Source organism: Paenibacillus graminis, assembly GCF_000758705.1.
Classification (GTDB): Bacteria; Bacillota; Bacilli; order Paenibacillales; family Paenibacillaceae; genus Paenibacillus_AQ; species Paenibacillus_AQ graminis.
On the sequence record NZ_CP009287.1, the window covers coordinates 6220128 to 6335470 of the forward strand.

Below are 115343 nucleotides of genomic sequence, written 5' to 3' on the forward strand. Positions count from 1 at the left end.
GATCCGAAGAAAGAAAACTACAATAAATTTCCAAACGCCTACAAAATGATCCGTCTCGCGATCGCGGCTTTGTTCGATGCTATGCTCGTGTTGAACGTCTCCTACGGTCTGGATCAGAGCATTCCTGCCGGCAAAATCGCTATGGTTGCTCTAGGCCTGCTGTTTATTGTGGTCGGCAACTTTATGCCGCAGATTAGAGACAACTATTTCACAGGTATCCGCACCGCATGGACACTCGCCAGCCCGGAGGTATGGCGGAAGACGCACCGTTTCTCCGGTGTCATGTGGATGATCGGCGGTCTGCTGATCGTGCTGGGAGCATTTTTACCAAAAAGCCTGTCCATCAGTATGATTATTGCCGCGCTGGTGATTGTTATCATCCTGCCCTTTGCGTATTCGTGGCTGATCTCAACCCGCAGCAGGGCTTAAAGTCATATTAGTTGAGATGAATCTGAAAATGGCTCCAAGAAGGCAGCCCTCTTTAGTGGAAAAAGTATCACGAATTGAACCGCTTGAGCCCATAAAGTACCCTGTGTGGGAAAAAGTATCACTAATCCGGCTCAAATCGGCCTTGCGGAGTAAAAACGCAGGAATTAGGTGTACAAAATCCCACTAAAGGTCGCCGGAGACAGGATTTCAGCAAATTTAGTTTTACTTTTTCCACTTAGCTTACGTTCTCCAATACAACTTTGAGGTTCAATGATAGATATAGGCGAGAAAAAAATCCACAAAATCAAGGCTCAACTTCCGGCTTAGTGCCCTCCCCGCCCACAGGGAGAATTGCCGCCTGAAAACAGCCTGCAGCCGCACATGCTTCTCTCAGCCGAAGGTCTACGCCTTCGGCTTCTTGGTGGACGCCAAACCGGCGGTCATTGTGCTGCCTCCCCTTGTTATCCTCTTGTTCCGCCAACAACCGGTACTGGCGCAGCAGCTCCAGGCCCGCTTCTGCACTCTGGCTTGAAGCTGTCCTGTCCCCCGCCTTCAGGCTCCGCATACTCATACCCAGCATTCCTTTAGCTGCTTCTACCCGCTTGGCTGCATTAAAAACATCCAGCGCTTCGCTTTTCCGCACCCAATACAGAGCTGTTCCCGGATTATTTCCGTCCATTGCCCGCTTGGCCAGTTCCCAGTTCAAAGCGGCGGCTTCCGGGGTATAGCCCAGAGCCTTCCGGAGCAGGGCACTTCCCTCTGGCTCCGGAAGCATTCTGGATAAAGCAGCAGCGGCCTGCGGCTGACGGGGGTTCCACTGCAGAGATTGCCGCAGCAGGGAGATCCTGTATTCTCTCTGGGAAGCGCCAGCAGCCTGCTTGTATAGCGACTCCCCTTTCGTCATTTGAAAGGACAATACGGACAGCGCCAGAGTGACGCTGCAGAGCAGTGTTACTGCCGAAACTTTCAGCAGGGGATGCTGTAACGTAAGGGACATCAGACGCCAGGGGCTAGCCGGTCCTTGAAGCAAGGGTGTCGGCGAAGCTGCGGCTCCTGCTGTTGCCGGGCACACAGGGATTGAACCCGCTGGCGCGGGAACAGGTTCTTCAGCAAGACTTCCGGGGCCGCCAGGGATGGGCGGCGGCTGGGCAGCTGCGGGGAGTACCGGGGAGTTGTCTGCGGCAGCGTGGTGAAGCTTCTCGGCACGGGCAAGCGCCGTCAGCAGGAACAGCAGCAGCCAGACAAGACCGTAGCTCCAGTCAAAATCGACGGCGCTATGCAAGGCAAGCGCCAGCAGGGGCGGCAGCAGCCTTGGCGCCTCTGCCGCCACCAGCCATCCTGCGGCCAACAGCAGCAGCAGGATTACCGCAAGGCCGGCGCCTCCCAGGTTCAGCAGGAGGTCCAGGTATCCGCTATGCACCTGGCTGCCCACATAGGGGCGGGACTGAGCTGCAAGATATGTGCTCCGCCAGGTCCCGCCCCCGCGCCCCAGCCAGGGCGCTTCTGCCGCGAGCTTCCAGGCATCGCGGTAGAACAGCCCGCGGGCGGCGACCGTCGATGACGGTCCGGTGATCCGCTCGCTCACCTGCAGGAGGACGGCGCTCCCCGCCGCCGTCCAAAGTGCCGCCGCCAGAGCTGCCCTGGCGGCATGCCCCCCGCCTGCCGCGCCCGTCCGGCGGCGGCACAGCCAGGCGCCGCCAAGCAGGGCGGCGCCCCACAGTCCGGCCAGCAGAAGCAGGCCGGACACAGGCTCTACCGCCAGCCCGGTCCGGGCCAGTTGGCGGTAGAGCAATGCCGCAGCGGCCATAGGCGCGGCACCGGCAAGCAGAAGCGGCATGCAGAGCTGCCGCTTCCAGAGCAGGGCCGCGGCAGAGGCCAAGGCCGCGGCCAGCCATGCGCCGCGCGACTCGCTGAGCAGCAGCGCGGCAGCGTAAGGGAAAAGCGGCAGCATGCGCAGCATACGCAGCAGCAGCTGCCGCTTTTCTGCGCTGCTGCACCATCCGCGCAACCCTCTAATCCCTTTCCTGCCGCTCCACCCCCACACGATAATCCTGTGCGTAAATCCCCGCTCTCTCTGCATGTTTCGCCGCCCGCTCTTCCCTTTCCTGCCGCTCCACCCCCACACGATAATCCTGTGTGCAATGCCCCGCACTCTGAGCATCTTTCTCCGCCCGTTGCTCCCCCTGCCGCTCCACTCCCTAACCCCATGCGTCACCTCCCCATCTATGCCCTTTCGGATTTTTTTCGGCCCGCTGTTCCCGTTCCCGCCGCTCCGCTCCTTAGTTCCAGTGCACCGTTCTGCCGCCAAGGACTGTGCCCGTTCCACTTGGCCTGCAGCGGCAAACAGCCGCTCCAGCAGGAACACAGCCATGACCGCCCCGAAGGTATTGGGATACTGCAGCAGGCCAGCCAGTCTGGCACCGGTGGCGCTGACTTCAGGTGCTGCGGTGTATGCTATCGCATAGGGGAGCTTCAGCTCTGCGCATACTGCAAGCAAAGCACTCAAGCTGATGGTCATTCCCGTCACATGCCAAATTGCCGTAAGAAACCGCGCGCCGTGCCGGTCAGCCGCACAGAAATGGGCCAGTATGGCAAAAGTGGCATAGAATGCCCAGCGCAGCAGTTCATCCGCTGTCTCTTGAGCAGACACAGGACCCCGCAGACCCGCCCATGCGTATAGGATAAGGATGGCCAGCGGGCAGCCCAGCAGGATCAGAGCCGCCTTATTCACCACAGGGATCGCGAGAACATAACCCCCTCTTTCAGCATGGCGCAATGCAGAGGCTGCCTGGCCCCAAACGCAAAGAAGCCCGCACAGTGCCAACCACACCGTGAGAAACATATAGATCTCTCCGGCAAAAAACATCCCCCTCAGCAGGGAAGCTGCCATGACCGCTGCGGATACAGCACCTGTACAAGCGAAGACTAGCGCTTTTTTCTGGCTGTCTTGGTTATTCCATCTCATTTGAATTTCCCCTGTATGACTCAAGTTACCTCTAGTCTTTCCAGAATGCCTGGAAAACAAAAGGCAGCACAAACAGGACGAACCTGCTCCCGTAGGGAAGCGGCCGTCCTGTCATGGCATTAATGATTCATCGTATGAAGGAAATTAGCCCTGCACTGCGCTTTCACCCGGCAGCAGATCAGCGCAGACGCGCTCAAGATACGGCTTAGCACCGAGAAAGTCACGGAATGCGCTGTATTCGCGCCATTTGGCGGTATTGTCTCCGCTTGCGCCTTTGACGGCCCGGATCAAAATGTTCTTCGGGGTATGCTCCATGTCAATGAACTCCAGCAGCTGTGTGCGGTATCCCATGAGGTCCAGCAGCTTCGCCCGGATCGCATCGGTCGCGAGGGCTGAGAAGCGCTCCTTCAGGATACCATGCGACAGCAGCGGATTCAGCACCTCGCTTTCGATCTGGGCAAACAGCTCATGCTGGCAACAGGGAACAGACAGAATCACCGAGGCACCCCAGCGGACTGCTTTTTCCAGTGCTGCATCGGTTGCAGTATCGCAGGCATGAAGCGTTACGACCATATCAACCTGATCCAGCTCGTTATAATCTGCGATATCACCAACCAGGAAACGGAGTTTGCTGTAGCTGAGCTTGGCTGCAAGCGCGCTGCAGTGCTCAATCACATCGGCTTTGAGATCAAGTCCGACAATATTCAGCTCCCGCTGCTCGCGGATGGCCAGGTAGTGATACAGCGCAAAGGTTAAATAGGATTTGCCGCAGCCAAAATCCACAATGGTCAGCGGACGGCCGGTTGGCAGATCGGCCAGCACATCTTCCACCATCTCCAGAAAACGGTTGATCTGACGGAACTTATCGTACTTCTTGGCAAGCACTTTTCCCTCGCTGTTCATAATGCCCAGCTCTATCAGAAACGGCACTGGCTCGCCTTCATCCAGCACATACCGCTTGCGGCGGTTATGGGCCAGATTGGGCGCCTCCTGCTTGCTCGGTGATTTGGTCAGGATGGATACCTTATACTTTTTACTGATCAGCACTTGATAATCAGCCTCGATGGTACATAGCAGCCCTTGACGAAACTTCTCTCTGAACAGTGACATTAATTCTTCCGCCGCTCCCTCCGCCGGAATATTGCGGTGCTCAACCTTGGGACCGGTAAAGTATGCAAACTGATAATACAGCTTGCCCTTTAATTCAACGGGCTTCACCTGCACCTTGGTGTAGGTCGTTTCACCTTTGCTTCGCAGCTGGCTAAGAGTGGCCGTAATCAGTGTGCGGCCGCTCATGACTTGTTCAATTAAAGCATTTAAAGATTCCACAGGGTACATCTCACTTTCGCCAAACAGAAGATAATTTATAGTGTGATTCTTATTTTTGCCTAAAATCCGGAATTAAATTGCACGAAATACAGTATGTGATTTATCGCAAAACCTTTTTTAATGCAGAAGTTACAGTGATGCCACAAATCCTCCATTGTGATCTAATGTGAACGCTACGGATTATAAGTTCAATTTATATAGTATAGCATTATTTCAGTTGGAAAATAGCAGTCCGCGCAAGGCTTCATTACTGTCTGACAGCAGCCGTACGTCTTTCCCATTCTTTCAGGCCTTCTCTGACCTCTTCTGCCGGGAGACCGCCGAGTTCCAGTTCTTCCGGACTTTTCAGCAACAGCCGGCCGTACAGTTCTTTACCCTCCTGGCCAACATCCTGTCCTTGCTCCCACAGCCTGTAGAGACTGTCTTCCGCCTTGGCGTAGCGCCCGAGCGATTCCATGTAGGACAGCAGCAGCCGCTCTGTTTTTGCCGGCAGACTATATGCCTGGGTTTCTCTCAAAAGCTCGTCGATATCAGCCGGCATTTGCAGCAAAGCACGGTCAGCACCATGCAGATCAGCATACAAAAACAGGTGCAGCGACCTCATAGCTCTGAACAGCCCAGCTTCCTTATCCCCCGCCGCTGTATAGATGGCTCCTTCTTCCTTGAGCAGCCGGGCTACACCCTGAAGCTTATCGGATTCCACAACGCCACCCAGCAGATACATATCAATAATATCCTCTACGGATAATGAATTCAGCAGCCGGGAATTCAGGCGGAAATGCCGGATCAGCAGCTCATCAACCTCCCACAGGGCTTCGGTCGTCTTTTTCTCCTGCTTAAGCGTCATTACCTTGGCGACCATTGCGGTCATGTCCTCAATCATCCGCACAATGTAATCTCTTCGGAACATATTGCACACTCCTTCCATAGCTGCAGCGCCTGGACTGCAAATCTTCCTTCAGCGGCCAGCTTCTTAAGACTGCCCTTGGGATTCATCTTAAACCATTACACCGCTTAGCGCTACTTGCAAGCCAGAGGCATGCAGAAGCTCATTGCAGCAATTGTCTGTTGACAGATCTTCACATGATGGAATACACTGCCAGTAACATGATCTGTAATCCAGATCGAACTATAATGCAGTACGTCCTGATTCCGGATCGGAGGGTTTACAGATGAATGAAAATAAGGAATATCAAGCTTCCGGCCAGCCCCGGCCTCTGAAGGTGTCCCCCGAACAGGAAAAGCTGCTGGAAAGTGCACTGCGGATCAAGATTATGCATCTGCTGGCTGCAGAACCCCTGACCTCCAAGCAGGTAGCCCAAAAGCTGGAGAAAACACCGGGGAATGTCCATTATCACATCAGCAGGCTGTTTGAAGGCGGACTGCTGGAGCTTGTCCGGACGGAGGCTGCCGGAGGTATTGTCCAGAAATTTTACCGTTCGAAGGCCACCTGGTTCCGTTCGGAAAATTTCAGCGGTTTTCAATTCCGGGCGGAGGATCAGGTGGACCATTTCACGACAAGACTGACCTTGTCCCCGGAAGAGCTGGAGAGCTTCCGGCGGGAGATGATGGATTTTATCTCCTCCTGGGAATCCAAGGTTACCTTGGGGACTGAATATGGCGTTGATGTCGTCATCGGACATCTAAGGACTTCCGAGCCGGAGGTGACCCCTTAGAGATGATGCCTGCAAGCAATTCTGAATCAGGTAAAATCAATCCATTCCGCGGGTTTGCCGCACCTTTTGCCAAATCCCGCGCGTTTCCCTTTTTGTGGCTGGGACATCTGATTTCTTTCCTCGGGAGCTCGGTGACCATGGTAATTCTCCCTGTCCTGGTCTATTCCCTGACTGGATCTACGACAACCATGGGTGTCGTAATGGCTGTCTACATGCTGCCCAACATCCTCATGCTGCCGGTCTCCGGGCACATTGTGGACCGTTATGACCGGGTGGGGATCATGATGCTGGCTGATATTTTCCGCGCCTTAATTATGCTCGCTACGGCCGTGCTGGCCTTGACCGGACTGCTCATCATTCCGTTATTGCTGGTATTAATCGGCTGCTACGGCCTGCTTGACGGCCTCTTCCAACCGGCATATGCGGCGGTCCGGGCTACAATATTTACACCGGACATCCGGGTCACTGCAAACTCGGTAACCCAAATAACCACACAGACCGTCCGTTTGATCGGTCCTGCTCTCGGCGGGCTGCTTATCACTCACCTGTCGGCAGGTATCGGCTTTGGCCTTGATGCCTTTACGTATGTATTCTCATTCATATGCTTGATCTATTTGCGCAGAACGCTGATTGCCAGAGTGCGGACTGATGCATCCGGCACGGCTGGGTCCATGGCCGCTCCGTCCCCTTCAACCGACTGGAAGCAGGATTTCATGGAGGGGCTTGCTGTACTGCGCAGCCATCCCTGGCTCTGGATTACCATTCTTGCGTTTTCATTTATCAATATTTGCTATGGCGGAATTACGAGCATTCTGGTACCGTGGCTTTTTAAAGTCCATCATGGCTGGGAGCCATACCTCTACGGGCTTGCCGTCACCTGTTCCGGTGCCGGAGCCATCCTTGCCGGACTGATCTTCGGGACCCGCCAGAGATGGAGCCGCCGTGGCCTGATGGCTTATGGCGGAGCTTTTATCAGCGGGGTGTCCCTCCTTCTGCTTCCCTTCGTCCCCAGTGCAGCTGGTGCGGTGATTCTCTTTTCCCTGGAGGGCTTCGGGCTCATGGTATTCATGCTGATCTGGGAGATCAGCATGCAGGAGCTGGTGCCGCAGGAAGCATTCGGGCGTGTAGCAAGCCTTGATCTCCTGGGCTCCTTCGCCCTGCTGCCGGTCGGCTATATTCTGGTCGGCTGGCTGGCCGATCTGATCGGCGGTGTAGCAACAATTGCCATCTTTTCGGGGCTGGGCATGGCCTGCATTGCGCTCGTGCTGAGCATTCCGGCTATCCGTAATTTCCAGTAATATAGCATTAGGTAGCCGTTTTGGATTTCAGTTCAGCGTTGCCTGGAGAACCCTTTATGAATCCTGCGGCAATTCCAAGTGAAAAAAGGTTAACTCATTCAGCTCATTTCGCTCCTGGCGCAATCATTCGAACAATTATGTTTCCTTTTTGCAACAAGTACTTCACCTGCTTCTTCACAAGCGCCAGTTGGAAGAAGGCTATGGAATCCGACTGATCCCCACCCTTTTGAGGGAATTTGCTGATTTCCCGTCTACTTATCCCCAACTTTATACACATATTATCCACAAGGAAAGGAATCCTAATTTTCAAAATAATAAAAGAAGCAGCCCCGTTTCGTCGGGTGCTGCCTCTTTAAGGGTATCCTCTGCAGGATCTTGCCCCGCATAGGATCTCTGATTAATTGCGCACAGCTGCATGCACATAGTCCTTGATGATTTCGGCCAAACGTTCAGGTGCTTCATACATGCTCATATGCCCTACCCCGGATATGGTTGCCTGGGTGACATTTGGCTTGTTCGAGGTAAATGTCCGCTCCGGGGACACCTTGCTGTCCTCTGAACCGGCTACAAGCAGCACCGGCAGTGCCGTGGCTGAGATGACGTCTCGGCGGTCAGGACGCTCGCGCATCGCCATCGCGGCTCCTACTGCCCCTTGAGGAGGCGTTCTGTAGCCAATTTCCTTCGTTCGTTCGAGAAGCTGCGGAGCTGCGCCCGGCGCAAATAGCCCCGGCACCAGCCCATCCACAAAAGCGAAGATTCCTTCATTCTGAATCTTGCTGACACTTTTCAGACGGTTCTCCTTAGCCTCCCCGCTGTCCGGATAACCGGTAGAGTGAATCAGTCCGAATCCTTTCAGACGGGAGGGGTGGCGCTGGGCGAAGGAAAGAGCAATATAGCCGCCAAGGGAATGACCCAGCAGATAACACTCTGGAATCTCCAGCGCATTAAGCAGGGACAATACATCATCAGCCATCTGATCTATACTGTACGCCCCGAGTGGAGCATCCGAGACGCCATGCCCCCGCAAATCCGGAGCGATTACCCGGTAATTGCCGCTTAAGAACGGAATCACCTGCTCCCAATAGCTGGAGCTTCCACAGAAGCCGTGCAGCAGTACAATAACGTCACCTTTGCCCTGATCACTGTAACAAATATTGCTTCCCTCACAACGAACAATTTCCATGGCAGCTTCCCCTCTTTCTATGTAGTAGTCAAACCCGGCTCGCGGACAACTGGATGATCGTGGTCTGAGACGGTTTGCTTGTCTTAAATATTTAAGCTATTTCTTCAATCTTGAAACGCTTTCCGGGTTTCCATTCCGAAACCGGCCGCAGCAGCCAGGGCTATTTGTTTAGCCATTACCATCACTCTGTGCAAGGGGGTACTCTGCAGTGTCCGGTATGGCCGGGGTCCGTTGACATCTACAATAGCCGCCAAGCTGTAATGTCCCACTGCCGGCAGGTTCAGCCCCACCGATTGGGCCGGCCGCAGCGGCTCAGCAGCCGTCAGGAAATAGCCAAGGGAAGCCGGGGGACCCAGACAGGCGTCAACGGCAATAACAACCTGCCCGGCAGGAATTTCCGCTATCCGTGCCTCCAAATTATCTGCGTCGCAAGGAGAAGGCATTGTCCCGCTTACATGCGGAAAGCCGTGCTCTAAGAGCTGGCTGCCGGTCAGTGGCCCTAGCGCATCACCTGTGGACCGGTCTGTGCCAATACACAGAAACGTGATCTGCTCCAGCGGATGCCGGGATGCGATCTCCCGGAAGAAGAATATCAGCCCGGAAGCATCCATTTTTTTGCGTTTTCTGCTTTCCTGCTCCCTGATTGCCAATGTCCTTGCCTCCCTCTACTTTTTATGGCACGTGTATTGCTTATAATTTAACAGATATCACCGAAATGGACAAAACAATGGTGTTTGCGTCCTGAAACATGTTAGAATGTTTGAATTAATATATAGAGAGGACTGTTAAACCCAATGGATTTATCGCAGCCTACCCAGGAAAATGTTGAATATATGATCGAGGGCATTAAGAGCAAGCTCAAGATGGCGAGTGCGGCAGCCATGCAGGCCTCTGCCTTTTCAGTGAAGAATTACGAGGACATTCTTGATATTTATGAAGTCGCAATGGGCAGTGACAGGCTGAGCATTTCCCAGGTGGAAGCGCTGGTCTCCGAGCTTGGACGCCTGCGGGACAAGTAAAAAAGCATACACACGGACAGGAGCCCCATCCTGACATCCACCAGCTGATGGATGTTAGGATGGGGCTCTCTTTTGACTTACCGGCTCCGGAAGCTACGGAAGGTCAATCAGTACGAACTCCGCGTTGCTGTCACTGCCCGTTCCTTTAAGGATCAGATCACAGCTCTTGCGGATGCGGGCTGCATCGCCCGGCTGAAGCTGGAACACTCCATCCGAGCAAGCAATCTCCAGATTGCCGGAGATGAGATAGATATGTGTCCGCCTGTCTTCACGCTGCTGGTATTTCAGTGCCCGGCTCCGCTCCAGAGAAGACAGGTAGATGGTTACATTCTCATTGATCTCCAGCGCACTCTCTTCCCCTTTTCCTGATGCTACAGGCAAAAGAGTATTGGTCTTATGCTCTGCCGGATAGAACTTTGCATCCCATTTGGGCTGCCGCCCCGGCTGATCCGGGAGCAGCCATATTTGCAGAAAACGGGCATTAGCGCTGTCTGACGGGTTCGTTTCCGAATGATTGATTCCCGTCCCCGCACTCATGACCTGGACACTTCCCCCTTGCAGTTCTGCATGATTCCCGAGATCATCCTGATGCTTCAGCACCCCCGATACTACATAAGTAATAATCTCCAGATCATGATGCGGATGCTCATGCATGCCTTGTCCGGGGCTCAGCTCATTGTCGTTATGGGCTAGCAGGGCTCCAAAGTGCGCATTGCTCGGGTCATCATAATCGGCAAAAGAAAAGCTGAACTCACTGTGTATCCATTCTCTATTCGAAGTATGGCGCTCTGCTGATGTGATTACTTTGATCATAATTAAATGCACCTCCAATGATGTGGGAACCTTATCCGTACTTCAGGGTATGGCCGCTTCTCAATTAATTGTTGTTATAGGTGCTGTAATTATGTATTTCTTACCCGCATCCCTTCCGGGTCAATCATTATCATTTACTATATTATTCCAAACCAAAAAAAACCACCCGCGGGAAATGTGGACTGAACTGCAGATTCCCGCAAGGTGGCCGATCGTTGATTTATACAGTTTATCGCCTGAACTCAATCAGCCTTTCATCGCGCCTGCAGTCAGGCCTTCAATCAGGAACCGCTGCAGAAAAATAAAGAGCAGTGTTACCGGGAGAGCAACCAGAACCGCGCCGGCTGCAAACAGGGTGAATTCGGTCGAATTGCTCTGATTCACCATGCGGAACAGGCCGACAGCAAGCGTTCTCTTCTCCTCTGTACGCAGAATAAGATCAGCGAATATAAAATCCACAAAGCAGCCGTTAAAGATCATCAGACTGGCATAGGTGAGCATTGGCTTCGACAGCGGCATCATAATGGAAAGGAACACTTTCATGTGGCTCGCCCCGTCTATCCGAGCGGCATCCTCCAGGCTCTTCGGAATGGTGTCAAAGAACCCTTTGGCTACAAAAACGTTCGTAATTATCGATCCGCTGCTATAAACAAGCACAAGAGCCCAATGCGAATTAAGCAGCCCCAGGGTGTTCAGCAGCACGTAAATGGCAATCATCGCCATGAATCCCGGGAACATTTGCAGAACCAAAAACGCCGTCAGCATGCTTTTTCTGCCCGCAAAACGATACCGGGATATAGCATAAGAGGCCAGCAGCAAAAGAGAGGTGCCGATCAGTGTCGAGAGAGCTGCAACTTTAAGTGTGTTCAGGAACCACTGCAGATACTTGGTCTGCTCAAACAACTCCTGGTAATGAACTAAGGTCAGCTTGTGCGGAATCAAGGTGTCGCTGAACAGGCTGTTTCCCGTCTTGAACGAGGACATCACAATCCAAATAGCGGGGAACAAGCTGATGAAGCTAAGCAGAATCAGCAAGGCATAGCTGCCAATCGTTTTTGCGGCTTCCTCCGGTTTCCGGTTCATGTGATCATATCCTCCTCTTTATAGGACCGTGTCCGGCGGTAGCTCCAGATGGAAAATGTGGCGACCAGCAGGAAGATGATAATTCCGATAACGGAAGCGAAGCTGTATTGCGATTGGTTCAGCGCCAATTTATACAGCCAGGTCACGAGCAGATCGGTATCGCCTGCATATTGGTAATGAGGATTGACCGGCTCTCCGTTGGTCATAAGATAGATCACATTGAAGCTGTTAATATTGCCTGCAAATTGCATAATAAGAATGGGGGCGGTTGCAAAAAGCACCATGGGCAACGTAATCATCCGGAACTTATGCGCCGATCCGGCACCGTCCACTTCAGCTGCCTCATACAAGTCCCGCGGTATGGTGGTCAGCACACCGAAGGCAAGGATCATCGTAACCGGAATGCCGATCCACATGTTGGCCAGTATAACGGTGACTTTAGCCCAGAACGGGTCTGTCAGCCAAGGCAGGCCGTTCAGCCCAATCATTCCCAGATATTTATTGACCGGTCCGAACTGGTTGTTGAACATATTGCGCATCACGAGCAGCGAGATCATATTGGGAATGGCAAAAGGCACAATCAGCAGAGTCCGCCACAGCTTTTTGAAACGGACGCGCGGCTGGTGAATGAGCACAGCGACAAGGACCCCTCCGATGTAAGTCGTTACCGTGGCTATAACCGCCCAGCACAAGGTCCATGTCAGAATACCGACAAAAGTGGAGCTCCATACATCCAGACTCAGCATCTTCTTAAAGTTGCCGAAGCCGACCCAGTCTACCAGATTAGCCGGGGGCAGAATCGGGTCCGCATAGTTGGTAAACGCCAGGAGGACCGAGAACACAAGCGGCAGGATCGTCAGAAAAACTATAGCGGTTAAGGGAATTGCCAGCACCAGATAGGCAAAATGTCTCCGGCCCATATACTTGAGCGATTGGCCGAAGGACCGGATCGGCTCCTGTCTCGCCCGCGCCGCTCCGACCATGAAGGCATCTCTGATATTCAGCAGATAAAATCCGCAGTACAAGAGCAGCGCAAGCAGCGCCATCAGACCGTTAATCATCATGAAAATGGAGTGGTCGCCCTCTACCATCCGGGTCATCTTACCTACCTTGACCATCCGGCTCGGCAGCTCGCCTAGTGTAATCAGACCGCGCAGATGACCGGTCAAACCATGGATCATGAAATAGAACCAGGCCATACCCGTCAGCAGGAACGTCAGCCCTTTCAACCACTGCCGGTTGTATATCTGTCCCAGGCCCGGGATTACAGCCGAAAGCACCGCTGCGCCTGTTTTTTTTGGCATAAGTCAAACCACCTGTCCTTTATTTCGACTCCAGATCGGACTGAATTGTCTTCACCGTCTGATCCATGGTCTGCTTGACATCAAGACTTGGATCGTTCCACAGGGATACAAAAGCGGCCTTTAAGGGTTCCCATACGGCATTGACTTCAGATATCGCAGGCATTGGCACGGAGTGCTGGAACTGTTCAAAGAACCCGAGGGTAATGGGGTCATTTTTTATTTCCTGTGATTCACCGGCTTCAATGTTTGCAGGGATCGCTCCGGTCATTTTGTAATTTTTAAGCTGATTTTCTTTGCTGCTGGCAAAATGTGCGAATAACCGGGCGGCAACGGGATATGCGGTATAAGAGTTAACATAATAGGATTTGACGCCAGAGAACGATATCATTTCCTCCCCGTCCGGCCCCTTTGGAAGCGGTACCAATCCAAGATTGATATGATCCTTGAACGACCCTGTGGACCACGGACCGTCAATGTTCATGGCAAGTTTTCCTTCCTGGAACAGCTGGGTTTTCACATCAAAGGTGATATCTCCCGCATTCAGCGGCAGGATTTTTTTCAGGCTCTGGAGAAAAGTGAATCCTTTGATTGTACCTTCATTATTCAAGCCGATATCCTTCGGATTGTTATTGCCATCGCCGAAAATATAGCCGCCGAAGCTGCCGATAAACGGATACGAATAATACCCGACAAACTCCCACATGACTGCAAATTTGTTTTCTTTCGGCTTGTTATACTTATTGGCAAAAGCAATAACATCATCCCAGGTCTTGGGAGCCTCGGGCATCAGGTCCTTATTATAAAACAGCGCATAAGTCTCTACCGACTTGGGATAACCGTACAGAACCCCATCATAGGATGATGCCTGCAGCGCTGTCTGCACCATACTTGCTTTCGTTTCCTCCTCAAACACATCATTGGGCAAAAGCAGACCGGCTTTGACGGCCTGGCTGATCTGGTCATGCGGAAGGGTCAGCACGTCGGCCGCAAGCTTGGATGGACCATCTGTAGCCAGCCGCCCTCCCTGGTCACCACCCGCCAATTCTTCAACGGTGACGGGGACACCGTATTTTTTCTCAAAATCGGCGGCAACCTCCTTCATGTAGTCAAGCTGCTCCTTGGCTTCCCAAACCATCAGCTTCGCTCCCTGCTCCGGCTCCATTTCCGGATCGGCGGTATTCTCCGGAGCAGAAGATTCGGCGGGCTGGTTGTTCCCGCTCTTCGGGCTGGAGGCGGTATTCGGGCTGCCTGAGCTGCAGGCTGTGGCCGTCAAAACCAGAAGCATACATAAAACTACCATCAATGATACCGCATTCATTTTGGAATGCTTAAATCTCTTCATGCACTCATCTCCCCTGTAATACTCATTGAACAAACCTGTCTCGCACACACATTCAGGCAAATAAAAAAGGTACAACCCCTATTGCACAAAGTGCCGAGGTTGTACCTTCACAGGTAACATTGCCTTTAAAATTTAGTGTATTTACAGATGACTAAGTTTGTTTGCCCTCATTCTATAATAACCGGAAATTTGAATGCAAGCGCTTTAATTTAAAAATGCCCCCGTTTTTTCAATCTTTCCATATTGTTTTCTTCCGAATTGAATCAATATCTAAGTATCTCTCCATTTTCCAACCCTCCTGGCTCAGTAAAAATAAGCGCTTGCCATAAGCGGAAAACATATGTTATGATGCAGGAAAATTTAAAGGCAATGAAGCCGAAAGGGTTCAACCTCCACAATGGTGAGGTTGAACCCTTTTTTGCGTTTGCTGCCGCGAAGGGATGATATGGGTATGATTCACCTGGAAAGCGTTTATCACCGGATGGGCCAGAACTGGTCTTATGCCTACGACGAGACTGCAATCCATATTCGCCTCCGGACGAAACGGGACGATGTATCACAGGTAGATTTAATTTGCGGGGACAAATACGGCTGGGACAGGACTCATTCCGTTTATTCTATGGAACGTCTGTCCAGCGATAATTTGTTCGATTACTGGCAGGCAGCCGTTCAGCCGCCCCACCGCCGCTTGGCTTATTATTTTGCGCTGCACAATGAAGGAAATACCATATATTTTCTTGAAAAGGGGTTTCTTGAACAGCCCCCTGAAGTTATCTATGAGGGCCTGTTTGACTTTCCAATACTGAGCCCTGAAGATGTGCACCGTCCGCCCGCTTGGGTGAAGGATGCCGTTTTTTATCAGATATTCCCGGAACGTTTTGCGAACGGGGATCCTTCCAATGATCCCGAAGGCGTACTGGAATGGGGGGGCACACCGAGCCCGACGAATTTTTTTGGCGGAGATCTGCAAGGCGTGCTGGAGCATTTGGATTACCTGTGCACACTCGGCATTAACGCCATTTATTTCAACCCTCTCTTTACGGCAACCACCAATCACAAATACGACACCGCAGATTATTTAAGAATAGACCCTCATTTCGGGACGAATGAACTGCTGAAAGAACTTGTGGATGCCTGCCATGCGAAGGGAATCCGTGTGCTGCTGGACGGGGTATTTAACCACTGCGGCCATACTTTCCCCCCATTTATGGATGTGCTGGAGAACGGACGCGCTTCGCGTTATGCTGACTGGTTTCATGTCAAAGAGTGGCCTCCCGGAGTCAACGGGGGAATCCCCACCTATGATACCTTCGCCTTTGAGCCGATTATGCCTAAATTTAACACAGCGAATCCGGAAGTCAAGGCATATCTGCTGAAAGTCGGCCGCTATTGGATTGAGGAAATCGGTGTAGACGGATGGCGCCTGGATGTCGCCAACGAGGTTTCCCATCAGTTCTGGCGCGATTTCCGCACTATGGTCAAACAGATCAATCCCGATGCATATCTCGTTGGAGAAATCATGCATGATTCCTTGCCATGGCTGCTCGGAGATCAGTTCGACGCCGTAATGAATTATCAGCTGACGAACATGCTGCTGAACTTTTTTGCCCGTGGGCAGACCGATGCCGGTCAGTTCTCGCGGTCGGTCGGAGCTTTGCTGGCCAATTATCCGCAGCAGATTACGGAAGCTTCCTTTAACTTAATGGACAGCCACGATACAGTACGTTTCCTGACCCACTGCGGCGGGGATACCCGGCGGCTGAAATTGGCCTTTCTGTTCCTGATGACCTTTCAGGGTACGCCTTGTATCTATTACGGGGATGAAATCGGCATGGATGGGGAGTATGATCCACACAACCGGAAATGCATGGAATGGGACCCCATGAAACAGAATCAGGATCTTCTGGAGTATTACCGCTGGGCCATCCAGCTGCGGAAATCGAACTCCGCATTCCGCAGCAGCGCGATTAAATTTATGGAGCACCCAGAGCATCCTGCGCTGCTTGTTTATGAACGGCGGGATGAGCACCACCGGTTCCTGGTCATCATGAATAACTCCGAATTTCCCATGGACGCCCAAGTATCAGCGCTTAAATCAGAGAGTGTCTGGATCAACCAGGAGCTCCAGCAGCCGGCAGACATCGGGGAACGGGGAGAACTCCATTTACCCGCCTACGGGTATGTGATTCTCCGCGAGGCATAATGATAGACAAAACTTTTCAAGCCGTTTGTAAAGTTTCAAATATCGCAGTTTCGGCAGCATAAAACCAATAAATTTCACTCATGCTTCCATATACTACGGCAATCTTTCCCATGCTTGTTTGCTGTTTCAGCCCACTCACCCACGTTTATATACGAAGTAAGAACCTTCAGGCTACCCTGATATCCAGATGACGGCAGCTGGTTATTACCTGCAGCCGAGACGCTGGACTACAATAATTCAAAATGAGGAGTGATTGGTAATGAATAAAGCAGAAACGGAATATCCGGTAGAGAGTGGAAGCACATTTTTCAAAGGGATTTTTATCGGAGGTTTGATTGGTGCTGCTGCAGCATTGCTGTTCGCTCCCAAGCCGGGCCGTGAAATGCGCAGTGACTTGTCGGAAAAATTCTCGACCGCTACAGACAAAACAAAAGAGGTTGCTGGTGTCGTAACGGATAAAACGAAAACGATTGCTGCAACGGTTGGAGAAAAGGCTACCGACATTGCCAGCACTGTATCGGCCAAAGCTTCGGACATTTTCACCACAGTCAATGACAGCAAACAGCAAATTGCCGCTACTTTGTCGGAAACGGGCAAGAAAATCGGTGATACGGTGGGAAGCGCATCGGCTGATGTTGCTTCTGACGTAAAAGACGCTTCCAAAGATGTTGCCGAAGAAGCTTCCGCTTCTTCCAAGGATATAGCGGATACTGCAAAGGATGCCAAAGAGGAAGTTAAAGCCTCTTATAAATCTTCTTACTAATCTGTGGTGACCCGGGGCTTGATCTAAATGCAGGGAACAGCCAGCTCACTAGCAGCTGGCTGTTGTTATGTTCAAAGATGGCTTCTTACTGACGAATGAGGCTTTATTTCCTTATTAAAGTCCGGTTACGGGCTATAGAAAGCAGGTACGCCTTATGGGAGATGCGGGCAGCAACACGAAAAGATACGAGGTGGAGGAGCATCCCTTCGAGCTGAGGCATGAGGTCAAACGGCTAAATGCACGGCTTGATAAAATTGCGGATTCCCTGGAAAAATCAGAGTTCAAGGATATCCTTGAAAACTATACCAACCCCAAAAAACGGATTATTACCAATCTGATGGCAGGCATATCCCGTGGCCTGGGGCTCTCGCTTGGCACCTTTGTGATTCTCGGCTTATTGGGCTATATTCTCAGCCTGTTCCTGGATGTGCCGGTGATCGGTGAATATCTTGGAGAAATCAAAAAATATATTGATGCCAATAGCTGATCCCGCCCGGGATCAGCAGCATCCGCTTATCCTTTTACTGCACCGAGACCAAAAGGACATGCCCTATTCCCAGCCGGGAAGGGCATGTCCTTTTGGTTACAAGACTTGTACAGGCTTATATACACTTATCTATATCAATAGGATGAATTCGCCATAATCTGTTTCAGCTTTTCTGTAGCCCGTTTTTGAATCCGCGATACGCTCATCTGCGACACTCCAAGTTTCTGGGCAATGGCACGCTGTGATTGGCCGTCCTGGAAAGCCAGCAGCAGCACCTGCTGCTCCTGTTCCTTCAGTTGTCCCAGAGCTTGCTGCAAATCCATTCGCTTCTCCACGGTCTCATAATCGTTGGCTTCAGAGCTGATGAGTTCCCCAAGGGTAGCACCTGTCTCCTCTTGTGAGAGAGGGGAATCCAGGGATACGTAATGGTAGCACTCTCTTCCGGCCAGGACTTCGACTGTCTCTTCTACGGTAAGATCAAGATAATGGGCAATTTCCTCAACTGCAGGAGAACGTTCCAATCTGATGGTTAGCTCATCAATGGCCTGCTGAACAAGGGCACCCTTCTCTTTGATCCTTCTAGGAACCTGTATGTACCAGGATTTGTCGCGCAGAAAATTTTTCATATGCCCGATCATGCTTTTCATGGCATAAGGCTCAAACGGAATTCCCAGGCTGATGTCATATTGCTGCAGCAGCCTAATCAGCGCCATTTGGCCTACCTGATACAGATCTTCGTAAAGGTCAGGACGGTTGCGGGCAATCTTCCCGGCAGCCATCTTCACCATCGGTTCATATTTTCGGATCAAAACTGTTGCAATTTCATTATCTTTGGTCTGCTGGTATTCCCAGATCAGACTTACCGCTTCGTTCATGGACTCAGGGGGAGTCACTTTTTCGTTCATACTTTCTCCTCGCTGAAATTAAGCCGTTTGGTCAGGGTTACGACTGTCCCTCTCCCTGCTTCGCTCACAACGCTAACGTCATCCATGAGCGCTTGCATTAGGTAAAATCCCAGGCCGCCTACCTGAACATCATTCAGCTCTTTGTCATGCAGCGTCATGCGTTCTCCGGACGCATCCATACCGTCAAAGCTCTCCCCCTCATCTTTGACGGTGATGGACAAGGCCCCAGTTCCAACTTCAAAGATTACGTCAACCAAACCGTCCTCCTGCCCGTAGGCATAGAGCACAGAGTTGTTACAGGCTTCCGATACAGCTACTTTCATATCCTCAATATCTTCATAAGTAAAACCCATCTTGGAAGCAATGCCATATAAATTCAATCTGACGATATCGACATATTCTGCGCTTGCGGGTAACTGAAGAACTACTTTTTGCACGTCATCACTCATCCTTAGTTCGATCCTTTCCTAGTGGGAATTCTCTTGGGGGGCAAAAAACTTGGAGATACCTGTCATATCAAATAGCTTTTGAATTTGCGGCGGAACTTCCTCAACTGAAAACTTAACGTCCATTCCATGTCTTGCTTTTAGAATCGAGAGCAGAATACCAATCCCTGTGCTGTCGATATATCTTAATTCCTTCAAATTAATTACAAGATCAAGCCCAGTGTCCCCTACGAGCGGTTCCATAACCAGACGAAAATCGGGAGCAACCGACAAATCGAGCTCTCCGATTAAATAAACCGTGCATACATTGCCTTCAGTTTCAGTTCTTGCGTGGAACTTTTCGCTTTTATTTGTATTCATAGACAATCTCTCCTGATAAATGTTTTCTTTACCAATAACCCTAAAGCTGTACCCTTGAAACAAAAAGCACGACATTGACACACTGGTACTTATTGGATCATGCCTTATAAAGAGTGGTATTCCGCTGTGTTGCCGGGTTATCCTCATTAGCATAACGTGAAATAATTTGCTGAACACTGCTCATCTTCAGAGGTTTGCTGATATACCCGTCCATTCCTGCGGCCGAACAGCGGTTTTGAACTCCTTCCATTACGTTTGCTGTCATTGCAATAATAACGGCTTTGGTGGCATTATAGCCTGAACCTTGCCGGATTTTGGAAGTTGCCGTTAAGCCATCCATCACCGGCATCTGCAGGTCCATAAAAATAAAATCGTAATCCTCATGAAGTGACCGCTCCACTGCCTGCTGTCCATCCTCTGCCACTGTGGATTCATATCCCAGCTTGTCCAGCATACTGACCATCAGACGCTGATTAATTGGATGGTCGTCCACAACAAGGACTTTCCTACGCCATTGATGACCGGATACAGCACCTGGATGTTCTTCCTCCTGAAAGCTTTTCCCAAGCTCGTCATCAGGAATAGCAGTCTTAATCGTAAAAACAAAAGTCGCACCTTTTTCTTCCATCGACTCCACGCGGATTTCACCGCCCATCATCCCCACCAAAGATTTGCAGATGGCCAGTCCGAGACCTGTTCCGCCATATTTGCGGGTCATGGAGGAATCCAGCTGGGAGAAGGGCTGGAACAGCCGGTCACATTTCTCTGGAGAAATTCCAATGCCGGTATCCTTGATGGTAAACTCGACCGTCAATTTATTATCTTCCGAAGGCACACTAGAAGCAACAAGGTAAACTCCGCCTTGATTGGTAAATTTAACCGCATTAGCCACCAGATTGATTAATACCTGACGCAAACGGGCCATATCCCCGTAAATCAGCCTAGGCAGCTTCTGGTCTATGAAATAGGCCAGCTCGAGATTTTTTTTGCCGGCTTCTGCAGAAAATAAGCTGAATACCTCCTGAATCGTGGTCTGCAGCTCGAATAACTGCTCCTCCATTTCCATTTTACCTGATTCCATTTTGGTGAAATCAAGAATATCGTTAATGACGGTGATTAGGGTATCGGCACTTTTACGGATAATTTCTGTGTATTCTTTCTGCTCAGGGGCAAGCTCTGTTTCCATAAGCAGATCAATCATGCCCACTACACCGTTCATAGGCGTTCGGATCTCATGGCTCATCATGGCAAGGAACTCCGTCTTGGCTTTGGCGGCAATTTCCGCCTCTTCCTTGGCCCTGGTCAGCTCCCCGTTTATTCTCTCCAGCTCCTGTGTCTTTTGCTGCAGAAGCATAGTCTGCATCTGATGTTTCTTGGTAGTGAGGTACATATCAACGAAGCCTTCGATCTTGGATTTCAGAATCTGGGGAATGAAGGGCTTGACCATATAATCAATTGCACCGGCAGAATACCCTGCGAACAAATGTTCCGCCTCTTTGCTGTTGGCTGAGATAAAGATAATCGGAATATCTTTTGTCTTCTCTCTGGCTTTGATCAATTTGGCGGTTTCAATTCCATCCATACCCGGCATCTGTACGTCCAGTACAATCACTGCAAATTCATGCCTTAATAAACACCGCAGTGCTTCTTCACCGGAATTGGCTTTGACAAGCGTATAATGCTGGCTTTCAAGCACTGCTTCCAGCGCCAGCAGATTCTCAGGACGATCATCGACAAGCAGTATATGAATCGGTTCTTGAACCCCCATTGGCCCCTCCTAACCCGCTATTTAATCTTGCGGTATACTTTTTCTACTCTATCCAAGGGCTCGTAGCTGTCGCTGTACCTGGTAAAATGAATAGACTCCTTGGAACCGAGCACCAGGACCCCAAAACGGCTTAGGCTCTCTTGGAACAACCCGTGAACATGATCTCTAAGCTCGTCGTTGAAATAGATCATGACATTCCGGCAGAAGATCACATTGAATTCATTAAAAGAGGTGTCTGTTGCCAAATTATGCTCTGCAAAAATAATATTTTTGCGCAAATAAGGCTGGAGAATCACTGAATTATATTTCGCTGTATAGTATTCAGAGAACGCGCGGGTACCGCCCGCTTCCATGTAGTTCTTGGTGTACTGCCTCATCTTGCTGATTTCGTATACGCCTTCCTTGGCCTGCTGCAGCGAGCGTGCGTTCATGTCTGTGGCATAAATGCGCGCTTTGTCATACAGCCCTTCCTCATGCAGCAGGATGGCCATAGAGTATACTTCTTCTCCGGTGGAGCATCCGGCATGCCAGATCCGAATGTAAGGGTAAGTCCGCAGAAGCGGGATGACCTTCTGGCGGAAGGTCAGGAAAAGTCCGGGGTCCCGGAACATCTCCGTCACAGGAATGGACAGGCTGTATACAAACCGCTCAAAGCAGGCACGGTCATGCAGCACCTTCTCCTGCAGTGCGGATATCGTCGGCACATTCTCCGCATGTACGTGATGCCAGATGCGACGTTTCAGGGAAGGCAGCGCATAGTTTCTGAAATCATATCCATAGAAGCGGTGTACACCGCTGAGAAGCAGTTCTATCTCAATCTGCTCCAGCTCCTGTCTGGTGGCGGTCTGGGCAATTTGTTCTTCGTACCCGCGTTCCATCGCTGTCATTGTTATCAAGGCTCCCTTGCCTCTGGCGTATTACCGGGCCGGTGGTATTTTATACTGTAATTCTATTACCCCAAAAGCAGGCTTACGAATACAACCACACACGCATTAGCGAAAGAAGCTGTTCCGTACTGATAGGTTTCTTCATATAATCGGAGGCACCGGCTTCTATGCACTTCGCCCGGTCCTCTTTCATCGCCTTGGCCGTAAGCGCAATAATCGGCAGCTTCTGGTATTGCGGCATCTGCCTGATCCGGCGCATAGCCTCGTATCCATCCATCTCCGGCATCATCATATCCATTAGCACCAGATCGAAATTCTCCTGCTCTGTCAGCATGTCCAGCGCCTCACGGCCGTTCTCCGCAAATTTCACTTCCATATGGTAACCTTCAAGTACGCTGGACAGGGCGAATACATTGCGGATATCGTCATCAACCAGCAATATCTTCTTGCCGTCAAAAAGCTCTTCTTTATTGTGCAGCTTTTGCAGGATTTTACGCTTGTCTTCAGGCAGATTGGCTTCCACACGATGCAGGAACAATGTGGTTTCATCCAGCAGCCTTTCCGGTGAACGCACATCCTTAATGATAATCGATTCTGCATATTTTCGCAGCCTGGTCTCTTCCTTGCTGTCCAGTTCCTTGCCGGTATAGATAATAATCGGGAGGTCATTCAGCTCTTCATCATCACGGATCTGGTCCAGCAGCTCGAAACCGGTCATATCGTCCAGCATCAGATCCAGAACCATACAGTCGTATCTTTGCTTACGCAGCTCTTCCAGTGCTTCATGGCCGGTGGAGACTGCGGTGATGGCCACATCATCATGTCCGATAAGCTCCATAATGGAACGGCGCTGAATATCATCATCCTCTACAATCAGCAAATGCTTCAAAGTGCTGGCTGTATAGCTCTCAATCTGTGAGAATGCCCGCTCCAGCGCTTCTCTGGAGGATGGTTTTCTTAAGTAAGCCATGGCCCCCATCATCAGCCCCTGCTTCACTTCATCATTCACGGAAATGACATGAACAGGAATATGCCGGGTCTGTGAAGAGCCCTTGAGCTCCCGGAGTATCGACCATCCATCCATAACCGGCAGCTGAATATCAAGGATAATGGCGTCCGGCAGATACGTTGTAGCCATACTTAAACCGATGTCGCCCTGGAGTGCCACCAGAGCTTTGAAGCCCCGGCCCCGGGCCATATCGAGCAGAATCTTGGCGAACTTCTCATCATCTTCAATGATCAAAAGAACCTTATCCTTGGATGACAAATTCTCCCGGTCATCCTCCATAACTATAGGTTCCATCGGTTGAGGCAAAACCTCCAAGGGATAGTCCTCCCTCCGTTCACCGCCATAATCAGGCATAGCATAAGCCTCTTGGGCAGCTGCAGCCTGGACCGCCCCTGGAAGCAGGCTGTAATGGCCTTTAACCGGCAGGTACAAGGTGAAGATGCTGCCTTGTCCTTCGCGCGAGTCCAGTCCGATGGCTCCCCCCATCAGCCGGGCGAGCTCCCGGCTGATGGACAGCCCCAGTCCGGTACCGCCATATTTGCGGCTGGTTGTTCCATCCACCTGCTGGAAAGCTTCAAAGACAATATCCGTCTTGTCCGCAGGAATGCCAATCCCGCTGTCCTTCACGGAAAGCGCAATATAATCGAACTCATGCGGAAGGAAGGGAGGCAGCTGCTCCTTAGCTGCGGCACTCACCGAAAATTCTACAAAGCCCTCACTTGTGAATTTGAAGGCGTTGGACAGCAGATTCCGCAATATTTGTTTCAGACGGTGGCTGTCCGTAAAGATCGTATCCGGCAGCGGCTCATCAAATAAGAGGCGTAAAGACAAACCTTTCTTGACAGCCTGCGGAGCAAAATTCTGCTTCACAAAGGTCTTCAGTTCGGTTAGCGGTATTTCTTCGTAATTCAATTCCATTTTGCCGGCGTCCACCTTGGACAGATCGAGAATTTCATCGATCATTTTGAGCAGATCCGCGCCAGACATATAGATGGTATGGGCGAATTCCACCTGCTTCTCTGTCAGATTCCCTTCCTTGTTCTCTGTAAGCAATTGGGATAAAATCAGCAGGCTGTTCAAAGGAGTACGCAGCTCATGGGACATATTGGCCAGGAATTCCGATTTATATTTGCTGGTCACCGCAAGCTGCATAGCCTGCTTCTCCAACTGGCGGCGGGCATTTTCGATTTCATCCTTTTTCACCTCAACCTCTCGCACCTGTTCCTCCAGGGCACGGGTCTTGGCGACCAGCTCGGTATTGTAGTGCTCCAGTTCTTCCTGCTGGCGCTGCAGCAAATCCTCGGAACGCCTGAGCGCATCCGTCTGTTCCTCCAGATTTTCGTTGGAGCGGCGGAGCTCTTCCTGCTGTGTCTGCAGTTCCTCCGACTGGCATTGCAATTCTTCTGTAAGCGCCTGGGATTCCCGCAGCAGCTCTTCCACCACAAGCCGCCGGCTGATATTGTTCAGAATCACACCCAGGCTGTTCGCAAGCTGATGCAGCAATTCATTCTGCAAATTGCTGAGCGGTGTAAAGGAAGCAAATTCCACAACCCCCATCAACTCATCTTCGAAGAGCACCGGATGAATCAGGATATGATCCGGGTGCGAACCTCCAAATCCGGATGTCACCGAAACGTAGTCCTCCGGAGCCTTGGCCAGCTTGATCGGCTTTTTGTCCAGCGCACTTTGCCCCACAAGACCCTGGCCAATGTCAAAGCTGTCCCTAGGCTTCCCGCCCGCTTCACCTGCATAATAGGCACTGCTGGAGAGCAGGTTCGGATTGTTCTGATCCTTCAGATAGATCGCCCCGTATTCGGCCCCGAGTACAGGAGTGAATTCACTGATGAAGGTCTGCGATACCTGCTCCAGCGAGCTGACTCCGCGCAGCAGTTCCGTCACACGGGCAATATTCGCATTCAGCCAGGCCTGATCGCTTTGCGCCTGCGCATAAGCCTTCTCCATTTCCTGTTTCTGTTCGAGATTCCCCGCCATGTCCTGGAATACCCTGGCGACCTCCCCAATCTCGTCCTTGGAAGTCACTTTGATTCGGCGGATAGCCCTCATCTTCCCATTCCCAAAGCTCCTAATCATCATGGAAACGACATTAAGACCGCGTGTAATGCTCGGAATCACCCACAAAACGACTCCAAGCCCCAGCAGCAGCCCCACAATCATAATTAAGGTCACCATTTGAATAGATCTCTCATAAGCAGCCTGAGCTTTGCTGTTCTCCTCGGTCATTCTGAAGGCGTTATAGTTCGAGAGAGCATTCAGGCTGTCCAGCACTTCATTCTGAATCTTCTGCCCTTCCGAATTCCGGTAGGCATTCGCATTCTGAAAATAACCGGCGGAGAGCATATCAAGCGATTTGTTCTGATAAGTCATATAAGCGCTGTATGCCGCTTCAATCCGGTTCAGCAGCTGCATTTCTTCCGCTGTTTCCGTCGACTCCTCTATCGCCTTCAAGAATCCCTCGGCTTTTTTAACCTTTGCCTCAATCTCGCTTTTTTGGGAATCAACCGAGAGCTGATCGGCATTCAGCATAGATGTCGTAAGGATACGCGCCATGTCGTTAACTTCCCCCCGGAGTCCGGAGGAGGAGCGTCCCTTGCTGTATCTGTCCTGAAAGCTGTCCAGCTGGCTGCTCATATAATTGAGTCGATCGTATCCAATGAAGGTCAGCGCCAGCATAATGGCGAGCATTGCACTGAAGCCGATCAGCAGTTTTGCCTTTATTTTCATTCCGGATCTGTTCCTTTCTTCAGCGAAATCCACACTAGGCATTTGTCATCGTCCCGCTCCTGATTAGGAACCTCATTGAAGAAAGCGGCACGCATCGGCTCCTCCTGCCATTCATGTCCCCCATCTAGATGAGAGGTCATAAATTCCAGCTGTTCTTCCTGCCCGCCTTCGGCCATTTCCAGTAACCCATCCGTGTACAGTACCAAGTGGCCTTCATCTTCAAAGGTCAGGGTTTGCGGCTGAATTTCAATACTGTCGAATAACCCTACAGGATGGCAGTTGCTTTCCAGCAAAACCGGTTTGATGGCTCCCCCTTCAAAGAAGAGCCCGGGCGGGTGTCCAGCATTCACGTAGTCAATGCGTTTTAGCCGGGTATCGATGACAAGATATATCGCGGTAAAATAATACTGCACCAATTGCTTCTCGATATATAGCTGGTTAAAACGCCGGTTCAGCTCCTGAATCACTTTCTCCGGCTGCACATATGTGGTTACGGTATCCTTGAGTACGGAGGCCAGAAACATACAGAACAGAGACGAGGAAATACCATGTCCCATCATATCCAGCAGAATAACGGCATACCGTCCCTCTCCCAGGGGATACCAAGCATACAAGTCCCCCGCGAGTTCAAATGAAGGCTGGTAAATGGCATGAACTTCAAACGCCTCATCCTTCAGCGGCAGGCTGAGCACAGCATTCTGCACCAAAGCGGCCAGCTTCAGCTCATCCTGTATCCGCTGATCCCGCTCCACATGCCAATCCTTCTCGCGCTTTAGGCGCAGCGCCAGCCGGATACGCGCCATCAGCTCAACCTTGTTGATCGGCTTAGTCACATAATCCACAGCACCGGCGTCAAGCGCCTCCGCCAATTTTTTGGAATCGCCCACGGCGGTAACCATAATAATCGGGATATCCCGCAGATGCTCATGCTGCTGGACAACCCGGCATGCTTCAATGCCGTCCATCTCCGGCATCATCATATCCAGCAGAATCAAATCTATGTCTGACTGCCTGGAACGGTTCTCTTCATTTCCTGATCCAATACCCAGCAGTTTGAGCATTTCTTTGGCAGAAGCTGCCGTTATAAAATTCCGGTAATTCTCTTTTTTTAAAATTTCACGGATAATGATTACGTTGGTCGGATTATCGTCTACGATCAAAATTCTCAATCTTCTTCACCCCGCACGTATAGTATGTCAACCGTAAAATCCAGAAATAGTCCATTCTATCATACGATATTTAAACGACTGGTTTCCATTAATCAATAAATTGGAAAAATGCAAGTTGTCGTATTCAACAAAGTAACCTCCAGCACCACCACGTGTAGTGGGACTGGAGGTTACGCTATTGAACTATAGGACTCTTCATATGAAAACCGTCAGATTAATGCAGATTTTTTTTGGCGATCACGAGAACTTTGCCCAAATCAAGCTCTTTCTCATAAAATGCCGCTTCTGCTGCACTAAAACCCAGTGAAGTAATCTTGTTTCGGAGCGCGTCACCCCGAGAGCGGAACATGTTGGCAATCGCACCGAACAGCCCCTCTTCCTGCAATCCCACTTCATTCGTGTCCGCAGCATCTACAATCCGGCCTTCGCGGTCCTCATTATGGCTGATCACATAGATGTCATCTCTTGTGTAGCCGCTGCCCAGCAGCCGGTTCACTTCTTCTATCGCCTGAATACCATTCTCCAGCAGCTTGGCATAAGCCTGCGTACGGATTGAATCCATGAAATCACGCTCCTTGTATGAATATGAGGGGACAACGCTATTAAGATGGCTGAATTTCATTAACCATTCTATAGTCCTATGAAACGCCTCAGGAGGAATTTCCATCAAACAAATCAATACCGTCCCATTCACCCGTCTGAGAATTACGGTAAATCTTGAGTGCGGTACTTCCCCTCATATACACATCTCCGTCCTCGGCAACAAAATCAGGTGTGCCCAGAATCTCAACGAGATTATTCCTGTGCGGCTCAATCCGCTGATCATTCAGATAGAGGCCGTATTGTCTGGCTTCAGTTGGAGTGACATGTACATATAGTACAGCCCCCTCACAAATTCCTGCAGACATATCGGCATAATGGTACTCCCGGCAGCCCTGCCAAGGATCAGGAGTAACCGCGAGCGGGGAACCCTTAACCTGCAGCAATTCTTCTAGCGGCATGTAGAGCGACACCCCCGCCAGGGAGTTAAAGCTTCCTATATAGGAACTGACATTCACACTGTGCCCGAAGGACTGGACTACTTGTGACTGCGGGTACAGCCAAGCGGCAGCAGCAGTCTCCTTTTGCGGAGATGCAGAAAAATAGGGAGAAAGGAGACTCAGCAAGAGAAGGATCATGTTCATAGAACCATCCCGCCTTTCATCAGGTTTCTGCTGCCTGGCCTTGCCGCCAAGGGCTCCCTCAGCTTTGCCGGTTAATGACGGAATTTCTGCCAGATGGCAGCAGCCGTGTCTACGCCTTTTAGAGCCATTGCGATCTTCCCGGGAGCTTTCTTCGCATTTACAGTCTCATAGGATTTCACGGTCCGTTCTTCTGCAGGAGTAAGCGGGGCATTGTCTATAGATACAGCCTTAGCTTTTTCCTTCAGTTCACGCGATTTGCGGTATTTCTCAATTACAGTTACCGATACCTGCTTCACAGTCAGTGTCAATTCGTTCATGACGTCGCCAAGGTTCTTCACGGAATCGACAATCGGATCAATCTTTTGAATTTTGTTTTGAACATCTGCAGTAATATCATTGGCGTGTCTGACCGTTGTTTTCACTTCATAAGTAAGCTCATCAATCGTTTTCTGAACTTCCTGCAGAGTCTGGCTGACCTTGTCAAGGGATTCTTTCGCTGATTTCAAGGTTTTAATTAAAAAGAAGACAAGTACGGCGAATGCAATCGCAACCAATGCGACGCTAAGATCAATGATCATTTCCAAAACCCCTTCCAATCTGAATGTCGGCTTGCTCTGCCTTGTTACTGCATAGTTACCCTTACCAGAATGGGCCGAAACAAAAGGTCAAGGGCCCCTCCTCCTTGTTTCAAAACAAAAGTCCCCGTTTAAACAATGACTACATTCGACTACATTTTTCATCACCGAAAGGATGATACATCATGCTAAAATGGTCGGTAATTCTGCTCGTCATAGCTTTAATCGCCGGTATTTTCGGATTCTTCAATGTTGTTGCAGCCGCTGTAGGCATTGCAAAAGTGCTGTTCTACATCTTCCTGGTTCTGTTCATCGTTTCACTCTTCATGGGGCGCAGAGGAAGATCAATGTAACCTGTAGGCCTGCTGTCTTCAACTTAGTCTGAACAGGCACACCTCTGAGCCCGAAACTCCTTGTGGAGCTTCGGGCTTTTTGAGCTGCCCCCTCCGCTTCCAAATTCCCTATATCTTATTCACACTGCAGAAATTGTAGCCCTCTCAACCCCAATAGTGCTTAAGTAAAATAAAAAAAATAAGACGATTGGTTCATTAAGACCTTTTTCTGTTTACAACATATTAGCACAGATAAACATGGGAAAACCCACTACAACAACCAAACTTATCCTAGGAGGAATCACTGATGAAAAAATTCGCCAGCATCGCAGTAGCAATGGGACTTGTAGCTTCTTTTGCAGCAACGGCTTCAGCCGATGAAGTATCCGGTACCGCCGCAAGTACTCCAACCGTAACAGGCAGCACTTATGGTGACAAATTCGAAACTGTAATCACACAAGCCGATCTCAAACCGGCAACACCTATGATTATCCTGACAAAAGCCACTCCTTTCCACCTTTCCGTGGGCAGCATGACTCCAGCCGGCTGGCTGAGCGCCCAGACCATAGATACTACAGGGGCTGTGATGACCGACAGCGCGGGCAATGAATGGAGAGAAATTTACACATGGCTGGGCAAAGCATGGATCAAGGTGCCTGTATCCGCATATGTAATCACTCCGGCCCTGTAATTCCTTCATACATTTTAGCTTAGATATGTAAAATATGCTGTGAAGCTTATCTACAGCTTTGATGGGGCCCGTAATCCGCGTCCTTTAATCACTCTGCGGGCGTACATACAAGCAGCCGGGCAGGATCTCACAGGTCCTGCCCGGCTTTTTTAAATACAATAATTTATATGCTCCGCATTATAAATTATCATTCTATTTCTCGCTGAAACGGGTACCGTCCTTTTAAGAACGGCATAGCCGTTTCTACTTGTATTTGGCGCTGCTAGTGAAAATCTGGCCACGATAGAAATAGGGGCTATCCCTACAGCAGAATAATTCCACTGAAGGGATAGCCCCCGCCAAACACCCGCCCTAGTTCACCCGTCACAAACTGTACTGCTCTCGCTTCATGTCTCTACAATCTATATTTTAGCGGATGACCGAACCTCCGTAAAGGAATCTTTTCATCCAAGAAGCGCTTAATTTATCGACCCGTACACCGCCGGAAGCCACGGAATAGGTCTGAAGCAGCTGGCCGTCGCCCAGATACATAGCCACATGCGTAATTCTCGCCGTAGACTTGTCAATTCCGGCATAGGCTGAATCCGAGCTGCCTCTATAATCCATAAAAAACATCAGATCCCCACGCTTGAGCCCGGAGATATCCGTCACTACCGTACTGTTCTGCTTGATCCAATCTCCTTGCTGCCGCGAATCGGCGGGAAGCTTCAGATTGGCTGCATCCATGAAGATCTGCCGGATGAAATCGGAGCAATCGAAGGTGCTGGTATCGCTGCGGCTGGAACCATACTCATAAGGAGTTCCAAGATAACCCATACCGGCGGCAATTACACTTTCAATTACATTCGCTTGCGGAGGAGCCGTAGGCACCGGGGCTGGAGTCGGCACAGGCGTAGGCACTGGAGCCGGTGTTGGTACAGGCGCCGGTGCTGGCAGCGGTGTTGTTGTTCCCCCATCCGCTGCAATGAACTGATCCGACGAGCTGGTATAACCAACATTGCCATTTGCCGTTCTCACCTTGTACCAGTAACTATTCGTTTCTTCCATAATAGATACCCGGTCACCTGTGTATAAATATCCTATAACCTGTCCGCTGGTTGAGGGGGCCTCCCGAAGGCGGACAGTAGATTGAATCACTGCCGTTTGAGCTGCCGGGGCTGCAGCCACGCTGATATACTGCTCTCCCCTGCTGGTGTACCCAACGTCGCCGTCTGCTGTTCTGACTTTATACCAATAGCTGTTCGTTTCTTCAAGAATGACCACTTGGTCGCCTTTATTCAAATATTTCAGCACTTTCCCGCTTGTCGATGGCGCCGTGCGGAGACGGACAGAAGATAGGATCACGCCTGTTTGCGCTGCAGATGCTGTAATAGCTGAATTAGCAGTAACAGAAGCGGCCTGTACCTGCTGAGGATTGAATACTCCGAATGACAGTGCAAGTGATGCCGAGGCGAGCAGCGATGCTGCTATCCTTTTATGTGGTACGATCATAGAGTTCCCCCGGTTAGCGTAATGAGAAATTCAACAACGTCGCGCGCTTCGTTAGTTGCTTTCTGCACTCATTATAGGCTTGACCGGGAATTGGAACATGCTCCAAATTTCACAAAAAAGCTTGCCAACTTATGGTAACACCCGGGTCTATAGTCTTGATTCCTCCTTGAAATTGGTGGAAATTACAGCTAACTAGGAGAAAATAAGGAATACTATTGCTTGGGTTCCACATGAACCTGCACATTCATAATATTATGAAGCGTGCTCATCCGCTCCTCGATGGAGTCGCTAATTTCATGGCCCTGCATTACTGTAATCTCGGCATTGACTTCCACCACCACATCCACCAGTACATGATTGCCGTGAACGCGGGCTTTTAAATCCTTGATGCCTTCGACTCCCGGTGTCCGGGCAATTGTGCTGCGCAGGTCCAGCAATCGATCCTGATCGAATCCGTCAGTCAGGCGGTACGTGGAATCGCGGAAAATATCCCAGGCCGTCTTCAGAATCAGCAAGCCGACGGCCACGGCTGCGGCCGAATCAATCCAGGGTAAACCGAACTGTGCACCGACGATCCCCACTGCAGCACCTATACTGACCATGGCATCCGAGAAATTATCCTTGGCTGCTGCCAGCAGCGCACTGTTATTAATCTGTCTGGCAAGCCGCTTGTTATATATATATACCCCCATCATGGCTGCGGCACACACCACGGCCACCCCGGCGGACCATAACTGCGGAATATCCTTCGCTCCTTCAAACAAAGAGCGTACCGCTTCCACAATAACCTGAATGCCGACCATAGCCATGATAAAGGAAGCCAGCAGCGCCGCCACCGTCTCCGCACGGAAATGTCCGTAGGTATGGTCGGAATCAGGCGGCTTCCGCGAAATGCGCAGGCCGATCAATACCGCCAGCGAAGCCACAATGTCGGTGAGGTTGTTGAAGCCGTCCGCAAGCAGCGCGCTTGAGCCAAACACATAGCCGCTGATCAGCTTGAAGGCCGAAAGAATGAGGTAGGCGATGATGCTGACCAGAGCGCCCCGTTCACCTTTACGAATATCATCATAGATATCAGCCACTGTTATCCCCCCTATTGATCTCTATACAGTTCCCGAGCACCGGCAGATCATTCTTTGAATTATTCTTGCCCTTGTGGCAGCATTTAAAAACAATTAGAATGAAGGAAACAACTTGCTACCTAAGGGGGTTACATAATGAGCGAGAGCAACGACAAACCAAAAATCAATCTGGCGGATGCCATCCGCCAGAAGCTGGAACAAAAGAAGCAGCAAGCTTCCGCCAGACCCGGCTCCACGTTTCAGGCCGGTTCTGCCAAACCGCTGAAAAGCCAGAACAACAAGAAGCCCAACAACCAGCGCCGCCGTACCGGAGGCTCATAGATTTGTTAGATTTGAACATAAACGGCTGCGTTATCCCTATTGGGACGACGCAGCCGTTTATCATATGAACGGGTTAGTGTTCAAAGCTTCATATATAGTTCTTATACCTCTACAGGATACATCCGGGCACGCATTTCCCTGATTTCCGGATTCTCCAGATACTCATCATAGGTCATGGTGCGGTCAATAACCCCTGCCGGTGTAATTTCAATGATACGGTTGGCAATTGTCTGGATGAACTGATGGTCATGGGAAGTGAACAGGATCGTACCGTCAAAATCAATCAGCCCGTTGTTCAGCGCAGTGATCGACTCCAGATCCAAGTGGTTGGTAGGCTCATCAAATACGAGCACATTTGCCCCGTTCAGCATCATCTTGGCCAGCATACAGCGGACCTTCTCGCCCCCGGACAGCACACTGGCCTTCTTCAGCGCTTCTTCACCGGCAAAGAGCATCCGGCCCAGGAATCCGCGCAGGAAGGTTTCGTCCTGATCCTTGGAATACTGGCGCAGCCATTCCACCAGATTCAGATTCACCCCGTCGAAGTAACTGGAGTTGTCTTTGGGAAAATAAGCCTGGGTTGTTGTAACCCCCCAGGTATACTCTCCGGCGTCGGCTTCCTTCTCCCCCATAATGATGTCGAATAGCAGTGATTTCGGCTGGGAATTCGGACCGACAAAAGCGATTTTGTCACCTTTATTAACCACAATACTGATTTCATCCAGCATTTTTTCGCCTTCAACCGTCTTGGTCAGGCCGCTGATCGTAAGCAGCTGCTTGCCGGCCTCACGCTCAGGCTTGAAGTTGAGGAACGGATATTTCCGGTTCGATGGACGGATATCGTCCAGCGTAATTTTCTCAAGCTGCTTTTTGCGTGAGGTTGCCTGCTTGGATTTGGAGGCATTGGCCGAGAAGCGCTGGATAAACGCCTGCAGCTCCTTGATCTTGTCTTCCTTCTTCTTGTTCGCGTCACGCTGCAGCGTCTGTGCGAGCTGGCTGGACTCGTACCAGAAGTCGTAGTTGCCGACATACATCTGAATTTTGCCGAAATCAATATCCGCAATATGGGTACATACCTTATTCAGGAAGTGGCGGTCATGGGATACAACAATAACAGTACCTTCATAATCCATGAGGAAGTTCTCCAGCCAGCCAATGGATTCCAGATCCAAATGGTTGGTAGGCTCATCGAGCAGCAGGTTGTTCGGACGTCCGAACAGGGCCTGTGCCAGCAGAACGCGGACCTTCTCATTGCCGCTGAGTTCGGCCATCTTTTTGTCATGCATCTCACGCATGATTCCGAGGCCGATCAGCATCGCTGCTGCATCCGGCTCGGCATCCCAGCCGTTCAGCTCGGCAAATTCCCCTTCAAGCTCACCGGCGCGCAGGCCGTCGGCTTCGGAGAAATCGCTTTTGGCATACAGTGCATCCTTCTCCTTCATGATGTCATACAGGCGGGTATGCCCCATGATTACCGTTTCCAGCACCGGGTATTCATCATACTCGAAATGGTTCTGCTTCAGAACTGCCAGCCGCTCACCAGGAGTCATGTGCACTTCACCGGTATTGGCTTCAATCTCTCCGGACAGAATCTTCAGGAACGTGGATTTGCCGGCACCGTTGGCCCCGATCAGGCCGTAGCAGTTGCCGGGTGTGAATTTTATGTTTACATCCTCAAATAGTGCGCGTTTTCCGTAGCGGAGTGTTACGCCGCTTGTACTGATCATTAAGCATTACCATCCTTTTCACTTAGGGTTCCGGCTCATTATAGCATAAATCCAAGGGAAAAGGCCCGCAGATCAACCTATAAAGTGTAGTTTTGCCCTTAAAGTGGATGCAGGTGATCCTATGGGGCAGGTATGCGTTCCTCAGGATGAATTATCAGCGTTTCTCCGTAGGCCAACGTGCGTATCCGCTCCCCGGCAATCCCCTGTGCCAGCCGTGCCTGTTCCATCCGGTCCAGCGCCTCACGTGCGGTGTCATCGGCCAGCCGGAAGGTTCCGAAATGCATTGGAATCATCAGCTCCGCGCCAACATCCAAAAAGGCCTGAATAGCCTCCTCCGGGGTCACATGCTGCGAGCTCATAAACCACTCCGGCTCATAGGCCCCGATCGGCATCAGCGCCACATGCAGCTTGAAGCGCCTGCCAATCTCCTTGAACCCCGGGAAGAAGCCGCTGTCCCCGGCAAAATACAGATTGGGCGGCAGCCTGCGCGCGCCCCCGTCCCCCTGGGGATGTCTGCCCGGCTCAGCAGGCTCCAGCACAAAGCCGCCCCAGTGGGAGGTATTGGTATCGAACGGTGTCCGCCGCGTCCAATGCTGCGTCGGGACAAAGGTCAGCTTCACCGCGCCTACCGTCATTTCCTCCCACCATTGCATTTCCAGGCAGTTCACAAAGCCTTTGCGCACCATCTTGCGCTTCAGCCCCACCGGCACCACAAGCGTAGTTCCCGCCTTGTACAGCTTACGTATAGAGGCGAGATGCAGATGATCGTAATGGGAATGGGAGATCAGGATCAGATCCACAGGCGGAATCCCGCTGATCGGAATGCCGGGCTGGGTAATGCGTTTCTCAAAGCCGAGCCGCCGGGCCCATACAGGATCGGTTATAATATTTACCCCTTCGTATTGAAGCAAAAAAGTGGAATGACCGATCCAGGTAATGGTCGTATCCAGACGGTTCTGTGCCAGATAATCCAGCTTCGGCGGGTGATTCGGTACTTTATAGGAGTAATCCTTCTTCTTCATCCGCCGTTCCTCGCGCCACTGGCGGAGCTGTTTGAGCGTTTTATCTGTACTGACATTGTCGATGTTATTGTAGCGTACTCTGGCCATTGAAGCATCTCTCCTTAACAAGCTGGCGGAAAATGTACCCTCTTACTATAGGATTCCACGGATCGTTTTGCAAAAGCGCGCATTGAGCGCATACCCTTATTTAATTAAAAGTTTAACCATTTCGTGCCAGGCTTAAGCGGACTGACGGGGAACGCCTTTTGTGTTATGTGACCGAAATGAGGTAAAATGCGGATACAGCACTTACGGTCAATTATGCCGATCAAAGGGGGAGCCTAGCGATGAAGATCACATTTATAGAACCTACTCCAAGTCCCAATACGATGAAGCTTCATCTCGATGAGACTCTGGAGTCCGGAGTCCGCCGTACCTATACCCCGGAAAGCCAGCGTTCCGCCCCTTCCTGGGCGCGGGAGATGCTCACCATTCCGGGCGTCACCAGCATTTATCACGCTGCTGATTTCGCTGCACTGGAGCGCAAAGGCAGTGCTGACTGGGCCGCCATTCTCCGCGAGGTCCAGACCCGGTTCGGCGCGGAGGGGTTAAGCGCAGACTTCAACCTGGAGGATGAGAATGCCGGCGCGCACTTCGGGGAATCGCAGGTATTCGTGCAGATGTTCCGCGGCATCCCGATCCAGATCCGCGTCAAAACCGGCGCAGGCGAGGAGCGCATCGCCCTCTCCGCCCGGTTCACGAAGGCGGTAACGGATGTGGCCAGCGCCGTATTGATCAAAGAGCGCAAGCTCACCGATTACGGCGTGCGGTACGGCGAGCCCGAAGCTATCGCGCGCGAGGTCGAGCAGGAGCTGGAAGCGGCGTATCCGCAGGAACGCCTCGACTCCCTCGTGCAGCAGGCCATCGCGCACGGGGCCGGCGGCGAGTTCGTCGAGCAGCGGCAGAAGAAGGACCAGGCCGAGCTGCTGCGAGACCTGAAGGACGAGGACTGGCGCGTGCGCTACGCCGCGCTGGAGGATCTTGCGCCTACGGCAGAGCTCCTGCCGGAGCTGCGCGCAGCGCTGCACGACCCCAAGCTGCATATCCGCAGGCTGGCGGTCGTGTACCTGGGCGACATCCGCACGCCCGAGGCGATGGAGCTGCTCTATGAGGCGATGGCAGACAGCGCCCCGGCCGTGCGGCGCACGGCCGGAGACACGCTGTCCGACATCGGCGATCCCGCAGCGACGCCGGTAATGACGGCGTCGCTCACGGACAAGAGCAAGCTCGTCCGCTGGCGGGCGGCGCGCTTCCTCTATGAGGTCGGCACAGCCGAGGCTCAGGAGGCACTAAGCCTGGCTGTGGACGATCCGGAATTCGAGGTGGGGCTGCAGGCCAGAATGGCGCTGGAGCGCATTGCCTCCGGTGAAGAAGCGGCCGGTACCGTATGGCAGCAGATGTCAGAGCGCAGGAGAACCTAACGCTAATCTGCCGTAATTTGTCATTGCTTGCCCAGGCAAGTTGCATTATACTAATCCCTGTTGTGTTCATATCATTATAAAGATAGCCTCATCATACCTAAGATGAGGTAGAGGTCGCGGATATAAAGAGTACGCGCGTGGAGACGCTATAAGAGCCGTCTGTGAAACGCCGCCGAAAGGAATATCCGCCGAAGTCTGCGCCGCTGCTCTTATATGCTGCGCAGGCTGGGGCCGTTGCCGAAAGGTACGGAACTGTCACAGGGCATGGCCCGTCAGGAAACTGCGGCCAGGCACTGTGTTGCGCTATCTGAACAGGGAGTATGGTGCGGAGCTGTAAATACAGGAAACCGCAGAATCTGTCTGCGGTTTTTTTTGCGCTTGCAGAATGGATATGCTTCTTGGTTAGAGCCCTTGAACAGAAACAATATAATTAGAGGGAGTGTCCTATTTATGCAAGACAGGAAAAATAATCAGCGGCACAAACCGGAGCAGGGCGGCAAGGCTTCCGCTCCGGGGCTGCGCAAAACCTTCAAGGCCAGACATTTAACCATGATCGCGCTCGGCGGCTCCATCGGAACCGGCCTGTTCCTCGCGAGCGGCGGCGCTATCGCCACATCGGGACCGGGAGGCGCACTGCTGGCCTACACTGCTGTCGGCATTATGGTGTATTTTCTAATGACCAGCCTGGGTGAGCTGGCAACTTACTTGCCGGATTCCGGCTCTTTCAGCACCTACGGCACGCGGTTTGTCAGCCCCGCCTTCGGCTTCGCCATCGGCTGGAACTTCTGGTACAACTGGGCGGTCACTATCGCTGCGGAGCTATCCGCGGCCACTGTAATCATTAAGTACTGGTTCCCGGACAGCCCTTCCATACTCTGGAGCCTGCTGTTCCTGCTGCTGATGTTCGGGCTCAACTTTTTGTCTGCACGCGGTTATGGGGAATCAGAATACTGGTTTGCCATTATCAAAATCATTACCGTTATCGTCTTTCTGACGGTCGGTGTGTTGATGATCTTCGGTATTATGGGCGGCAAGGCAGTCGGTTTCAGCAACTTCGAGCTTGGCGGCAGCTCTTTCCACGGCGGTTTTTTTGCCTTCGTCGGCGTCTTCATGGCTGCGGGCTTCTCGTTCCAGGGGACTGAACTTGTCGGGGTCGCCGCAGGTGAGAGTGAAAATCCGCGCCGGAATGTGCCGCTGGCCATCCGCCGGGTGTTCTGGCGCATTCTAATCTTCTATATCTTCGCCATACTTGTCATCGGACTGCTGATCCCTTACACCAATCCCGATCTGCTCCGCAGCGGAATTGATGATATCGGCGTCAGCCCGTTCACGATTGTGTTCAATAAAGCAGGACTTGCGATTGCTGCATCTGTCATGAACGCAGTCATCCTGAGTTCAGTGCTGTCAGCCGGGAACTCGGGCATGTACGCTTCCACCCGCGTCCTGTATGCGATGGCTAAGGATGGCATGGCACCGCGTGCCCTCGGCAGGCTCAACCGCCGCGGGGTGCCTGTAGGCGCGCTGCTGGTTACCACTGCTGTCGGCATGCTGGCTTTTCTGGCCTCATTCTTTGGTGACGGCGCGGTCTATAATTGGCTGCTTAATGCATCCGGAATGTGCGGTTTTATTAACTGGCTGGGCATCGCCGTGTGCCATTACCGTTTCCGCCGCGCTTTTGTGAAGCAGGGACATTCGCTGGAGGAATTGCCTTACCGGGCCAGATGGTTCCCTTTCGGACCGCTCTTCGCACTGGTTTTATGCCTCATCGCTGTTTTTGGCCAGAACCTCGGCGCTTTCACAGGAGAAAGCATCGACTGGTACGGTATCCTTGTCTCCTATATCAGTCTGCCGTTGTTCCTGCTGATCTGGTTCGGCTACCGCTGGTTCCGCAAAAGCCGCATTGTCCCGCTGGATCAATGCGATCTAAGCACACATCCGGAGTAAGCCCCTTCTCAGACCCGGGGCCATGGGCCGAAGCTCACTCCGACCGAATAAGTAGTGGTTGAAGCAGAACATGCGGGAGATCGTGCAATATTGTTCTTAAATCAGCAAAAATAGGGATGCACCTGGAGCCAAACGGTTCCAGATGCATCCCTTTTTGATGATAAGTATCGATTTCCGTTGCTTCCCTTTTTTGATCAGTATCGTAGTCCGTAAGCGCCGAAAAATCCGTGTTTTCCTATAAATAGGGCTTCTGTGTCCACAAGAAGGATGCGAATAGCCGGAGCCGGAAGACGCACACCAAGCGGCATACAGCCAAAAAACGCGCCAGCTGCCTACTTCCAGGTCACATAAACCTTCAAATCCCCGGTGTTATCGAAGGGGGAGCTGGTGTAAGCCAAGTTCTCCAGGCCTAAGCTGTAGAGCCCCTGCAGATCTATTTTGAGCAGTTTTTCACTGCCCCGGTAACGGAATAAAAGGGATTGCTTGCCGGAAGCCGCCGCCTCACGCACGAGCGTATTCAGCTCTGCCGCAGAAGTGATCACCTCCTCCTCTTCGTACAGCCGGTAATCGAGCTTCTTTTGAAGCTCCTGATATACCGGCACGCTTTGTCCGCCGCGGCTGACCAGCTCGGACAGAGTCTGGGCATAGCCCACAGAAGCTGCCGGGTAGGATTTGGTCCAGCTGTGGTCACGGCGCATCTGGGCGTCCGTCCTCATATAGTAGACTGTGCTGACGCCCCCTTCCGGGCTGGGAGTCGGATCATCCCAGGTTGTGTCCAAATGGTACCAGCGTCCGTCCAATTGCACCAGGTTCCAGGCATGTGACTGGGCAACGCCACCCTCAGGTTTTGCCGTGCCTTCCACAATTTTATTCGGGATGCCTGCGCCCAGGAGCAGTTTGTAGGTTAGAAGCGAATACCCCTGGCAAACAGCGCTGCCGGTCTGCAATCCTTCATAGGCGGTATATTTGCGGTACGTGGAATCATATTTCAAATGCAGCACTACCCAGTCATGGATCACCTTCACCTTCTGGTGTTTGTTCATTCCAGGGGTAATGATCTGCTGTAAAATGATCTGCACCTGCTTGTTCACCAGAGCCGACTGCTGCAGTGTCTCCCGGTACGCCACCTGCACCGTTACCTTGGCCGACCGGCTGCTTCCACGATACGAAAAAGCATAGCTGTCGATAATATAATAGAGGTAAGGATCGCTGCCCATCGCCTGGTCAATCGCCTTCTGCACCTGGGATTTCAGGTTGGTTGTCTTGCCTTCGTATACGAACGTAATGTTCTCTCTGCGGTTATTCATGGCTGCGGTCAGCTTCTGGGCCATCTCTGCTCCCGATTGCAGAACGGCTGAAGTGCTGGCGGCGTAAGCATGATCCCAGCCCCAGTACAGTGCAGGCGGCAGAGCGGCGCACACAAGTATTCCTCCAAGCATGGCTTTCGCCAGTGTATATCGTTTCTTCATATATGCCCCTGCTTTCTCTGCTGCAATGGATATGGATTAAGTTCAACGTTTGTACTCTATTTTATTAAATGCGGAAAACCAGCATTACACGACTATAATATTTCAGGAAGATCAGAAGGACCGGCTGCGCCCTCCTGGTTATTATTATCGGTCCAGTGCGCCTGGTGAATAAGTCCGGCAGGCAAAAAAGGCGGTTCCGCGTAGAGTAGCTTCTACTGCGGAAACCGCCTTAATGCGCTGTGCTTTTAATTTTTTTTATGCTGCGGGCTCAGAATATAAGTTTCTCCGGCAGTGGTTTCAAACGCAGTACCAGCATCACAAAACGTCCCATCCGGTTTCTGCAGCGATAGAGGAAGACTGCTGGACAGGCTGCACGGATTGCCATGCGTAGACACCAGCACTGCCCGGACCAGTTGGCCGCCGCTCCACTCCATATCCACAATAAAACCGCCGCGCGCCCTAAGTCCGCTGACCTGCCCCTCGCTCCAGCTCTCCGGAAGGGCCGGCAACAGTTTCAACTCATTCTGATGACTCTGAAGCAGCATTTCGGCGATCCCTGCCGCGACGCCAAAGTTTCCGTCGATCTGGAATGGCGGGTGGTTGCCAAACAGATTCGGCAGCGTGGCTGCCTCCAGAATCCGCCGCACACAGCGGTAAGCCTTTTCTCCATCCTGCAGCCTGGCATACAGATTAAGCAGCCAGGAAGCGCTCCAGCCCGTATGTCCGCCGCCGGATTCGAGACGTTTCTTGAGCGACAGGGCTGCCGCCGCCGCCAGCTCCGGTGTCTTGTCAGGGCTGATCACATGGCCCGGATACAGGCCGTACAGATGGGAGACATGACGGTGTCCCGGCTCTTTCTCGGCAAAATCCTCATTCCATTCCCGGATCCGCCCGTCCGGAGCAATCCCCGGATGCGCAAGACGCGCACGCTTGGCGGTTAATTCCTCACGGAACTCAGGCTCCGTATCCAGAATTTCCGCAGCCTGAATACAGTGGGAGAACAATTCGGCAATCAGCGACATATCCATGGCTGAACCGGCAGACACACTGCAAGACTCCCCTTCGGCGGTAAGAAAGACATTCTCCGGTGAGGTGGACAAGCCCGTAGTCAACCGGCCATCCGGCAGCTCAACCAGAAAGTCCAGACAGAACAAAGCTGCCCCCTTGAGCACAGGATATGCAGTGTCTTGCAGAAAAGCCCTGTCGGGGCGGAAGGCATAGCGTTCCCACAAGTGCCGGGAAAGCCACACGCCGCCCATCGGCCAGAAAGCCCACATGGACAGCCCGTCAGAGGGGGTAGTCATCCTCCAGAGGTCGGTATTGTGATGAACGCTCCAACCGCGCGCTGCATAGTGAATCTTTGCGGTGCGGCTCCCGGCCAGGCTAAGCTCTGTAATTAAATCCATTAATGGTTCATGGCATTCACCTAATCCGCAAAGCTCGGCAGGCCAATAATTCATTTCTGCATTAATGTTCGTGGTATAGTTGCTGTTCCATGGCGGCTGAACATGCGGGTTCCAGATCCCTTGGAGATTCAGAGCCTGCGTGCCGGGCCGGGAGCCTGCGATCATCAGATAGCGGCCATATTGGAACAGCAGCACTTCCAGGGCCGGATCTGCCTGCCCTTTACGATACTGTGCCAGCCGGTCATCGGTTGCCAGCTCCTTAAGAGAAGGAGCTGGTGCGAGTGCAAGCTTCACACGGTGGAACAAGGTTTGGTGATCCTTGATATGGCGCAGCCTTAGCTCTGCATATTCTTTGGAGGCTGAAGCCAGCTGCTTGAGGCACAGCTCCGAAGGCACTGTGCCGCTGCTTCCCGGCATCTGGTCATACCCGGCATAATCGGTTGCCGCCGCCAGCCGGATGGTAACGGAGTTCGCACCGGCAACCGACAGCCTTCCGTTCCCAGCCGTACAAACGCCGCCATCCGTACGGATCTCCAAGGCCGCCGCATAACTTATACCCAGGCCTTCTTCATACAGGACGGAGCGCGGATGATCCCCCGCATAATTATCGGCCACATGCGACGGGGCGCGTCCGGTCATGATCAGCGTTCCGTCCGGAGTAATCCGGAAACGGGAAGGATGCGGCGAATTCAGCTCCACTGAGAAATCCGGCAATACGTCCGGTTCTCCCCGGCCCTCCGCACGGATATGGATCGCTATAAGCCCATCGGGTCTGCTGGCCAATACTTCACGAACGATCTTAACGCCTCCGGCAGTATAGGACACGACAGCCAATGCCTGCTCCAAATCGAGCTCTCTGCGGTAATCCTCTATCGGACCTGCGGGGCCGAACCTGAGCTTCAGATCCCCCAGCGGCTGGTAGGATTCCGTACGGCTGCCGAGCATTTTGGCATCGATCAGCGCTTCCGCTTCCTTGTATTTCCCCTCCGCTGCGAGCTGCTTCGCCGGAGCCAAATGGCGCAATGCTTCATAATTGGTTGTATCGCGCGGAAAGCCCGACCACAGCGTATCCTCATTTAGCTGGATCAGCTCCTCCTCCACTCTGCCGAAGACCATCCCCCCGAGCCGGCCGTTGCCCACCGGCAGCGCCTCTTCCCATACGGCGGCTGGCCTGCTGTACCACAATTTATGCCGGCCGGTATTCCTGCTCTCTCCCACGTGCATGCCTCCTGTCTTTCTCGTTTACGTCTCAAGGATAAGCGACATTTTCCTGATGTTACAGGGTAAACAGCAATCGGCGGGAATCCCGGCCTTACCTGGGGACTTCCCGCCGTCTTCATGCTTTTTTTGAATGGGTAATCAAGATTAATTATTCATTCCACAGTTTCACACGTTTTTTAACCAGTTCTTCACGTAAATCCTCTGCCTTCTCTACACCGGCTTTATTAAGTTCTCCCATGTAGGCATCCCAAACTTTATCGAAATCAGCCGGTTTGGACAGGATAGCTTCCGGAATCCGTTTCCAGGTAATATCCTTCAGCTTGTTATCAAGCACAACAATTTCGCTGTCGCCAGGAATGGTGATGTTCCAGGCAGCGCCCCAAGGCTTAACCTTGAATTCATCTTCGCTAGGGAACAGATCTTTCCAGGTGTTGGCTTTGTAGGCCGCCAGTGTTTCTTTCTCTACTTTATTGTAGCCTGCTGTAACCTGCTCAGGGAAACGGGTTGTATAGTAGCTTCCGGTTGGGTCCAATACACCGTCGCCATAGTGAGCGCTAAGCAGTGCGTAGTTCGAGCCGACATTGCCCAGTCCGGTTTCTTTTTGGAAATTGGTGGTGTCATTATATTTACGGTTATTTACATCTTCAGGAATGACGCGTTTGCCGTCAACGACGTTGTAATGCTTGCCTTCGATACCCCAGTTGACCAGCACTTGGCCTTCATCGGAAGCCAGGTAGTCCAGGAACTTAATTGCACGCACAGGATCTTTAGCATCTACGCTGATCCCGATTCCGTTGCCGCCCATGAAGCCTGTAGGCCAGAAGGAAGCTTCCTTATACTCCTCAGACAAGGTCACCGGGAAGTGCCCATAACCTTGATCCAGCTTGCCTTCGGCCTTCAAGGCTTTTTCCCCGTCTCCATAACCCCAGTCTTGGTCAATCAGACCAATGACGCGGCCTGTAGCAATCTTGGCTTTGTACTGGTCATACTTCTGTACGAAGCTTTCCGGATCAAGCAAACCGATGTCGTTCATATGGTTGAGCCAGCGGAAATATTCCTTCTCCGCCGGACGGCGGAAGTGATAGGTCACTTCTTGCGTGTCAATATCAATCGCATACTCTCCATCATCAGGGGAACCTGTAGTAATGAATGCCGGGTTAGTCACTGTAATGTACATGTACCAGTCATCTGCATTCAGAGTCATACCGATATTTTTGTTGCCGTTCTCATCGGTTGGATGTTTTTCAAGATAAGCCTTGATGACGTTTTCATAATCCTGAACCGTCTTGATTGGCGGATAACCGGCTTCTTTGACGGCACGGTGCTGAAGTTCAAATCCGCCGCCAGCATCAAAATATTTATTATCCACACCTGCGTAGGTAGGAATAGCATAAATCGCATGGTCATCATCACTGTAACGTGAACGTTTCATGCCTTCTTCGCCAAGCACTTTTTTGATGTTAGGAGCATATTTTTCAATCAGGTCCGTCAAATCCAGCATTGCCCCTGCATCTACAAGCTTGCTGATGTCGGTTTTGGCACTGATCAGATCCGGATATTCACCGCTGGCAGCAATCAGGGCTACTTTTTGTTGGGGATCACCCACTGCAAATTCCGCCTCTAAGGTTACGCCCGTTTTTTCGGTAAGAACTTTACCCACTTCATCCTGCATTCCTGTCCAGTTCGGGTTAGGGTCTGCACTGAAGTAAGTCATGGTCAGTGGAGAAGTATCCTCAGCCTTGTTAGCGTTGTTTCCCGTATTCGCATTTCCGGCTGCGTTATTACCGTTATTACCGCCGCAGCCAGCGAGCAGGCCGAGCAGCATAACAGATGTAAGCGTAATTGCCGATGCTTTGGCTTTTATTTGTCTATTACTTGCCATGAATGAAACCCTCCTTAAATTGTTAATCTATCGTATCACAGGGAAATGCCTGCTAATACCTTGTCCAAGTCCAGCCTGCTGCAAGAAAACGGATACATCTCAGGATTAAATGACAGGGGAGACCCGCTCCCCTTGTAACTGAAGCTGTGACTAGCTCTTCACAGCTCCAAGCGTCATGCCTTTGACGAAATATTTCTGAATAAACGGATAGACCAACAGGATTGGCACAGTTACAACAATCGTTATCGCCATTTTGAGCGACTCCGGCGAGACTTGATTGGATGCCATTGAAGCAATATTGGAGCGGTAATCGCCTCCATTGCCACTGGTTGTGGTCTGCAGGACCTTCATCAGCTCATACTGCAGCGTGGTCAGGTGAGGGCTGGAACCGTTATACAGATACGTGTCAAACCAGGCATTCCATTGGCCTACGGCCAGGAACAGCGAGATGGTGGCCAGCGCCGGCTTCAAAAGCGGCAGAATAACACGACAATAGATCGTGAAATCATTGGCCCCGTCCAGCTTCGCCGATTCCTGCAGCGCATAAGGCAGGCCGTCGATAAAGGAGCGGATAACGAACACATTGAAGGCACTGACCAGACCGGGTACAATGTAGACTGCAAAAGAGTTCATCATGCCCAGATCCTTGACCAGCATGTAGACCGGGATTAGACCTCCAGATATATACATGGTCATCGCCAGGAATGTCGAGACGAACTTGCGGCCTTGAAAGTCAGGACGGCTGATGGTGAATGCCAGCATGGAGGCGCTGAGCAATCCGAGCAGGGTTCCGGCTACGGTCCGTAAAGCGGATATCTTGAACCCTGTGATCAATCCCGAGAAGGTGAAAATTTTCAAATAATTGTCCCAGGTAAATTCCCGGGGATAAATCGTGATGCCGCCGCGTACACTGTCCACTGAATCATTCAGCGAGATCGCAAGCACATTTAGAAAAGGGTATATCGTGACTACAATCACGATTAATACCACGAGATACACGATGAAGTCAAAAACCCGGTCTGCCCAGGACTTTCCTGTAAGAGCTGTATTTCCCACAATAATATTCTCCTTTCACGAAAAGGCAATTTGCTGCCACGATTGGTTAAAGGGACCTTGTATTACAGAAGGCTCTCTTTGGTTGTGCGTTTGAAGATTCCATTAATCGTAAACAGCAGAATTACACTGATCACAGAGTTGAATATATTGATCGCAGTACCGTAGGAATATCTCGCCATGCCCAGCCCGTATTTCAGAGAGTACAGATCGAGCACTTGCGAATAATCGGTAACGAGGTTGTTCTGAAGTAAGAATTGCTTTTCAAAGCCGATATTAAGCAAGTTCCCAATCGACATGATCAGCAGAACGATAATGGTGGGGCGGATACCCGGCAGTGTGATATGCCATACCTGGCGGAGCCTGCTGGCACCGTCCACCCGGGCTGCTTCGTAGAGTTCAGGCCCAATCCCTGCAATAGCCGCAAGATAAATGATCGCGTTCCAACCGGTTTCTTTCCACACATCCGATAACGTAACGATTCCCCAGAAGAGATGGCCCTGGGCCATGAATTGGATAGGTGTGTCTATCAACCCTATTCCTAACAAGATATCGTTTACAAGACCATTTTCGCCAGACAGCATTTTGGTTACAATCCCGGCCGCAACCACCCAGGATACAAAGTGGGGCAAATACGAGACGGTCTGAGCAAACCGTTTGAAAATGCCGAGGCGGACCTCATTAAGCAAAATTGCAAACGTTATCGGAAAAATAAAGCCTGCGACCAGGCCCATTCCGCTCATCGCCAGCGTATTGCGCAGTGCCAGAAGGAATTGCGAATCGCTGAACAGCGTCTTAAAGTGATCGAAGCCCACCCATTCTTGTTCAAAAAAGCCGCGTGCGGGCTTGTACTTCTGGAACGCCATCGTCCAGCCCCATAACGGCAGATAGCTGAAGACGAATGCCCAGATTACAAAGGGGATCGACATCATCCATAAATACTTTTGATTCTTAAAGTTTCTCCAAAACCGTCCTCCTGAAGCAGGCTTTTTGTTGCGCATTCGGGTATCCGGCGGGATTGGAGCAGTTACTGTGTCCGCTTTCATAAAGCCCCCTCCTCTCTATGTCTATATTCTAAAACGCTGTAAGCGATTGCAGTACCCTATAAATTTGATCTAAAATCAGATGAAAATTAGAGATTTGAGAGCGCCCCCCCGTAAACCCTACGGCAACTCTTTAAGTGGAAAAAGGGACACTAATTCAGCTCATTTCGCCATTGGACAAGAAAAGTGGCCCAATTAAGTTCACTTTTTCCACTTAAAGCTCAGGATTTTTTAATTTCCGGAAAAATAAGTTCCCTTATTCCAACTAGCACCTGCGTAGAAGTCGGTAAACAAGTGTTAGTTGAAATTAGGATATCTAGACCGACGAATCCCTCTGAACTCGGCCTTCAACACTCCAACAACAAAACATAGAAATCTCTCAAAAAAAGCAGCCCGGCTGAAATAGCCGGACCGCTCTTTTCAGTGCAAATGCACTCAGTTATTTTTGCGGAAAGAACTTGGGGAGGTCCCGACATATTTACGGAACTTGGCGTTGAAATAATCAGAGTTCATGTAGCCAACCTTCTCGGCCACTTCATATACCTTCATCCCCTGCGCCAAAAACTCTTTGGCTTTCTCAATCCGCACCTTATCCAAATATGTGTTGAAATACTCGCCAGTGGTATTCTTAAACATCTTGCCCAGATAGGCACTGTTATAACTGAACAGCTCGGAAAGCGTCTCCAGCTTCAGGTTCTCGTTATACCTGCGCTGGATCAACTCCGTAATTTTCTTGATCTCGTTCCCCTTGACGCCGCTGGTCATCTGCCCGGCGATCTCAGCCAGAAAGGCAACGGATTGCTCCTGAAGGTCCTCTAGATAGCGGCTCTGGTATAGCTCTCCAATCGGCGGAAAGCGCTTGGCAGTATTATTGCGGATCTCTGGATATACCGGCTCCAGCCTGGCTAACACCGTGCTGAGAATCCGCACGAAGGTGTCTTTGATCTGCTGCTCTCCTCCGCCGGCGGCGATCAGTTCAGCGTTGATCGCCTGTACCAGCGGCTCAATGGCTGTGCGGCTCCCGGTCTCGACGGCCAGCAGCAGGCGGCTCTCCGCATCCGTCACCTGCTCTGGGTCCGCTTCCCCGGAACCAGTGAACAACAGGCCTGATGAATCTGCGGTGATCATCACCCCTTTGCGGTAAAAGAAGGCCCGCCGCAATAAGTCACGCGCCGCATTGAACGATTCCGCTGCCTCTTCGGGCCGGGGAACCGCCCCTCCCGCAGCAGCGGCGAAGTTGAACCCGCATGGGCAGATCAGCCCGGCGAGCTCTTCCATCAGGTGCTCCCGGCACATCCCATCCTGCAGCGGCTCCTTCAGCAGCAGGCCGATATACGGCGGCAGCACAAAAAGCAGCCGGTCTTCGCTGCCGGCGAAATGCTGCTCCACAGCAGCAATGGCCTTCCGCTCTTCGTCTTCGGTGGCATGGGCAGGCGCAAGCAGCTCTATCAGAACCACCTCCACACGGCCGGGTGCCAAACCAAGCGCAGCAGCCTGCTTGCCCGGATCATCCTCTCCGGACTCTTCTGCCGGCGGCTGCAGCAATGCACGCAGCAGACTCTCCCGGTTGCGGGTCGGCTCCTCTTCGTTCCAGCGGCTGAAGCGGTCTTCCCTGTCAATGGTTTCCCGCAGCTCTTCCAGAAGGGAAATCATCTCCTCCTCATCCACCGGTTTTAGCAAATACCCGTCAATCCGGTAGCCAATCGCCCGCTTCGCATAATCAAAATCGGCATGTCCGCTCAAGATCAGCACATGGCTTGTCGAGCCTTCGTTCCGAAGCTCACCGATCAGCTCCAGCCCGTCCATTCCGGGCATGCGGATATCCACCACAATCAGCTCGGGATAATGAATATGGTATTTTTCAAGTGCCTGCAGGCCATTGGCCGCCGTGGCCACTACCGTAAATCCCAGCTGTTCCCAAGGAATCAAAGCTCTCAGTCCTTCACGCAGCTTGGGCTCATCATCCACAATCAGCACTTTAATCATCATTTTGATACCTCCATTGGGATGCGGAAGGAGATCCTGGTTCCTTCGTTCGGATGGCTCTCGATCGTCAGTCCATACTTCTCGCCATAGGACAGTTTTAAGCGGTCATGCACATTGCGCAGACCAATCCTCGCCCCTTCCTGCTCCTCCTGAGTCTCCAGCGTAATACGTATCTGCTCCAGCCTGTCCTGGGTTATTCCCGCTCCGTTATCCGTAATCGTAAATAGGGCATGGTCCTGCTCATACCGTATCACTACTGTCACTACCGCCCCTTCCAGGGTGTTGTCCAATCCATGTATCACCGCATTCTCCACAAGAGGCTGAATGATCAGCGGCGGCATGGAGAGAGACTCTACGGCGGGATCGACGATAAAATGATATTTTAACCGCTCTTCATAGCGGAATTGCTGGATCTCCAGATAACAGCGGACCATATCCAGTTCCTGCTTCAGTGTAACCTTGCTGCGCCCGACCTCAAGGCTGCTTCGCATCATCTGGCCGAGAAGCCGGACAACTCTGGCAATTTCCTGCTGGTTCTTCATATGGGCTTCCATCCGGATCGACTCCAGCGCATTAAATAGAAAATGGGGGTTGATTTGGCTCGCCAGCATTTTGAAGCGGATATCATTCTGCTTCTGCTGCAGCAGGCTGTTCTGCTCATTGGATACCTGCACCTCAAGCATCAGATCATGGATGCTGCGCACCATGGAGTTGAACTGCCGCGCGAGCAGCGCAATCTCATCCTTGCCGTCGATTTGCAGCGCTGTGTCAAAATCCCCGGTACCCACCCGGTTGATATGCTTGCTGAGATGCAGCAGACGCCGGGAGAAAAGCGAAGAAAAGCTGAAAATCAGCAGGAAAGCCAATACTACGCTGATTGTGATGACCGAAAGCGCCAGCCTGATGATCCGGTTGGGTTCTTTGACAATGCTATCTATGGAAAAGACTGAGATGACCCGCAATGCATTGCGGCTGGACTGCGGACTCAGCTCATCAATAACAATTTGGGACGGCTCCCCATCCACTACCGCCTCATAGCTTCCGCTTCCCTGCCCCAGCAGTTTGGTATCAAACGAAATATCGGCCAATGTTTTGCCTTCCCGTTCTTTCCGGTTCGAGGCAATAATATTGTTCTGGTCATCCACAATCATGGTATCAAAGGATTCCTGGTTCAAAATCGACGTCAGCTTGTTGCTGTTGACATTGATGACCAGCACTCCGGTCTTGCTGGACCCCTCCAGCTCTATTTTGCGGACAAGGCTTAAATACTTGTTGTGATCCCGCTCGTCTTCAATATATTCCCAACCGATCATCCCCTCATACCGCTGTGCGCGCTGATACCACTCACTCTCTTTAATCGCAGGCGAAGGGTTAATCAGTTCCCAGTTATTAAGCAGTGATGAGTTATCTGTATATAGACGAATATTGCTGATCTCTGTATATAGCCGTAGGTATTCCCTCACATCTGTATATTCCTGATAAGCCTTCACCACTTCATAAATACTCTCATATTTGCGGATAGCCAGCCTTTTCAGCCGGGTATCGTTGTTCAACCGGTAGGAAATATCCTGGGAGACACCAATAACTTCTTCCGTTCTTTTGCGGACCCGGTCTACATTAATGGAAGCTTGCTCCAAGGCATTGTCAAAGGCCATCGTCCTCATCTCAAAAGTCAGATACCCCCCTACCAGCAGCACGGGCAGCAAGGTCACCCCCAAAAAGGCAAGAAGCAGCTTATTACGGATTTTTATATCATTCATTAATTTGACGAACCAGTGAAACATAGCTTACGCCTCCCCTGACCCTCTTTTTCCCGGTAAGGCTGCTCCCTTGAGATACACATGCCTTACAGAAGATTGATGAACACGGTAACAAAAAGCCCTCCGCGAGTAGCGAAAGGCTCTTGGGGATGAAGTGAAACAGCCATTACAGCATGCGTGAAACTACTTCCGGTAAGCCGCCAGTTTGTCGTTAAGTTCACGGGTTTGGCCGTATACTTGCTGATAGAGATGAAACAATCCGTCATAGACTTCAGCCTGCTGGGCATTGGGTTTGTACACTTCTGCAGGACGGATGAAGGCTTCTGCGCATTCACTCAGGGATGCAAACCAGCCGCTGCCGTAAGCTGCCAGCATGGCCGCCCCCATAGCCGGTCCCTGCTCGCTCTCCAGCTTGATGACCGAGGCATTGAAAATATCCGCCTGCATCTGCAGCCAGGCTTCATTTTTGGCTCCGCCGCCGATGGCTACAACCTCGGTAATCTCCTTGCCGGAATCACGCACGATATCAATAGATTCACGCAGCGAGAAGGTAATCCCCTCCAGCACCGCACGGGTGAAGTGATTCAGCGTATGGCCGGCATCCATGCCGATGAAGCTGCCGCGGATATTCGGGTCCGGATGCGGAGTGCGTTCGCCGACGATATACGGCGTGAACAGCAGGCCGCCGCTGCCGGCCGGAATGGAGTCCACACCTTGAAGCAGCGCATCAAAGCTTTTATCCCCGGCAAAGGTTTCCTTGAACCAGGTAAGGCTGTAACCGGCAGCCAACGTAACGCCCATAATGTAATATGCATCCTTCTCTCCGTGGTTAAAGAAATGCACTTTGCCTTCAAGGTTCAGGTCCTTATTGCTCTCATACGACAGCACCACACCGGAGGTGCCGATGCTGCACATGGTCCGGCCTTCGCCAAGAATGCCGGCACCAAGTGCGCCGCAGGCGTTGTCTGCGCCGCCGGCGAACACTTTGGTGGCAGGCAGCAACCCGGAGGCTTCGGCAATCTCAGGCAGCAGCGTGCCGGTCAGATCAAAGCATTCCACAAGCTTCGGACAGAGTGTGACCGGCAAACCGAAGGCCTCAGCGATTTCGGCGCTCCAGGTTTTGGCGCCTACATCCAGCAGCAGCGTGCCTGCGGCATCAGAATAATCCATGGCGTAATCACCCGTCAGACGGTAACGCACATAATCCTTCGGCAGCAGGAACAGCTCAGCCTGTGCCAGCACCTCAGGCTCATTCTCCTGCACCCAGAGAATCTTAGGCAGCGTGAAGCCTTCCAGTGCACGGTTTCTGGCAATTTCGATCAGCTTGGTGCCAAGTACCTTCTCGATCTTCCGGCACTGCGCCGTAGTCCGGGTATCGTTCCAGAGAATGGCCGGACGCAGCGATTTGCCTTGGCGGTCCACCAGCACCAGCCCGTGCATCTGTCCGGAGAAGCTGATGCCGTCTACCTGCGCAGGGTCTATGCCTGATACTTCGATCAGACGGCGCAGGCTGACCAGCGTGCCCTCTACCCAATCCTCAGGATTCTGCTCGCTCCAGTTCGGCTGCGGGCGGCTTAAGGGATACGATTCGGAATGTTCAAAGGCCACCTTTCCCTGCGGATCTACCAATACTGTCTTTACCGCACTGGTACCAAGATCGACGCCGATTACATATTTCATAGTTATCCTCCTAAAAGTTTTGCGAGCTTCTGCTTCCTGGAATTACTCCAAGCAAAACTCGCTTCGTAAGCATCCACTTAGTTATATGAAGCATTACCTGTCTCTTCACCAAAAAAGGGGCTGCCGAAGAATGCTCTCTTCAGCAACCCCCGTTGCGTTAGTCGTTCAGGCCTTAAGCTAACTCCCGCTCTTATTGTTCAGCAAGGATGTATTGGTTCAGTGTAGCTCTCAGCAGTTCTTGACGTCCGGACTCATTCTTGCGCGGATTCTCATTGTTCAGCGCGTAATCAGCAAGCGAAGCCAGAGTGGCTTTGCCGGATACGATGTCAGCGCCAACGCCTTCGGTGAAGCTGCTGTAGCGTTTGTCGATGAAGTTTTCAAATACGCGGTCTTCAAGCAGCTTGGCAGCCACTTTCAGGCCTTTGGCATAAATGTCCATACCGGAGATGTGGGCCAGGAACAGATCCTCAGGCTCAAAGGAAGGACGGCGTACCTTGGAGTCAAAGTTGATTCCGCCTTTACCCAGTCCATCGTTCTTCAGTACTTCATACAGCGTCAGAGTAGCATCATAAATGCTTGCAGGGAATTCATCGGTATCCCAGCCGAGCAATGGATCGCCCTGGTTGGCGTCAAGGGAGCCGAGCATGCCGTTGATGCGGGCTACGCGCAGCTCATGCTCGAATGTATGGCCGGCAAGTGTAGCATGGTTGGCTTCAAGGTTCAGCTTGAAGTGTTTGTCGAGATTATACTTCTGCAGGAACGCAATCGTTGTTGCTGCATCGAAATCATATTGGTGTTTGGTAGGCTCTTTTGGTTTAGGCTCGATCAGGAATTGGCCGTCGAAGCCGATTTCCTTAGCGTAATCAACAGCCATGCTGAACAGCCGGGCAATATTGTCCTGTTCAAGACTCATATCTGTATTCAGGAGAGTTTCGTAGCCTTCACGGCCGCCCCAGAATACATAGTTGTCTGCACCCAGGCGTTTACCCACTTCCAGGCCTTTCTTCACTTGTGCAGCAGCGTGTGCATATACATCAGCATTGCAGGTGGAGCCTGCACCGTGCATGTAGCGCGGGTTGGTGAACATGTTGGCAGTGTTCCACAGCAATTTTTTACCGGATGCCTTCATGCCTTGTTCAAGAATATCTACGATAGTATCGATGTTGCTGTAGAATTCACGCAAAGATGCGCCTTCAGGAGCAATGTCCACATCATGGAAGCAGTAGTAATGAAGGTTCATCTTTTCCATAAATTCAAAAGCTGCTTCCGCACGGGCCTTCGCTTTGTCCAAAGTGTTCAGCTTATCCCAAGCACGGACTGCAGTTTCTGCGCCAAACGGATCGGAACCGCCAGCGGTTAGTGTATGCCAATAAGCCATTGCAAACTTCAGGTGCTCTTCCATGGTTTTGCCGGCTACGATTTCTTTCGGGTTGTAGAATTTAAATGCGTAAGGGTTGGTGGAACGGCTTCCCTCATAAGAGATCTTGCCCACTGATTCAAAATAAGCCATTGTGAAATCCTCCTCGGTATTTTGCTTCGCCCGCAAGCGTTTACAGGATCATCTTAACACATCTTTTCGACTTTGTATATTGGTTAAACAAAGTTTTTTGCAACTTTATTTTTTAGCTGGTGTGGCCGCTCGCCAGTCCCTTCAATTACGCGATTCTCTCTTCAGACTGCCTGCTAATCATGAACATAAAGTACCCCTGGGCGCCGCTCGCTATGCGTCTGCTGCAACAAGACTTGCAGTCCGGCAGCTGGTAGACTCTCAATCGTTCTTCGCCCTGTCTGTGCCGATCTGTGCCGATGCTGGAACTTTTAGAATAAAAATGCTAGCGCTTGCTGTTGCATTTTGCCGCACATCACACTAGACTAAGTGGCATACTGTACATGAGAACGTTCCCAAGAAGGAAGTGTAGTACGTGAAGGTTACCGGTGATCAGGCGCTGGTCAAAAAAATCAACAAATCGATTATTCTACATACGATTCGCATGCACTCTCCGGTATCCCGGGCCCGGGTATCCGAAATGACGGGGCTGAACAAGGCCACCGTCTCCAATCTTGTCGCCGAGCTATGCGGACAGGAGCTGGTCACCGAAGCCGGACCGGGAGAATCGAGCGGCGGCCGCAAGCCGCTGATGCTGCATTTCAACAGCATGGCGGGCAGTGTAATCGGCATCGAGCTGCAAGTGAAGCAGTTGAAGGCCGTGCTGTGCGATTTGGGGGGCAGCACTCTTCAGGAATTGGACTGCCCGCTGGAAGTCCATGATCTGCCATATGTCCTGGAGAAAATGAAGGGCATCATTTCAGAACTGATTGCGTCCGCCCCCTCCTCGCCTTACGGCATTGTGGGGATTGGGGTAGGTGTGCCGGGAATGGTCGATGAACATGGCATGGTGCTGTTCGCGCCCAATCTGGGCTGGGAAATGGTCGATCTGCGGGCCATTCTGGAGCAGTCATTCGCAGTCCCGGTCACCATTGACAATGAGGCTAACGCGGGAGCACAAGGAGAGCTGAATTTCGGCGCAGCGCGCGATGTGCGCCATCTGCTCTATATCAGTGCAGGTTCAGGGATTGGTTCTGGTATCATCATTGGCGGAGAACTGTATAAAGGCGCGCGCGGTTATGCCGGGGAGACCGGCCATATGACCATAGAGGCTGAAGGGAAACCCTGCAGCTGCGGCAGCCGGGGATGCTGGGAGCTGTACGCCTCGGAGAGAACCTATGACAATCCGGGGCTGGCTCTCCCCGCCCGCAGTACAACCGAGCTGGTCCGTTATGCACGCGAGGGACAGGAGGACACGCTGCGCCATTTCACAACCATCGGCGAATATCTCGGCATTGGGGTGACCAATCTGATCAACAGCTTCAACCCCGAGCTGATTGTAATCGGCGGTGCCCTGTCCGAAGCTGAGCCTTGGCTCGGCGAGCCACTGCGCAGAGTGGTGGCCGAGCGGACGCTTCCATATCATAAACAGCAGCTCGAAATCACCTTCTCCCGGCTGGGCAGCCGGGGAACCATGATTGGAGCAGGCTTTTCGGCAGTCATGCATTTCCTTGGGAACATCCGCGTGACGCTCTAGAGCAAATTGACGTAAATTCGCCGCAATTACGGAAGAATCAGGTACAGTCAAAGGAAGATCAATCCTATATAATAAGGGATAAAAGTGTGATAAATGTCACCTTACCCCTTTTTCTGAACGGAGAGAGTCCATGACCTATGTTGATACGTCTGATATTTCGGCGCAGATGTTCATCACTGTGCTGCTGCTGCTGCTCATCATCGCTCCACTCATCAGCCTCGGCGTTCTGCGGCTGTTCCAGTCGAGGAAGAAATCGGGACTGCTGCTCATTGCCGGCGGAATTGCCGTGTATGCCCTTTTTCAAATCATTATGTACTTTACTTAACCTTGCGAATACATCACCAATGTACAAATAGACCGAAGCCCAAGCTTTGGTCAAAAGGACTGCGGTGGCCGGGGACTAACTTACAGCGACGATGCTCTGAAATAACGGCCGCCTCCAACAACGGCATTTCTGCCGTTATTTCGCAGCACACTAGCCGTCCGGGCTTCAACAACGGCATTCCTGCCGCTATTTCGGAGCACACTAGCCGTCCGGGCTTCAACAACGGCATTTCTGCCGCTATTTCGGAGCACACTGGCCGTCCGGGAAGCGTCAGGAAGCTTGTGTAAGAAACGCACGTATCTACTATAGCTTTCGTTAGCCTGTTAAGTGGAAAAAGGTTAACTAATTTGCTCAAGCACCATGCGCTCAGAAGGTTAAGTGGAAAAAAGATCACTAATTCAGCTCATTTCACTCCTGACAAGGTAATATTGCCTAATTAAGTTCCCTTTTTCCACTTAAACCCTATAATTGCTGATTTTGGAGAGAAATAAGTTCCCTTTTTCCACTTGCTACCGCTGGATGGGCAGAAACTCACCTTTGTTTGGGCAGGTCGGGCTCAGACCCGGAACAACGGCAGAAATACCTTTGATTTGGGCTGATCCGTCTGCCTTCAGCAGCTGCATGTCTGCCGTAACTAGCAATTGATACTTATCCCCAGCTTTATACAAAACTACGAATAATCAAAGCGCATATTCAGCTTGGCCGCTGACTGGCAGTATACAGCTAAAACGCTCCACACCCGGATACTTTTCACCGAGGCTGGTGACCACAAACCCGCTATTTCTGTAAAAGCCTGCGGCATCAAGATCCGTCTCGGCCCGCAGCAGTACATTCCCTTTGCATTTGCGGATCTCTTCAATCATCGTCCGGCCAATGCCCCGGCCCCGCAAGCGGGCCTGTACGGCGATATGCAGGAGCTCCACGGCCTTCCCCGGCTCATGAAGGATGCCAACTAGACCGGCCAATCCACCATTTACGAAGGTGCCCAGCAAATCCCGGGAATCCACGGTAAGATACCGGTCCACTTCTTCTGCGATCTTTTGCAGCGCCGGCCCATATACACTCTGCCAGCAGCCGCTCTACCGCATCGCTGTCCCAATAATTCTTTAAGCTGATTAACAAGTGTCCCAGCTCCTTTCAGCAAAAATACAAGGAATAATAAATAGCATGAAGCAATCAGCTTATTAATATTATAAGAAACAAAAAACCTCTTATTACGCAAAAGAAAAGACCGCTCCCGGTGTGGAAGCAGCCTTTTTCCTCTTGATGCAGGCTATATTGTGGGATGATTATACGCTCGCCAGTGCCTTGTCGAATTGGGTTTTGTTCATGCCGACGATCTTGAAGTCGCCAATAACGGTGATTGGCACAGCTCTCATCCCCATATCCCATACCTGCTGGGCATAATCATCGTTTTGTTCAATGTTGCGCTCCTCGTAGGAGATCCCCTTCTCGCTCAGGAAGCTTTTGACCTGACGGCAATGCGGACAGTTGGTTGAAGTGTAGACAATTACGTTTTCCATAATAAAATCTCCTCCTAAAAGTTTTGTGAGCGTAACTTCCAGCATTCGGCTTCGTACAAAACTCACTTTGAAAGCATACGCCATGTTTTGTGAGTGTTGCTCTTTAGATTGAACTTGTAATTTCGATGAAGCGGGCAGTTATTCTAAGCGGGAAAAAGGATCACTAATCAAACTCATTTGGCTTTTGGAGTATCCTATGTGGGAAAAAGTACCTCTAATCCGGCTGAAAGCGGCCATATGGGATGAATAGGCATGAATTAGGTGTACAAAATCCCACTAAAACCTTCTGTAGCCAGGGTTTCAGCTCATTAGTTTTACTTTTTCCACTTAGCTTCTGTTCCATATGAGCTTCATTGTGTTCCCAAGCTTTCAAGTTCTCCAGTTCAACTCATTATATACATCAATGTTCTATATTGTAGCACCGCAGTGCCTGCTGTACCAAGTTAGGGTTACAGAATAACCGCGCTGTGCTCCAGGCTCTCAATGTACTTTTCGGCATCAATAGCTGCCATACATCCGCTGCCTGCTGCGGTAATCGCTTGTTTGTAACGGGTATCCTGCACATCTCCGCAAGCGAATACGCCGGGAATGTTGGTTTCCGAGGTGCCTGGATTGGTGACGATATAGCCATTCGCATCCGTTGTAATCTGTCCGCCCAGGAACGCTGTGTTCGGATGGTGTCCGACAGCGACGAATACACCACTGGCTTCAATGAACTCTTCTTCCCCGGTCACATTGTTAAGCACCTTAATGCCGTTCACGCCTTTGTCGCCGGAAGTTACTTCCAGCGGGGTGCGGTTGAGGCTCCAGGCAACCTTTTCGTTGTCGCGGATACGGTCCTGCATGATTTTGGAGGCACGCAGTTCTTCACGGCGGTGGACAAGGGTTACTTTTGAAGCAAAACGGGTCAGGAAGCCTGCTTCCTCAAGCGCCGAATCGCCGCCGCCAACCACTACGATCTCCTTGCCGCGGAAGAAAAATCCATCGCAGGTCGCACAAGTGCTGACACCGCGTCCGATGTTGTCCTGCTCACCCGGAATACCCAGGTATTTGGCCGTTGCACCCGTCGACAGAATCAGGGTATCCGTAGTCAGCGCGCCCATCCCTTCCACATTCAGCTTAAATGGACGCTCGCCAAGTTCCACACTGTTGACCCAGCCTGTCACAAACTTGGCGCCGAAACGTTCAGCCTGCTTACGCATATTGTCCATCAGCTCCGGACCCATGATCCCGTCAGGGAAGCCTGGAAAGTTCTCTACTTCAGTAGTTGTGGTAAGCTGGCCCCCCGGTTGAGGACCTTCTATCACCAATGGGTTCAGATTGGCCCGGGCCAAGTAGATGGCTGCAGTCAATCCGGCAGGTCCGGTACCAATAATAATTGATTTATACATGACTATATCCTCCTTGAGATGGACGGCTAAGGCGTCGGTTTATATTTCCTTAATTAAAATTATTATAATGTAGTACTAATTATGCTCACCTCAAGCGAATCTGTCAATACGCCAGACACAATGTAATCGCTCCATTTTGTGAACAATTCAATTTTAAACAATTTAGTTTTCAAAATCGGCAAAAATGCATTGATACTGGTATTTTTCACCGCAATAGTCTCAGTCCATTGAGGATCACCAGAATCGTGCTGCCTTCATGGCCAATAACACCGAACGGAAGGGCTATTCCCTGCAAAAAGTTGCTCAGCATCAATGTTGCGATCACTGTCACGGCAAAAATCATGTTCTGCTTCACGATCCGCTGCGAGCGGCGGGCCAGTGTAATTGTGGAGGCAATCTCTTCAATATTGTCGTTCATCAGCACGACATCAGCAATCTCCAGGGCTGCACCGCTGCCCTTCATACCCATTCCTATGCCGACTGTAGCTGTGGCGAGTGCCGGTGCATCGTTTACCCCATCGCCCACCATAACCACATTCCCGTATTGCTCACGCAGCGCTCTGATATGCGTTACCTTATCCTCAGGGAGCAGTCCTGCGAACACCAAGTCCACACCGGTCTGTCCGGCAATCACTTCCGCCGTTGCCGCGCGGTCACCGGTCAGCATGGCTACTTTTACGCCCAGCTCCTGCAGTTTGTGAACGGCCGCAACGGCCTGCGGACGCACCGTATCCTGCAGTCCAATCATCCCTGCAATATCCCCGCCGTCGAGAATAAGTGACACGGTCTTGCCTTCCTTCTCCAACTGCCGCCGCAGCGATCTCCACTGCTCATCTCCGCCCTCATTCCGTTCATCCAACAGATTGGACTTGCCGATTCTCCACAGCCGCCCTTCGATCAGCCCTTCAATCCCCCAGCCGGTGACGGAAGTGCTTTCTTCAATTACATGCAGCAGAAGGTGCTCCTCTTCGGCCTTGCGCACGATTGCTTCTGCCAGCGGATGGCGGGACAGCTTCTCAATCGAGGCGCTGACTGCCAGCAGTTCATTCCGGTCATATCCTTCTCCGGCAATAAAGTCTGTTACCTGCGGAAGTCCCTCAGTCAACGTCCCCGTCTTGTCAAAAGCAACCACCGAGGTTTTCGCCATATTCTCCAAATGGACACCGCCTTTGAAGAGAATGCCTTTACGCGCACTTTTAGAGATGGCCGACAGCATCGCCGGCATAATTGAAGATACCAATGCACAGGGTGAAGCCACTACAAGAAACACCATTGCTTTATAAAAAGTCGAGCTCCAGCTCCAGTCCAGCACAAATGGCGGCAGAGCAATCAGGGCTATCGTCGCGGCAACCACTACCCGGGCGTAGACCGACTCCAGCCTTTTAATGAAGCGCTGCGATTCCGGCACCTCGGTTTCCGCTTCTTCAACCATCTTGATGATTTTGGCAAAAAGAGTGTTCTCCGCAGACTTGGTCACCTCTATATAAAGAGGGCCTTCTCCGTTGATGGTTCCGGCGAACACATCGCTGCCGGCACTTTTCTCAACAGGCATGGATTCGCCTGTAATGGATGCCTGGTTGACTGCGGATTCCCCCCGGTAGACGGTGCCGTCTGCCGGAATAATCTCCCCCGGACGCACAAGCAGCTGGTCGCCAACCGCGAGCAGATCAATCGCGACCTCGCTCATGCCCCCCTTTTCAATCCGTACAGCGGTCGCCGGCTTCAGGGCCATCAGCGATGAAATGTCTTTTTTGCTGCGTTCCATTGTATAGCTCTCCAGTGCTCCACTCAGTGCAAAAATAAAGATCAGCATCGCTCCTTCATTCCAGTACCCGATCGAAGCCGCTCCCAGGGCAGCGGCGATCATCAGAAGATTCACGTCCAGGTCCCGTTCCTTAACCAGCGTCTCGACGCCTTCCTTCGCCTTGATCCAGCCGCCTACCGAGTAGGAAACAATATACAGAAGGATTGAGAAGATCTCCGACCAGCCGCTGAGGGCCCAAGCCACAAGCATGAGCAGTCCGCTGCCAAGTGCAGCCTGCATTTCAGAATTGCTGAGCATGGCCTTGGGATCGAACCGGCGCGGCCGCGGGGTGCGCGGCTGCTGGGTGCTGCCTTCACGCGCCAGGGATTTAGGCAGTTGTTTGGATGTAGCATGCATAGGTAAATCACTCTCCTGATTCATTTTCGGGGATGCTTGGGGAAACAAATGCTTGGAAACTCCGTAACTTCTCCTGCTGACCATACATGCTGACTGGGAATAACCATGTCCTGACTGAGAATGAGAGCCATTATTAAGGCCCTTAAAATGACACATGCTGCCCCGGCTCAGCCGGGACAGCATGGTAAATGAGAATGATAATCGTTTTTGCAATTGTACAAATTTATTTCCTTAGGACAACTTGTAGCTATAATATACCATGATCCGCGAAAAAGTAAAGCAGGAGACCAGCCGGATTTTAGGGACTGGTTGTACCGCTGAGCAAAGTCCCCTAACTTAAAGGACACTGGAGAGGAAGCTCCAACTGGATGCTGCACAGGACTCCCCTTGAAGCACGTATTCCAAAGAACACCGCGGCAACCCGTCCATCATTGGACAGCGCTGCCATGTTCGGCTTTGGGTTGCTGGGAGCCCTGTAGTTCACCTGTGCTAGGTCTAACTATGCTCCCCCAGTCCTACCAGACTTTCTTGAACCAGGCGGCAAGTCCAGGAGGTGGAAAAAGTGAACTTAATTTCTCCACATCCCTCATCTACACAATTGCGGCCATTTTAAGTCTACTAATTCCACTTTACTTCCCTGCGGCTGCCTGCGATTCACCACTCCCGTCTTCAGATCCCACAGTCCCTCCTGCAAAGCAGAACCCACAGGTTCAGAACAAGTACAACCATTAGTCCCTATATAGTAGAAAATCATAAAACACCAAAAAAGGCATCCCGGACAGAAGATGGATGGCTGCCGGGATACCACACGTTACCTTATGCTTAAATATCACTTCTTAATCTTATGCGGCTACAGGATAACCTCTACCTTAACCATAGCTTTTTCCGGGTAGGCGGGCACTACGTTACCCTCCAACCGCTGGCCATCCACACGGATTTCCTTCACCCCTTTGCAGCTATGTGAGCTGTTGATTACAGAAATCTCGTAGAGGCAGCCGCGGAATCTCCGGTTCACCTTGAAGCCTTCCCACTCCGAGGGAATACACGGATCAATGGACAACCCCGCCATGACAGGCTTAATGCCCATAATATACTGGGTAGCGGCAATATACATCCAAGCGGCAGTACCGGTCAGCCAAGATACGTTGGCCAGTCCGAACTTATCGGATTCCGGCCCGAACAGATTGGAGGCATAGACATACGGTTCTGCCTTATAGCGCCAGATTCCGGCCTGCTCCATAGCGACGTTCGGAATCAGCTGGCGGTAATATTTGTAGGCCTGATCTCCTCTTCCCAGCATACATTCCGCAATAATAGCCCAGGTATTGGCATGGCAGAAGACCGCTCCATTTTCACCCGTGCCCTTGTTATAATTGGTCAGCGGGTCCGCAGGATCGGGGAAGGTGGTGATGGAAGGATGCAGCTTCTTAATCCCCAGCTCCGTATCCAGAATATCACGCACACTGTCCATAGCCTGCAGGGCTTTGTCTGGCTCGGCCATGCCGGACAGGGTGGCCCAGGTTTGCGCGTTGAGCCAGATTTTGGCCTCATCATGTTCATCCGTGCCAAGGAAACGCCCGTCATCCATCACCGCCCGCCGGAACCAGCGCCCATCCCACCCCAGACGGTTCACCAGTTCCTTCTGCTCCTCATACAAAGCTTCATAACCTGCCGCATGCTCCGGGTGGCCGGATGCCGCTGCCAGCTCCTTCATACGCAGCAGCACCGTCCCGAACTGCATCGCAGTCCAGATGCTCTCCCCTTTGCCCTGGCGGCATACACGGAAAAGCTGGTCGTTCCAGTCCGAACGCAGCATTAGCGGAAAGCCGTTCGGTCCCAGCCGGGAAACGGTAAAATCGACAGCCCGCTTCAAATGCTCATACAGTGTGCCTTCGCCGCCATCATAGAAGGGCAGGCTCTCTTGCAGGAACCCGGCGTCACCGGTCTCAGCGAGAATATCCCATACCGCAAGCGCGGTCCACAGATGGTCATCGGAATGAATGCTGGTCACCGGGTCCCAGCCCTCATTCGGAAAGAAATAATGGTTCACATGCCCATCCTGATATTGCTGCCCCAGCAGCAGGCGGACCTTGTCCTTCGCCGCCTCCGGATCAAACGGAGCCACGGCCAATACATCCTGCGCGGTATCCCGGAAGCCTACACCCCGGAAGGTGCCGGTGGCATAGAAGGAAATATTGCGGGAAAAAAGGAAGTTCCGCTGGGCCTGATACGGATTCCAGATGTTGAGCATCCGCTGCGCATCTGCATCCGGCAATTCGCAATTCCAGGCGCCCAGATAACTGTCCCAATTTTCCTTAAGGGCCGCATAGGAACGGACGACGAAATCCGCTTCCCGCGAATGCTCAATGGCCTGCTCCACCTCTGCTTCATCCATGGCCGTCCCCAGAAAAAAGTTCACGGTCCGGGTTTCACCGGGCTGCAGGGTCACCTGTACCTGAAGCGCACCGCAGGGATCTCCGCCCAGAAGTGTTGAGCCGGTGCAGCCTCCCTGTTCAATGGCGGCGGGATTCGATTCACTGCGGTAGCTGCCGATAAATTCCTCCCGGTCCCCATCATAGCTGTGCAGCGGTGCATCAGACATCATGTACACCAGCGGCGTCTCCTCCGGCTTCGGCTGATTCTCAACACCGTATTTGTAGACCAGTGCCTCCTTGGGGTGATACTGCACGGATACCTGGTGCTTGTTATAACACTGCCACTGCAGCTCACGCATAAATTCCATCATTCCGAACTCGGCATAAGCATACACATTCAGCACCTTCACCGCCGGGCTGTTGTTCGTCAGCGTCAGATTCCAGATCAGTGAGTTCTCATAAGGCCCGACAAAATAGACAGTCTTCGCAGCGACCTCATCCTCCTGAGCCTCGAAACGGGTATACCCCAGACCGTGGCTGCTGCTCCATTCCTGCGGCTTCTGGAAGGCGGGCTCATAGGTAGGACACCAATAGCTCCCCGTTCCGGCATCCTGAAGGTAAATATAAGGGCCGGAACGGTCTGTCGGCAGATGGAAAAACCGGTAGCGGGTAATCCGCCAGATCTGGGGCGATTTATAAAAAGCGACCCCGCCGCCCGCATGGGACAGCATCGTGTGGAACGTGCCGTTGGACAGGTAGTTCATCCATGGTGTCGGCATGTCATGGCGTTTGAACTCGACTTCCTTCAGTTCGTCGCGGAACGTGAAATACTGATCAAGCTGCTGCTCGCGTGCTAACGCTGCTCTTCCGGCAGTTTTTACAGCACCCTTCTTGTGCTCTTCAGAGCCGGATTGACCGGCAGGACTTGGGGGTCCGGGTTGCTTCATCATAAGTCTGACTCCTCTCGGGTTGGAAAATGTTCACTTGGGCTCTACCTCATCCATTGTCAGCCGGTACTCCAAGTCGTTCATATACGTACCGTCGCTATTCAAGAACACCATGCCGAAGGCAAAGTCCTCCCGGCCGCCCTGCACGATGGCAATCAGCCGGTTGATTCCGCTGCTCAGCCGGATCTCCTTCTCCGGGGCTGCAACATATTCCCCGTTCAGATAAATCTCGAAGGCGTTGTCCGTTTTCACCCGCAGCCTGCCGGTGCGGACGATTCCATTCCTGCTGTCCCCAGGCAGTACCGGAAGATGTACAAAGCAGCTCAGAAACACCGGACAGCCTGCCGGGTCCGGAATTAACAGCGTTCCGTCTGCGCGGCGTTCTTTTTTCTTCATCCAGCCGTACAGCCCCTCACCCAGATTGTTCAAGGAGAATTCGGGGTCGGTATAATAATCCTTCATAGCCTGAAAGTCTACATACGGCAGACAAGGCAGCGCCATTGCCGCTTCTACTGCCCATTCTGCATCCCCTTTATCACGGGTCAGCAGCTCATCCGCGAAGGCGGCGCCCATATTGCCCAGCAGGCGGGTGTAGAGCCGTTGGCTTTTGTCGCTGTCCGGTTCCGTGAGCAGCTGCGAGCAGATGATTTCCCCCTCGCCTGCCGCGACCCGGATCAGGAAGTCTCCGGGTTCACGCGCCTTGTCGCGGTTCAGCTCGACCAGCGCCAGTCTGCTGTATTCTGCGGTATGCTGCCCGGCAAAATAATCCTTCCAGGCTGTTCCCTCCACGCTGGTGCACAGCACATCGGCGTCCGGCACTTCCAGCCTGTGCAAGGCCAGCTCCCGGTTCACTACATCCCGGGGCGAGAGATGCACCTTGTCGAACCCGAACAGGTCGACAGGGCTGATTCCGCGGACGGCGGCGTGCGCGTAGTCCGCCTCCAGATGGTACGTCCCGTGCGGCGCGATGCGCACGAGACGGCCCAGCAGGCGGGCGAGCGCCTCCTGCCCGCCGGGCTCTGCCGGCAGCACCAGCACCCTGCTGCCGGCACTTGCTGCCTGCCGGACGGCCTCAGCCGCGCCCGGTCCGTTCAGCAGTCCGGCCTCCACCACGAGGAGGCCGGGACTCAGGCTGGATAAGCCGGCGGCGCTATCCAGCCAAGTGCCCTTGAGGCGAAGCTTGCCGAGCAAGGCTTCCGCCGGACCGCCGCTGCGGACCCATACCGCAGCGGGCACGGGTGCCGCAGCCGCGGAGACCGCGCGGCCCGCATAGCGGAGCAGGTTCCGCAGCAGCAGGCAGGCCTGGGGAACCCGGTGGAGATGATCCATAATCTCCAGTTGATTCGCCAGGAACATTCCTGCACCGTTCCGGTATTCCAGCAGCGGCGACCACAGGTCTCCGCCGTCTCCGAAATCACCGCTGCTGCATTCCAGCAGCAGGGTGAAATCCCCGGTCACCGGCTTCTCAAAGGCGGCCTTAATGACCGGCAGCGGCCCTTCCTCCCGGAGCTCCTCATGCCAGAACATCAGGTCCTCGTCCCCGAGACCCTGAAGTACCGGATGCTCATAGCTGCCCGCCTGGGCACGGATGAACTCTCTGCGGACCAGCGGAAGCCTGCCGGGGGAGAGATGAAGCTGCTCCAGCAGCAGCAGCCTGCCTCCTCGCTGCACAAAACCTCTCAGCTTCCGGTCCGCCTCCCCGTCCCTATCCGGCATTTTGCTGCCGACAATCAGCAGAATGCCGCCGGGCAGGTGCTCTACGGCTTCAGGTTCTATGCGGTCCAGGCGAGGAACCAGGACTTTAATCAGCTCATAGTCTCTATTAGAGCCTATATAAACAGCGGGCAGCTCCAGTGCTACCGGAGCAGTCTTGCAGCTTCCGGACAGCAGCCTGTAGCTAAGTCTAAGCTCATGCTTCAGTTCCCCCCCGTGGAACAGCTTGGCCGCGAGCACAGCCTCCCCTTCGCCGTCTACGGAATCCGGCATCCACTCCAGCCGGATACACCGCCGTTCAGCAGGCTCTTGACGGAAGCTGAAGGCTTGCGTATGAACCACGCGTCCGCCCTGCTGAACAGTGCACTCAATGGTAACAGCTTGTTCAGCCAGCGTATCGTTATACACGTCGAAGCTGCGGCGGATCAGCGAGTCGTCGAAGAAGCAGCGGTTATACTCGGCAGCCATCATCGTGACTGGTTTGAACGCCTCCGCCATGATCGCGAAGGACGGGTTGACCCGATACGCGGGATATTCCTCCGGCAGCAGTCCGTTGTTCAGGGAAAGCGAGTATGCCGGAATAAGCCCAGGCTTGGGCCCTGGTGCCGTCAGATCGGCAGGCGGCAGAACAATATCCCGGTCCGGCATCGCCCGCATGAAATAATGGACGAAGTTGAAGGTGGAGATGCCGGATACGCCCTGGCGCCGCGCATACTCCACGAAGAGCCGCTCCTTCTGTGCAAGCCCGGCAGCACTAGCGTCCGTATCACGGTATGCTCCAAGCCCCACGTACATGCTGCTGTTCTGCGGGCAGATATACCACCAGCCGCCATGCTCGCCAAAGGTGAGCGGAACGCTGCGGTCCCATTGGGCGATGGTGCCGTCAATGTTGTAATGCCGGCTCTCTATCTCCGTATACTCCTTGGGGAGCAGCCGGTTATCCCCTTCCACCATGATCGGACGGGTGGAATCCAGCTCCCGCATCCGCTTCATCAGGCCGGGAATATGCTGCTTGTAGCCGTCCCGGCCGTCGACCCAGCGCATCTCATTCTGTACACTCCACAGGATGACGGAAGGATGGTTTTTGTCACGCTGTACCAGCCGCTGCACATGTGTGCGGCAGTTGGCTATGAAATCCGGATGATTGGCATCCATCGATTTGCTGGAGCCATAAATCGCGGTTTCATCGACAATAAGCATCCCTTCCTCATCGGCAATCCGTAAATATTGGGAGGGGTACGGTTCGGCATGCAGCCGGATGCTGTTCACACCCGCCTGTCTGCACATACGGTACCAATTGCGGATATAGCCTTCTGTCTGCTGTGCCGCACCCTGGAAGTGCCAGGAATCCCCGCGCAGGTTAATTGGAGTTCCGTTCAATATAAACTGCGGGCCTTCACACCAGAATTCCCGGAAGCCGAACGTTTCGGTACGGCGGTCAAGAATTTGCCCCCCTGCCCGCAGCTCAAGCTCCAGTTCATAAAGATTAGGAGTTTCGGGGCTCCACAGCTTAGCATCGTGCCACGACAGCACAAACCGGGCTTCCTGCCACTCCCTGTTGTCCGCATTCTCGCATAATTGCCTGCCGTCCCTTGCCTGCAGAGGCACGGCTTCTGCACCGGCTTCCGCTTCAAGCACCGGCAGCGTCCCTGGTATCCGGTCGTTTACCTTAAGGAACACCTGCAGCGGTTCCGCATACGCGCTGCCGGATTCCGTACCAATAAGCGCGTCCACTTCCAGCAGGCCTTGGCGGAAGAAGGTGCGGATTGTAATATCCTCCAGCGTTACACGGGGATAGCTTTCAAGGAATACATCCTGCCATATTCCCCTTGCGATCCTGCCGAACCAGGAGCCTACAAGCCCCGTCATCTTCCTGGCCCCGGAGGGCAGCACTGTCTGATCGAAGTTTCCGCAGACCACATGCAGGTGCTGCTCCTCACCCGGCTTCACCCATGAACTGATATCCAGCCGCAGGGGCAGGTACCCGTCCTCCCAGACAGCGATGCGCTCGCGGTCCAGATAGACAGCCGCCTTTTGCATCATCCCATCGAACCGCAGGACAACCCGCTGCCCCAGCATGACCTCAGGCACCTGAAAAGACCGGTGAAGCACACCTGCCTCCGCCGCATCCCATTCCCTTGGATAGCTGTATACATCCAGCGGCGCGAAGCCATGCTCTGCGACCTCTCCGAATCTTGTGCCTGATGGCTGCGGATAGCTGTGGCGCCAGCTGGAAGGAACCTGTACCTTACGTGCTTCGTACACCAGTCTCTCAGGAAGAGTCCGGCAGAGGGGCTGGTCGTAGAGCGGCATGAAATCCCATTCCCCGTTCAAACATATCGATGTGCGCATCCTGTTCACTCCTCCTTTTTACCTGCGGGGACGGCTACGTTTAGCACCATAGTGAGCTTTTTCCAAATTTCCTGGCCAGGCAGCGCATCCCCCCATTTGATAAAATGCGGTTCCATAACTCCCCCCCAATCCTCCGGTCTGAGATTCGTTGTGAGCTTGCCGGAATATGGCACGGATTCCACCGTCGCGGGCAGTTCGGTATAGAAGAACAGCAAATTCTCATGAAGCCCGATGATTCCATACTTGTCCCCGTCTCCCGGACGCTCCTCCTGATATTGATAATGGTGATAGACATAGCTTGCAACCTGCTCCGGCTTCAAAACCGCCACCCTACCGAAGGGTGTCCCTTTCCCTTGATTGCGCTTCCAATGCTGTTCGGAAACGGGCTGCTGATAATGAAAAATATCCATCATGGGCACCCACCATCTTGGCTGTGCCCCTCCCGGCCAGACCTTGAGCAGTTCCCCGGTATCCGCCAGCAGCTCCTCTGGTTCATGCAGCTCTCCGCCGCATTCATAATAAAGGAACAGATCTTTGCCGTCCTTAAATATGCTGAGCCGGTTAACGTCCAGCAGTTCCATACGTTCATTCAATCGCGGAAGCCGGGAACGGAAAAAGGACTCCGGAGCACCGCCTTCCCTGCACTCGCCCCTGTATAAACAACGCTGCATAAGCACCCTCCAACCTTGTGTTATCTACCTCTTCAGATTAGCGCATCCGGCCGGCCCCTTCCTTGACGATGAGGCCCTTATTTAGCATAATAACGACATGACAAATAAACTTTATGCACGGGATTTGGGACTGGAGCCCGGCTTTACTTTCCGTATTCAGAAATGCCCGCTTACCCATGACTATTACGTTCACTCCCATGACTTCTCAGAGCTGGTGGTCATTTTGGAGGGGAGTGCGATTCATATTATCGAAGGAAGGGAGTATCCCGTTTCTGCGGGGCAGGTATTTTTTATTCACAGCGATATCTCCCACGGCTACAAAAATGTGCAGAATATTCAATACGTCAATGTAATGTTCCATCCCGATCAGCTGCTGCAGCTGCCTGAGCTGAAGCTCCTGCCGGGATTTCAGGCCTTGTTCTATCTGGAGCCGTTCTTCCGCAAAGAAATGTTCTACAAGGGGATGCTCTCGCTGGAGCCAAGGCAGCTGGAAGAGGTGAATCTTTTGCTGGACCGGATTCTGGAGGAGCATGACCGGCAGTCGGACGGGTACCGGCTGATGATCCGCACCTATTTCACGGCGCTCGTCGGCACCCTGTCACGGTATTACCGGCAGAATGGCGGCGGGACGGAGAACAAGGCGCTGCGGATCGGAGAGGCGATTACCTATATTGAGGAGCATTTTTTGCAGCCTGTCTCTTTGCAGGACCTGGCCGATCTGGCTTATATGTCGAGGCGCCAGTTCCTCCGCGTGTTCACCCGGAATTATCATACGACGCCCATGGATTACATCATCCGCAAACGGCTGGACTACTCCTGCACATTGCTGCGCAACCCGGAACTGTCCATCTCCCAAGTAGCCATGGATAGCGGATTCCGGGACCATAATTACTATTCCAGACAATTCAAAAAAGTGTTTCTCTGCACGCCTTCCGAATACCGGATACATAAGGCCGGGTTGTGACGGCAGGCTCGAAGCAGAGCCATGGGTGGAGTTGAAGGCAACTGCTGAAGAAAGAGTACGGTTAAAATGAACAGAGGATAGTGTTGCTGAACGTGAGTACGCGCAATTGCTTGTATTCACATCACACTTACAGATGAACAGATCCGGCAGCTTATCAAGCGCACACTATTATGCAGCGTGGCGAAGATTGGCTGGCTCATGCCAGATTTCCCGGTAATCCTCCACAACTTCCATGCAGGGGCCGAACAACGGCATTTTTGCCGTTGTTTTTCGGCTAGCTGCCTTGCTGAAGCTCAACAATGACACTTCTGCCGTTGTTAGACGATAAATTAGCTTATAGCTGTCTGAATCTTACTGCTGCCCAAAAAACTATTTTATGAACTCATTCAAGCCAAATTACAATATGTCTTCAATGAACAAGAACAAAACTTGCCAATCCCTGCAGACTCTGGCATTCTTCATAATGAAAGCTATTGAATAATCAGGAGGGTACGATGTGATGAAAATCAAACTTGATCTTTTCCCGGGCGGAGCCGCGAAAGCGCTCACACTAAGCTGGGATGACGGCAGAGTCTATGACAGACAGCTGGTGGCGATCTTGAACCGGCATGGATTGAAAGGTTCTTTTCATTTGAATTCGGGATTCTTTGGCAGGGACAGCTATATCAACCGCGAAGAAGTGTCCTCTCTCTATGAAGGGCATGAAATTTCTGCGCATACCAGCACTCATCCCTTTCTTTCCATGACCCCCCGCGAAGGCATCGCTGATGAGGTTCTGAAGGACCGCGAGCACCTGGAGCAAATCGCCGGGTATCCCGTAAGGGGCATGTCCTATCCGTTCGGTGATTACAATGACGAAGTGCTGAGACTGCTTCCTGCACTGGGTATCGAGTATTCACGAACCGTACAGTCCCATGGCAGCTTCACCCTGCCGGACAACCTGCTGGCCTGGCATCCCACCTGTCATCACCGCGATATGCTGGCGTTTGGACAGCAATTCCTGGAGGAGAAGCCCAAATACCCACGATTGCAGCTCCTGTATGTCTGGGGGCACAGCTACGAATTCAACGACAACAATAACTGGGAGGAATTAGAGCAATTCGCCGGTATGATGGGCGGCCGTAAAGATATCTGGTATGCCACCAATATCGAGATCGCCGACTATCTGGCCGCTGTCCGGGGGCTGCGTTTCTCCGCTTCCCGGTCCATCGTCTATAATCCGTCAGCAGTGGATGTATGGGTTACGGCAGAGGATCAATCCCGCCGGATTCCCGCTGGCGCTACTGTGCAGTTGGGCTAGAGCAGAGCAGAGCTGGGCAGTGGGACATAGGAGCGGGTTTCAGGTGGAAATACTTAAACGGACTGTATAAGCAAGAGGAGCGTTGCTGGCGAAACAGGGTTGGGTTGGGTTGGGTTCAAAAGTGGGAGTGATTGGGGAGAGTTGCCGTTTTTGATACCCGCAAATAGGTACTGTTTATCCCTCATAGCCCCTTCACAAGAACAAAGCGACCTGCGGCGCTTCAACAACGGCATTTCTGCCGTTGTTTCGAGGCAACCGTGCCGCTGGCGTTTCAACATCGGCATTTCTGCCGTTGTTTCGAGGCAACCGTGCCGCTGGCGTTTCAACATCGGCATTTCTGCCGTTGTTTCGAGGCAACCGTGCCGCTGGCGTTTCAACAACGGCATTTCTGCCGTTGTTTCGAGGCAACCGTCCCGCTGGTGGTTCAACAACGGCATTTCTGCCGTTGTTTCGAGGCAACCGTCCCGCTGGTGGTTCAACAACGGCATTTCTGCCGTTGTTTCGAGGCAACCGTCCCGCTGGCGGTTCAACAACGGCATTTCTGCCGTTGTTTCGAGGCAACCGTCCCGCTGGTGGTTCAACAACGGCATTTCTGCCGTTGTTTCGAGGTAACCGTGCCGCTGGCGTTTCAACAACGGCATTTCTGCCGTTGTTTCGAGGCAACCGTCCCGCTGGCGGTTCAACATCGGCATTTCTGCCGTTGTTTCGAGGCAACCGTCCCGCTGGCGCTTCAACAACGGCATTTCTGCCGTTGTTTCGAGGCAACCGTCCCGCTGGCGCTTTAACAACGGCATTTCTGCCGTTGTTTCGAGGCAACCGTCCCGCTGGTGGTTCAACAACGGCATTTCTGCCGTTGTTTCGAGGTAACCGTGCCGCTGGTGGTTCAACAACGGCATTTCTGCCGTTGTTTCCAAAAAAATTCGTCCTTTAGAGATTTGGCGTTATTCACATAAACAAAAATCATAATTCCAAATAAAAAGAGACCCGATTTCTCCGTTGCTTTGAATGCAGGAGAAATCGGGGTTTTGGCTTTTATGAAAAGCTTCGGGACTGCAGGCAAGAGGAATAGTCCCATTACTAATGTTCCGTTCGGAGCGGAAGATCCCACCCGGACGGGCAGACGGGTGGATAGGCCGGGCAGACGTATAGACGACCGGGCGACGACTGGACGGCCAGGCCGCTACAGCCTGCCTCCGGCGGCTGTATCCGCATGATCTTGCCGGGCGATCCACGTCAGGCAGGCTGCCCGCAGCAGCGCCTCGGTCCGCTGGCCCGCGCTGCAAAAGATCCCGCTCAGGCCGATCCGGTACAGATCGGCCAGCGCATACGCCGCCGGTGCCCCCGCGGCGAGCAGTGCCGCCGCCGGCTTCACGCTGCGCACGGCGGCCAGGATCTCTTCCGCCGCCTTGGCGAAGCCTCCGGCGGCATCCTCCGGCGCGGCTTCGCCCGCCGCGCCGTCCAGCACCAGGAAATCGGCGATGCGCGCGATTTCCCCGGCGGCTGTGCGCTCCACATCGGGCAGGATCACCGCCCCGATGCGGCACGCCGCCGCGTAAGCGTGGCCTAGCGTCTGCTCGGCCACGCCCTCGATGAATTCACGCTGCGCCGCGAATTCCGCTGCGCTGGCGGGATACGGCGCCAGCAGGTCCACGCGGCAGTCGCCGCCCAGGCGCTGGCGCTCCGCGACCGCCGCGAACAGTGCTTCAAGCTGCGCATCCTGCAGCGCAGCCAGCCTGGCCGGCTGATCGGCCAGCTCCGGCATAAAGGGCAGCATGACAGCGGCCCAAAGACCGTCCGCCGAATCCAGGAGTGCAGCAGCCGATGCGCGCAGCCTGTAGTATATCCGCTGCAGAATCCGCTCCTCCTGCGCCTCGGTTTCGCTGAACAGCCAGCTGGCATAGAGCCCGTTCACCTCAGGGGCAAGCAGCCACTCGCCGCTGCGGATCAGACAGGGGCCTGCCGGTATGGCTCCGGCATCCTCCCGCTGGACCGGCCGCTCCTCACGTCCATCCCGCAGCACCAGAAAAGCCGGACGTTCTCCCGGACGTCTGAAATAAGCACGGTTCAGCGGCTCCCCTATACTTGCGCGTTCTCCTTCAGCAATAAACTCCGCAGCCGCAGAAGCCACTGTTGCTGACTGGCTCATCTCCACCCCAATGGTCCGGTCCCCTGTAAAATACTTGAACAGGCGCTCATCCTTATTCCGGTTTTGATCCTGCTCACGTTCACCCTTCATCTCCGCACCCACCTTTTTTAGCTTTGGATTGCTGCCGGTGATCTCTTGGCTCGATGCTGCCGCCGGCATGAATAACACTCACCTTATAAATACGGGAACCTTATGCAAAATATGCAAGCGTTACCAATTAATCAGGGGCAACAAATCAGGAGAACAATGACGTTCTGCCGCCGCTCCCCCCTTTTTTAGGCATATGCTTACAGGGCAAGTGATATGAGTTGGTATTGCAGTAGATAAACAAAAAGGCCACTGTGCAAATACGCCGCTCCTCTTCCGGTGAACGGTGCGTATGTGGACAGCGGCCTGCATGATGTGCTGAACCCGATCACCCGATAAGCATCGGGAACCCGGGTTTGCTAAAAAAACGGGGATACCAAATGTAATCCTGTATCTGTGTATCCGTATTAACTACTGTTGACTGGCCGCGATAGCCTGCTCCAGATCATAGAGAATATCGTCGATGGCTTCTGTACCGATGGAGAGCCGGATCAATTCCGGGGTTACCCCCGCTGTAATCTGCTCCGCATCCGAAAGCTGCTGATGCGTGGTGCTCGCCGGATGGATAATCAGCGATTTGGAATCGCCGACATTGGCCAGGTGGGAGAACAGCTTTACGTTCTCAATCAGTTTAACACCGTTAGCCGCTCCACCCTTGATCCCAAAGGTGAGAATGGCCCCCTGTCCCTTAGGCAGATACTTCCGGGCCAGCTTATAGGATGGATGGCTCGGCAATCCGGCATAGCTGACCCATTCCACAGCTTCATGCTGCTCCAGATACTGAGCCACCTTCAGCGCATTCTGGCTGTGGCGTTCTAGTCTCAGGTGCAGAGTCTCAAGGCCTTGCAGGAGCAGCCAGGAGTTAAACGGCGATATGGATGCTCCCAAATCACGCAGCAACTGTACCCGTGCTTTGATGATGTAGGCAAGCGGACCGACTGCTTCCGTGTAGACCAGACCGTGGTAGCTAGGGTCCGGCTCAGTCAGGCCTGGGAATTTGCCGCTCGCTTTCCAATCGAACTTCCCGCTGTCCACAATCACGCCGCCGATAGACGTTCCGTGCCCGCCAATGAATTTAGTAGCGGAATGAACAACGATGTCTGCCCCAAATTCAATCGGACGGAGCAAGTACGGACTCGGGAACGTATTATCCACAATCAGTGGGATTCCGTGCTCATGGGCGATAGCCGCCACGGCTTCGATGTCCAGCACATTCCCCTGCGGATTGCCGATCGTTTCAGCGTAAAGCGCCTTCGTCTTGTCCGTGATCGCACTGCGGAAGTTCTCCGGGTTATCGGAATCAACAAAATGCACCTTAATTCCCAGCTTGGGAAGTGTAGTTGAGAACAGATTATAAGTTCCGCCATACAAACTTGCTGAAGAGACTATTTCATCTCCGGCCCCGGCAATATTGAGTATAGAAAAAGAGATCGCCGCTGCCCCGGAAGCTGTCGCAAGCGCACCCGCTCCGCCTTCCAGCGCGGCAAGCCGCTGCTCAAACACATCGGTGGTCGGATTCATAAGGCGCGTATAAATATTGCCGAATTCCTTCAGCCCAAACAAATTGGCCGCATGCTCGGCGTCACGGAATCCATAGGAAGTGGTCTGGTACAGCGGCACTGCACGTGCGAAGGTAGTTGGATCAATCTCTTGGCCTGCATGCACGGCTAACGTTTCAAAGGACAGCTTGCGGTCTTCTGACAATGGGTTTTCCTCCCTTTAAATGCGTAATGGCAAACCTTAACAACTAAGAATTGTAACTATTCTCTCACAAACCATGTCATTTGGGAAGAAAAAAATCTCATTAATCCAATGTGATTTATTAATCCAGAAAAACAACCGATCGGGCTTATTCCACATTGAAGAAACCGCTCACAAAAATGAATTTGAACGTCTCCCCTAACCTTCACTGGCTCCTGCAAATCTCTCCTGCTTTAAAAAAGTAAAACATATACGTGAAATTAGCTAATGTCCTCGGCTTCGCAACCCCATTTCGACCCATTCTAATATACTTTTCTCTCTCACCCCGCCAACTTGCCTGCATGTGCCGAATTCAAAGGTACTTTTTCTCTCCTCACGTTATGTATGAAATAGCTAATTGGAAAAAGTACACTTCATTTCTCCAAAAACAGCAATTGTGAGAGTTTAATTGGAAAAAGGAAACTTAATTCTGCTATATTCCTCAACAGAGGGCGAAATGAGCTAGAATAGTGATACTTTTTCCACTTTACCTGCAAAACGGAGGGTAAGTGACCTAATTAGTGATACTTTTTCCACTTAACCTGCTAACGAAATCCGCGGGAAGATACGCGCTCATCTTTACCCGCTCCTTGACGCTATCCGTGTAGTCCGCATCCGGAATTCAAAGGCACTTTTACCTCTCACTCACCATATCCCCCGTATCCGCCAAATTCAAAAGCACTTTTACCTCTCATTTCACCATATCCCCCGTATCCGCCAAATTCAAAAGCACTTTTACCTCTCATTTCACCATATCCCCTGTATCCGCCAAATTCAAAAGCACTTTTACCTCTCATTTCACCATATCCCCTGTATCCGCCAAATTCAAAAGCACTTTTACCTCTCATTTCACCATATCCCCCGTATCCGCCGAATTCAAAAGCACTTTTACCCCGCATTCCCCAACAAGTGCTTACGTTCACCGGACGTTATCTGCTAATTTCCGCACACAAAAGGCCCCCGCCGCAAACGGCGAGAGCCTCCAGAAACGATTGTTCCGTTTTATAATTTACCATTCCATCCATTTGCCATTCTCTCCAACTTGTCCATCCTTCAATCTGTCCATCCATTGAACTAATCCAACTTGAATGTAACCAGATCAAAGCCGGCTTCAAGCATCGTAACTGACCAGGTAATGATGAAGCGCGGTATTATAGCTGCCAATGCTGTGTTCGATCAGTTGGCCTTCCCCGTCATAGGAGTTGCGCAGACGCTTGAGCACATGTGTGCCCGGAGGCAGCTCCAGCAGCAGACAGACTTCGGCAGAAGCCGGCTCCACAAAGAAGCGGTCTTTAAAATTCTCCAGCACGATGTTGTTCTCCTCCAAAGAGTCATAGAGCGATTGGATATCCGTACCCATCTCTTGGGTCCCGCCGTCTGGCAGCGCAGCAGCAGTCAGGATGTGCATCAGATGAATATATGGCTGGCCGTTCAGAATATAAAGACGTTCGATCCGCTGGCAGTAGGGTCCATAGCGGTTATATTCCTCTGTTCCGGCAACATTTGCAATGAACTCGGAAGACAGCAGTCTTTTTTCGAGCTTATGTCCCTCCTCTACCAGCAGCTCCGTAAATCTCTTGCCCTTGGAGAGCTTTTGATAAGAGGTATTGCGGGTAACTATCGTGCCGATGCCGCTTCGTTTCTGCACATAACCTTCCTGCGCCAGCTCCTGGACCGCGCCGCGGACCGTCATTTTGCTGACCCCGAACTCCTTTTCGAGCTGCGGCTCGGAGGGAATAATGCTGCCCAGCGGATAGATGCCGTGCAGAATCCGGTCTTTGAGGATTTTTTGGATCTGCTGATATAAAGGACCTTGCTTGCGTTTCAGGGACACGGGCCGTTCACTACCTTTCAACATCTAAGGTATGTTCCGACAGCGCCCGGAGCACCTCACCCTCTGTAAAAAGCGCAGTATCTCCTACAATGGTATGGGCCAGCATTGCCGCCGCCGCTGCCATATTGACCGTTTGCTGCGGCGGATACTTCTGCAATTCCCCATGGATGACGGCACTGGCAAAAGCATCTCCGGCGCCGATCCGGTCGAACACGGGAAAGGCCAGCTTCCGGGAAAACTCGAACCTGCCTTGATGATAAATATATCCGGTTAAAGAATGCGTGTTGTTATCGTTAATCTCGCGGTGGGTTCCCGCTGCCGTTCCGATGCCGAAGCGCTTCACCACTTCGGGAATGGCATGCTTCAACTGTGTTATTCTATCATATTCTCCCTTTCCGATGCCAAGAATAAACTGCGCATCCTGCTCATTCATCATCACGGTATCGGCCAGCTGCAGCAGCTCTTCATAATGCGGGCGGGCAAGGGTATAGCCGTCCGCCCCCCAGAGCGACGGGCGGTAGTTGCAGTCAAAGACGACCTTGCCCCCGGCGCTTTTCACCTCCGCAGCGAGCCGCTTCATCTGCTTGCGCACTTCCTCATTCATCGCCAGCGTGATGCCGCACAAATGAAGGACATCCACACGGGAAGCCAGAGCAGCCATGTCATAATTGCCCGCCGCTGCGGTGTTGAAGCTGCTCCCCAGCCGGTCTGTGTAGGTGACCCTGCCGGGACGGACGCCGAAGCCATTTTCGAGAAAATACATCCCCAGATGTTGGCCCCCCCGGCTGACCAGAGTCGTATCGATCCCCAGCTTGCGCAAATAAGCGACAGCCGCATCGCCCAGCGGAGTCTCCGGCAGAGTCGTAATGATGGCTCCGTTATGACCGTATCTGGCCAGCGCGGCTGTAACATTAACCCCGGTCCCGGAAAAAGAATACTCCAGCCTGCTGCTCTGAACCAGTGTTTCATAGCCCGGCACCTGCAGCCGCATCATCACTTCGCCAAAAGCAGCAATCCTAGGCATACTGGTCCACCAGCGATTTCATGATACCTAGTAATCTGCGGACATCCTGCACGTTCGTATTGCCTGTGCCGGCATCAATAATGGAAGAATAGACATGCGGGATGACCTGCGGCACCCCTGCCTGAAGGGCAATTTCCAGAATCGGCCCGAAATTGTCCATATCAATGCCGCCTGTAGGCTCCAGGGCAAAACCGGCTTCACCGCAGGCTGCGGCGACGGCACGGTACTCCTCCTCCAGCTTCAAGCCCTGCATGGGAAAATATTTGAGCGCATTGCCGCCCATATCCCGTACCAGGGCAATGGCGGCCTCCACGGGAACAATCGCCTGCGGTGTTATCCCCGAGCTGACCGGACCGGTTGATATGTTCACATAACCCGCCTGCCCGCAGGGAGAAACCAGGCTGTTGATCCAGCTGTCCCGGGCTCCGAGATTGGCGCGGGTTGCCCCTACTGCCGGAAATACCTGGTTGATATGGCTTCCCGGATAGCTCTTCGCAATCTCCGCCACAACTGCCGCCTGGCGGTTGTCTCCGGCCCCCAGGCCGATGGATACGGCATCCTGAATGTCCTGGCCGTATGCGGTCATGGCAGCGGCCGCTTCCTCTGCGGTGGCGTAATTTTTGGAGAGTACGCCAACCAGGACATGCCCTTCCGCAGCCGCAAAGACGTCTCTGGCATTCCCGATACTGCCTGCCAGCACATTAAGTGCGGCTCTGTTCCTGTACAAACGCTGCTGAATTTGACTCATTCTATTTGCCCTCCACAATGTCATGTATTCTGTCTATGATCACCTGAAGATCATCCCCCTGCAAAGACCGGGGATCGATATCGAAATACCCCTGCTTCACTCCATAGTCCCGCGTGTACACGGCAATTTCGCCCTCGCGCAACCGGTCATTGACGGTCTTGGCATCCACTCCCGCGGCGGAGGCATCGATCTGGATGCGTCCCCGGAATATGGCTCTGCCCGCTTCATCCTGCACGATACGGACCGAAACTCCATGAAGTGTGGTCAGCTGCTGAAGCGCCTCCAGCGCTTTTTTCTCCACTTCACTGTTGTCAGCCTTGTCCTGGTATTCCTCCAGCGCCTGAAGCAGCCCAAAGGTGGTCTCTTTGCCGACTTTCATGCTGCGGCCGATCCCGTGCAGCTGTACCTTTACCCATTCGACATATTTCTTTTTGCCGGCAACGATTCCCGAGGTTGGACCTTCAATGGCTTTGGAGCCGCTGTAGATGGCAAGATCGGAATATTGGACATATTTAAGCAGATCCTCTTCCGCAGCCGCATCGACCATCAGCGGAACTCCGCTGCGCGCGGCAACCTCCCAGGCCTCTTCCACAGAAATCATGTTTTTCTGGACGGTATGATGGGATTTGACATAAAGAATGGCTGCAGTGCGGTCACCGATGGCTTGTTCTATATGCTCCTTACGGCCTTCGTTGGCATATCCGGCTTCCACCACCCGGCCGCCGCCCAGGAAAACCATCGTTTCCACCGGAGCACCGTACTGCACATTGTGGCCCTTCAGCATAATAATTTCATTCTTAAGCACAGGCTCCTGGTGCAGGCGGAGGCTGAGCCGCAGATCACCGCCGGTTACGATGGCCGCCACCGACAGCGCAATGCCGCTGGATGCCGAATTCACGACAACCGCTGCCTCTGACCGGAGCAGCCGGGCAATGTAATCTCCCGATTTATCCACGAGATCCGCGATCTCCACATACTGCTGGCCGCCTCGCTTCATCGCCTCCATGACGGTATCCGTTTGAGCGGAGACTCCAAGGATACTCATTCTCCCGCTGGCATTAATTACGCGTTTCAGTCCATATCTAGCATGTAATGAGTGATCCATTTGCAAAGACTCCTTTGGCCTCAATATAGTGGTCCGCAACCCGGACATCGCCTTCCGAATCCGTCAGTTCCTTCCGGCCTTCTTGCAGGGCAAACAGTGTCAGATTCGCCTGCTGCCCTACACTGATTTCTCCAAGCTCAGGCCTCTTAAGCCACAATGCCGCATTCCGGGTGACCGCATGGATAATCTCCTCCAGGCTGTAGCCCAGATAGAGAAATTTCGACAGCACATTCGACATGCTGTACACAGGGCCGTTCAGCCGGTTCCCCCGGTAGATATCCGTGCTGATTGTATTCAGTGGAATGCCCGCCTTCTTGGCCTGCCCGGCAATCCGGAAGGAAAAGCTTGCGGTGCCATGACCCACATCCAGATGAACTCCCCTTGAGACTGCCTCCAGCAGCCCTTGGAGCGGCGTGCCGTCCGTATGAAACAAATTATTGGACTTGCCGTTGAGATAATGGGTAATGACATCCCCCGGCTGCAGCAGTTCCAGCACTTCGGAAATATCCGGGGGAGCAGAGCCAACATGCACCATCAGCGGAAGCTTCGTCTCAGCCGACAGCGCCCGGGCCAGCTTGAGCGGCTGAATACCGTTTTCTTTGACGACACTTTGGCTTATGCGGGCCTTCAGCCCCACAATGAAATCAGAATAAGCCGCTGCCGCCTGCACAGCCTTGTCCCGGTCAATCCATTCCAGCTGCGACAGCTCATCCGTACGCTCCAGACCGATCCGGGAAATATTCAGAAAAGCCAACACATTGGTGGCAGTGAGCAGGCTTCCAGCATAAAAAGCCCCGATCCGGTCCGCACCGCAGCTCCCGGCATCAACGAGGGTTGTTACCCCCTGTTGTATACCAATTTCGTCGATATGATCGCCATAAGGATGAAGCTCAGGTACGGCATGCACATGCAAATCAATCCATCCGCTGGATACGTATAGCCCGGAGCCGTCCAGCACTGTTTTTCCTTCAGCCCGGCCTGCCGGTGTAATAGCGCTGATGATTCCATCCCGAATGGCGATGTCAACCGTCCGCCCGTCAACCAGCTGCAAATTGCGCAGCACATTCTCTGTGCCCACTTATTCCATCTCCTTCTCCTTCTCCATCTCCATCTCCGGATTGAAAATTTAAAACCGGAGACTGCTCCAACTCGATAATTATAACGTTATAATGTTTATGATAGCACAAGTATGACCCAGATGAGAACCATGATTTAGAAATCCGCACATTTTAACACTGAGGGGGACTGATTAATGGCAAAATTTGCACCAAGTCTTCCTTGCTCACCACATTCCGGGTGTAGGGGCATGGCCTGCCAAGAACAAGGGGACTACAGACAGTGCTTCGATCACGAATTGGCGGGTAGAAACACACAATATCACCCCGACGGTTGAACGGCATCACACTTTGCTGTGGAGCTTACAATGCTCGAATTGTTGGACATTAAACAGGATTCCGCCTGATTTTTACGACTCTGGCTTGTATTGTTGTCCAATCTGCAATATTTTTGTCAATCAGCCTCACGTTAGCCCCATTTATATTGTAAAAAGTGCAGTATTCTCGCCATCATAGCCGAATTAGTACGAATATTGTTGTATATTGTTCAGGATTCTGCCGTGTTTTCGCGATCAAGGAGACATCTTCCGCACAACAAGCAGAAATGGCTGGCCGTCCAAAAGGACGGTAACGTTTCTGTGAGAAATATAGGATGATTTATGGCATGAAACATTTAAATCCTTATATTCAAAGCAAAAACGGCTGCGCCGTCCTTGATACAAGGATGACGCAGCCGTTTCTTTTATGGGAGGAATGATATTAGTAGCTGCTCTGGCTTTGCTCGCCCTTGGCGATAGCCACACCGCCGCTAGTACCGATACGGGTTGCGCCTGCGCCAACCATGATCAGCGCATCCTCTGCGCTGCGCACGCCGCCGGAAGCTTTGACGCCGATGTCAGGGCCAACTGCGGCACGCATGAGCGCGATGTCTTCCTTCGTTGCGCCGCCGGTGGAGAAGCCGGTCGACGTTTTTACAAAGTCGGCTCCGGCTTCTACGGCAAGCTTGCAGGCACGGACCTTTTCTTCCTCCGTAAGCAGGCAGGTCTCAATAATCACTTTGGTCAGCGCTTTGCCGCGGGCCGCATCGACAACTGCAGCGATATCCCGCTTTACCAGCTCGTTGTTACCATCCTTCAGTGCGCCGATGTTGATAACCATGTCAACTTCTCCCGCACCGTTCGAAATTGCGTTCGTGGTTTCAAATGCCTTGGTTTCCGGTGTCGAAACGCCAAGCGGGAACCCGATAACTGTGCAGACCTTCACTTCAGGGGTGTCCTTCAAAACTCCGTAGGCTGTAGCAACCCAAGCCGGATTCACGCAGACCGAAGCAAATTTATAGGTCTTGGCCTCTTCCGCCAGCTTGATGATATCTTCTTTACGGGCATCCGCCTTCAGCAGGGTGTGGTCAATGATCCCGGATAGTGTGTGTGTACTCATTGTGAATTCCTCCATGATAATCGGTAGTAGACTTCGCATTCTTTGTAATCATACCAATAGTGCAGCCCTTTGGAAAGCTGTGGGCAGTCTCCCGCTGCTCTCTGCTTCGCTGAACTCTGCACCCGCAGTACACAAGAGCCCTGCTTCCCTAAGGAGCAAGTCTCTTGTTCACTTTTAACTGCATGAAGGTCTAGCTTATTTCTGTGTCAGCGACTGTATATCAACAAATGGCGTTGCCCCGCCGGTCACGCTTGGGAGTACGCCGTTCCATTTCTCCAGCGCCTTCTCCTGCACCTCGATTTGTTTCAGCTGCACCAGCTCTGGAGTCACCTCCTGCTTCTTGAGCCGCAGGGATTCAGCTTCTGCCTGGGCCTGGGCGATCTTCTGTTTGGCTTCGATCTCGACCCGCCGCAGATCGTTCTCGGCCTTCAGCGCCTGCTGCTGGGCAACCTGCTTAGCTTCAATCGACTGGTTGAAGGCATCCGAGAATTTGAAGTTCACAATATTAATGTCATTTACGACCAGATCGTATTTACCCAGCCGCTTGGTCAGCAGCTCGCTGATTTCTCCTGCAACGAGATCACGCCGGGTTATGAGGTCCTCCGCAGGATATTTGGCGGTAACCTCCTTCACAATTTCCTGAATCGCCGGATTAATAATGACGCCATCGAAATTCCCGCCGATATTATTCATGAGATTATAAGCGGAATCCTTATTGACGGAATAGTTGACAGCCACATGCGTAGATACGGGCTGCAGATCCTTGGACGACGCGGACGTATCCGTCTCAGCTTTGGTAACCTGCGTATTGACCTGAATGACTGTTTGAATGAACGGAATTTTGAAATGGATGCCGGGTGAGAGCATATTGTCGTTGAGTTTGCCGAAAGTTTTATATAGACCCACATGGCCGTACTCCACAGAAGTAAATGCGTTGCCCCCAATAACTACTATAAATAAGACCGCAATAACAATGCTGATGATTTTGCCTGGACGAACCTGCTTAATCTTCGGGTTAACCTCCACTTCCATCTGCCTCCCTCTGAATTATGGTTAATCCTTAACGGTTACCTTTCTATACGGATGAAGAAAGGAAACCGTCGCAAGAAATACACGGTTCAGGGCACCAAAAAAGAAAGAACCCTTCGCCAAGGGTCCTTCTCTGTTCTATAAGCCTAACTGCCCGGCAATTCCAAGTGGAAAAAGGATCACTAATTTGCCCCAGCGCACCAATCTCCACAGCCTAAGTGGAAAAAGGATCACTAATTCAGCTCATTTCGATCCTAAAAGAGTAAAATTACCCAATTAAGTTCCTTTTTTCCATCTAAAACTCTCATTTGTTGATTTGGAGGGAAAATAAGTTCCCTTTTTCCACCTAGCGGTTGTTCACAGGTGTAAGAAATCATATTTTCCTAAATCATAAGTGGAAACGGCTACGCCGTCCTTTTAAAGGACGGCGTGTTTCAGCGAGAAATAGAAGGATAAATATAGCGTGAAACACATAAATTCTTATATTTTATAAAAAGCTGCCCCAGCAGCCATTTTTGGTATTTGGGACAGCCTCTTATCCTCTTATTAACTAATTTAATGATCCTCGCAATAACTAATTTAATGGCCGCCGGACGGCGACAGGCCGATCCGCTTCACCAGCTGGGCGCTTTCCTGATTCAGTCCGGTGAGGGCCACCTTTTTGCCGAGCGCAGTGTATTTCGACATGACCTTGGCAATTGCGCCTGCCGCCGACTGATCCCATATATGCGAATGGGTGAAATCGATGATAATCTGCTCGGGGTCGCTCTCCACCATGAATTGATGGATGAACTGGCTTGTTGTGCCGAAGAACAGTTGGCCATGCACCATATACTGGGTAGAAACCGCCGCCGTATGAACGGTCATGCGGATGGAGGCGATTTTCCAGGCAAAGGCAAGAGCGCTGAGCAGGACACCAAACAGCACGCCTATCGACAGATTATCGGTAGCGACCACTGTAACCACGGTGACAAGCATCACCAGCGCATCACTTAACGGAACCTTCCGCAATGAAGTGAGCGACTTCCATTCAAAGGTGCTGACTGAAACCATGAACATTACGCCGACCAAGGCTCCCATCGGAATCTGCTTCACCACATCGCCCAACACTAGAATCAGGAACAGCAGGAATATCCCGGACACAAAAGTGGACAACCGGGTACGCCCGCCTGATTTCATATTGACCATCGATTGGCCGATCATTGCACAGCCCGCCATACCTCCAAAGAAGCCGGTGACTATGTTCGCCAGCCCCTGCCCCTTTGCTTCACGGTTTTTGTCGCTTCCGGTGCCGGTAATGTCATCAATGAGGGTCGCGGTCATCAGCGATTCCAGCAGTCCGACTACGGCAAGCGACAGGGAATATGGCAAAATAATCAGCAGCGTATCCAAGGTAAATGGAAGCTCGGGGAGATGAAATACGGGCAATGCCGAGGTGATGTCTCCCATATCGCCAACGGTTCTCACATCCAGATGAAGCACGATACTGAGCACGGACACTGCTATAATCGCCACAAGCGCCGAAGGCACCGCCTTGGTGAACCGGGGAACAGTATAGATAATAAGCAGCGTAAGCGCCACTAGAGCATACATCACCCAGCCTTGCCCGCTGAAATGTGTCAGCTGCGCCATAAAGATCAGAATCGCCAGCGCGTTGACAAACCCGGTCATGACCGGCTGCGGCAAAAAGGTGATAAATCTCCCGAGCTTCAGCATCCCCATAAAAATTTGCAGGATTCCCGCCAGCACAGTGGCTGCGAATAAATACTCTAGGCCGTGGTTCAGCACCAGGCTGCCGACTAATAGAGCCATCGCCCCGGTGGCCGCCGAAATCATGCCGGGCCTGCCCCCGGCAAATGCCGTAACGATTGCAATGCAGAATGAGGCGTATAAACCCACCATCGGGCTGACTCCGGCAAGAATGGAAAAGGCTATCGCCTCCGGGATCAGGGCAATAGCCACGGTCATCCCCGATAGAACATCGCTTCGTGTGTTGGAAAACCACACGTTCTTCAAACTAAGCTGCTTCAAAACCTTGTTCCTCCTGTGTCTGGATAGGGTATACAGGACTTTTTCACAAAAGTCCGGGCCCGGTGCAACGCCAATGTTACTCATTGTACCTGACCCGCCATAACCTCCACAAAAGTTCAATCTGGTGCTGTAAGCGTTATACATGACGATATTCTCGCTTTTTCTGCCCTATTCGCCCAAATTCTATATATTGAAATTTTTCGGGTTCAGCAGTTTTAGCGGTACAGTCCCGAAGCCTTTACTTCATTGAAGAAGGTGTTGAACTCATCAATATTCAGCTGCTGCGCGGCATCGGACAACGCCGTAGCCGGATCGGGATGCACTTCCACCATAATGCCGTCGGCGCCAGCAGCGAGCGCAGCCTTGGCGCAAGGAATCAGAATGTCCTTGCGGCCGGTAGAGTGGGTCACATCTACCAGCACGGGCAGATGGCACTCCTGCTTGAGAATCGGCACAGCTGAAATATCAAGTGTATTGCGGGTCGATTTCTCATAGGTGCGGATGCCGCGTTCAATCAGCATAATCTCCATATTGCCCCGGGACATAATATATTCCGCCGCATGAACGAACTCATCCAGCGTAGCGGACAATCCCCGCTTCAGCAGCACCGGTTTGTTCACTTCTCCCACGGCCTTGAGCAGTTCGAAGTTATGCATATTCCGCGCGCCAACCTGAATCACGTCCACATAATCAAGCGCCTCTTCAATATGCCGGGGGTCGACAATTTCACTAATGGTCAGAAGGCCGTACTCTGTGGCTGCTTCCCGCAGAATTCTCAGGCCGTCCATTCCCAGTCCCTGAAAATCATAAGGGGAGGTACGGGGTTTGAAGGCTCCTCCGCGCATAACCTTCACTCCGGCCTTCTGCAACGCTGCGGCAACGGTACGGGTCTGTAATTCACTCTCTACCGAGCAGGGTCCGGCAACCATCAGCGAAGATAATCCGCCAACGGTTACACCCCCAGGCAGAACGATCACTGTATCTTCCGCGTGGTTCTTCCGGGCCACCAGCAGGGACTTCTTATGATCCGTACTTTGCAGATCAAGCGATGCGGAGAAAATCTGCTTGAAGAGGGTGCGGATCGTCCCGCTTGTGAAAGGCCCCTTGTTGCTTGCCACCAGCTTCTCCAGCATCTGTTTTTCCCGTTCGGGATCGAACTTCGGCACACCCTGCTTTTCTTTTACAGCTCCAATTTCCTGCACGACCTGGGCCCGCTCGGAGATTAGCTCCAGCAGTTGTCCATTGATTTCATCCAGGCGGGCTCTCAGCCCTTCCAATTCCACGTTGCTCATTACCTTCCACTCCTTTTTGTAAATGAATTTGATGAAAGAACGCAAAAAGGCCCCCCGCCGCAAGGGACGAGGAGCCGTGGTACCACCCTAATTTAGAAATTAATCACTTCTGAGGATTCAGTAAATCAAACCCTTCAGACAGAAATCAACTCTGTCTTACACCCGTTAACGCGGAGCGCGGGCCTCCCTACGCATACCTGCTGCAGCAGTGTACTTCAGGGGCCGACTCGGAAGTGAACTTCAGCGCAAAGCGTCTCTTGAGGGTGCTCTCAGTCTCCGGCACACCTTCCCTGTTAAGATCCGTTCCCCGCGCTTACTCTCTTCGTCATCGTCATTTCATTATGGCTGGCACCTCAAATGCACCAGTTTCTGCTATCTTAATCAAAATAGGAATCACATGCAAGATATTTATTCACCACACCTCGACTTTTAATACAGTAAATTACCGAAGTATCCGGTGAATTCCCTTATACCAAGCACAACATAGCCTGCCTCAGAAAAATTTGCCGACGATATTTGTAATCGCTTCGCTTCTAAGCGGCTTACTGATATACTCATCCATACCGGCGGCCAGGCACAGTTCACGGTCACCTTTGAGCGCATTTGCCGTAACGGCAATAATGACCGGCTGCTTGTCCGGCGGCAGCGTTTCTTTGATCGCCTGCGTAGCTTCCAGACCATTCATGCGCGGCATCTGCACATCCATAAAAATAAGGTCATAGCTCCGGTCGCGGGCCATCTCCATCACCTGCAGCCCGTCACCCGCAACATCGACGGCATAGCCGCGTTTCTCCAAAATTTTACGCAGCACAATCTGATTAATTTCATTATCCTCCGCGACCAGAATCCGCAAGGACCGTTCGCCAGCCGGTGCTTCGTCCCCCTCATTGCCGCTTGCGGCATCCGGTAAGCTGCCGCTTTGCTCCCGGAGCTTCACTGTGAACACAAAAGATGCCCCTGTTTCTACCGTAGTATCCAGTGCGATTGAACCCCCCATCATCTCCACAAGCTGCTTGGTGATCGCCAGTCCCAGCCCCGTCCCTTCATGCCGCCGGTGCATGAAATGATCCAACTGGTAGAAGGGCTCAAACAACCGGCCGCGGGAGCTCTCAGGAATGCCGATCCCTGTATCCGCCACGGTGAATTCAAGCGTTACCCTTCCCTCAGCTCTTGCCAGTACCCGCAACGTCACCTTGATCCCGCCAGTGTAGGTGAACTTCACGGCATTTCCCACCAAATTGAGCAGAATCTGCTTCAGTCTTTCACCATCGCCGATCAGCTGCTCCGGCACATCCGGACCGATGCTGACCTCAATCTTCAACCCCTTTTTATCAGCTTTGTGCTGCAGCAGCTCAAGCACCGAATCCACACAGGGCATAAGCATAAACGGCTCTTCATGAAGAATTGTTTTTCCGGCCTCAATTTTGGAAAAGTCCAGCACATCGTTGATGATCGCAAGCAGGGTATCCCCGCTTTGACGAATGATATCCAGATACTCTCTCTGCAGTGAACCCGGCTCACTCATTTCCAGCAGCAGGTCGGTCATTCCGATCACGCCATTCATGGGCGTGCGGATCTCATGGCTCATCATCGCCAGAAATTCGCTTTTGGCCCGGTTGGTTTTTTCCGCAGCCTCTTTGGCAATCAGCAGCTTCTTCTGGTCGGTAATATCCTTAGCGATGATATAGAATCCCACCGTCTCTTTATTGATGATGATCGGTGCAATCGTCGTCAGCACCTCAACAGAGTACCCTTCCCGGTGCCAAATATGGTCGATATTCACTTCTGCAGGGCTGCCTTCTTTGGAATAGGTGATTACTTCCCCAAGGTGCTCTGCCCCGATAATCCGGCCCACATTCATTCCGGCCAGCTCCGGTATGCTGTAGCCTGTAAGCTGGCAGGCCTTCTCATTCCCGTTAATGATCCTCCCCTCGAGATCAAGGGAAATGATCGCGTCATGATTATACTTCTTCAAGGAAGTATACCGTTCTACAGACTCCTGCAGCTTCTGTTCCACAATCTTGCGTTCTGTAATATCACGGCCTACGGCGAGCACACTGTACTGTGTGCCTTCTTCAATCAGCCGAAGCGTGAATTCAATCCACAGATAACGGCCGTCGGTATGCAGAACCCGTATCTGGACTCTCTGAAAGTCTTGAGCTTCGGGGAAATGGAGCGCCGCTAAATCATCGGGATGAATCAGCCCGCGAATATCCCGGCCCACCAACTGCTCTGAATCATAGCCCAGCACCTCGCTTACCGAAGGCGAGCAGTATCTGCAGATGTTGTCTGAAGTCGCATAATAGACCACATCCGAGATGTTGGCCACAATCTGCCGGTACAGCTTGTCCGCAGGCGAAAACGGCTCATCCGCCGGTTCTTCAGCAGCAAGCTCTGCGGTATGGATTAAATAATACAGCTTCTCTCCGGTCGAAGGATCGCTGACAAGCGTCATATGTAGCTGTATCGGCACATGCGTTCCGGAGGCGGAGGACAAATGGATTGCACCCTCAATAAAAGGAGTTTCTCCAGCATCCAGAGCCCGCACCATCGCTGTATATGATTCCAATGAATCCTCGCATACAAGCTCTTTGAGATGTTGCGACAGGAGCTGTTCCTCCGTAAATCCAAGCAGCGAAGTTACAGCCGGATTCACGCTGGTCCATTGCCCGTTAACGGAAAGGAACGCTACTCCAACCACTCCAGTCTTACATACATGCTCAAAGTGGGAATATCCTTGTGCTTGCTGTCTTAACATGTAGTCACCGCCCGTTTGTGGAGTATCAAACGCAAGAATTTTATATAAAATCTTCAATATAAATATCTTGTATTATTAGGCGAAAGTCAAATGGTAATCTAAGCTTGGTTTCAGTTGAACCAAACCGTTTTTCAGGCGGAGTTCTCCCCAGATCCACACCTATCGCTGCTTCATTCCCTCTCTCCTGAAATGTCTGCAGCATCACGCAATTCCGGCTAAAAGCTTCTCCACAGCCTCTGTCAGGGTCTTCACCTGAAAGGGTTTGGTAATATATCCGGAAAAACCTGATTTTTGGGCCCGTTCGATGTCCGAGCGTTGGGCAAAGGCGCTGATCGCCAGCACGGGTATCGGACGGGTTGATTCGTCATTCTTGAGCTCGTCCATAGCTTCATATCCATTCAGGTCGGGCAGACCAATATCCAGAATAATCAGATCCGGCAGCTTCTGCCGGGCGATCTGCAGACCAAGCGCTGCCGTCTCTGCTTTCAGCAATCGTACAGAAGGCAGGTTTTTTTTGAAGATATGATGCATCAAAGCCATGTTGAGTTGATTATCTTCCACGTATAGCACTGTCTGCTTGTATTCTATCACCAGCTTGTCCCCCTAAATGTTCAGCGTAAGCCCTCTGATGAGACAGCCGAAAAAAATAAAAAGCCGAAGAAAGGGACCATTCCCCCTTCTCCGGCTCATGTTCGGCTCATTTGCATGTCCGACTCATTTCCGCCTCATATATGGTGATTACAGAAAAGTATAGGCTATTACACTGGTATCTTTGTCGAAATCCCAATCCACGTAGATGTCGGCAAGCTCCTTGCCAAGCATCGGTGCAATCGTGGTGGTATCCTCCAAGTATCGTTTTTCCATCTTGCGTTTGGTTGTTTTGAGCGTGTTCTCATAACCGAGGCCGATCAATTCCTTCTCTAGAGGAATCAGAATGCCTTCACGTTTAATAATCAGGGTGCGGGGGCCCAACCACCAGGAATCGGTATGCACCGGCTCCTTCTGCACCTTTCTGCTTACTTCGTTAATTTGGGCATGAACCTCATCCCGCCCGGCATAATCGTCAATAGCTACATCATCATTCTTGATAAGCGCAACGATTATTCCTGAAGCGTTATGTATCCCCCAATCATAAAAAAGCTCGCCGACCTCAATAGCCATCGTGTCCTTCAGGTAAGCTGAAAGCTCGGGAAGCAGCGATTTCATCAATAGCTCCCGTGTATACCGAAAAGCCTGTTCCTCTTCCTTGTTAAGCAAAAACCGCTCTACAGGGCCGATAAAATTTCGTATATGCAGTGCTATGCATTGCTTCCCGATGGAAGCATGTATAGACTCGGGTCCCTTCCCGAATCGCTCCCGAAGCAGTCTTCCTGCATAACTGGATAGTTGGCTAGTAAGTTCCGTAGTGCTCATTCAATTTCCTCCAGCAATTATATTCTTTTGTCTGAGTGTGTAGTGTGGGGAGAACTTACCTGCTGAAAGAAACGGTTAGTTCTCTTAAGTATAATATTATCCAACAACTTCGTATACAGTAAAATTAGTCTAGATCATTGACTTTTTAAATTAAGTTGCTTACAATTAAATCACTATAAATTAATATGATGTATAATACGGAGGTTGAAACAGCAATGAGTGTCTATCAATATAGTGCCCGCAGCATACGGGGCAAGGAAACCAGCCTGGAGCAATACAAGGATAAGGTGCTGCTCATTGTAAACACTGCCAGCAAATGCGGCTTCACCCCGCAATATTCGGATCTGCAAAAGCTGTACGAGAAGTATCAGGACCAGGGACTGCAGATACTGGGTTTTCCCAGCAACCAGTTCGGAGAGCAGGAGCCGGGCACTAATGAAGAGGTTAATATATTTTGTCAGATCAACTACGGGGTCAGCTTCCCGATCTTCGAGAAGTTGGATGTCAAAGGGGAGCATCAGCATCCTCTATTCACCTATCTCACAGAACAGGCAGGGTTCGAAGGGTTTGATACCACGGACTCAAACGGCAGGCTGCTGCAGACTCTGCTCCAGGAGCGTGATCCTGCGGCACTTGCAAATGACGAGATCAAATGGAATTTCACCAAATTCCTCATTGACCGTCAAGGAAATGTCGTGAAACGCTACGAATCCCCAGTTGATCCGATGGATCTTGAACCGGCCATTCAACAGCTGCTGTAGGCCAACGGAACCTCGAACAGCATTTCCGGTTTCAGTTTTCTTTTCATATAAGCATCCCCTTTCTAGCCAATAAGAATTCCCTAATTATCCAAACAACATACAATTACCAAAAAAAGGAGATGTACAGAACAAAATGGCTGCGCGGCCTAGACGGGATAGATTTCAGTTTAGCTTTGCCTGGGGAAGTTTTTAAATCCTTCGAAAATTCCAAGTGGAAAAAGGTACACTAATTCAGCTCAGTTCGCTCCTGAGTAAGTAATATAGACCCATTAGGTTTCCTTTTTCCACTTCATTCTTACATTTATTGATTTGTGAGAGAAATAAGCTCCCTTTTTCCAACTAGCACTGCTCACCTGCTTCTTCGCAAGCCCGAATCATCAGGAAAAATAGACTTTATCGCGAAATAATGTCTTCTCATTCCGCTTCATGCAGCACGCTGGCCCGATTGCTTCTGCAACTTCTAGGACCTGGGGCTGTCCATAGAGCCATAAAATGGCTGCTTGGGGATAGCCCTCTGTTTTTAAGTAGGATTAACGTGAGCACTTGGGTGTACGCTGCGCGAACGGACCGTTGTTCCAACCGCTGTGCTCTCCAGATTTTTTCATCCCCCTTAGCGGTGAAAATTCCGGAGACCAAGGCGAACGCTGCCGCTTTTCCACAATCAGACCGTTCTCTCCGCTGTTTAAAGAGGAAACGCCAAACCGCAAATGACCAAAACACAGAGCAGCGATTCTCCAATAACAGGAGAATCGCTGCTCTGCTTACTTTTTTGGGTTTTCAGTAATTTAGAAGAGCTGTCTCTATTGTAGAAATCTACTTATTGGATAGCCCCTTTAGGGACAAGCTAACCTTACTTCCCCCGGCAAAGCCTCTGTGAACACTTCGAAACCCTAACAAGCCGAATTCAGCTCAACCGCTCATGTCAAAAATTATGAATATGCCTCGTTCACGTATACTTTATTGCAGCTGCCAGTCGCTGATCTTGAAATCTTTTTTGGCCAGCTTCTCCTCCACCAGGAAGTTCTTCGTGCCTTCAAGCAGCTTTGTTCCCTCCTCAGTGAACGGCGTATCCTTGATGTCGCTGATCGGACTCACCTGCTTCGCCAGCTCAGGTGTGGTATCGCCGATTTCGGCCAGGAACTGATAATACTCATCTTCATGCTGCTTCAGATCGGCCAGTGCCTTCTCACGGGCCGCATTCCACACCTTCGGGAAATCCGGGAACTTCTTCAAATACTCCTCCGATACTACAGTCGCACTGGAGCCCAGCAGATCGGGATGGCTTGAAGCATCATCCAGACGGGTGTAGCCCTGGTCAATCAGCTTCAGCGCAGGTACCCCTGTATTGGTTGTAGCATCTACATCCCCGCGGGCCAATGCTGCGGTGGCGTCAGGAGTAAGCATATGGACCAGCTTATAACCGGTTACCCCCTCCTGCTGGAGCAGGCCGACTATATAACGGTGCATGAAGGAGCCTTTTTGAATAGCGATGGTCTTGCCCTGCAGATCCTTCACTGTCTCAGGACCATCCTTCTTGCCAATCAAATAGCCTACGGTGCGGGCTGAGGTTTGAGCGATTAATCTCGTCTTGGCCCCGGAAGCATAAGCGATAATTGCCGGGGTATCGCCAAGACTGCCGAAGTCCAGGCGGCCGCTGATCAGCGACTCCGTCTGGTCCGGACCGTTCGGGAAACCGGTGAGCTTCACTTCGGTAATGCCGTACTTCCTAAGCTCTTCCTGAATAATACCTTTGTAGAGGCCCCAGCCCTCCGCACCGCCCGGCAGATTCAGCTTATTGGAGCCGATAAAACCAAAATTCAGCACCGCCGGGACATTGCCGGCTGCTTCTGCACCTGCTGCCCCGGCAGTGTTCCCTGCCGCTGACTTGGAATTTCCTGCTGAATTGGCATTATTGCCGCAAGCCTGCAGCACCAGCATGACCATGACCACACCCGCAGTGAACGCGAGGCGGCCCCTCTTGGCCCATCCGCCCTGACTCTCTCTGTACGTATGTTTCATAGATGTAATCTCCCCTCAATCTTCTGCTGAAAAATAGATCATGTCTCAGAATCCGGCTCTGGCTGCCAGCTTATACATAAAGTCATGACTGGCTACCGGCTGTCTGCCTTTGCCCCAGCCTACCTTTTCACGGTATCCGCCAAGCAGCCCCTGCTGCTCCAGCTCCTCTTCGGTCACTCCCGTGACCGTTTCGGAATCCGGAGCGACATACAAGGCGTCTACAGGGCAGTACAGCTCGCACATGAAGCAGGTCTGGCAATCGCTCTGCCGGGCGATAACGGGGATTCCGCCTTCTACCTGGTCGAACACATTTGTCGGGCAGACAGATACACACTGGTTGCATTCTACACACCTGGCAGCGCTGATGACTTCAATCACAACAGTACACTCTCCTTCGCTACTTCCTCTGTTCTCACCCAGACCTGATCCAGCCCGCCGCTAATCAGGCGGTGATGCTGGCCGTTGTCAATTGCTTGATAATCCTCCCGCTTGTGCATGCCCCGGGTCTCCGTTCTCGCAAGCGCGGAGCTGTACATCCAGCGGGCCGTCGCCGTCATGGCCTCCGCTTCACGGGCCCGCACACCTTCGGGCGTGCGCTGGATTTCCCGGCTGCGCTGCTCTTTCCACAGCCCATCCAGCCGCTTCAGAGAAGAACTCAGCCCCTGCTCCGTGCGGAACAGATTGATGTCGTAGGGCTTCACTTCCGCCTGCACCGCTGCGGTATATTCTGCTGCCCGTGCAGCCGCGCCCGGCTGCACCTGCCGGTGAACCAGCGGCGAGGAAGACAGTCCGGCAGGCGTGCGGTCCGCCGCATGTCTGCCCAGGCCCGCCGCATAAGCCGCTGCCCCTTCTCCGGCGAAGGAGCCCGAAGACATCGCCCAGGCGGCATTGTGGCTGCCGCCGCCGGTAAAGCCGCCGCAGATCAGCTCGCGGGTCGCAGCATCTCCTGCGGCATACAAGCCGGGTACGCCCGTGCCGCAGGCCTCATCCGTGATGCGGATGCCGCCGGTGCCCCGCACCGTGCCTTCCAGCCGCAGCGTCACCGGAAAGGCATCCTTGAAGGGATTGATGCCCCGACGGTCGAACGGCAGGAAGAAATTCGTCTGCGCGACCCGCAGCAGCGGCTGCAGCTCCTCCGAAGCTCCGTCCAGCTTGGCGTATACCTGCCGCCCGGACAGCAGGTTTCGGGCAATGACAGAGCGCCCCTTCTTCGAGCCGGCCCCCTCTACTACACTGCCGTCCTCATAATAGAAGCTGGCATAGCTGTAATACGCCGTCTTCGTGACGGAAGAGAAGGTGGGGCAGATGGCGTAAGCATTGGAGAACTCCATGCCCGACAGGCTGGCCCCCGCCTCGGCGGCGAACAAATATCCGTCGCCGGTCAGAACGTTGCAGCCCAGCGCCTTGCTGAGGAAGGCACAGCCGCCCGTGGCAATAACCACGGCTCCCGATTGCACACTCCAGGTCTCTCCGCTCTGGGTCTGCACCCCGGCGGCTCCGGCTACGCCGTGTTCATCGGCCAGCAGCTCCAGCACCGGGCTGTGATCGAGAATTGTTACGCCCGCCTTCTTCACCAGCCTGCGCATCAGCCGCATATATTCCGGCCCTTGCAGGCTTCTGCGGTACTGGTTGCCCTGCTCATCCAGCGGGAACGGATAACCTGACACACCCAGCCTGTTCATGTTCTCATAGGTACGGTCCAGCACCCGGTCCATCCAGCGGTGTTCGGCCAGCTGGCCGCCCATCGTATAGCGGCTGGCTTTTGCCTCCTCACGCAGCCCCGCATCCGGCTTCACATACCAGACACCTGTACCCGAAGGCGCCGTTGCGCCGCTGGAGCCGCAGTAGCCTTTATCGGCAAGAATGACCCTCGCTCCTTTGGCCGCTGCTGTAAGTGCCGCCCAGGTTCCTGCCGGTCCTCCGCCGATAACCAGCACATCCGCTGTTAGATTAAGCGTTCCTTTAAATACCGCTTGATTCATTGTCATAGCCTCCTTGGTTTCATGAACTTACCCTTGATAGCTGTCACGCCAATGCAGAAATTTGTGTTCAATGATGCGGAACAGAGTATCGATTAGCTTGCCTACCACGGCGAAAATAAGAATGCCTACAAAAATAACCTCTGTATTGGAATTTTGCTTCCCTTCATTAATCAGGAACCCCACGCCGGACTGTGAACCAATCAGTTCAGCCACAACCAGTCCAATCCAGGCCACCGCCATCGACAGCCGCAGCCCCAGCAGAATGCCGGGCAGTGCCGCCGGAAGAATCAGCCGCCTCAGCTTCTGCACCGGGTTGAAGCCCAGCACTTTAGCCACTTCAAACAGCTTGTTGTCCACACCCCGGATGCCCATAAAGGTATTGATGTAGAGCGGGAAAAATGAACCGCTTATGATAATGACAACCTTCGAGACCTCGCCAAAACCGAACCACAGGATAATCAGCGGCGCAATTGCCAGATGGGGAACCAGCCGCAGCACCTGAATGCTGGGGTCCAGCAGGTATTCCGCACTGCGGAACAAGCCGGTCAGCACACCGAACAGCAAGCCAAGGATACCGCCGATAAGAAAACCGATACCCGCTCTGCCCATGCTGACGCCCAGATGATGGGCCAGCTCACCGCTCACCGTGAGTCCGGCAAAAGCTGAGAGAATCGACAGCGGCGTTGGCAGAAACTCCGGCGAGGCCAGTCCGGCACTGCCGGCAAGCTGCCACACTGCAATTCCTGCGGCGGGGAGGGCTGCGCCGGTTCCGAAGCCGGATAGAAACCTCTTCCCGTAAGGTGATCTTGATGTTCTTACGTTCTTATATGCAGTAACGGGAGCTGTTCCGCTATAATCCCGGGCTTCCCTTACCCCTTTGGCAGTCTTGACAATCGCCTCTATTCCTTCACTCATGGTGCATATCTCCTCCTACCCTTGATAGCTGTCCTGCCATCTCAGCAGACGCCGTTCAATCAGACGGACGATCGTATCACTCAGCAAACCGGCAGCCGCAAAAACAATAATGCCCACGAATACTACAGGCGTGTCGGCAAACTGGCGGGCATCCGACATCATATAGCCTATACCGGAGGTGGAAGCGATCAGTTCGGCGACCACAAGCCCCAGCCAGGAGAGCCCCAGTGACAAACGCACACCGAGCATAATGTTCGGCACCGCCGCCGGCAGCACCAGACGGACAATCTGCTTCACCCGGCTGAAGCCCAGCACCTTGGAGACCTCGAACAGTTTATTGTCAGTGCCGCGAATACCCATAAACGTATGGATATAGACCGGAAAAAAAGCACCTTTGGCGATCAGCAAAACCTTCGATTCCTCTCCTATGCCAAACCATAGAATGAACAGCGGCACTACCGCCAGACTGGGAATCATACGGATCATTTGCAGCGAAGGATCAAGCAGCTTTTCCGATTTGCGGAACAGTCCAACCAGCATCCCAAACAGCAGCCCCAGCCCCCCGCCAAGGAAAAATCCCGATAATGCACGGACGGTGCTGATCTGCAGATTGGTCCATAAATCGCCGCTGGATGACAGCATAACGAATGACTCGGCAATCGTATAGGGAGTCGGGAACAGCATGCCGGAGATCATTCCGTAATGCCCCAGTACCTGCCAGAGAATCAGAATGCTTCCGGGCAGCAGCAGGCCAAGTCCGGCCATGGCTGCTTTTCCCGGTCTTCCGGCGGTGCCCACCGCCGCAGCCCTTTGGGTCATGAGTGCTTCCTCCTTCTTCAGTTTTCTAAATCCCGGCCCCGTCCGTCAGCTCCAGCTCATCCACCTTTTCAAAGGTATTCAGCACCTTAAGCCGAAGCTCCTGAAAAGAAGTTGTGGTTTTTTTGCGCGGATACGGCAGGTCCACCGGAATAATCCTGCGGATTTGGCCCGGACGCGGTTCCAGAATAACTACCCGGTTGCCCAGGAATACCGCTTCATCAATGTCATGGGTGACAAAAATCATCGTGGTCCGGTTCCGCCGCCAAATGTCCAGCAGCACCGTCTGCATATGGGCACGGGTGAACGCATCCAGCGCCCCGAAAGGCTCATCCAGCAGCAGAATCTTCGGATTGCGCAGCAGCGCCCGGGCAATCGCCACACGCTGGGCCATCCCGCCGGACAGCTCACGCGGATAGGCTTGTTCGAAGCCCTTCAGCTTGACCAGCTCAATCAGCTCATCGACCTTCCGCCGGATGTCGGGTTTCCCGAGCGGGAGATCGGAGGCGATATTCTTCTCCACAGAAAGCCAAGGGAACAGGCGGTGCTCCTGAAAAATAAACCCTTTATCAATGCCCGGCCCGCCAATCTCCGCCCCCTCCAGTGTGACTCTGCCGGTATAGCCGGTGTCGAGGCCGGCAACGATGCGCAGCAGCGTGCTTTTTCCGCAGCCGCTTGGGCCGATGACCGTAATGAATTCGCCTTCCTGCACCTGAAGCTCGATATTCTGCAGTGCCTGCACCTGACCCCCGGCTGTGCTAAAGCTCTTGTTCAGCTGTGTGACCGACAGCAAAACTTCTCCCATACCCGTTCCTCCTTCAGCTTAAATTCTCTCAGGCGGCAAAAAAAACAGAGGTCCCGTGCAGTGGATTAGCACGGATACCTCTGTTGGAACAGTCGGCATATTTAATTCAAAGTAAATCTATTGGAATTTGTAAATTTAAAATATCATCTATCTATGGCTCTGTCAACAAAATTTCACAATTAGATCAGATACCTCAGATAGATATAGATGCTTGAAATTACAATCGACAGCAGCATCAGAGGAAAGCCGAATTTTAAATATCTCATAAACGTGATGGGATATCCTTCTTTTGACGCGAGGCCCGCTACAATAAGATTCGCACTCGCGCCGATCAGCGTCCCGTTCCCCCCCAGACATGCGCCGAGCGCGAGGCTCCACCATAAAGGCTCCAGGTTATGAATGCCCAGATTGCCCATCTCCTGAATCAGAGGAATCATTGTCGCTACAAAAGGAATGTTATCCAGAAAAGCGGAGGCTATCGCGCTCAGCCATAAAATCAGCATCGAGCTGGCTGCCAGGTTTCCGCCGGTAAGCTCCATCGCTTTACCTGCCAGTTCAGCGATTACCCCCGTCTCCACAAGTCCTGATACGAGCACAAACAAACCGATAAAGAAAAAGATTGTAACCCATTCCACACTGGCAAAAGCTTTGTGCAGCATCTGCTCTCCTCCGGTGAGGAGAAGCAGCAGAAAGGCCCCGGCCAGCGCTACTGTCGCCGACTCCAGATGAATCGCCTGATGCAGAAAAAAGCCGAGAATCGTCAGGCCCAGCACCCAAAGGCATTTATGCAGCAGCTTGCAGTCAGTGATCATCGCCCGCTCGTCCATCTCCATCACACTCCGCTGCAGCTCGGGCGAAGATTTCAGCTGCTTGCCGAACATGAGCAGAAACAGCGGCAAATACGCCATAATGATAATCAGGATCACCGGAGTAAGGTTGCTGATAAATGCCATGAATGTCAGCTCCTTCACAGCGCTGCCAATCATAATATTCGGCGGATCTCCTATCAGCGTTGCTGTTCCGCCTACGTTCGAGGCAATAATCTGCGACAGCAGAAAGGGCAGCGGGTGAATGCGCAGCTGCCTTGTAATACTGAAAGTGATCGGCACCATCAGCAGTACGGTCGTCACATTATCGAGAAAAGCAGAGGCCAGCGCGGTAACCAGCACCAGGGCCACCAATATTCGTTTGGGCTCACCCTTGGCCAGCTTGGCCGCTTTTACTGCCACATAACTGAACAAGCCCGTCTCTGCGGTAATCCCTACCATCATCATCATACCTGCCAGCAGCCCAAGCGTATTGAAATCAATATGCTCAAGCGCTGTTTCCTGCGGGACAATTCCCGCTGCAATCATAACCAGGGCTCCGAGCATCGCCAGAATCGTGCGGTGTACCTTCTCAGAAATAATTAATCCGTATGTAAACAAAAATATCCCTATCGCCCAAATCCCTTGCTGTTCCATAATACCTCCCGTTCAAATTCGTATTGCCTATAGTATACAATGTTAATCTCTATTCCTTATTGCATCCTGAGGCCCGCCGGCTCCTTAAACGCCGCCAGCTTCCCTTTGCTCTGCACAATAATCATCCCGCTCTCGAGCAGAGTAGGGAGCAGCGGGCCGAGAAGCTTGGCCCCATATTTCCAGGCTACCTTCCCCGTCTGCGCATTGATTGCTACGGCCTGTCCCTTCTGAAGGACATAGACCTTGCCGCCTCCGGCAACCGCAGATCCCTGATTTACGGTGTCATAATCGGCTGCTGCCTCTACATCCATGGCATGGGTCCAGACCGTTTTGACAACAGGAGCCGTGGCGGTCCAGTCATAATCACTGTTATTTCCAACGTAAGAGGTATGTGAATCAGCCCAAGCTGAATGTACGGAGCACGGCGCAAACAGCAGGCTTAATCCGGCAGTGATAGCCCAGACCTTCCGTCTGATCTGTAATTTTTTCATCAAGGGGTCCTCCTTATGGATGAGCTATACATATCACTTTACACTAAAGCCAGTATACCTCACCCCCTCCTCAATTCAATAATTTTCCACGCCCTCTCCCCTGCCCGAAATCTCATGGATGAAAACGGTAAAATCCAATACACTAAACCTAAGCAAATTCTCCATTCCGCGCATTAACAAACTTACGCTCATATACTTACATTTTGTAAGTTATTATGATACAATAACTTGTATTCCTCCTTTATGGACAAGCGTACGGGCAAACTGCTCATCATGAGGTATTATTCTAAATAACAAGGGGTTATAAAAGATGGACAATCACGCGAAAGAACAAGTGCCGGAATTTGAATTCGGCCTATACACTTTAGGGGATATCGTAACCGACTGCCATACAGGGCAGCGGATCAGCCCCCAGCAGCGGATGAAAGAGGTCATTGAGGCGGCCAAGCTGGCCGATGAAGCAGGGCTTGATGTGTTTGGGGTGGGTGAGCATCACCGGCTGGATTTTGTCATTTCCTCAGTGCCGGTGGTGCTGGCTGCCATTTCCCAGGTGACGAAGCGGATTAAGCTGACCAGTGCGACAACGGTGCTGAGCACTATCGACCCTGTGCGGGTCTTCGAGGATTTTGCCACCCTGGACCTGCTGTCCGGCGGCCGGGCGGAAATCATCTCCGGCCGGGGTGCTTTTCTGGAGTCCTTTCCGCTGTTCGGGTATGACATGGAGGACTACAAACAGCTTTTTACCGAGAATCTGGAGCTGCTGCTGCAGCTGAACCAGCGTGAAGTAATGAATTGGCAGGGGAATTTCCGCTCTCCGCTGAAGAATGCGGAAATAGCCCCACGCCCTTTACAGCATAAGCTTCCCCTCTGGGTCGGCATCGGCGGCTCCGCCGACAGCGCCGCACAAGCCGGAAGCCTCGGCGTAGGCATGGCGATCGCCATTCTCAGCGGCAGTCCGGAGCCCTTCCAGAACCTTGCCGATACCTACCGCCGGCGCGGAGCCGAAGCTGGACATGCCGCAGCAGACCTGAAGATCGCCATCACCAGCCATGGTTATATTGCCAAGACCTCACAGCAGGCACTTGATGAATATTACCCTTACTATTACAGCTACCGCAATGCCATCAGTCCGCAGCCCGGCCAGGAATACCGTGTCCCGCGCAGTGATTTTGGCCGCTTCGTCTCACCGGTCAATACACTGGCTGTCGGCAGCCCGCAGCAGATTATTGAGAAAATTCTCTACCAGCATGAGCTTTTCGGCCATAACCGCTTCATGACCCAGCTGGATATCGGCGGACTTCCGTATGCCAAGGTGGCAGCCGCTATTGAACTGCTTGCCACCGAGGTAGCTCCGGTTGTGCGGCGGGAAATTGCGAAGAAGAACAGCGGCATCTCACCCGCGCGCAAACTATAAACACCATTAATATTTACGTTTCGGACCGGTAGGATTTGCCTAGCTCTGGACTCAAGCCAAAGTAATGGCGGAAATTATAGATCAGCGGATTCCAGCAGGCCGGATCAATATGATGTTCACTGGCGGCCAGTTCCTTATGGACATGCACCTGCGTGCTCTGCGTCTCGACAATTGCAAAATGCGGTGAATCTTCCGGAATACGGATATGGTTCACCCGTGCTTCAATCTGGATCGGACATTCAGCAATTCTGGCCGTTAATACTGTAACGGATTCGGCCTTCGTCAGTCCTGAGTAAGCAAATTTATCCTTTTCAAACATAAATCCGGCCTCCTTCTTCACAGCAGGAACCGGATTTTTTCCTGTGAGGCGGGCCAGTCCCTCCACCTGCTCCCACAGGGAAGCGTCAGGCAGATTTACCACGCATTCAGGCTTCCGCTGCAGGTTTTCCAGTGCTTTCCCGTCGGTTCCCAGGCCAAGGATAACATGTTCCCCCAAAGCCCATGAGGATGAGATCGGACTTATGTTTACGGTCAAATCTTCATTAAGCGTCGTCAACAGGATGACCGGTGTCCCGTAATACAGAATTTTCGGATGTATAGTTACCGCCTGCCGGGGTTCCACAAATGGATTCTTCATCATAAAATCTCCTCTGCAAATGTATTGATTGTATTGTAAAATAGAATTCTTACAATATTCATCGAAATATGGAATGCAGAAGGGGGATTTACCATGCAAGCCAATCCAGCCGTTGCCCAAGTGGCATCTCTGATCACAGAACCGTCCCGGGCAAGCATTCTGACCGCATTGATGGACGGCGGCCTCCACCCTGCCACAGAGCTGGCTTCTGCAGCCGGAATCACACCCCAAACCGCCAGCTTCCATCTAGGCAAGATGGCGGAAGGCGGTATACTCAACGTTCATACCCAAGGGAGACACCGTTATTATGGCATCTCCAGTCCGGAAATCGCCCAGGTGATAGAGCTGCTGTTGTCTATCTCGCCCCCGGTGAAGGTCACCTCACTCCGCCACTCCGTACAGGATCAGGCCATGCGTCATGCCAGAACCTGCTACGACCACCTGGCTGGAAAATTCGGGGTGCAGTTAACGGAGGCTTTGCTGCTTGAGCGGATTATTCTTGAGGAAGCGAACGGCTTCTCCGTTACGGTCCAGGGTGAGCATGCCTTAGAACGGCTGGGAATAGAACTGGACCAGGTTAGAAAGTGCCGGCGCGCTTTTGCCCCCAAATGCCTCGATTGGAGCGAAAGGCGTTACCATCTCGCGGGGGCACTGGGAGCTGCTATCCTTCAACTTTTGTTGGACCGCCAGTGGGTGAACCGGCTCCCGGATACGAGAGCGGTTGTTATAACCGCAAAGGGCCAAATAGAACTGGCAGCTGCATTTCCGCTGACCTTTTCAGTTCCTGTGTGACGAATCCGCCAGCCCGCCAAGCAGAAACGGATTAAGCCATCCTTGACCGGATAAGGCAGTTGTTTGGGATAGTGGAAAAAGGATCACTAATTTGCTCAAGCACCCCTATTCTCGCAGGTAAGTGGAAAAGGGTAACTAAATTTGCACATTTCGCCCTTCATCAGGAAATATGGTCCAATTAAGCTCCTTTTTTCCACTTCAAGCTCACAATTGTTGATTTTGGGGAGAAATAAGTCCACTTTTTCCAACTAGCACTGCTCACTTGCTTCTTCGCAAGCGCCAGTTGGAAAAAGGCGAGCGAATCCGGCTTAGCGGACAGCATACAATATTCTGGCGTAATATTTTCAGAACAAAATTACCCCTGACGGGTGAATAACAACACGGGACTTACGGCCGGAGGGATTCCCCACCGCTCAAGTCAACGGGGCATGCTGATACGGACAGGAAAGCCGTTATTGAAAGAAGATTCGTTTATTTCACAGGTTAACGGACTGAGATGCCATTATTTGTCCCTTTCCCCTTTATTTCAGGCTCCATCGAACGATATAACGGCTCCTGAGTCCGTATCCGCTGAAATGCAAAATAAAGGCTCCTCTGTCCGCTTCAACCAGCTGATGGAGCCTAATCCTCCTGCATCGCTTATATCCTCTAAGGCTTCCAAGATATCCGCATTTTTTGACATTGCATAATTTCTAGAGTAAAGGGCTGATTAACCCCAGCCCCTCCTCATCAAACCGTACGTGAGGTTTTCCCTCATACGGCTTTCCGATGTTCATCCTTCATGTGCATGCGGATTACAATAACGATTTGAGTCCATACTGTTTAGCCAGGAACTTGACCTCGCGGATCGATCCGGTCCAGCGTGAGCGTTGCCTCTTCTTCGCATACCATTAGTTCCCCGATCCCGCTACCGTGCCTCTCCCACAGAATGTCGAAGTAATTCAAGTAGATGTTCGCCAGTAGCGGAGAAATGACCCCACCCTGCGGCGTGCCCAAATCGGAGCGCCTTACCGTTCCTTTCTCCATTCCCCCGCTTGTAACCACTTCCGTACTAGCTTCAAGATCCGTCTGTCGCTGATTCCCGTGCAGGGGAGGGTCTCCCCGTTCACTGCATCCTCTTTCATACCATGCCGCTCCCCATACGCCGGAGGAATCTTCGCTGTCGCTCCAAGCTCCAAACAGCTTCCGTGGCCTTCATCCGTATAGGCGAGATTCGGCTTCCTCTCTTCCCTCTTGCGAGGCCTTTTTGACGGCGCGGCAGGATTCACTTGATGTTACGGCCTGGCATGTTGCTCGCTTTGTCTCTGACAAAACATTCGTCGATACGCTTCTGCACACAGATTTCGCCATATGCAGGTATCCTAGCTACACGGGGGCTTGGTCCCTCCCGCGACCGGACTTTCACCGGCTAGAGGATGCGTGCTTAGCTGGGCACGCCCTATAAAAAAAGGCCCCCAGCAAGAACTGGAGGCCCTATTTACGGTTAAGCAAACGAAGGTTTGTTATTGTCAACCTTCCCGCTGATGAGTTTCTTGTATTCGTCGTCTCCGCCTTCAAGCGATGGCGCAATATAGACATTGATGGCTGAAGGCGACAGCTTGGTGGGACTTCCGGTTCCCGCCTTGCGCTTCGTGCGGCCTTTGGCGCCTCCGCTGCTGCCGTTTGCGGTTCGGCGGACAGCACTGGACAAACTTACTGCATTCTTCATGTTCTTCATCGTGTCAGTCCCCTCCCACTAAATGATTGACGGTACGGAACAAATCCCGGTTGTACGCCACGACCTCGGTCAGATCCTCCGCAGATAATCCGTCGCTTCCGGAAAAATGTACAGAAAGGACATGCCTCTCACCTAAAGGATAGCATAGGATATAGACCTCAGCAACTTCCGTGCGCTGAAAAAAGGTCCATTCCTTGGTCAGAAAAGCCTCAAGTACACCTGGACGGGAGCCCTTTTCTTCGTTCGGTGAAAACGAATAGGAATGCCCGCGTCCCACATTTCCGCCCACCTGCACCAGGGCTTCCTGCTCACGGGCCTGCCACATGGCAGCACCGATCACCCGGCAGTGCATGGGCGGCAGAAAGGAATTGCGGACTGCTTCGCTCAGCGCCTGGTAATTTTCGCGGTCTTCAGGAGAAGACATATTATTATTATATTGCCAGAAGAAGTGAAGGATACTTTCTTTTCGCCTAAGTTCAAGCTTCAGCTCTTCCAATTCCTTCTGGGGGTCGCGGAAGCTGCCCAGCCCCTGAATGCTGTCAATGATCTTGCCGCAGCTGACATCCACGGCCGCCACGGGATTCTCATGCTGCGATTCATATTCCAGAGGCGTAAGTCCTGATAAATCCGAGAGCAGATGATATTCCTCAATGTTCTCGCCGGGAATCAGATCCTTACGGGCCGGCACCTGGTCCGGCAGCAGGCAGAAGACGCGGCTCCGCCGCAGCCTCGCCCAGAACAGCCCCATTTCAAACTGTGTATTGTCACGGGTCACATAATAATATTTGCCGCGTATCTTGGCTACATCATCCGCCGAGAACACAAATACGGCAAAATCACTCTCATCCAGATGACGTTCAAGCGCTTCCATGGTGTATTCGTTTGCCCGGAAGGCATTGGCATACCACGGATTCACCTGGGCCTCCCGCTTCAGCTGCTCGTGAATAGCCCGCGCGTAACGAATGGATTCTCTGGAAGATCCAATGAATAGTTTTGGTCTGGTCACGTCGGCACTCCTTTGTCGGCTTCCAATATGTAACAATTATACAGGTGAATGCAATTCTGGAACAGAGGCTGTTTTTCTTTTAAATTTTAAGAGTATGCTGTTTCCCTCCGGCAGGAACGGGTAATAAACCTTTAACCTATTTCTGAAACGAGGATCTTACATAATATGAAAAAAACATTATCCACTGCCATGCTGGCAGTCACTTTATTGCTATCCCCCCCTTTGCAGCCTGAAACAGCCCATGCAGCCGGAGCTTATACGGCCAAGGTCTACGCCTCTTCGCTGAATGTGCGCAGTGAACCGGCCGCAGGCGCGTCTGTCACCGGATCGCTGAAAAGCGGAGCGCTGGTCACCGTAACGGACGAGCAGCACGGCTGGCTTAAGGTGCGGTCGGGTTCGGTCTCCGGCTGGGTTGCCGGATATTATCTTAAACGGACCGGCGGAACAGCCGCAGCAGCGCCGCGGACCGCAGCCGGGGCAGCTTCCGTGAAGACCTCAAGCCAATCCTCCGGCAGTGCCGGAGGAACCGCACAGGTCACCGCCTCATCCTTGCGGATCAGAGGAGGCCCGGGAACGGGTTATAAAGTGCTCGGGTCCTTAAAAGAAGGGGATTCCGTCACAGTTTTGCTGCGGCAGGGAGATTGGGCGCGAATCCGCACTGCCAGCGGAGAAGTAGGCTGGATAGCAGGGCAGTATATTGCCAGAGGAGGCTCGAGCACAGGGAGCACAGGAAGCACTTGGAACAGCGGGAGCAGCAACCGCTCCGGAAGCATCCGCGGTAAGACGATTGTCATTGATCCCGGACATGGGGGCAGCGACCCGGGAATGCTAGGCACAAGCTATGACACAATGGAGAAGGATTTGACACTGCAGACGGCTTTTTATGTGCGCGATTATCTGCGGGCAAAAGGGGCAAGGGTGGAGCTGACCCGCACGCGGGGGGACCAGAAGCCCTCCCTGTCACGGCGGGTGCAAATTGGGCAGCAGCTCCGGGCGGATGCTTTTGTCAGCATACATTACAATTCTTCTCCGAAGAAGGTGTCGGGGACGCTCACCTTTTTTTATTCGGAAAATAACGATTTACGGCTGGCCCGTTCCATCGAGAACCGGCTCCGGCAGGGCATTGGCCTGAAGTCCAACGGCTTATCTTTCGGGGACTATCATATTCTGCGGGAAAATAGCCTCCCGGCGACGCTGGTGGAGCTTGGTTTTCTGAGCAACCGCACTGACGAATCGATCGTCCGTACAGCGTCATACCAGAAAAAAGCAGCCAAGGCCATCGCTGAGGGGCTTGCGGATTATTTTGACTAAATACCCTGCTTGCTACTCGATACTGATCTCTTTAATCTTAATTGTATTCAGCTTACTGAGGTCAATATACTCATCATCGACTTTAACTAAAGGGGTCTCAATATCGTGGGGGTTCAAGTAGACGATTTCACCGACCCGTCCATCGGTCAAAATGACCTCGCGGCCGACCGTCCGTTTCACAATATTCTCCAGGAACACCGAGACAATATGCGGGTCCAGCGCGCCAAAGCTCCCTCTTCTCATCTGATCGACAATGATATGGAAGGGTACCGGCTCATGATAGGGGCGTCTGGAAGACATCGCATGAAAGATATCGGCGACGGCTACGATCTTGGCGTAGGCATCAATCTGTTCTTCTTTCAGTCCCAGCGGATAACCCCTGCCGTCATTCCGTTCATGGTGCTGCAGCGCCGTCAGCGTGATATGGGAGTTCGCTCCCGTGGTTTCCTTGAGCATTTCATAGCCCAGAATCGTATGCTTCTTGACTAATTCATATTCATCCGGGGTCAGCTTGCCCGGTTTGTTCAATATCTCGGAAGGGATTTTCAGCTTGCCGATATCATGAAGGGTTGCAGCCAGTGACAGCACCGACAGCTCCGCTTCACTCATATTCATCCATCTGCCGATCAGTGTCGACAATACACCTACCCCGATATTGTGCTGGTATGTATAGTCGTCTTTGCCCTGAATCGCATCGAACAACGCAAAAATATCGGATTGGCGGGATATTTCCTGAACAACAGGCACGACCTCCTTGCGGATATCCGCGAGCGGAACCTTGCGTGAGGTCCGGAAGGACTCAAATAAATCCTTCGATACATTCACCACATTGTACGCCAGCTCCTTGCTGGAAGGTGCCTGCCCCTCTTCACCCGCAAAGATAATGTCGAGAATATTGATTTTTTGCTTGCGGATCAGCTCCAAATGTTCTGCATTCAAAATGCTGTTCGCAGGAATTACCGTTACCCCGTAGGTATTGATCAAATCATTTTTTATTTTTTTGCCTAAATATCTTTCCATACCCCGTCCTCCCGAATCAACCGAATGAATATTTCCCTTATCTTTACTATCGGTCAAAAGCTGGAAATGCTGAAAGGGTTAAAACTGGAAAATTTGTTACTGGTTTTCTCCCTGCTTGCGGTATTCCCTCGGCGACTGCCCGGTAGACTTCTTAAATACGCGGCTGAAATATTTCTCATCCTCATAGCCAACCAGCTCCGATATTTGCGACAGCCGCAGATTCGTATTCTGCAGCAGTGTTTTGGCCTTGTCTACCCGGAGGCCGGTCAGATAATCGGACAGATTCTCCCCTGTAATCTGCTTGAACTTCCGCGAGACATTCTCCCTGCTGATAAAAAAACGTTCAGCAATATGCTGCAAGGTCATATCCTGGGCATAGTTCTGCTGGAGATACTGCCGGATTTCCCCAACAAGCCGGCTATCCGGCGTCTGGGTATTCCCCTCGGACAAGTGCTGGAGCAAGGCCTTGAGCTGGCTCCGCCAATTCTCCACAGAAAAAAGCCCTTCGCTGTCATAGCAAAGCTCCAATGAAATCTCCCCGTCCGGCCGCAAGCGGCGGAGGACTTCCGATATCTCCGCCTGAAGCTGCTGGAACTGTCTCTCTGTAAACAGCGGCAGTCCGGCCAACTGATCTGACCACCCATCCACGACCCGCTCCATTTTGTCCAGGTCACCGGAGAGGACCGCAATTCTTAGCTTGTCCAACTGCTCTTCAAAGGCGTAGCTCTCTTCAGGCCCACTCGATCCGGGCTGCTCCCTGAACAGATGAATCCGTCCTTCCCGCTGCAGCAGATTCCGCTCGTTCAGACTCTGCCGCGCCTGACGGAAAGCTGTTTGCAGCCCTTCCGGAAATGCAGCCGGAAGGCTGAGTCCGATATCCATCTGCACGCCGTAGGTTTGTCTAATGGACTCGTTAATACGGTGCATCTCTTCCTGCGCTTCAGCAACAGCGCTCCACAGCAGAAGAACAATCTCTGCTCCGCCCTGCCAGCTGCGGAAGGCGAAGCCGTTCTGCTTCGGCGCCAGCACCTCGTTGCAGACATTCGCCAGCACGAATGAGGTCAATCCCACATCGCCCTGAAATCTCTGCAGCAGCCGGCAGTCCGCCCCCTGAAGCGAGATGAGCGCAACCCTGCATTCTGCCACAAATAGCGGCATGCCCAACTCTTCGCACAGCGAATTTCTTACTTCTTGAAAAGAAGCCTGTCCCGCTACCAGATCCGAAAGCATCTTATCCCAGTAGAGCGGCCGCAGCACATTCAGCTGCATATTCTGGCGGTGCGCCTGGTGCCGCTCCTGTTCCTCCTCCAGCCACAGCTTGAAGGCATGCTCTGCGGCGGCAATCAGCTGCTTGCTGTTCAGCGGTTTCAGCAAATAATCCGTTCCGCCATAGACAATCGCCGGCTTCACATAGTTGAAGTCCTGATAGCCGCTGATTACGATGGTCTTCGTATGCGGATAATGGCTGTGCAGCCACTCCAGCAGCTCTGCCCCATCCATAAGCGGCATCCGCATATCCGTAAAGACAATCGCAGGCTGCTGCTCCTGCATGATCCGCATCGCTTCCTGCCCGTTCGAAGCCTCATAAATATCTGTAATATGATGCTTCTCCCACGGCACAAAATAACGGATGGCTTCCCGCACATGCTTCTCATCATCTACTATCAGCACCTTCATTGCCCGCCATCCCTTTCTGTAAGTGATTTATAGGTTGTCCAGCGGAATAAGGAGTGTAACTGTTACTCCGCTGTCCCCATTGCCGCTTAAGATGAGCTGCGCCCCGCTGCTCATCTGCAGGCGGAGCCGGGCAAGCACATTGTACAGCCCGATCTCCTCACGCTCCGTTCTGCCGCTCTCTGCCAATCCGGCCATGATGGCCTCCAGCCGTTCAGGCGCAATGCCTTTGCCGTTGTCCTTGACGGCAAGCAATAACCGTCCTTGGCCATCCAGCGCACACCTGATGGAAATAACTCCACCCTGAATACCGTCCGCGAAGCCGTGCTTGAAGATATTTTCCACGATAGGCTGCAGAATCATCTTGGGCACCACCACATTCAGGGCCTCCTCCTCCGCATCGACATCAAGGTGCAGATTCTCTTCACCGAACCGCTCCGTCTGGAGGATGACATAGTTCTGCACATGCTCGATTTCATCGCGGAGCGGCACCTGTGTGCGTTCAGTATTCATCGAATAACGCATCATGCTGCCAAGTGAATAGATGAGATCATACACCTTGGGCGCATTGTACCGTAAGGACAAGCTGGCGATGGACTGCAGGGCATTATACAGGAAATGCGGATTGACCTGTGCCTGCAGCGCCTTCAGCTGGTTGGTTTTATTCGCCAGGTCCAGCTTATACTCATTGAGGATCAAATCGTTGATCGTCCGGGTCATTCCCGTGATCTTGCGCGTCAGCAGGCCGAATTCATCCTCCCGTTCCACATCCATATGCGCATCCAGCTGTCCGATCTGCACCTTCTGGGTGAAGGAGATCAGCTTCTTGATCGGTCTGGTGAAGCCAATAGAGATAAGCACGGCGGTGATTCCGCCCACGAGCAGAAACAATATACCAATACCGGCATTGAAGCGGGTGATGACCCGGGCATCTCCATACAGATCTTCATAGGGAACCAGCTTAATAATGCTGCCTTTGAACAGCGGGTCCTCAATATGCCGGTACATGACAATCCCCTTGAATCCGTCCTTTTTCCAGGTAAAATGACCGCTGCCGCTGTTCCCGGGAAGCTGGCTCCAGCCCGCTTTGACCGGCTTAGCGATCCAGTCAGGATCAGAAGCAAACAGTGCTTGCCCCTGATCATTTAGCACATAAAGGCGTTCCGTATCGGAATTGTACATGGATTTGACGATCCCCTCCAGCTCTGCAAGGCGATAGTCAATCGACAGGTCGGCCAGAACGTCGGAGCTCGGGGTTTTGTAAATTGGAAAATGGGCCGTAAATACCGGCTCAATCCCCGGCCTCAAATTAGGAAAACCGGACTTTATCCCATACTGATGTTCTATATGGGTGACCTCGATGTAGGGGCGGTACGTCCCTTCAAGGTGCTCATCCAAAGCATAGTTGGTGTTGGCCTCCCGGCGGAAATACCCTCCCCGCAGCAGATTGGACTGCTGCGCTGCCCGCACATACAGATGAATCTGAAAAGTGTTCCGGTCCGAGAGAAACAGGTTCGAGAGCTGGGTGGAGATCACAGCCCGTGTATCAGGGACTCCAGAGCCGGGCGGAACATCCTGCCGGCTTTTGGAGGTGAGCAGAGTGGTATAAAAAGAGCTGGGCACATTGATTCCGCTGTACAGCGACATCGCCCGCTGGTTCATGCCGCTGAAGTAGCTGCTCAGTTTGGCTTCCCCGAGCGTCAGCAGTTTCGTATTCTGCTTCACGGACTGCTCCGTGACCGATTCCTTGGTATAGAGATAAGAGAACGTAACTGAAATCGCTGATGGAATCACAGAGGCCAGCAGCACAAGCGCCATCAGCCGGGTCCGTATGCTGTTTTTGAACATGCTTTGTCCTCCTGTAGGTTTTGCGGAAGGTTGCTTCTTCCGTATACTACTGTGCCGAATATCCCTGCGCAAGCATCCCTGCAATATAATCCACTTTTATCATCATCAAATTGAGTGTTGGTCATACTTGCCGATTCCTATAATGAAGATGTGAACCCGAAGATTAACTATACAAAAAGGAGACTCCATATGAGAAAAACTCTGCGTCTGCAACGGGGCTGGGGACAGCAAATCATTTTCCTCTGGCCCGCCCTGCTATTCTTCCTGACCATTGTGGTTACACCCTTCATTCTCGGCTTTTACTACTCCTCCACCAACTGGAACGGACTGGATCTGGACAAAGCGGTCTGGACCGGTGCGGACAACTGGAAACGGATTTTTATGAATGATGATAAGTTTTGGGATTCCCTCTTCTTTACTTTACGCTTCACGGTAGTATCCGTTATTGCAGCCAATGTCTTGGCACTGCTGCTTGCATTCCTGCTGATGACGTCGCTGAAGACCAAGAAGGTGCTGCGCACGATCTTCTTCATTCCCAATGTAATTGGCGGCATTCTGCTCGGTTACATCTGGCAGTTTATCTTCACCAAAGGTTTCGCTACCATCGGCGAGATGACCGGCCTTTCCTTCTTCCAGCTGCCTTGGCTGGGTACAGCAAGCACCGGCTTCTGGGGGCTTGTAATCGTATTCGTCTGGCAGACAGCCGGATATATGATGGTCATTTACATCGCCGGATTGGCCGGAATTCCGAAGGATTTGATTGAAGCGGCCAAGATCGACGGTGCACGCGCTCCGCAATTGTTCAAAAATGTCTATGTCCCGCTAATCATGCCAGCCATCACCATTTGCCTGTTCCTGACCACTTCCAATGCCTTCAAAATGTTCGATCTCAATCTGTCACTGACCAAAGGCGGACCGGGAACCTCAACCCAGTCGCTCGCTTACAACATCTATGCGGAAGCGCTGATCAACAACCGTTACGGCCTTGGCACCGCCAAAGCGCTGCTCTTCTTCTTCGCCGTCTCGCTGATCACCGTCACACAGGTCTGGCTCACCAAACGGAAAGAGGTGTCCGCATAATGCAGACTAGCAGATATCGTCTGAACCATTTCATCCTTGAAATATTCGCCATTCTTCTGGCCCTGGTGTTTCTGTCTCCGTTCTACCTGGTGCTGAGCAACTCGGTTAAGAGGCTGAAGGAAATACTGATTGATGCGGCATCGTTCCCGCAGGTATTTCACTGGGATAATTACTCCAAAGTATGGGATGCGATCAATTTTCCCCAGGCGTTCTGGAACTCGCTGCAAATCACAATCCTGAGTGTAATCTTCATCGTGATGTTCAGCTCCATGGCAGCTTACCAGATCGTCAGAAAGCCGTCACGCTTCAATTCCTTTGTGTTCCTGCTGCTCGTGTCGGCGATGATCATTCCGTTCCAGTCTCTGATGCTGCAGCTGGTCCGGGTAACCAGCATGCTGGAGCTGCGCGGTGAACTGTACGGCATTGTGGCCTGCTATCTCGGCTTCGGAATGCCGCTGTCCGTGTTCCTGTTCCATGGCTTCATTAAGAGTGTACCCATAGAGCTGGAGGAAGCTGCACGTGTCGACGGCTCAAGCCCCTATGGCGTGTTCTTCAAAATCGTCTTCCCGCTGCTGATGCCGATCATTGTTACCGTCATTATTCTGAACACCCTGTGGATCTGGAATGACTACCTCTTGCCGGTGCTTGTCATTGGAGGCAATAAGGACCTGACCACACTGCCGGTGGCTGTTACCAAGTTCTTTGGACAATACACCAAGAAATGGGATCTTGCCCTCGCAGGCCTGGTCATGGCGATTACGCCGATTCTCTTGTTCTTCCTGTCTCTGCAGCGTTATATTGTTGAAGGTGTCACCGCAGGCTCCATAAAGGGTTAAACCTTCTGCAACAATATCCACTTTTTTGGGCAAAATATTAAGTGTAAGCTAATTCAAATTTGCATTACGATCAGGTTGTAGGACCACTAGACCAGGGAGGTTATACTATGAAAAAAAGAAAGTTCGCATTTGTTATCGCAACCGTTTGCACACTTATTATCGCAGGTTGCGGCAATGGCGGCAATAATAATTCCGCAAACGGTGGAAACGCTGTCAATTCAGGAACAGAGACAGCTGCACCCGATTCCACCAAAGCTCCTGCCAAGGATGTAACGATCAAAATGTTCCAGTTCAAGGTCGAAATTGCCGAGCAGTTAAACACACTGGCTGAAGAATATGAGAAGGAAACCGGTGTGAAGGTTGAAGTGGAAACACATGGCGGCGGTGAAGATTATGGCGCGCTGCTCAAAGCAGAGCTTGCTTCCGGCTCTGAACCGGAAATTTTCAATAATGGCGGTTATACGGCCCTGGTTCCTTATATGGACCGTGCCACCGATCTGTCGAACGAGCCTTGGGTGGCCAATCTGATTCCAACCGCCAAAACGCCCGCTACCGTCGATGGCAAGCTGTACGGGATGCCGATGAACGTTGAAGGCTACGGACTCATCTATAATAAGGACCTGTTCACCAAAGCAGGGATTACAGAGGAACCCAAGACCCTTTCACAGCTCAAAGACGCGGCAGCCAAGCTGAAAGCCGCAGGCATCACGCCGTTTGAAGCTACCAATGAGTGGTGGTCCATGGGGATGCACCTGGTTAACGTAGGCCTGGCTCATCAGCCGGACCCGAAGAAATTCATCGAAGATCTCAAAGCCGGTACCCAAACCTTTAAAGGCAATGCGGTGTTCAAGCAATGGCTTGACCTGGTGGATGTGATTTTTGACAATGCACAGGATAATAAAATGACTACAGATTATGCTACCCAGATTGCAGACTTCGCATCCGGCAAAGCGGCCATGATGATGCAGGGCAACTGGACGCAAGGGGATATCGACAAAATTGATCCGGACCTGAACCTCGGCCTCCTCCCGCTTCCGATCAGCGACGAAGAAGGAACCATTCTCGTAGGTGTGCCTAACAACTATATTGTAAACAGCAAATCGGCACATCCGGAAGAAGCCAAAGCGTTCCTCAACTGGCTCGTAAGTTCAGAAACCGGCCAAAAATATCTGACCAAGGAATTCAAATTCATCCCTGCTGAAACCAACGTTAAAACCGATGCAGCGGATATCGGCCAGGTCGCTGTTGCCGTGCAGGAGCAATCCGATAAAGCACTCGGCTGGAACTGGGATATGTTCCCTGATGGTGTGACTCAAGGTTTCGGTGCAGCTATGCAGGAATATCTGGGCGGCCAATTGAATCACGATCAGCTTCTGGAGAAACTTGACAAATCCGTACAGGATATCGTGAAGCAATAACCTTGCCCCCGTACAGCAGAGCTTAGTCTCAACGCAAACAAACCATGCTGGGCAACCAAACAGAAACGGCTCCGCCGTCCTTGTAAGGGAAGTTAGCGTTTCAGCAGGAACTTTCTTATATTTCAAAAAAGCCCGCCTCCGGTCATCCGTTCAGGTATAACCTGACAGATGCCGGGGGCGGGCTTTTTCCTAATCTTAACACTCTGTTCCCTTAGACTCGTTAAAAAACGCAAATGGTGGTAGGAAGCTCTCAGACAAACATCTCCACAATCAGGAACAGATTCAGCGATACAACCAGTGCAGAGATGATCCAGCCCAGAACCGT

Annotated in this window: 97 protein-coding genes, 1 pseudogene and 1 riboswitch (2 of these 99 cut by a window edge); of the genes and pseudogenes, 24 read left to right on the top strand and 74 right to left on the bottom strand. The window is 52.3% G+C overall.

Annotation, left to right across the window (positions count from 1 at the left end; genetic code table 11):
- Positions 1–429, top strand: the 3' portion of a protein-coding gene (locus tag PGRAT_RS26885) for an SdpI family protein (RefSeq protein ID WP_025704546.1). Its footprint begins 225 nt before the window's first position; only the last 429 of its 654 coding nucleotides appear in the window; its start codon lies off the left edge, out of view; the stop codon is at positions 427–429.
- Between the two features lie 304 nt (positions 430–733).
- Here the strand turns inward: PGRAT_RS26885 and PGRAT_RS31955 are convergent, their stop codons facing one another.
- The 3 genes from PGRAT_RS31955 to PGRAT_RS26900 form a co-directional block, all read right to left on the bottom strand.
- Positions 734–3394, bottom strand: a complete 2661-nt coding sequence (locus PGRAT_RS31955; RefSeq protein ID WP_052415737.1) for an O-antigen ligase family protein — start codon at positions 3392–3394, stop codon at positions 734–736.
- Between the two features lie 144 nt (positions 3395–3538).
- Positions 3539–4732, bottom strand: coding sequence for a class I SAM-dependent methyltransferase (locus tag PGRAT_RS26895; protein WP_036707314.1), 1194 nt, complete (start codon positions 4730–4732; stop codon positions 3539–3541).
- Positions 4733–4970: 238 nt separating this feature from the next.
- Entirely contained in the window at positions 4971–5633 is a 663-nt protein-coding gene (locus PGRAT_RS26900; protein WP_025709379.1) for a DUF6483 family protein, read from the bottom strand.
- Positions 5634–5895: 262 nt separating this feature from the next.
- On the opposite strand from PGRAT_RS26900, the gene PGRAT_RS26905 reads away from it, so the two are divergent.
- Together PGRAT_RS26905 and PGRAT_RS26910 are read left to right on the top strand one after the other, a co-directional pair.
- The gene (locus PGRAT_RS26905; RefSeq protein WP_025709381.1) at positions 5896–6399 is read left to right on the top strand and encodes an ArsR/SmtB family transcription factor; all 504 of its coding nucleotides are present in this window, start codon (positions 5896–5898) and stop codon (positions 6397–6399) included.
- A 5-nt stretch (positions 6400–6404) separates the two neighbouring features.
- Positions 6405–7697, top strand: coding sequence for an MFS transporter (locus PGRAT_RS26910; RefSeq protein ID WP_167337253.1), 1293 nt, complete (start codon positions 6405–6407; stop codon positions 7695–7697).
- Between the two features lie 397 nt (positions 7698–8094).
- Here the strand turns inward: PGRAT_RS26910 and PGRAT_RS26920 are convergent, their stop codons facing one another.
- Complete coding sequence (locus PGRAT_RS26920; protein ID WP_025709384.1) at positions 8095–8880, bottom strand: alpha/beta fold hydrolase; 786 nt, start codon at positions 8878–8880, stop codon at positions 8095–8097.
- A gap of 104 nt (positions 8881–8984) precedes the next feature.
- Positions 8985–9491, bottom strand: a complete 507-nt coding sequence (gene yyaC, locus PGRAT_RS26925) for a spore protease YyaC (protein ID WP_042268405.1) — start codon at positions 9489–9491, stop codon at positions 8985–8987.
- A gap of 183 nt (positions 9492–9674) precedes the next feature.
- Here yyaC and PGRAT_RS26930 point away from each other — a divergent pair, with 183 nt between their 5' ends.
- A complete protein-coding gene (locus tag PGRAT_RS26930; RefSeq protein WP_020426842.1) occupies positions 9675–9899 on the top strand; it encodes a DUF1128 family protein in 225 nt (74 codons plus the stop codon).
- 93 nt (positions 9900–9992) lie between these two features.
- Here the strand turns inward: PGRAT_RS26930 and PGRAT_RS26935 are convergent, their stop codons facing one another.
- From PGRAT_RS26935 to PGRAT_RS26950, 4 genes are all read right to left on the bottom strand, one after another.
- Positions 9993–10712 (bottom strand): pirin family protein, encoded by a 720-nt coding sequence (locus tag PGRAT_RS26935; RefSeq protein WP_025709388.1) that lies wholly within the window; start codon positions 10710–10712, stop codon positions 9993–9995.
- A gap of 246 nt (positions 10713–10958) precedes the next feature.
- On the bottom strand, positions 10959–11795 hold the full coding sequence (locus PGRAT_RS26940) for a sugar ABC transporter permease (RefSeq protein WP_025709390.1): 837 nt from the start codon (positions 11793–11795) through the stop codon (positions 10959–10961).
- Positions 11792–13099 carry a sugar ABC transporter permease gene (locus PGRAT_RS26945; protein ID WP_025709392.1) on the bottom strand — a complete coding sequence of 436 codons (1308 nt, stop codon included), beginning with the start codon at positions 13097–13099 and terminating at the stop codon, positions 11792–11794. The genes PGRAT_RS26940 and PGRAT_RS26945 overlap by 4 nt, the downstream gene beginning before the upstream one ends.
- 19 nt (positions 13100–13118) lie before the next feature.
- Positions 13119–14441 (bottom strand): sugar ABC transporter substrate-binding protein, encoded by a 1323-nt coding sequence (locus PGRAT_RS26950; RefSeq protein ID WP_025709393.1) that lies wholly within the window; start codon positions 14439–14441, stop codon positions 13119–13121.
- A gap of 451 nt (positions 14442–14892) precedes the next feature.
- On the opposite strand from PGRAT_RS26950, the gene PGRAT_RS26955 reads away from it, so the two are divergent.
- The 3 genes from PGRAT_RS26955 to PGRAT_RS26965 all read left to right on the top strand — a co-directional run bounded on the left by PGRAT_RS26955 (position 14893) and on the right by PGRAT_RS26965 (position 17894).
- Positions 14893–16644 (top strand): alpha-glycosidase, encoded by a 1752-nt coding sequence (locus PGRAT_RS26955; RefSeq protein WP_036707326.1) that lies wholly within the window; start codon positions 14893–14895, stop codon positions 16642–16644.
- Between the two features lie 259 nt (positions 16645–16903).
- On the top strand, positions 16904–17407 hold the full coding sequence (locus PGRAT_RS26960) for a YtxH domain-containing protein (protein WP_025709398.1): 504 nt from the start codon (positions 16904–16906) through the stop codon (positions 17405–17407).
- A gap of 154 nt (positions 17408–17561) precedes the next feature.
- Positions 17562–17894 (top strand): DUF5665 domain-containing protein, encoded by a 333-nt coding sequence (locus tag PGRAT_RS26965; RefSeq protein WP_025709399.1) that lies wholly within the window; start codon positions 17562–17564, stop codon positions 17892–17894.
- Between the two features lie 134 nt (positions 17895–18028).
- Here the strand turns inward: PGRAT_RS26965 and PGRAT_RS26970 are convergent, their stop codons facing one another.
- The 10 genes from PGRAT_RS26970 to PGRAT_RS27015 form a co-directional block, all read right to left on the bottom strand.
- Positions 18029–18799: a sigma-70 family RNA polymerase sigma factor gene (locus tag PGRAT_RS26970; RefSeq protein WP_025709401.1), complete on the bottom strand. Its 771-nt coding sequence runs from the start codon at positions 18797–18799 to the stop codon at positions 18029–18031.
- Positions 18796–19248, bottom strand: a complete 453-nt coding sequence (gene rsbW, locus PGRAT_RS26975; RefSeq protein ID WP_025709402.1) for an anti-sigma B factor RsbW — start codon at positions 19246–19248, stop codon at positions 18796–18798. Before rsbW ends, PGRAT_RS26970 begins: the two co-directional genes overlap by 4 nt.
- Positions 19249–19266: 18 nt before the next feature.
- On the bottom strand, positions 19267–19605 hold the full coding sequence (locus tag PGRAT_RS26980) for an STAS domain-containing protein (RefSeq protein ID WP_025709404.1): 339 nt from the start codon (positions 19603–19605) through the stop codon (positions 19267–19269).
- A 97-nt stretch (positions 19606–19702) separates the two neighbouring features.
- A complete protein-coding gene (locus PGRAT_RS26985) occupies positions 19703–21373 on the bottom strand; it encodes a response regulator (RefSeq protein WP_025709406.1) in 1671 nt (556 codons plus the stop codon).
- 17 nt (positions 21374–21390) lie between these two features.
- Entirely contained in the window at positions 21391–22260 is an 870-nt protein-coding gene (locus tag PGRAT_RS26990) for a CheR family methyltransferase (RefSeq protein WP_025709408.1), read from the bottom strand.
- A gap of 82 nt (positions 22261–22342) precedes the next feature.
- Entirely contained in the window at positions 22343–26011 is a 3669-nt protein-coding gene (locus PGRAT_RS26995; RefSeq protein WP_025709410.1) for a response regulator, read from the bottom strand.
- Positions 26008–27180, bottom strand: coding sequence for a SpoIIE family protein phosphatase (locus PGRAT_RS27000; protein ID WP_025709412.1), 1173 nt, complete (start codon positions 27178–27180; stop codon positions 26008–26010). The genes PGRAT_RS26995 and PGRAT_RS27000 overlap by 4 nt, the downstream gene beginning before the upstream one ends.
- A gap of 214 nt (positions 27181–27394) precedes the next feature.
- A complete protein-coding gene (locus PGRAT_RS27005) occupies positions 27395–27742 on the bottom strand; it encodes a YflT domain-containing protein (protein WP_025709413.1) in 348 nt (115 codons plus the stop codon).
- Between the two features lie 88 nt (positions 27743–27830).
- The gene (locus PGRAT_RS31960; protein WP_025709416.1) at positions 27831–28364 is read right to left on the bottom strand and encodes a hypothetical protein; all 534 of its coding nucleotides are present in this window, start codon (positions 28362–28364) and stop codon (positions 27831–27833) included.
- 71 nt (positions 28365–28435) lie between these two features.
- Positions 28436–28942: a DUF948 domain-containing protein gene (locus tag PGRAT_RS27015; protein WP_025709418.1), complete on the bottom strand. Its 507-nt coding sequence runs from the start codon at positions 28940–28942 to the stop codon at positions 28436–28438.
- Between the two features lie 182 nt (positions 28943–29124).
- On the opposite strand from PGRAT_RS27015, the gene PGRAT_RS32760 reads away from it, so the two are divergent.
- Together PGRAT_RS32760 and PGRAT_RS27025 are read left to right on the top strand one after the other, a co-directional pair.
- A complete protein-coding gene (locus PGRAT_RS32760; RefSeq protein WP_025709419.1) occupies positions 29125–29292 on the top strand; it encodes a DUF1328 domain-containing protein in 168 nt (55 codons plus the stop codon).
- Between the two features lie 286 nt (positions 29293–29578).
- A complete protein-coding gene (locus PGRAT_RS27025; RefSeq protein ID WP_025709420.1) occupies positions 29579–29962 on the top strand; it encodes a hypothetical protein in 384 nt (127 codons plus the stop codon).
- Positions 29963–30370: 408 nt separating this feature from the next.
- On the opposite strand, the gene PGRAT_RS27030 is transcribed toward PGRAT_RS27025, so the two are convergent.
- Entirely contained in the window at positions 30371–31453 is a 1083-nt protein-coding gene (locus PGRAT_RS27030) for a C40 family peptidase (RefSeq protein ID WP_025709422.1), read from the bottom strand.
- Between the two features lie 212 nt (positions 31454–31665).
- A complete protein-coding gene (locus PGRAT_RS27035; RefSeq protein ID WP_025709424.1) occupies positions 31666–32535 on the bottom strand; it encodes a cation diffusion facilitator family transporter in 870 nt (289 codons plus the stop codon).
- Positions 32536–32670: 135 nt separating this feature from the next.
- Here PGRAT_RS27035 and PGRAT_RS27040 point away from each other — a divergent pair, with 135 nt between their 5' ends.
- On the top strand, positions 32671–32856 hold the full coding sequence (locus tag PGRAT_RS27040) for a hypothetical protein (RefSeq protein ID WP_025709426.1): 186 nt from the start codon (positions 32671–32673) through the stop codon (positions 32854–32856).
- A gap of 101 nt (positions 32857–32957) precedes the next feature.
- Here the strand turns inward: PGRAT_RS27040 and PGRAT_RS27045 are convergent, their stop codons facing one another.
- Together PGRAT_RS27045 and PGRAT_RS27050 are read right to left on the bottom strand one after the other, a co-directional pair.
- Positions 32958–34583 (bottom strand): ABC-F family ATP-binding cassette domain-containing protein, encoded by a 1626-nt coding sequence (locus PGRAT_RS27045; RefSeq protein ID WP_025709428.1) that lies wholly within the window; start codon positions 34581–34583, stop codon positions 32958–32960.
- A 119-nt stretch (positions 34584–34702) separates the two neighbouring features.
- On the bottom strand, positions 34703–35692 hold the full coding sequence (locus tag PGRAT_RS27050) for an MBL fold metallo-hydrolase (RefSeq protein ID WP_025709430.1): 990 nt from the start codon (positions 35690–35692) through the stop codon (positions 34703–34705).
- A gap of 239 nt (positions 35693–35931) precedes the next feature.
- Here PGRAT_RS27050 and PGRAT_RS27055 point away from each other — a divergent pair, with 239 nt between their 5' ends.
- Entirely contained in the window at positions 35932–37065 is a 1134-nt protein-coding gene (locus PGRAT_RS27055) for a virulence factor (RefSeq protein ID WP_042267484.1), read from the top strand.
- Positions 37066–37165: 100 nt separating this feature from the next.
- Positions 37166–37379, top strand: a riboswitch (Lysine riboswitch).
- Between the two features lie 136 nt (positions 37380–37515).
- A complete protein-coding gene (locus PGRAT_RS27060) occupies positions 37516–39009 on the top strand; it encodes an amino acid permease (protein ID WP_025705537.1) in 1494 nt (497 codons plus the stop codon).
- 332 nt (positions 39010–39341) lie between these two features.
- Here PGRAT_RS27060 and PGRAT_RS27065 read toward each other — a convergent pair whose 3' ends face one another.
- The 9 genes from PGRAT_RS27065 to xylA form a co-directional block, all read right to left on the bottom strand.
- Positions 39342–40478, bottom strand: a complete 1137-nt coding sequence (locus tag PGRAT_RS27065) for a transglutaminase domain-containing protein (protein WP_025705538.1) — start codon at positions 40476–40478, stop codon at positions 39342–39344.
- A 245-nt stretch (positions 40479–40723) separates the two neighbouring features.
- Entirely contained in the window at positions 40724–43108 is a 2385-nt protein-coding gene (locus PGRAT_RS27070; RefSeq protein WP_042267487.1) for a glycoside hydrolase family 95 protein, read from the bottom strand.
- A 145-nt stretch (positions 43109–43253) separates the two neighbouring features.
- Positions 43254–44987, bottom strand: a complete 1734-nt coding sequence (locus tag PGRAT_RS27075) for an ABC transporter substrate-binding protein (RefSeq protein WP_174469038.1) — start codon at positions 44985–44987, stop codon at positions 43254–43256.
- A gap of 150 nt (positions 44988–45137) precedes the next feature.
- Positions 45138–46043, bottom strand: a complete 906-nt coding sequence (locus PGRAT_RS27080) for a carbohydrate ABC transporter permease (protein ID WP_025702895.1) — start codon at positions 46041–46043, stop codon at positions 45138–45140.
- A gap of 62 nt (positions 46044–46105) precedes the next feature.
- On the bottom strand, positions 46106–47041 hold the full coding sequence (locus tag PGRAT_RS27085) for an ABC transporter permease (RefSeq protein WP_238326716.1): 936 nt from the start codon (positions 47039–47041) through the stop codon (positions 46106–46108).
- A 477-nt stretch (positions 47042–47518) separates the two neighbouring features.
- The gene (locus PGRAT_RS27090) at positions 47519–49072 is read right to left on the bottom strand and encodes a response regulator transcription factor (protein ID WP_051424670.1); all 1554 of its coding nucleotides are present in this window, start codon (positions 49070–49072) and stop codon (positions 47519–47521) included.
- Complete coding sequence (locus tag PGRAT_RS27095) at positions 49069–50853, bottom strand: sensor histidine kinase (protein ID WP_025702902.1); 1785 nt, start codon at positions 50851–50853, stop codon at positions 49069–49071. The genes PGRAT_RS27090 and PGRAT_RS27095 overlap by 4 nt, the downstream gene beginning before the upstream one ends.
- Before the next feature lie 159 nt (positions 50854–51012).
- On the bottom strand, positions 51013–52509 hold the full coding sequence (gene xylB / locus PGRAT_RS27100) for a xylulokinase (protein ID WP_025702904.1): 1497 nt from the start codon (positions 52507–52509) through the stop codon (positions 51013–51015).
- A 190-nt stretch (positions 52510–52699) separates the two neighbouring features.
- Positions 52700–54019: a xylose isomerase gene (gene xylA / locus PGRAT_RS27105; RefSeq protein ID WP_025702905.1), complete on the bottom strand. Its 1320-nt coding sequence runs from the start codon at positions 54017–54019 to the stop codon at positions 52700–52702.
- 412 nt (positions 54020–54431) lie between these two features.
- On the opposite strand from xylA, the gene PGRAT_RS27110 reads away from it, so the two are divergent.
- Positions 54432–55592 (top strand): ROK family transcriptional regulator, encoded by a 1161-nt coding sequence (locus PGRAT_RS27110; RefSeq protein ID WP_042267491.1) that lies wholly within the window; start codon positions 54432–54434, stop codon positions 55590–55592.
- Between the two features lie 130 nt (positions 55593–55722).
- Entirely contained in the window at positions 55723–55917 is a 195-nt protein-coding gene (locus PGRAT_RS27115; protein WP_025705012.1) for a hypothetical protein, read from the top strand.
- 80 nt (positions 55918–55997) lie between these two features.
- Here PGRAT_RS27115 and PGRAT_RS33810 read toward each other — a convergent pair whose 3' ends face one another.
- From PGRAT_RS33810 to PGRAT_RS27150, 9 genes are all read right to left on the bottom strand, one after another.
- Entirely contained in the window at positions 55998–56168 is a 171-nt protein-coding gene (locus tag PGRAT_RS33810) for a hypothetical protein (protein WP_167337238.1), read from the bottom strand.
- A 258-nt stretch (positions 56169–56426) separates the two neighbouring features.
- On the bottom strand, positions 56427–56558 hold the full coding sequence (locus tag PGRAT_RS34725) for a hypothetical protein (RefSeq protein WP_280515255.1): 132 nt from the start codon (positions 56556–56558) through the stop codon (positions 56427–56429).
- A gap of 39 nt (positions 56559–56597) precedes the next feature.
- Positions 56598–56942 (bottom strand): GNAT family N-acetyltransferase, encoded by a 345-nt coding sequence (locus PGRAT_RS27120; protein WP_051424714.1) that lies wholly within the window; start codon positions 56940–56942, stop codon positions 56598–56600.
- A 264-nt stretch (positions 56943–57206) separates the two neighbouring features.
- Positions 57207–57440, bottom strand: a complete 234-nt coding sequence (locus PGRAT_RS27125) for a glutaredoxin family protein (RefSeq protein WP_025705013.1) — start codon at positions 57438–57440, stop codon at positions 57207–57209.
- Between the two features lie 449 nt (positions 57441–57889).
- On the bottom strand, positions 57890–58831 hold the full coding sequence (gene trxB / locus PGRAT_RS27130) for a thioredoxin-disulfide reductase (protein WP_025705014.1): 942 nt from the start codon (positions 58829–58831) through the stop codon (positions 57890–57892).
- A gap of 205 nt (positions 58832–59036) precedes the next feature.
- Complete coding sequence (locus PGRAT_RS27135) at positions 59037–60992, bottom strand: heavy metal translocating P-type ATPase (protein WP_025705015.1); 1956 nt, start codon at positions 60990–60992, stop codon at positions 59037–59039.
- 850 nt (positions 60993–61842) lie between these two features.
- Positions 61843–64317, bottom strand: coding sequence for a GH36-type glycosyl hydrolase domain-containing protein (locus tag PGRAT_RS27140; RefSeq protein ID WP_042267494.1), 2475 nt, complete (start codon positions 64315–64317; stop codon positions 61843–61845).
- A 30-nt stretch (positions 64318–64347) separates the two neighbouring features.
- A complete protein-coding gene (locus PGRAT_RS27145; RefSeq protein ID WP_042267496.1) occupies positions 64348–68379 on the bottom strand; it encodes a glycoside hydrolase family 2 in 4032 nt (1343 codons plus the stop codon).
- Positions 68380–68384: 5 nt separating this feature from the next.
- Complete coding sequence (locus PGRAT_RS27150) at positions 68385–69050, bottom strand: hypothetical protein (RefSeq protein ID WP_036706019.1); 666 nt, start codon at positions 69048–69050, stop codon at positions 68385–68387.
- A gap of 97 nt (positions 69051–69147) precedes the next feature.
- Here PGRAT_RS27150 and PGRAT_RS27155 point away from each other — a divergent pair, with 97 nt between their 5' ends.
- Positions 69148–70014 (top strand): AraC family transcriptional regulator, encoded by an 867-nt coding sequence (locus PGRAT_RS27155; RefSeq protein ID WP_025707306.1) that lies wholly within the window; start codon positions 69148–69150, stop codon positions 70012–70014.
- Positions 70015–70182: 168 nt separating this feature from the next.
- Here PGRAT_RS27155 and PGRAT_RS34730 read toward each other — a convergent pair whose 3' ends face one another.
- Positions 70183–70311, bottom strand: a complete 129-nt coding sequence (locus PGRAT_RS34730) for a hypothetical protein (protein WP_280515258.1) — start codon at positions 70309–70311, stop codon at positions 70183–70185.
- A gap of 202 nt (positions 70312–70513) precedes the next feature.
- Between PGRAT_RS34730 and PGRAT_RS27160 the strand changes: the two genes are divergently transcribed.
- The gene (locus PGRAT_RS27160; RefSeq protein ID WP_025707307.1) at positions 70514–71314 is read left to right on the top strand and encodes a polysaccharide deacetylase family protein; all 801 of its coding nucleotides are present in this window, start codon (positions 70514–70516) and stop codon (positions 71312–71314) included.
- Positions 71315–71367: 53 nt separating this feature from the next.
- Here PGRAT_RS27160 and PGRAT_RS33550 read toward each other — a convergent pair whose 3' ends face one another.
- Positions 71368–72228 carry a hypothetical protein gene (locus PGRAT_RS33550; protein WP_042267497.1) on the bottom strand — a complete coding sequence of 287 codons (861 nt, stop codon included), beginning with the start codon at positions 72226–72228 and terminating at the stop codon, positions 71368–71370.
- A gap of 111 nt (positions 72229–72339) precedes the next feature.
- Here PGRAT_RS33550 and PGRAT_RS33555 point away from each other — a divergent pair, with 111 nt between their 5' ends.
- Positions 72340–72528: a hypothetical protein gene (locus PGRAT_RS33555; RefSeq protein WP_156124081.1), complete on the top strand. Its 189-nt coding sequence runs from the start codon at positions 72340–72342 to the stop codon at positions 72526–72528.
- Here PGRAT_RS33555 and PGRAT_RS27170 read toward each other — a convergent pair.
- The 15 genes from PGRAT_RS27170 to PGRAT_RS27240 form a co-directional block, all read right to left on the bottom strand.
- Positions 72495–73619 carry a hypothetical protein gene (locus PGRAT_RS27170; protein WP_042267499.1) on the bottom strand — a complete coding sequence of 375 codons (1125 nt, stop codon included), beginning with the start codon at positions 73617–73619 and terminating at the stop codon, positions 72495–72497. The genes PGRAT_RS33555 and PGRAT_RS27170 overlap by 34 nt on opposite strands.
- 339 nt (positions 73620–73958) lie before the next feature.
- Complete coding sequence (locus PGRAT_RS27175; protein WP_025707439.1) at positions 73959–75251, bottom strand: homocysteine synthase; 1293 nt, start codon at positions 75249–75251, stop codon at positions 73959–73961.
- Positions 75252–75928: 677 nt separating this feature from the next.
- The gene (locus PGRAT_RS27180; protein WP_042268412.1) at positions 75929–76135 is read right to left on the bottom strand and encodes a hypothetical protein; all 207 of its coding nucleotides are present in this window, start codon (positions 76133–76135) and stop codon (positions 75929–75931) included.
- 263 nt (positions 76136–76398) lie between these two features.
- Positions 76399–77121 (bottom strand): GntR family transcriptional regulator, encoded by a 723-nt coding sequence (locus tag PGRAT_RS27185; RefSeq protein ID WP_025705335.1) that lies wholly within the window; start codon positions 77119–77121, stop codon positions 76399–76401.
- 10 nt (positions 77122–77131) lie between these two features.
- Complete coding sequence (locus PGRAT_RS27190) at positions 77132–78145, bottom strand: sugar kinase (RefSeq protein WP_025705334.1); 1014 nt, start codon at positions 78143–78145, stop codon at positions 77132–77134.
- Entirely contained in the window at positions 78138–78893 is a 756-nt protein-coding gene (gene dagF / locus PGRAT_RS27195; protein ID WP_025705333.1) for a 2-dehydro-3-deoxy-phosphogluconate aldolase, read from the bottom strand. Before dagF ends, PGRAT_RS27190 begins: the two co-directional genes overlap by 8 nt.
- 1 nt (position 78894) lies before the next feature.
- Positions 78895–79998, bottom strand: coding sequence for a DgaE family pyridoxal phosphate-dependent ammonia lyase (locus PGRAT_RS27200; protein WP_025705332.1), 1104 nt, complete (start codon positions 79996–79998; stop codon positions 78895–78897).
- Positions 79976–81076, bottom strand: a complete 1101-nt coding sequence (locus PGRAT_RS27205) for an amidohydrolase/deacetylase family metallohydrolase (protein WP_036704671.1) — start codon at positions 81074–81076, stop codon at positions 79976–79978. The genes PGRAT_RS27200 and PGRAT_RS27205 overlap by 23 nt, the downstream gene beginning before the upstream one ends.
- 736 nt (positions 81077–81812) lie before the next feature.
- Entirely contained in the window at positions 81813–82490 is a 678-nt protein-coding gene (gene deoC / locus PGRAT_RS27210; RefSeq protein WP_025705331.1) for a deoxyribose-phosphate aldolase, read from the bottom strand.
- Positions 82491–82685: 195 nt separating this feature from the next.
- Positions 82686–83516 (bottom strand): prohibitin family protein, encoded by an 831-nt coding sequence (locus tag PGRAT_RS27215; RefSeq protein WP_238326787.1) that lies wholly within the window; start codon positions 83514–83516, stop codon positions 82686–82688.
- 582 nt (positions 83517–84098) lie between these two features.
- Positions 84099–85550 (bottom strand): SulP family inorganic anion transporter, encoded by a 1452-nt coding sequence (locus tag PGRAT_RS27220; protein WP_025705329.1) that lies wholly within the window; start codon positions 85548–85550, stop codon positions 84099–84101.
- A gap of 215 nt (positions 85551–85765) precedes the next feature.
- Positions 85766–86842 carry a bifunctional 3-deoxy-7-phosphoheptulonate synthase/chorismate mutase gene (locus tag PGRAT_RS27225; RefSeq protein WP_025705328.1) on the bottom strand — a complete coding sequence of 359 codons (1077 nt, stop codon included), beginning with the start codon at positions 86840–86842 and terminating at the stop codon, positions 85766–85768.
- Positions 86843–87335: 493 nt separating this feature from the next.
- On the bottom strand, positions 87336–89600 hold the full coding sequence (locus PGRAT_RS27230; protein WP_025705327.1) for a PAS domain-containing hybrid sensor histidine kinase/response regulator: 2265 nt from the start codon (positions 89598–89600) through the stop codon (positions 87336–87338).
- A gap of 201 nt (positions 89601–89801) precedes the next feature.
- Positions 89802–90191 (bottom strand): response regulator, encoded by a 390-nt coding sequence (locus PGRAT_RS27235; protein WP_025705326.1) that lies wholly within the window; start codon positions 90189–90191, stop codon positions 89802–89804.
- A gap of 147 nt (positions 90192–90338) precedes the next feature.
- On the bottom strand, positions 90339–91013 hold the full coding sequence (locus PGRAT_RS27240; RefSeq protein WP_025705325.1) for a Na-translocating system protein MpsC family protein: 675 nt from the start codon (positions 91011–91013) through the stop codon (positions 90339–90341).
- Positions 91014–91228: 215 nt separating this feature from the next.
- On the opposite strand from PGRAT_RS27240, the gene PGRAT_RS27245 reads away from it, so the two are divergent.
- Positions 91229–91774 carry a glutathione peroxidase gene (locus tag PGRAT_RS27245; RefSeq protein ID WP_025705323.1) on the top strand — a complete coding sequence of 182 codons (546 nt, stop codon included), beginning with the start codon at positions 91229–91231 and terminating at the stop codon, positions 91772–91774.
- A gap of 957 nt (positions 91775–92731) precedes the next feature.
- Here PGRAT_RS27245 and PGRAT_RS27250 read toward each other — a convergent pair.
- The 8 genes from PGRAT_RS27250 to PGRAT_RS27285 all read right to left on the bottom strand — a co-directional run bounded on the left by PGRAT_RS27250 (position 92732) and on the right by PGRAT_RS27285 (position 100265).
- The gene (locus PGRAT_RS27250) at positions 92732–93793 is read right to left on the bottom strand and encodes an ABC transporter substrate-binding protein (RefSeq protein WP_025705322.1); all 1062 of its coding nucleotides are present in this window, start codon (positions 93791–93793) and stop codon (positions 92732–92734) included.
- Positions 93794–93838: 45 nt separating this feature from the next.
- Positions 93839–94171 (bottom strand): 4Fe-4S dicluster domain-containing protein, encoded by a 333-nt coding sequence (locus PGRAT_RS27255; RefSeq protein WP_025705321.1) that lies wholly within the window; start codon positions 94169–94171, stop codon positions 93839–93841.
- On the bottom strand, positions 94168–95775 hold the full coding sequence (locus tag PGRAT_RS27260) for an FAD-dependent oxidoreductase (protein WP_042267504.1): 1608 nt from the start codon (positions 95773–95775) through the stop codon (positions 94168–94170). Before PGRAT_RS27260 ends, PGRAT_RS27255 begins: the two co-directional genes overlap by 4 nt.
- Before the next feature lie 27 nt (positions 95776–95802).
- Positions 95803–96690 carry an ABC transporter permease gene (locus PGRAT_RS27265; RefSeq protein ID WP_042267505.1) on the bottom strand — a complete coding sequence of 296 codons (888 nt, stop codon included), beginning with the start codon at positions 96688–96690 and terminating at the stop codon, positions 95803–95805.
- 15 nt (positions 96691–96705) lie between these two features.
- Positions 96706–97509 carry an ABC transporter permease gene (locus PGRAT_RS27270; RefSeq protein ID WP_025706136.1) on the bottom strand — a complete coding sequence of 268 codons (804 nt, stop codon included), beginning with the start codon at positions 97507–97509 and terminating at the stop codon, positions 96706–96708.
- 25 nt (positions 97510–97534) lie between these two features.
- Positions 97535–98311 (bottom strand): ABC transporter ATP-binding protein, encoded by a 777-nt coding sequence (locus PGRAT_RS27275; RefSeq protein ID WP_025706137.1) that lies wholly within the window; start codon positions 98309–98311, stop codon positions 97535–97537.
- A gap of 179 nt (positions 98312–98490) precedes the next feature.
- Positions 98491–99774: an ArsB/NhaD family transporter gene (locus PGRAT_RS27280; RefSeq protein ID WP_025706138.1), complete on the bottom strand. Its 1284-nt coding sequence runs from the start codon at positions 99772–99774 to the stop codon at positions 98491–98493.
- A 56-nt stretch (positions 99775–99830) separates the two neighbouring features.
- Entirely contained in the window at positions 99831–100265 is a 435-nt protein-coding gene (locus PGRAT_RS27285) for an outer membrane protein assembly factor BamB family protein (protein WP_025706139.1), read from the bottom strand.
- 310 nt (positions 100266–100575) lie between these two features.
- Between PGRAT_RS27285 and PGRAT_RS27290 the strand changes: the two genes are divergently transcribed.
- The gene (locus tag PGRAT_RS27290) at positions 100576–101679 is read left to right on the top strand and encodes an LLM class flavin-dependent oxidoreductase (protein ID WP_042267509.1); all 1104 of its coding nucleotides are present in this window, start codon (positions 100576–100578) and stop codon (positions 101677–101679) included.
- Positions 101680–101692: 13 nt separating this feature from the next.
- On the opposite strand, the gene PGRAT_RS27295 is transcribed toward PGRAT_RS27290, so the two are convergent.
- Positions 101693–102316, bottom strand: coding sequence for a flavin reductase family protein (locus PGRAT_RS27295; protein ID WP_025704445.1), 624 nt, complete (start codon positions 102314–102316; stop codon positions 101693–101695).
- Positions 102317–102409: 93 nt separating this feature from the next.
- Between PGRAT_RS27295 and PGRAT_RS27300 the strand changes: the two genes are divergently transcribed.
- Positions 102410–103108 (top strand): ArsR/SmtB family transcription factor, encoded by a 699-nt coding sequence (locus PGRAT_RS27300; protein WP_025704446.1) that lies wholly within the window; start codon positions 102410–102412, stop codon positions 103106–103108.
- 891 nt (positions 103109–103999) lie between these two features.
- Here PGRAT_RS27300 and PGRAT_RS27310 read toward each other — a convergent pair.
- From PGRAT_RS27310 to PGRAT_RS27320, 3 genes and pseudogenes are all read right to left on the bottom strand, one after another.
- A pseudogene (locus PGRAT_RS27310) lies at positions 104000–104187 on the bottom strand (group II intron reverse transcriptase/maturase); the annotation flags it as partial.
- A gap of 404 nt (positions 104188–104591) precedes the next feature.
- A complete protein-coding gene (locus tag PGRAT_RS27315) occupies positions 104592–104825 on the bottom strand; it encodes a hypothetical protein (protein WP_025704449.1) in 234 nt (77 codons plus the stop codon).
- 4 nt (positions 104826–104829) lie between these two features.
- Complete coding sequence (locus PGRAT_RS27320) at positions 104830–105831, bottom strand: TIR domain-containing protein (RefSeq protein WP_025704450.1); 1002 nt, start codon at positions 105829–105831, stop codon at positions 104830–104832.
- A 165-nt stretch (positions 105832–105996) separates the two neighbouring features.
- On the opposite strand from PGRAT_RS27320, the gene PGRAT_RS27325 reads away from it, so the two are divergent.
- Entirely contained in the window at positions 105997–107142 is a 1146-nt protein-coding gene (locus PGRAT_RS27325; protein WP_025704451.1) for an N-acetylmuramoyl-L-alanine amidase family protein, read from the top strand.
- A gap of 12 nt (positions 107143–107154) precedes the next feature.
- Here the strand turns inward: PGRAT_RS27325 and PGRAT_RS27330 are convergent, their stop codons facing one another.
- From PGRAT_RS27330 to PGRAT_RS27340, 3 genes are all read right to left on the bottom strand, one after another.
- Positions 107155–108162, bottom strand: coding sequence for an HD-GYP domain-containing protein (locus tag PGRAT_RS27330; protein ID WP_025704452.1), 1008 nt, complete (start codon positions 108160–108162; stop codon positions 107155–107157).
- Between the two features lie 96 nt (positions 108163–108258).
- On the bottom strand, positions 108259–109839 hold the full coding sequence (locus tag PGRAT_RS27335) for a response regulator (RefSeq protein WP_042267511.1): 1581 nt from the start codon (positions 109837–109839) through the stop codon (positions 108259–108261).
- 27 nt (positions 109840–109866) lie between these two features.
- Positions 109867–111684, bottom strand: coding sequence for a sensor histidine kinase (locus PGRAT_RS27340; protein ID WP_025703666.1), 1818 nt, complete (start codon positions 111682–111684; stop codon positions 109867–109869).
- A gap of 189 nt (positions 111685–111873) precedes the next feature.
- Between PGRAT_RS27340 and PGRAT_RS27345 the strand changes: the two genes are divergently transcribed.
- The 3 genes from PGRAT_RS27345 to PGRAT_RS27355 all read left to right on the top strand — a co-directional run bounded on the left by PGRAT_RS27345 (position 111874) and on the right by PGRAT_RS27355 (position 115018).
- On the top strand, positions 111874–112764 hold the full coding sequence (locus PGRAT_RS27345) for a carbohydrate ABC transporter permease (protein WP_025703667.1): 891 nt from the start codon (positions 111874–111876) through the stop codon (positions 112762–112764).
- Positions 112764–113600 (top strand): carbohydrate ABC transporter permease, encoded by an 837-nt coding sequence (locus PGRAT_RS27350; protein WP_025703668.1) that lies wholly within the window; start codon positions 112764–112766, stop codon positions 113598–113600. Before PGRAT_RS27345 ends, PGRAT_RS27350 begins: the two co-directional genes overlap by 1 nt.
- 107 nt (positions 113601–113707) lie before the next feature.
- Entirely contained in the window at positions 113708–115018 is a 1311-nt protein-coding gene (locus tag PGRAT_RS27355; RefSeq protein ID WP_025703669.1) for an ABC transporter substrate-binding protein, read from the top strand.
- Between the two features lie 250 nt (positions 115019–115268).
- Here the strand turns inward: PGRAT_RS27355 and PGRAT_RS27360 are convergent, their stop codons facing one another.
- Positions 115269–115343 carry the final stretch of an Nramp family divalent metal transporter gene (locus PGRAT_RS27360; protein ID WP_155990304.1) on the bottom strand. It continues 1188 nt past the right edge of the window, so the window shows 75 of its 1263 coding nt (coding positions 1189–1263); the start codon falls outside the window, past its right edge — the gene reads right to left on this strand; its stop codon occupies positions 115269–115271.

Excerpts from the sequence above, each read along its gene's own strand:
- PGRAT_RS27225 (WP_025705328.1), bottom strand. The coding sequence starts at position 86,842 with ATGAGCAACGTGGAATTGGAAGGGCTGAGAGCCCGCCTGGATGAAATC.
- PGRAT_RS26965 (WP_025709399.1), top strand. The coding sequence starts at position 17,562 with ATGGGAGATGCGGGCAGCAACACGAAAAGATACGAGGTGGAGGAGCAT.
- PGRAT_RS27260 (WP_042267504.1), bottom strand. The coding sequence starts at position 95,775 with ATGAATCAAGCGGTATTTAAAGGAACGCTTAATCTAACAGCGGATGTG.
- PGRAT_RS27150 (WP_036706019.1), bottom strand. The coding sequence starts at position 69,050 with ATGCAGCGTTGTTTATACAGGGGCGAGTGCAGGGAAGGCGGTGCTCCG.
- PGRAT_RS26920 (WP_025709384.1), bottom strand. The coding sequence starts at position 8,880 with ATGGAAATTGTTCGTTGTGAGGGAAGCAATATTTGTTACAGTGATCAG.
- PGRAT_RS27200 (WP_025705332.1), bottom strand. The coding sequence starts at position 79,998 with ATGGATCACTCATTACATGCTAGATATGGACTGAAACGCGTAATTAAT.
- PGRAT_RS26980 (WP_025709404.1), bottom strand. The coding sequence starts at position 19,605 with ATGAATACAAATAAAAGCGAAAAGTTCCACGCAAGAACTGAAACTGAA.
- PGRAT_RS27090 (WP_051424670.1), bottom strand. The coding sequence starts at position 49,072 with ATGATGATTAAAGTGCTGATTGTGGATGATGAGCCCAAGCTGCGTGAA.
- PGRAT_RS26950 (WP_025709393.1), bottom strand. The coding sequence starts at position 14,441 with ATGAAGAGATTTAAGCATTCCAAAATGAATGCGGTATCATTGATGGTA.
- PGRAT_RS26910 (WP_167337253.1), top strand. The coding sequence starts at position 6,405 with ATGCCTGCAAGCAATTCTGAATCAGGTAAAATCAATCCATTCCGCGGG.
- PGRAT_RS27295 (WP_025704445.1), bottom strand. The coding sequence starts at position 102,316 with ATGAAGAATCCATTTGTGGAACCCCGGCAGGCGGTAACTATACATCCG.
- PGRAT_RS27345 (WP_025703667.1), top strand. The coding sequence starts at position 111,874 with ATGAGAAAAACTCTGCGTCTGCAACGGGGCTGGGGACAGCAAATCATT.
- PGRAT_RS27145 (WP_042267496.1), bottom strand. The coding sequence starts at position 68,379 with ATGCGCACATCGATATGTTTGAACGGGGAATGGGATTTCATGCCGCTC.
- PGRAT_RS27280 (WP_025706138.1), bottom strand. The coding sequence starts at position 99,774 with ATGGAACAGCAAGGGATTTGGGCGATAGGGATATTTTTGTTTACATAC.
- PGRAT_RS27135 (WP_025705015.1), bottom strand. The coding sequence starts at position 60,992 with ATGCATGCTACATCCAAACAACTGCCTAAATCCCTGGCGCGTGAAGGC.
- xylA (WP_025702905.1), bottom strand. The coding sequence starts at position 54,019 with ATGGCTTATTTTGAATCAGTGGGCAAGATCTCTTATGAGGGAAGCCGT.
- PGRAT_RS27340 (WP_025703666.1), bottom strand. The coding sequence starts at position 111,684 with ATGTTCAAAAACAGCATACGGACCCGGCTGATGGCGCTTGTGCTGCTG.
- PGRAT_RS27350 (WP_025703668.1), top strand. The coding sequence starts at position 112,764 with ATGCAGACTAGCAGATATCGTCTGAACCATTTCATCCTTGAAATATTC.
- dagF (WP_025705333.1), bottom strand. The coding sequence starts at position 78,893 with ATGAGTCAAATTCAGCAGCGTTTGTACAGGAACAGAGCCGCACTTAAT.
- PGRAT_RS27030 (WP_025709422.1), bottom strand. The coding sequence starts at position 31,453 with ATGATCGTACCACATAAAAGGATAGCAGCATCGCTGCTCGCCTCGGCA.
- PGRAT_RS26970 (WP_025709401.1), bottom strand. The coding sequence starts at position 18,799 with ATGAACGAAAAAGTGACTCCCCCTGAGTCCATGAACGAAGCGGTAAGT.
- PGRAT_RS27055 (WP_042267484.1), top strand. The coding sequence starts at position 35,932 with ATGAAGATCACATTTATAGAACCTACTCCAAGTCCCAATACGATGAAG.
- PGRAT_RS26895 (WP_036707314.1), bottom strand. The coding sequence starts at position 4,732 with ATGTACCCTGTGGAATCTTTAAATGCTTTAATTGAACAAGTCATGAGC.
- PGRAT_RS27060 (WP_025705537.1), top strand. The coding sequence starts at position 37,516 with ATGCAAGACAGGAAAAATAATCAGCGGCACAAACCGGAGCAGGGCGGC.
- PGRAT_RS26940 (WP_025709390.1), bottom strand. The coding sequence starts at position 11,795 with ATGAACCGGAAACCGGAGGAAGCCGCAAAAACGATTGGCAGCTATGCC.
- trxB (WP_025705014.1), bottom strand. The coding sequence starts at position 58,831 with ATGTATAAATCAATTATTATTGGTACCGGACCTGCCGGATTGACTGCA.
- PGRAT_RS27315 (WP_025704449.1), bottom strand. The coding sequence starts at position 104,825 with ATGAAGAACATGAAGAATGCAGTAAGTTTGTCCAGTGCTGTCCGCCGA.
- PGRAT_RS27050 (WP_025709430.1), bottom strand. The coding sequence starts at position 35,692 with ATGGCCAGAGTACGCTACAATAACATCGACAATGTCAGTACAGATAAA.
- PGRAT_RS27355 (WP_025703669.1), top strand. The coding sequence starts at position 113,708 with ATGAAAAAAAGAAAGTTCGCATTTGTTATCGCAACCGTTTGCACACTT.
- PGRAT_RS27275 (WP_025706137.1), bottom strand. The coding sequence starts at position 98,311 with ATGGGAGAAGTTTTGCTGTCGGTCACACAGCTGAACAAGAGCTTTAGC.
- PGRAT_RS27240 (WP_025705325.1), bottom strand. The coding sequence starts at position 91,013 with ATGAGCACTACGGAACTTACTAGCCAACTATCCAGTTATGCAGGAAGA.
- PGRAT_RS27160 (WP_025707307.1), top strand. The coding sequence starts at position 70,514 with ATGAAAATCAAACTTGATCTTTTCCCGGGCGGAGCCGCGAAAGCGCTC.
- PGRAT_RS27115 (WP_025705012.1), top strand. The coding sequence starts at position 55,723 with ATGACCTATGTTGATACGTCTGATATTTCGGCGCAGATGTTCATCACT.
- PGRAT_RS27180 (WP_042268412.1), bottom strand. The coding sequence starts at position 76,135 with ATGAGAGGTAAAAGTGCTTTTGAATTTGGCGGATACAGGGGATATGGT.
- PGRAT_RS27005 (WP_025709413.1), bottom strand. The coding sequence starts at position 27,742 with ATGGATTCAATCCGTACGCAGGCTTATGCCAAGCTGCTGGAGAATGGT.
- PGRAT_RS27045 (WP_025709428.1), bottom strand. The coding sequence starts at position 34,583 with ATGATCAGTACAAGCGGCGTAACACTCCGCTACGGAAAACGCGCACTA.
- PGRAT_RS26905 (WP_025709381.1), top strand. The coding sequence starts at position 5,896 with ATGAATGAAAATAAGGAATATCAAGCTTCCGGCCAGCCCCGGCCTCTG.
- PGRAT_RS27140 (WP_042267494.1), bottom strand. The coding sequence starts at position 64,317 with ATGATGAAGCAACCCGGACCCCCAAGTCCTGCCGGTCAATCCGGCTCT.
- PGRAT_RS27250 (WP_025705322.1), bottom strand. The coding sequence starts at position 93,793 with ATGAAACATACGTACAGAGAGAGTCAGGGCGGATGGGCCAAGAGGGGC.
- PGRAT_RS27290 (WP_042267509.1), top strand. The coding sequence starts at position 100,576 with ATGGACAATCACGCGAAAGAACAAGTGCCGGAATTTGAATTCGGCCTA.
- PGRAT_RS27300 (WP_025704446.1), top strand. The coding sequence starts at position 102,410 with ATGCAAGCCAATCCAGCCGTTGCCCAAGTGGCATCTCTGATCACAGAA.
- xylB (WP_025702904.1), bottom strand. The coding sequence starts at position 52,509 with ATGAAATATGTAATCGGCGTCGATCTTGGTACCAGTGCGGTAAAGACA.
- PGRAT_RS27025 (WP_025709420.1), top strand. The coding sequence starts at position 29,579 with ATGAAAAAATTCGCCAGCATCGCAGTAGCAATGGGACTTGTAGCTTCT.
- deoC (WP_025705331.1), bottom strand. The coding sequence starts at position 82,490 with ATGAGTACACACACACTATCCGGGATCATTGACCACACCCTGCTGAAG.
- PGRAT_RS26900 (WP_025709379.1), bottom strand. The coding sequence starts at position 5,633 with ATGTTCCGAAGAGATTACATTGTGCGGATGATTGAGGACATGACCGCA.
- PGRAT_RS27230 (WP_025705327.1), bottom strand. The coding sequence starts at position 89,600 with ATGTTAAGACAGCAAGCACAAGGATATTCCCACTTTGAGCATGTATGT.
- PGRAT_RS27085 (WP_238326716.1), bottom strand. The coding sequence starts at position 47,041 with ATGCGCAACAAAAAGCCTGCTTCAGGAGGACGGTTTTGGAGAAACTTT.
- PGRAT_RS27270 (WP_025706136.1), bottom strand. The coding sequence starts at position 97,509 with ATGACCCAAAGGGCTGCGGCGGTGGGCACCGCCGGAAGACCGGGAAAA.
- PGRAT_RS27095 (WP_025702902.1), bottom strand. The coding sequence starts at position 50,853 with ATGTTTCACTGGTTCGTCAAATTAATGAATGATATAAAAATCCGTAAT.
- PGRAT_RS27335 (WP_042267511.1), bottom strand. The coding sequence starts at position 109,839 with ATGAAGGTGCTGATAGTAGATGATGAGAAGCATGTGCGGGAAGCCATC.
- PGRAT_RS27265 (WP_042267505.1), bottom strand. The coding sequence starts at position 96,690 with ATGAGTGAAGGAATAGAGGCGATTGTCAAGACTGCCAAAGGGGTAAGG.
- PGRAT_RS27075 (WP_174469038.1), bottom strand. The coding sequence starts at position 44,987 with ATGGCAAGTAATAGACAAATAAAAGCCAAAGCATCGGCAATTACGCTT.
- rsbW (WP_025709402.1), bottom strand. The coding sequence starts at position 19,248 with ATGAGTGATGACGTGCAAAAAGTAGTTCTTCAGTTACCCGCAAGCGCA.
- PGRAT_RS26995 (WP_025709410.1), bottom strand. The coding sequence starts at position 26,011 with ATGAAAATAAAGGCAAAACTGCTGATCGGCTTCAGTGCAATGCTCGCC.
- PGRAT_RS27285 (WP_025706139.1), bottom strand. The coding sequence starts at position 100,265 with ATGAAAAAATTACAGATCAGACGGAAGGTCTGGGCTATCACTGCCGGA.
- PGRAT_RS27015 (WP_025709418.1), bottom strand. The coding sequence starts at position 28,942 with ATGATCATTGATCTTAGCGTCGCATTGGTTGCGATTGCATTCGCCGTA.
- PGRAT_RS31955 (WP_052415737.1), bottom strand. The coding sequence starts at position 3,394 with ATGAGATGGAATAACCAAGACAGCCAGAAAAAAGCGCTAGTCTTCGCT.
- PGRAT_RS27245 (WP_025705323.1), top strand. The coding sequence starts at position 91,229 with ATGAGTGTCTATCAATATAGTGCCCGCAGCATACGGGGCAAGGAAACC.
- PGRAT_RS27190 (WP_025705334.1), bottom strand. The coding sequence starts at position 78,145 with ATGCCTAGGATTGCTGCTTTTGGCGAAGTGATGATGCGGCTGCAGGTG.
- PGRAT_RS26955 (WP_036707326.1), top strand. The coding sequence starts at position 14,893 with ATGATTCACCTGGAAAGCGTTTATCACCGGATGGGCCAGAACTGGTCT.
- PGRAT_RS26990 (WP_025709408.1), bottom strand. The coding sequence starts at position 22,260 with ATGACAGCGATGGAACGCGGGTACGAAGAACAAATTGCCCAGACCGCC.
- PGRAT_RS26945 (WP_025709392.1), bottom strand. The coding sequence starts at position 13,099 with ATGCCAAAAAAAACAGGCGCAGCGGTGCTTTCGGCTGTAATCCCGGGC.
- PGRAT_RS32760 (WP_025709419.1), top strand. The coding sequence starts at position 29,125 with ATGCTAAAATGGTCGGTAATTCTGCTCGTCATAGCTTTAATCGCCGGT.
- PGRAT_RS27170 (WP_042267499.1), bottom strand. The coding sequence starts at position 73,619 with ATGCCGGCGGCAGCATCGAGCCAAGAGATCACCGGCAGCAATCCAAAG.
- PGRAT_RS26960 (WP_025709398.1), top strand. The coding sequence starts at position 16,904 with ATGAATAAAGCAGAAACGGAATATCCGGTAGAGAGTGGAAGCACATTT.
- PGRAT_RS26930 (WP_020426842.1), top strand. The coding sequence starts at position 9,675 with ATGGATTTATCGCAGCCTACCCAGGAAAATGTTGAATATATGATCGAG.
- PGRAT_RS27155 (WP_025707306.1), top strand. The coding sequence starts at position 69,148 with ATGACAAATAAACTTTATGCACGGGATTTGGGACTGGAGCCCGGCTTT.
- PGRAT_RS27065 (WP_025705538.1), bottom strand. The coding sequence starts at position 40,478 with ATGAAGAAACGATATACACTGGCGAAAGCCATGCTTGGAGGAATACTT.
- PGRAT_RS26985 (WP_025709406.1), bottom strand. The coding sequence starts at position 21,373 with ATGGGGGTTCAAGAACCGATTCATATACTGCTTGTCGATGATCGTCCT.
- PGRAT_RS27330 (WP_025704452.1), bottom strand. The coding sequence starts at position 108,162 with ATGGAAAGATATTTAGGCAAAAAAATAAAAAATGATTTGATCAATACC.
- PGRAT_RS31960 (WP_025709416.1), bottom strand. The coding sequence starts at position 28,364 with ATGAACATGATCCTTCTCTTGCTGAGTCTCCTTTCTCCCTATTTTTCT.
- PGRAT_RS26935 (WP_025709388.1), bottom strand. The coding sequence starts at position 10,712 with ATGATCAAAGTAATCACATCAGCAGAGCGCCATACTTCGAATAGAGAA.
- PGRAT_RS27070 (WP_042267487.1), bottom strand. The coding sequence starts at position 43,108 with ATGCACGTGGGAGAGAGCAGGAATACCGGCCGGCATAAATTGTGGTAC.
- yyaC (WP_042268405.1), bottom strand. The coding sequence starts at position 9,491 with ATGGATGCTTCCGGGCTGATATTCTTCTTCCGGGAGATCGCATCCCGG.
- PGRAT_RS27325 (WP_025704451.1), top strand. The coding sequence starts at position 105,997 with ATGAAAAAAACATTATCCACTGCCATGCTGGCAGTCACTTTATTGCTA.
- PGRAT_RS27125 (WP_025705013.1), bottom strand. The coding sequence starts at position 57,440 with ATGGAAAACGTAATTGTCTACACTTCAACCAACTGTCCGCATTGCCGT.
- PGRAT_RS27040 (WP_025709426.1), top strand. The coding sequence starts at position 32,671 with ATGAGCGAGAGCAACGACAAACCAAAAATCAATCTGGCGGATGCCATC.